A 115,343-nucleotide genomic window follows, 5' to 3' on the forward strand; every position below is an offset into this window, starting at 1 on the left:
CAGCTTAAAACCCTTTCCGGATCTGCTACGATTACTGCGATTTTCGGAATTACGGAACCAGGCATTTACGGAGTTACTTTACGATTGAAAAAACCGTTCATTTACGCATGTATTTCCGCAGCGATCGGGGGCGCAATTATCGGAGTCGGGGGTGGTCGGGCAGTCGCTTACTCACTTCCCAGCCTGCTCGCTTTTCCTACTTACGTAACAACGGGGTTCGCCTCGGTTGTCATCGGTGTTTCCGTTTCTTTTGTCCTGGCTTTTCTACTCACGTTGCTGCTTGGATTCAAGGATCTTGAGGCTACTGTTGAGGAGCCGCAGATTGAAACTTCTGGACAGGAAAAACAAGCGATTGAGCCAAGCGAATCGCGGTTGAACAAGGAAATCATTGTGAGTCCGCTGAAAGGCAGTGTTCAGCTACTTGAAGATTTTCCTGATCCCGCCTTCTCTTCAGGTGCCATGGGACAGGGGCTTGTCATTGAACCCACAGATGGAATATTGGTATCGCCAATTAATGGTGTCGTAACCACCGTATTTCCTACCGGTCATGCGCTCGGTCTGACCACGGACAGTGGCATGGAGATTCTGATCCATATTGGAGTGAATACGGTAAAGCTAAAAGGACAATTTTTTGAGAAAAAAGTTAAAGAGGGCGATCGGGTTTCTTGCGGGCAACTGCTTGTAGAGTTTGACGCGGAGCAAATCCGGACAGCGGGTTACATCACTGCCACCTCAGTCATCGTCACCAACTCTGCCAACTACTTGGATGTGTTAAAAACTACCGAACAGGAAGTGAAGCAAGGTGATTATCTAATGTCGGCGGTAGTCTAACGATTGGAGATGGATTACCTGTCGGTAATCGAACTATTTTCGGGTTATATAACTGTCTACTACTTCACTTATTCCGTATGATCCAAAGAAGCCACTCCGGCAAAGGAGTGGTTTTTCTCTGGATAGCACTTTCCGTTTATTAATCAGCTACAATTGTAAATTCCCATGGAAGTTTTCGGTTTGCCAATCACGATGTCGGATGAAACTCTTGGACCAGTAGGCATCTCTGACTCCACGCTTAACTAGATAATACCAAACGCCTTGTTTCATGAAGACGAAGCAGTTTTGTTGTGATTTTTACATTTCTAATCTATATGAGCGATTAGCTAAAATTGCTCAAGTATATATAATCATCAGTACATCTACCAATTTTCAAAAACTCTCTTTTAGTTTTTTAGAATTGGCATATCCTTAAGTAAATTTTTTAAGTTTATAGCATCCCATGGAAGATGTTCTGTGATACCTAGTCCAACAACCGTAGTTAACAAGCTAACTTCTTGTATTAAAGTTATCAGCTCTGTAAGTTGCATCGTACCCATACGAGTATGAATTTTGTCAGACAGCGGCTTAGCAAATGACAATGACCTGAAAATCTTCGGATCAAGTACATCCAAATCCAAATGAATTACTACGTATTTGATTTGATTTTCTGAAATCCAGTCCAATATTGGTTTATTATTATCCTTTAATTCGGCGCTAGTTGCTGAACTAATAGATAACCTAGAAATAAGTTCCGATTCATGTTCAGTTGTTTGAACAAGTCCCGCTAACATAACGTTCTTCGGTAAGAAAGGCTTTTTAACCTTTTGAGAAAATTCTGGCGCTCCCTCACCTAACAGATTTCCTAATATATGAGCATGCCCGTTGGGCGTCACCTCTGGGGTTGCCACGTCAGGATGTGCATCGATCCATAATAGTCCAACTTCACTATTATAACGCTCATTTAAATAGGCGAATGGCGCTTGTTCAACCAAACAATCCCCGCCAAACATAACAATTCGATCGGGTTTATAAGCTTCAATTAAATGAGTTGCTGCATCCAGTTGATTCAACAATTGGTTCTTACCTACGATTCCTCCTAAAATACCTTCCTCTGTGTGGAGAGTCATATCTTCACTATAGGATATAGGTACTTTAACTGTCGTATGATTATTGTTTTCTGGAGCTAACCATGCTAGGAGCTCAGCTCCAAGAATATAACTTGGTTTATTTCCTCCCTGCCACTGGGGCATTAGCATGCGTAACGTTTTAACAGTTTTATTATCAGTCACTTGTTTGTTCTCCTATCTAATACAGATGTAGTTCTTATGAATGCTACTAAGGAGACTAACTATATGAAGAAAGTGCTTCTGTTCCTTAATATCGAGGGTCCCTTTCATTAAGCGCATACTTTTGAAGCATTAGCATCTTAATCGTTAAGGATAGGCATTTTCTGAAGTAGTTGTTTTAAGTTTATTGCATCCCATGGAAGATGTTCGGTTATCCCGAGACCAACTACATCAGTGACATCACTAACTTCATTGATCAATTTTGCTACCTCAAAAAATTGCATTTTGCCCATAGGAAAATCAATCTCTAAGTCTGATAACGGATTTGCAAAGAGCAATGATCTGAAAATTTTCGGGTCAAGAACGTCCAGATCCAAATGAATCACCAAATATTTAATCCTATTCGTTTCGATCCAATCCAGCACAGTTTTGCTACTTTCTTTTAATTGAGAACTGGACGCTGATTTAATTGATAATCTTGAAATTAGTTCCGATTCTTGGCCAGTCGGTTGATCTATTCCCGCGATCATTACGTTCTCTGGACGAAAAGGCTTATCTACTTTAGCAGCGAATTCAGGAGCTCCCTCACCTAATAGATTACCCAATACATAAGTATGACCATTGTAGTATTCTTTTGGTGTTGTTATATCAGGATGCGCATCAATCCAAAGTAATCCCAACTCACCACTGTAACGTTCGTTTAAATAAGCGAATGGGGCTTGCTCCACTAAACAGTCTCCTCCAAACATGACAATTCGGTCTGGTTGATATGCTTTGATTAAATGATATGCCGCATCAAGTTGATTTAATAATTGCTCTTTTCCCACAATATCACCTATAATACCTTCCTCTTTTTCCAAGGGGGTATCATCGCTCATTGAAACAGGTACTTTAACGGTTATATGCTTGTTATTCTCTGGAGCTAGCCATTCAAGAAGCTCAGCTCCAAAGGAGTAATTAGGATTATCTCCCCCTTGCCATTGAGGCATTAACATACGCAACGTTGTCGAATTTTCTTTGCTTTTCATGATCTTTTCTCCTTTACATCGAGGTACAATTTAGTATACATGAGTCACATATTATGAATAGTACGCACTTTTATGATAGGTACTTTCCAAAAAGATAGTGTGTAACTTATAGATGAATTCCACAGGCGGTATCAAAGGTTCAGGCATCTTTCGTTGTTATCTGAATAAGAACGTTAAAATCACTTTGAAATGGATATTTCCAAATATTAATTAGTATATAATTGCAACCCACTAATTGAATGTCTGTTTTCTACCTTAATTGCCACAGGTCATCCGTTTAAAACGACCTATGGCAATACTATTATTGCTCAATAAGTTCTGAAAGCCATTTATTTGGTGTCGAGAATGCATACCACTGATTGAGAGCTCTACACAGATAGTATGACATCCTCAGTTTGACATAATTGAGTAAAATACTGTTGTCTGTTCCCATTAAAGGATTTCAAAATTTTTGATCGTTGCATCTGGTCGCAGTATCTTATCCTCTCTCATCTCAGCTAGTAGCTTACCTTCTTTAACTTTAGTAACCCAATCGTGGTTAGCTAGAGCTCCCTTTCCTAATGTCACGAGATCAGCCTTATCATCAGTGATGATTTCAGATGCTTTTAATGGATCTTCAAGTTGACCGTTGGCAATGACAATTTTACCTGAAAATCTTTTAGCTAGTTGTACCAATGAAGGCCCATTCTCTTCGAAAGCAGGCTTCCATGCCTTATATTCAGTCACATGAATGTAATCAAGCCCGGTTTGCCCTAATCCACCGAAAATGACTTTAGCATCTGCTTCACCTCCACCCCATTTATGGATATAGTCATTGACTTTGGCTTGAGAAATTCGAATACCTACTGTAAAATTCGGTCCAACGGCTTTACGGACTGCAGATGAAACTTCAATTAAAAGCCGTACCCGATTTTCGGTCGAACCGCCATGCTCATCTGATCGTTCATTAGTGTAGTCGGTCAAGAATTGATCAAGCAAGTAACCATTGGCTCCATGAATTTCAACACCATCAAACCCTACTGCTTTTGCCCGGATTGCTGATTCCACAAATCCCTGAATCACTTGTTCGATATCTTGCTTTGTTGCAGCTATCGGAGTAGGAAATTTATCAACTCCACCATAGAACGCCAAAGGATCTCCTTTAGGTTGCACTTCTGAAGGAGCTAGGTTATGGGAACTGAAGCGATTTCCTTGAGAAAGTGCTCCTGCATGCTCAAGCTGAACTATAATTGCAGCATCCGCTTCATGTACAGTATCCACGACTTTTTTCCAAGCAATAGCTTGTTCTTCATTTATCAAGCCAGGTTGGTTAAAGTAACATTGACTGTACAATTGATCTGTGTATGTTCCTTCTGTAATGACAAATCCAAAACCTCCACGAGCTAAAGACGCATAATATTCAGCCATCTGCTCCGTGGCAAGACCTTCCGGAGTAGCACTCGTACGAGTCATTGGAGCTACTCCTACACGATTTTTTAGAAAGTTATAACCAACGTTGACAGGTTCAAACAATTTATTTTTTGGTACCAAGTTAACCATCCACCTTTAACAATTATGTTTATATATCTTTCAGAATATGAACATTATAAAATGAATGAAATGAACAGTAAAATTGATGTTATTGAATCTTTAGTTCATTAAAAATGAACTCACTTTAGGAGGGTATCTATGGAACTCCGCCATTTGATTACATTAAAAACTATTGTTGAAAAAGGAGGATTTAAGAAAGCAGCTGAACATCTCGGTTATGCTCAATCTTCTGTCACGACACATATTAAAGAATTGGAGGAAGAGTTCGGTAAGCCTATTTTTGATCGCTTAGGTAAACAAGTTGTGCTCACACAATACGGACATCAATTTCTGCCGTATGCTCATAAAATTATTGAGTTGTATACGCAAGCACTTACTTCAAATGATGAGCCCTCGGGAAATTTGACACTAGGTATTTCGGAATCCTTAATGATCTGTCGCATCCCTTCTTTATTGGTTGAGTATGGTGAGAAATATCCGCAAGTTAACCTTTCGCTCAAATCACTTGACTACCAAGATGTCTCTCAAGCTGTTCAAAATGGTGAGATCGACCTTCTTGTTGCCTTAGAAAAAGAGGGATGGGGGGCTCCCGAACTACACTGCGAACGTTTGGTGAGAGAAAAAATGGTCCTTATTAGTCCCCCTCATGAGAAAAACCATGCAAAAGGAACTGTGTTATATACGGAACGTAGCTGCAGTTACAAATCTGTATTCAAGGATTACATCAATTATAAAAAAGTCGATGTTATGAACAGTATAGAGTTCCAAAGTATCGAAGCGATTAAGCAATGTGTGAAAAACGGACTAGGCATTTCGATGGTTCCTTACTTTTCTGTTAAAGAAGAATTAAAATCCAAAAAATTTCAAGGCGAAGAAGTTGGGTCTGACCGCCCTACAATATCCACATATTTGGCATATCACAAAGATAAGTGGATTTCACCTGCAATGAAACAGATGATTAATCTAATTCAAAAACACGCAGCTAATTGGGAATAGCTCACTTTTGAATAAAAAGAAAGTCAGCTATTAAATATAATAGCTGGCTTATTAATATGTGCATAATAGAAACTCCTTACTCAAAAAATCTTGGGATATCTACTAAAAATAAGTGTTTCATCTTTCACATTTTTGTTAAATATCAACGACGATAGAACATTTATTAGCGCTGGGGCTCAAATCCTCAGGTAAATGTATCAACTTATCTAATAGGGACAAATATACGAATCATAAAATCATCCAAGGCATATTCAAGATTCAATCTAATCCGAAATGACACAATGTTCTTGTCCCTCGACATCAACTCATAATATATGGTATCGACCGAACCATTAAAGGTTACGATGACATCAGGTCTCGCATCCATAATCTTTTCCAGATTCGCTGAGTCACTACCCAAGTCAATAATCTGGGCAGGACAGGCGTAAGGCTGTAATGTAGCAAACTCCTTCATTGCTTCCAACCCACTGGTTGATGCGAATGTAGGACTATTCAAAGCAAAAAGTGATGCATAATTATCTAATTGATCATTGAAATAAGTTCTTTCCCCTCAATCTTTTAGATAGGCAATTACATGAATAAACAAAAAAAGCCGCTGCTTTAGCGACTTTGAATGATATTATAAAACCAACGATTTAAACTCTTGAATACCTAATCTCCAGCAGAGTATCCTATGAAAAATATTTCCCTGAGTGCAGATCTTCTATTTCTTGAGAAAGTCTTTTAGTATGTAACTTCATATAACATTGAGCTTTTTTCAAAATATCGGTATGCCCACCTAGATCATACAAAATTGTAGTAGATAACACTTGTACAATATAAAGGCTCGTTTGAGTTGCCATCCATTCAAAAAATTGAAAAACTTCTCAATTTGTTCTGTATCATCATTTTCACGAAGCAATCCTTCAACATAAGTAGACACTTCATCACCAAAAAACACATGTCCTAGAAACTCTTGATATAAATCCAAATGTTCTATATAACAATCGTGGAATTCAGGAAAAAGTTCTAAGAATTGATTGATTAAAATACCTTTGTCCATTCTCCAAGCTCCCTACCTTCCTGCCTGCAAATACTTACTGTTCTTTTCGTTTAAAAACCATCTTGCCAACCATAAGTCCCATAGCCGATGAACAGATCAGATAACCAAAGAACAAGAAAAGTAAATAAATAACATGAAGATCTGCAGGAATCTGTTTCAAACCTTCAAACCAAGCAAAACGAAAAGGATAAAAGATGACTACCCAAATGATCAGCAAGAAAAGAAGAAAATTAATTATTTTTAGCACAATAATGATCCTTTCAAGCTTGAGTGGAAACAGTTGAATGTATATGCTTCATCTTTCATTTCGCATTACCTTACCACTGCCCGCACTATATTAGTTAGCTTATGTATTAGGGTTGATATGTTGAATCTATAAATAATTACTAATTATAACAGGAAACATTAGGAAGATGATCGTTACGGCATAAAGAAGCCCTTTCTTTTGGTAGAACGAGCATCTTTTTGCGTTTCACGATAACACTTTATGCTTACTGGACACCAGGCGCGTTTTCATTCGCAGTTAAATTCGATCTTTTCTTCTTTCTTGGCTGCCCTTTCCAGGACAGATAAGTCCAAATCCGTAGGATATACTCGACAGGACCATTGCTAAATTTCTTAAGATATAGCGGACTGAGCCACAATTGAATACCGTACACAGCAAGCGCAATAATTGCTCCGATGAACACACCAGCACTTCCAAACAGTCCCAGGCCATATCCATAGAAAATTGTCGTACAGATTACGCTCTGCATCAGGTAATTCGTCAACGAAAGACGGCCTACTGCCTCGAACCTGCCCATCAGGCTGGAACGACGGTTTTCCGTATACAACAGCGCAAATGCGTATATGTATCCCAGTGCAAGCAACGATCCTCCAAGTGTCCCCCCAATTCCGATACCGAGCCAACCTTCCGCACCCAATTGTGGCGCCAATACACCGTATGCTTTGAGTATCAAACCAACTGGAATCAATAACGATGCCCGGCGAAGATATATAGCTCGCATCGTTTGGGGATCGCTAAACGTGCCAATTCTGGCAGCGTGCATGCCGAGCAGGAACATCGGCACCGTCATGAGTGGTGCTAACATCAGGGCTATCAGGGCAAATGACAACTCCAAATCCCCGCCGAATGGATCGCCGTTATTACTGAAATTCCTGATTTCCGCGTATGTGCCGTTGCCGTATACATCCTGACTTTGAATGATGTAGTTCTCCATATGAATGGACTCAATCGCCAGCGGGTTCATCGGATTAGATGCCGGGAGACCAAGTATGCCCGCTCCCATGAGTAGCAGTACCGCCCATATGAGCAGCGTTTTGGGCTTCCGATTAAGGAACATGAGCAAGAAGAAACCGAGTACACCATAAAATGTAAGGATATCCCCTTCCCACAGATAGATGATGTGCAGTAATCCGATTCCAAACAGTAGTAGAAAACGGCGTGCCAGATGACACTTTGGTCGTAAATCTCGTGATTTTAGGCTTCCCGAGAGCTTAACCATTCCAAAGCCAAACATAAATGCAAAAATCGGCATAAAACTTCCCACCACAGTGATCAGCAGGAATGAGAGGAAGGCCTGATCTGCTCCGCCAATCCCGAACAGTTGGGGTTTGCTCTGGCCATACATTCCATATTGGAAAGCCAGCATATTCGCCAGCACAATGCCGACCAGACTGAATCCACGCAGTCCATCAATGACTTGAACGCGCTTTTTTGATGTGCTCAATCAATCACCTCTGTCTATAACATAAAGATCAGATCTAAATATACGTTAAATCCTTCCATAATTTCAACATAAATTAATAAGCGGACGTTTATATTTTGATTTATTTTGACGTACCAATAAAACAAAAAAAGTCGCTATATTTAGCGACTTCAGTTTGAACACCTTAAAGAGTGACAATAATTGGACCATTTTTAGTAAGAATAATCGTATGTTCTATTTGAGCTACATAGCTGTTTTTAGTAACAAAGGTCCAGCCGTCCCCTGTTTGGTCCACTTCTTCTTCTGAAGTTGAAATAAATGGCTCGAATGCGATAACCATACCTTCTTTTAACAATTCATCATCCGATGGATCATTATAATTATAGATGTGATCAGGTGCTTCGTGTATTCCACGTCCAACACCATGTCCTGTAAGGTTTTTGATAACCGTTAATTCATGCTGTCTGGCAGTTTGGAATACGGCTTTTCCGATTCCGCTTTTTTTGGAGCCCGGTTTTGCTTTTTTAAGACCTGCTTCAAATGCCAGTTTAACAACGTCGCATATTTTCGTTAACACTTCTGCACCTTCGCCTACGACAAACGAGAGTCCCGTATCTGCAAAATAACTGTTCTTGGAGCCAGACACATCAATATTGACGATGTCCCCTTCTTGAATAACCCGATCTCCCGGAATACCATGTGCCACTTCTTCATTAACACTAATACAAGTAAATCCCGGGAAATTATATTCACTTTTTGGAGCAGAAACTGCGCCGGCTTTCTCAAAAAGCTCTCCGGCCAGATCATCAAGTTCTTTAGTTGTTATGCCCGGAATGGTTCTTTGAACCAATTCATCTCGAATAGAAGCCACAATTTTGCCAATTTCCTTCAAACCATTAAAATCTTCTTCTGTTCTTGCGATCATTTTTTCTACCTCACTATCTTTTATCATCCATTGATTACATAAGTGTTATCTTTGATTGCACATTAGATAATCATATCCAAAGCAGCAAAGCTTCGCAACTTTTTTATCAATCTCACAGATCAAAATCCGATGAGTTCAAATCCTGTCAGTGAAGTTGTTAAAGTTGATAGTATTCCATTAACTCGGATACAACAGCAACAAGTCTGTCCTTCAAACGTTGTGGTTCGATGACTTGAATGGACTTCCCATAGGATAGGAGAAAATAGGGGACGTATGTATCAATTGATTTTTCATCAAATAAAAAGATGGCTTGATTAGAAGTCCGCTCTTTCAGATAATGTCCCATAAACCAATGCAGCCCCAAGTCATCCAATGCCTCTGATCGGCCTTCGATAACCAAGGAGATTAACCCCTCTTTGCCCCCTACATCAGGTAATAAATTTTGCAGAAAAAATTCACGGGCTGAAAAAGCTTCCGAACGCTTAAAACGGAGCGGAGTAAGCTTGATTCGCAGAATACGATCTGCCCGAAAGCTGCGGAATTCATTCCTCAAGTGGCAAAACGCAATGGTATACCATTTATTATTCCAGTAAACCATTCCATACGGGTCTATTACTCTATTCTTGGGTTGTTCATCTCGGCTTCTGCGATAATCAATTTCGACAGAGCAATCATTAGCCACGGCTTGCTCCAATTCCGCCAAGATCGGCTGAACGGATGGATCTCCCATGCGATAGATAACGTTAAACCCGGCTAAATGACGGCGAAGTGTGTTTTCCTGATCCTGATTTGTATACATTTTCAATTTGGATGTGGCATTGTCCAATGCTTCACTCAAAGGGTATCCAGTTTCTTTTGCAAACACAGCAGCTTGGAGAAGTGCCTTTTTTTCATCAATCTCAAATAACAGAGGTGCTTTGATATGCTGATTCAGCAAGCTATACCCGCCGTTGTGACCTGTATCGGAAATGATCGGTACTCCACTGGCACATAATGCATCAATATATCGATATACGGTTCTTATATTGATTTCTAACTTTTCGGACATCTGTTTTGCAGTTACTTTGGTGCCTGAATTCAGCATCCATAGAATGGCTAACATATTATCGTTCTTTGGCATAACCTGCATCCTCATCTTCAGTTCATTATTGGATATCTATACATTATATCAGTACAGCATATTTTACATAAAACAACTTCGTTGGGCGATACTACCTAGAAATATATTCTCCGGTTTGGAGCGAAGGCCAAATGAAGCAATCCACATCTAATATTAATACCTCCGAGGTAATTATTGTAGTTATCAATTCAATACTCGGAGCTGGAATTCTAACACTCCCTCGCACAATTAGTAAAGCAGTAGGGACACCAGATGTATGGATTTCTGTCATTTTATCAGGATTAATTGTAACCACAATCAGCATCCTCCTTGTAACCTTGTGTCGTAGATTCCCCGGTAAAACGGTATTCGAATTTATACCCGAAATCACAGGTCAGTGGATTGCTTATCTATTGGGACTTTTAATTATCGTGTATTTTGTTGTTCTTTGTTCATTCGAAGTTAGAGTCATGGCCGAAATTACAAGTATGTACATCCTTGAGCGCACGCCTACTTGGGTCACCATTATGGTCAGTTTGTGGATTGGTATTTATATGTTAACGGGTGGTCTTAAGGTCATCATCCGGGTCTTTTCAATCGTGTTGCCCGTTACGCTTGTGTTGTTAGCCCTGGTTTTCCTTTTAAGCAGCAAGATGTTTGAAATTAATAACCTCAGACCACTCCTGGGCGATGGATTCATGCCTGTGTTGAAAGGTCTTAAACCTTCGTGTCTCTCCTATTCTGGATATGAAGTTTTACTCATCATCACAGCTTACATGGTAGACGTGAAAGCAAGCAATAAAGCTGCTATATACAGCATACTTAGTTGTACGATCATATATTTGGTCACGATTGTTACCGTTGTAGGAAACTTATCTTTGCCAGGAATTCAAACACGAATGTGGCCAACGTTCGACATGGTTCGAAGTTTTGAAATTGAGGGGTTTCTTTTTGAGCGATATGAATCGCTGTTCATTGTGTTTTGGCTGATGCAGATCTTTGCAACCTATGCTTTTAAACACTATTTTGCGGCAATCGGGATCCGAGATTTGTTTCGTCTCAAAAATATTACGAGCATACAATTCGCCATGTTGCCAGTCTTGTATGTTATTGCTTACTTGCCTAAAAACCTAGAGGAAACGTTAGCTTTGGGTGATTTTCTTGGCAATATGTCCATTTTTTTATTTGGCTTGTTACCGCTGCTACTGCTGATCATTAGTTTTGTTCGTAAAAAAGGCGGGAAGCAGGCTACTAGTGAAGCACTTAAGGCAAGCTGAATGTTTGGTTCTTATTGTATGTAGACAGTAAAGAAAAGAAAAAAGCCGCTAAAATAGCGACTTTAATGGGAGTATATTTTCTTCATTATTTATTAAAAGTAACCTTTTCTGTACCGCCCTCAAAAATGATGGATGTGTCCCGCGGCTTCGATTCCGCAATTTTATGACCGCCTCTGTAGGAATACAGTACTCCGGCTTGTTTGCGTACGGCTTCATATTCATTCTCTGCTTCAAGAACAATAAAGTTGGCAGGCTTACCCTCTTCAATACCGTATACATCCTCAATGTGTAACGTTCTTGCGCTGTTTTTCGTAATGAGGTCGATCGAATTCACGATCTGGTCGTAACCAAGCAACTGCGAAGCATGAATCCCCATGTGCAGTACTTGCAGCATGTTGCCTGTACCGAGCGGATACCAAGGATCGAAGATGTCATCGTGACCAAAGCACACATTCAGACCTGCTTCCTGCAACTCTTTGACACGCGTCAGCCCTCTTCTCTTCGGATACGTGTCGAAGCGTCCTTGCAGGTGAATGTTAACCAGCGGATTGGAGACAAAGTTCAAATCAGCCATCTTAAGCAAACGGAACAACTTGTACGTATAAGCGTCATTATATGACCCCATCGCGGTTGTATGACTTGCCGTTGTGCGTGAACCCAGTCCACGTTCATAAGCTTCCTTGGCAACAACTTCAACAAAACGGGATTGCTCATCATCGATCTCATCGCAATGGATATCGATAAGACGATCGTATTTTTCAGCCAGATCAAAGGCAACTTTCATTGAATCAACGCCATATTCCCGTGTGAATTCGAAGTGTGGAATGCCGCCGACCACGTCAACGCCCATTTTCAGTGACTCTTCCAGCAATTCTGCCCCGTTTGGATAAGAGTGAATGCCTTCCTGTGGGAAAGCAACAAGCTGAATGTCCATATATGGAGCCATTTCTTCTTTTACTTCAAGCATCGCTTTAACAGCAATCAAGCTTGGATCGGTAACGTCCACATGAGTCCGTACATGCTGGATACCTTGTGCCAATTGCCACTTGAGTGCCGTTTTGGAACGTGTTTTGACATCTTCATGTGTCAAGAAAGCCTTGCGCTCTGACCAGCGTTGGATGCCTTCGAACAGCGTTCCGCTTAGATTCCATTCTGGCTCGCCTGCAGTGAGCGTTGTATCGAGATGAATATGCGGCTCAATAAACGGTGGCAGCAAAAGCGATCCGTTAACATCCAGGATCTCTTCATTCTCGGTCACTTCCAGCGATTGTGTAATTCGTTCAAACTTTCCGTTCTTCACAACGATATTCCATAGTCCTTCTTTACCCCGCAATTTTGCGTTCTGTATAATCATTTATTTTCCCCATTTCTTTGGTTTCTTTGGCAGGAACAATCAGCATCAAGACGATATAGGCCACTGCTGTACCAAGTAGTGCGTTCAATGGTGTTACGCCAGGAGCCAGTTGAGCGAATGCCACGCCGATGGCCCAAGCCACCATCGCTACCCAGTTTACATTTTTGAATGACATGTCGGCAAATGGCTTATAGTTTCTACGTTTCACAATGAAGTAATCTGCGATAATAATAGCCCCGATCGATGGTACCGCCGCCCCCAGTACGTTTAGGAAGCTGACGAAGTTGTTGTACATCCACATGGCGAATACGGTACCCACGATACCGTTTACGACGACGAAGAATTTCTTTGAGATTTTGGTGATGTTCGCAAAACCAAGACCCGAAGCGTACAGTGCATTATCATTGGTCGTCCAGATATTCAGGCCCAGAACGATAATTGCCGGGATGATCAATCCTTGCAGGAACATGACCTCCGAGATATCGGCCAAGTTATAGGCCATCGCACCAACTGCACCAAACAGAAACATGAGTGAGTTACCCAGGAAGAATGCAATCACTGTTGCGGTAACTGCCTGTTTCGATGTTCGGGAAAACCGGGCAAAATCGGGTGTCAGCGTTCCGCCGCTTATGAATGATCCGATACAGATCGTTAATGCCGCCGCCGCGGTAAGCGACTGAGTCGGCGTGTAATCAAGCAACCCTTGCAGACCACCCAGCGAACCTGCACCTTCGAACATGGAGTAACCACCGAGAATGGCAATCGCAGGAACTGCGATATATCCAAGAATAACGAGTGACTTCATGCCGAAAATGGCTGATGCTGTCATGGCAAGTCCGAACACGATAATCAACAGGTACACGTTCCAATCCATGGCTTTGGCGACTGGAATCGCGAACATGGCTACGCCTACTCCGAACCATCCGACTTGTGTGAAGCCTAGCAGGAATGAAGGCAGATACGACCCTTTTGCGCCGAACGCATATTTAGCGAGCAGATGTGTGGACAGGCCCGTTTTGGCGGCGATATGTGCCAGTGCCCCTGTGTAGATACCGAGCACCAGATTGCCTGCAAGCACGATGCCAATAAACTCCATGAACGTCAAGCTTACTCCCAACGTGCCTCCTGCCAGCATGCTTGCTGAGAAAAATGTGAAACCGAGCATGACGGATAACGTCTTCCAAAAGTGGTTTCTTTGAGATTTCGGCACAGCTTGCCATGAAAACTCTTGATCTTGTTTGCTCATCAGAATACCCCCAACGTAAAGTGTATCTGATACCAAAAAAAGCAGAAAAAAGAGGCTACTCGTCAAGTTATACACTGACAAGTAGCCTCTTTTTGCATCATAATCCGCGCGAAGACACAGAGCATCCCATGTCGGGATAAGCCCTGATTCTCGCGTGATTATGAAATCCGCTGCCCTTGCCAGCCTCTCTGGACTGAATTAAAGGTACCAGTATTCAATTACATACTATTATTTTGGAAAAACCTGCAGTTGTCAATGTCATTATTATCCAAAGGTTATTAATTCCTTATACAGCAAGCTGTTTTTGATCACGGTTATTCAATGATGAGGCACCAGTGGATTGAAAACAAAGCAACGAACAAATAGATGCACGCATTGACATTTGTACAAATAAATTCACTGCGTTTTTTTCATTGTAAGCCGCTGAAAAGGCACCTATAATTACGTTGTAATTGATAATGGTTATCAATTAGAAAAAGAGAACTCAGGGGGAAACAATGATGAACAGTACAATTAAGAAACACCTATTCATATGGGGAGCATGCTTCCTTCTTCTATCCATCCTTGCAGCATGCAGCCGTTCGGAAAGCGCCTCCTCACAAGAAGCTGTGAAGACCAACGAACAAACGACAAAAAGCTATACAACCCAAACAGGCGAAGTGATTGAAATACCCACTCAGCCGCAACGGGTGATCTATCTTGGTTCAACACTTGGAGATCTCCTGGCCATGGATATTTCCGTCGTTGGAGCCAATCTGATTCATGCTTCCGAAAGCTATATTGTAGACCGATTAGAAGGTATTGATGATGTCGGAAATCCTGGTGATTTGGAGGCAATAACAGCCTTGCAGCCTGCCTTGATTTTGAATGGTTATAACCAAGATGCTGACCGAAACACCGCTTTTTCGAAGATTGCGCCTACCATTCCGTTCAACTCGGCGTTACCATTTACGGAACGCGTACGCGAACTTGGCAACATTTTTGGCAAACAGGATGAGGCAGAGAAATGGATCAGCAGATTTGATACAAAAGCGGAAGCGATGTGGGACAAGCTGAATGTGGCAGAGGGCGAGACAGCGACCATCTTCTTGCAGTTGGGTAAACAGCTCTATGTGATGGGCAATCGTTCATTGGGTGTAGTCTTGTATCAAGAGCACGGATTTGCAATTCCACCAGCAATTCAGCAAAACATTATCGACAAGGAGCTAACATTCGTCGAACTTTCGGAAGAACTAATGCCGGACTATGCAGGAGATCATCTCTTTGTCCTAACGCTGGATAATGACGAAAGTCGAGCTGAATCTGATCGGTTGTTACAGAGCACACTATGGAAAACGTTGCCGGCCGTTCAGCAAGGACACGTTTACACAGCATCAGCCGATTGGAATACCGACAACCTGCTGGCACTGGAGCAATTGCTTGATGAACTACCGAAATGGATGAATCAATAATATCGCATAGATAACGTCAAAAATCCTCCAACCCCTTTGGGTTATGGGGGATTTTTGGATTTTGTAAACTTCTGCTACGTGTAATAAGGTCTGCAACGAAACATTCTCTAACGTGTAAAATGTGGTAAACTAGTAATTGAGAATTATTATCACTAGATCGGAGTGCTCCAGAATGCAAATGGCTTCCCTATACATCCAACTGCAGCAGCATGATCTGCTTCAGCTCGCACCACTGCAGGAAACCAATCATCATAATCCATCAACCAAGAGCAAGGCTGCCAATGAATATACATTGCTTATTGCTCTGGATCATGGAATTCAGCTGTTAACAAACAATATTTCGAAAGATCTGAGCCAAGGCAGTTGTATTCTGCTCCCTACTCAGCAATCCTACATTCTCAAAACGATAAAAGAGCAAGCGCTTGTAGCTCGGTTTACCTTTCTTGCTTTTCAGGTGGATAAGTCGAATCTGCTCCCGGCTTGCCCTCCTCTTATTCTGGGCTTTCCTTACAGGCTGTCTCTTTCTACTATAAAATTGGCGTTGGCAGGAGAGGACTGGATTTCTCCGCTGCCTTTGCAATCCAACAAGCAAAATCGGTTGCAGGAGAAGAAATTCACGCCTACGCATCATTCAAAATCAGCAGTTACTCAGGCCCGGCTGCAACTGATACTTAGCCTGATGGCTCAGCTAGAAAGCGCTGCTCCGCCAGTGCAAAATGATCAAGCGGTACAGCGTACACTCAGCTATATGGAGCAGCACTACAACGAAGATCTGACCGTAGAGCTTTTGGCGGAAATGGCCGGCATGGTTCGATGGCAATATAGCAAATTGTTTAAGGTGATGACTGGTAAGAAACCAACCGATTACCTGGCAGAGCTTAGAGTCAAGCATGCCAAAAAGCTATTGTCCAGTTCTAGCGATACCTTGCGTGAAATATCCAGACAAGTCGGTTTTAAGGATGAGTATTATTTCAGTCGGCGCTTTCATCAGCTCACAGGACACCCTCCACGGGAATACGCCAATATACAAAGAAATACCAGGCAAAGAACGATCACCGATTCCCTCGGCAGGCAGATTTCCCTCCCTGATGTGGCTATACGAATCGTGGTCACAGGTACCAATACCCTTGGTGAGTTGCTTGCTATCGGTATCCGTCCAGTCGGTGCGGGTATAACTACAATGAAATCACAAGTCATATATCGAAACAAACTGCATCAGATCCCGGATATTGGACTGCAAGGCGCACCGGAACAAGTCTCCCTACTGAAGCCTGATCTTATCCTGCTAGGCAACTATAGTGAGCAACAGTTACCTCGACTGGATGCCATTGCACCTACCATCGTTTATCGCGAATCAACCAGCACTTTTGAGCGTCTTCGTTATATTGCGGATCTTTTCGGTCGAAGCAGAACGGCTGAACAGTGGATCGACCGCTATGAGGAGAGTGTCAGGAGGATCCGGCGACAATTGGCGGATGATTATATTGCAGGAGAACGAGCAACTGTCTATCTGGTGCTGGGTAAGAACATATATGTTATGGGACAGACGGGATTTGCTGCTACCGTGTATGAATCACTTGGCTTTCGACCCACCGAATCCGTAAATCAACTGATCATTAATGGCAGACCTTGGATACAAATCGATCACAATAAAATCACACAATACGGTGGAGACCGAAACTTCGTGATGGTACCTCAGGAGGAGATGAATGTAAATATACCTTCTCCGCTCCAAAGTTTGGTTGGCATGTTGTTACCCAGTAAAGTACATATAGTAGAAGCTGGCTGGAACTACGATGATCCCCTTACCCGTGAGAGGTTATTGACGATTCTACCCTCTATTTTTGCTAAGGATGGACTCACACCTCTGCTAGCAAATGAAAAAAAATAAACCGTAAAGCACGGTTTATTTTTTATAACATTTTCACCATTTTACGATATGTGTCCAACAACTTCTGGTAATACTCTTTCATATTCCTTATATAAAACATAACGATTAACACCTCTGGAAGAGTTAAGTGCTTCATGCGCGTGCTGAATAGCGGTATCGCGGTTTTCTACTTTGAGTTCAATACCGGCAAGCAATGTTGATCTCATCCACTTTTTCTTAATGGATTTAAGTCTTTCCCGCGCCTCATCACTTTTCCCGTCTTCCAATAGTAGAATGGTTTCATAATATGTACGGTAGTCCGATAAGCCGATATGAGGTACAGCTTGCCGAATGGCAAACATATCCTTGCGATATAATCCGTAAGCTGCCTTGAACTGTGCTTGTGTTGTTCTTCGCTTATATTTCTGCATAATCTGCTCCATAACTAGTTCTACCTCATCATCAAGTCTGTTTGCAAGGACATAAATAATGTATGTCCCAGGTGTATTTTGCTGCTTTGATAAAAAGCACTCTAAACGATCTATACGCTTATCAAATACTAAAGGATAAAAAACATGCTTAATAAAGGCGATAAGAATGGTAACGACTACAACCCCCACAATCAGAAATAGAGGATATTCGTTTATTTGCATAAACAAGACAAACATCAATACAACCAAATAAAACGTGAATTCCCACCAAGAGTACCTCATTATGAATCTCCTTCGAATAGTAAAATAACAAGCAAGTTATATTATATCAAAATTAATTCCCCTTTTTGTATAATGTTAGGAAATAAAAAATACGAAAAACAGTCTCCTCGTCTTAAATTTAAACCTGACTAGATTTACTGATACAACAAAAAAGCCGCTATATTAGCGACTTTCAGTTGAAATAATTGAATTTATTATTGTGCACTTAATAGTTCTTCAAAAGCTTTAATGTTCGTGTCAAAGTGAGGGACGGTTTGAGTTTCTTCAGCAGATTTAACCAGTTTTACAACTAAATCATTATAAGGTGTCGCAATTCCGGTACCTTCTGCTCTACTTGAAACAACCCCATTAATATAATCAATCTCCGTTTTGCGGTTCTTCTCCAGATCTTGAAGCATGCTTGCTTTGAGCAGTCTGGAGGGCTCCATCACGTAACGTAATGTTTTCACCCGTTCAGGGATATCTTCTTTGCTGTTCAGTTCGAGTGAAGCGATGTCGAATCCATTCATTTTAACCAAGGTAACCCCATTGGCGCGAGCAACTTTAATCGTCTCGTCCGCAATATGAGCTGCACTCACAATGCCGGCTTCATGATCGATAATGTCTCCGTATTCCCCATTCAGTGCAGCGGACAAACCACTGAATGCATTGTTAATCAACAATTTGGACCATTTGGTTCCAACCAGGTTATCGGAAATATGTGTTCCACCTACAAGGTCCAACACCGATTTCACGCGCTGAATTCGTTCGGTGATTTCACCATTTAATTCACCAATCTGAAAAGCATACTGCTTAAATTGAGTGTACTCGGTAGTCAGACTTGATACACCTGGTTCAATGAACGTAGCGCCGAATTCAACGGAGCCAGCAATAACACGTTTTTCACCCACGATGGACGCCACTTTTTCTTCGGGAATCCCGTTCTGCAAGGAACACACCATACTGTCTTCATTCAAGAATGGAATTAATTCCTGAAGGATGGAATCGTTGTAGAGTTGTTTGGTTAAAAGTAACACGAGGTCATATTGTCCTGATTTCTGATCAGGAGTAATGGCTTTTACTTTTGCCTGAAACTCTGTGGTACCCGGCACTTTAGCACCGGTCTGATTTAAAGCATCTACATGTTCTTGATATGCATCAATTAACTCAACGTCCAGTCCACCATCCGCAAGATATGCGCCTACGATGGTTCCCAAAGATCCTGCTCCTACAATTGCAATTCTCATTTTATTTTTCCTCCTTATTTTTCTTCCAGGTAGTTATATACAGGTTGTGCAGCGTTTAAGGTTAGGTTGGTAAGGATATGAGAAGCTGACACCACTTCCAACACAGGCAGATCTGCAAGAGGTGCCAACGCATGTTCGAACAGTTGAAGTCGGGCAGGTCCTGTCCAAGCTTCCTTCACTTCGATGTCCGTAATTTGAGTACGGATCAGATCACATATTCTTAAATTCCCGGTATAGTCGGTAGCAATCTTAATCATAAAATTAGGTCGGCATATTTCACGTTTGGCGAACTCTTTATCCATCTCCACATGTTTATATCCCATCGTTGCCGTGGCTACACGCAGCGTTCCATAATCTAGTGTGCCAACTAGTGTATCTGAATCGGTATACAACTTGGGTGCACCCAGCTTTTTCGGATAGGCGGTGAGCTCTCGACCACTCGCAATCGCGGGGAAATTGTCTACGTACATCGAATGCACATAATCGCCTTCCTCCCCATTGAATTGTACAGGGATAACTTGTCCAGCTTCTGTATATGCACCCAGTCCAGAAACATCTGGCATCCACATCACTTCGAATCTAACCAAAGGTTCAGTAATTTCCAGAGGTTCCGGTACGGCTGCCCGCAACGCTTTTTCATCGGTCCGGTAAATAATATTCAAATATTCACGATTCACGAATTTGTACGGTGGCATTGGATATGCCGGAGCTGTTAGGGGTGTATTCAGATTTTTAGCTATGTTATTCACATCGATTTTCATCAAAGACACCTACCTTATAAATTTAGTTGAATTTTGTTATTTAAAATTTGATCTGTATCTCATAAAAAAATTCTACATCAATATTTAAATTTAATATAATACATAATAAGTACTATATATATTTATCAGAATAAATAAGGAGTGCAGATAAATGGAATTGCTTCAGCTCAAATACTTTCAGACCGTTGCCTATACTGAACATATCTCCAAGGCAGCTGCCCAATTGAATATTGCTCAACCTTCCCTAAGCTTAACGATTAAAAGACTTGAGGATGAACTGGGTACCCCCTTATTCCACAGGAGAGGAAGAAACATTCAATTGAATTCCTCAGGTGAGATTTTATTAAAGCATGTAAACCGGATTTTTATTGAAATTGAAAATGCAGAGATGGAGATTAAAGCGGAGGAACAGCAAATATCCAATACAATCAGGATCTCGATTACGAATACTCGGTTCCTCACAGGTCTCATTAGTGACTATATCAACGGTTCCCCTGAAACCAAGCTTCATCAGGGTATTGGGACCCGCAGTGAAATTATTACAGGTTTGAAGAAAAATGATATGCATCTGGGCATTACGGGGCATCCGATTCAGGATGAGGAGATTGAGAGTGTTGTTCTTGTTGAGGAGGACATTGTTCTGGTTGTGCCCACGGATCATGCATACGGCGGAGAAACAAGCATTTCATTAAGTGTTGTTGCAAATGAGCCCTTTATTTCCCTTGCCGATAATAAGGAGTACAGCCGCTTTACAACTATGCTCTGTGAAAAAGCAGGTTTCCTCCCCAATCATGCATTTGAGGTCGATTCTCATACCCTGCTTGAAATTATCAGCCTTAATCAAGGTGTTGCATTAATTCCGATCTCCGTATGTAGAGCACTGGGGTTACGTTATGTAAAAATTGCTGATGATTCAGCCATATATCCCATTAGCCTCTCCTGGGTCAAACAAAAATGGTTATCTCCTATTGTTCGAGAATTTCGTGATTTTATTACTTCGTACTATGAAGACCATGCTAGCTTGTTTAAAGTGGAGTAGGATTTCTTGATACATGACAAAAGATAAAAACAAAGACCACGTTAGTCCCATGGAAGGAACCGACGTGGTCTTTGATCGTTATCGTTCTTAGTTATACTGCAGTCTGTCCTTATACCAAATGTCCGGAATCATCTTACGCTCCAGCTCCAACAATTCATGGATGATCTTGTCCGCGTCACTGATGGAACTCACGAGCGGGTCGGTGAGCATCGCCCTTCTCAGCTTCTCGTAGCTCTGTTCCAGCACAGCTTCAACCGTAAGCTCATGCGTATCCAGTACAAGTTCTTGCATCCCTCTTATCCCACGCGGCATCTCGCCTACATGGAGTGGTTTCGCCCCATCCATATCTACATCGCATAGTAGTTCCAGGAACGAATCGTTATTCATATTGGTTACCGCACCTTGATTGAGCGTATTGATGAAGAATTTTTTGCCCAAGTTTCCCACCATATTTTCGATGATGTCAGTCGCATGATCTGGTCCGAAGGTGCTCATATAATCGGCAATCGGGATGTTCCCTGCAAGAAAGTCATCCACCTGCTGCCACATCTCATCGTGACGCTGATATCTGTCCTCTGTCTCCCAGATCGATAATGGGGGAATCGTGTCCGCAGTTTTGCCAAGACCTTGCCAATACCGAACGTATTCCTTTGTATGCGCCGTACAAGTAGGAATGATTCCGAAAATATCATACAGTTCATAGGTAATTGCATCGTTAAAAAGAGCTTTTGCGCCGCGATCACCGCCGTTGTTCTCCTCACCTGCCATCTTACGCATGGCTTCTGCGATTGTGGGCATCACATTTTTTCCTTCATACTCGGCTTTGAGCAGCCAAGTGAAATGATTGACACCCGCGATACGAAAATCGAATTTCTGGTTGATCTCTTCGGTGAACTGGCTTGTATTTTCGATGATTCCGGCTCGTACGGCATAATAGGCTTTCTTATGCGGCATATGATGACTATCGCACAGCGCAAATGATTTGAGATTGGGTGCATAACGATGTAAAGCGATGCCGTGCACGGTAGACGGGTTAATATAATTGATCACCCACGCATCCGGACACAGCTCCTCTATGTCTTTGGCGCACTCCATGATAACCGGTAGTTCCCGCATCGCGCGAAAGATTCCTCCAGGGCCAATCGTATCGCCGGAACACATGCGAATCCCATACTTTAGAGAAACCTGGCAGTCGATGCCCCGATATTTCACCGATTCTTCAGCAAAGCTGAGCACAACGAAGTCGGCTCCCGGTAGTACCTGTCTTCGGTCCACTGAACCCTCAATCTTTAGGGATACGTTGTTCTCCTTGACGACCATTTCCGCTAGTTTTACCATTTTCGAAAGCCGTTCCTCGTCCGTATCCACCAAAGCCAGCGTTCCTTGATTCAAATATGGGGAGTGTACCATCTGCCAGATGGACTGCCGACCAAAAAACAGGCTGCCCGCCCCAATAACAACTACCTTTGGATGCTGAGTACTTGTAGCATTCATTAATAACCCCTCCTTTTAACGATATAAGTTCATTATAGGTGAGTGGGCTGGAATCGGAATGTGTGATAGTTTTCAAAACATGTCATATCGTACGATAGTTAACAAGAGATAAATCCTTTGTTATGATAGTCAAAAATGAAGGATGTCATAAAGTAGAGAGGAATGAGTTGGATTAGATGCATACAGGAACTGTAAATATGAGTATAATCGACGAACTTTCGGAGTATATCACACTTCGCATGAGCTCTTATTTGGAACAAACACACGACAGTAATTGGACGGAGCACAAGTCTCATTCCGATTATGATCTGTGGTTCATTACAGCTGGCTCCGTGCTAATTACCATCGATGGAATCGAGCATATCGCAGGCCCGGGTGACGTGGTGTTTTTTTATCCGGATATGCCCTATATTGCTTCCACGACCGGAGAGATGTGCCGATTCGTATACATGCACTTTGATTTCAGCATCGCTGAGCAAAAGCGAATTCTCGGCGAGTTTCAGCTCCCGGGCATCGTACCTGGCAATCTGATTCAAGAGGAATCAACACTCTTCACCTCGTCCTATCGAAGATTCAAGCAGAGTAGCGGCGCTTCTGCCAGTCCACTTTACTTGAAAGCCTCTCTGCTTCTCGTCATCGCCAAAATTTTGGAATTACATAGGCAAGGGCTGTATCACGGTGAGTTTCTGAAAGACCGAAAACCGAAGAAGATCGAAGGAAGTCTGGAAGTTCTGCAGAATGTTTTTCCATACGTGGATGCGAATCTGCATCGTGCCATCCGAGTTAACGAGCTTGCAGACATTGCTGGCGTCTCTGAGAAATATTTTATTTCGTTGTTCAAAAAAATTCTCGGTATTACACCGGGGCAGTATATCAATCAGATCAAAATGAACCGGGCCAGAGACTATCTGTATGAGAAAAAATATACGATCCAGCAAATTGCCGGATTTCTGGGTTATCCCGATCCCTTTACGTTCTCCAAAGCATTCAAAAAATTCTACAACGTGCCCCCTTCCAAATTCGAATAACATACCGCAGACAAACAAAGAGGCAACCGGTCGATCCGGCTGCCTCCCCACTTGATGAATCCTTGGTTATTCAGGGTTTAGTTTACGTACAGGTCCCTTCAGCGTCCCTCATACTCAAAAGGAGCTTCAGTGGAATACATCTCATGGAAAAATCCTTTATACGGTATATCCTCTTCCAGACATTTAATGAGATACAGCAGTTCTTCGTTAGCTTCCGGTTCTTCGCCAGCACGCTGCATTTCCTCAAATTGACCTAGAATATTCTCCAAGAGAGTGACTTGAATAAATAAAGGCAGCTTCTCCAGCATCGAATCTTCGATCTTGGTTTCGGAAGTATATCCAGCGAGGGCGGTTTGGAAATAGTCATCCATGAACTGTTTGCGTTTATCCGCATTCGGCTCAAATTGAATCCAGCCGACGCCATGTGTCCATAGATCTGCCAGATCATACATATACCAACCGAAGCATGAATTATCAAAATCATACACGGTGATCTGACCGGTATCAAAAACGATTGAGTAATTCCCATCGTTATAATCGAAATGGATCATGCCGAATGTCTCTTGGTTTGTATCCAAACCTTCTAAGGTATTAAGAAGCTCAACCATCTTCTCCTTAAGCAGAGAAAATGATTCAGGTACCAGGTTATCGATATATTCACCGCTGTAATTGTCAATCAAATGATGCCGGCGATGGACGGGAGTGTACCCTTTCGATAGCTGATGTATTCTGCCCAGAACTTTACCGCTATTATAATAGTATTCGCTAAGTGGAACGCCTTCCCGGTACTGATAATGGTTCTCTACCAGCAACTTCCCTGTGGCCTTCACAAACATACAGATAAAGAACGTATGCTCACCATAAGTGACCTCTTCTAACAGATCGCCCTTTTTCGAGCTGACTACATTCGAGACACTTGCACCGTGCTCAAATAAATACCGGACATACTCCAGTTCGGCAATGTAATCTTCACGCTTTCTGTCAGGCAAAAAAGACACTCGGAGAATTAGCGATTCACGTCCCTCTTGCTCACAGGTGTAAACGACATTCCGTCCACCCTCATGAGGCGGAATAAGCTGAATGTTGTAACCCTCCAGGTCAAACAACTCGGATACCAATGCCAATACATGTGTATTGCTGATGTTAACAGCTTCGTTAAAATTAATAATAATCTCCTCCAGTAAACATTGTTTGGACGGTTTCCCGCACTGCAATGTCCACAAAAGGAATCCCTGTAACGCAAATATCCTTCTGTGAACCTAAAGCAAAATCACCTTGTTAGACATTTAAAAACGCTCCTTTTTGTTCAGATGGCTACATCTTATCCTAATATTCCACATTTTACTAGCCAAATTTATAACTCAGCAGCCTCGTAATAGTACCGTATCAAAATGTCCTGATCGTAGTTGCCAAACCCTTTCCCGAACAACGTAAGTCCGCCTCGACCGGGCACCCCTTCTTCCGGTCTTAATCCAAACGTCCAGTAAGTGGATGAATCCAGCTCCAGATCATGGATACGCACATCTGAGATGCGCTGGCTATCCATAAACGTCCCTTCTCCGTTAATACGCAGCACCTTCAGTACACCATACTGGTTGACGTCCAATTTCCACCATAACGGTGTATGTTTGCCCTTCCGATCTCCAAAATCCCCTGGGCTTGTCCAGGTTCCGAGGTGATGACCATTAAGGGAAAAACGGATGTCAGAAGGCCAGTTTTCATTAACTTGGGGTGCTTCCGAACTGAGTTCGAGTGAAATTTCAATTTCCTGGAGATGCTGTTCTGTATTCAGATAATTGGGGATCTTATATTCCAGAAAACCTTGTGCAAACCAAAGAATACCTGCATTGACCCGATCCGGGTCCATAAAGCAGGCAGGCGTGTCGTACTGTCCAATCATCTGCGTAGTTGTCGCAATCCCGCAGGTCGGCCATGCTTCATAATCTGTATATTGACCTACCGGAATAGAGACTTCATGATAAGGAGCATCAACTGGTTCAGGGGAGAGATTGATAGTCATAAATTCTTGCAGAATAAAGCAGTATTTATACGTTCCACCGTTCTCACGCTTCATGCGGCTGCCTACAATGCCCGCTTTCTGCAATTTGCTCACGTGTGTACTTACAATAGCTTTGCTCAGAAAAAGCTCTTGGGCAAGCGCATTGATATGCATTTCCCTGTTTTGTAGCAGCAGGCGCACAATGTTTAAACGGGCTTCACTTGCCAGTGCCTCGTAAATTAGCAATGAAGCTGCATCTGTCCCAAGCATCATGATGTTCACTTCCTTTTTTGAGTAAAATCGATCTATTTCAATTTCAGGATTCGTTATTTTGCGAACTCATCAAAATGAACTTGCTCAATATATAAGCATTATGATACATATTAGATAACAAATCAATGATTTGATTTTGCTTTTAAGCGAATTCAATACCACTGTTAATTCTTTTGAAAATATGAATTCATCCAATGGAGGTACATACCATGCTTACATCCAAAATGCTTATCGATAAAGACTTTCAGATTGCTGAAGTAGATCCGCGTGTCTATGGTTCGTTTATAGAACATCTGGGAAGGGCCGTATACGGCGGAATTTATGATCCAGGTCATCCTACGGCAGATGCTCAAGGTTTCCGTCAGGATGCCATTGAAGCGATTAAAGCTTTGAATGTGCCAATTGTTCGTTATCCGGGCGGCAATTTCGTATCCGGTTACAATTGGGAGGACGGCGTTGGTCCGGTATCGGAGCGTAAACGCAGACTTGAACTCGCTTGGTGGACGATTGAAACAAATGCGGTAGGAACAAACGAATTTGCAGATTGGGCCAAGCTGGTTGGAACCGAAGTCATGATGGCTGTAAATCTGGGTACTCGCGGCATTGATGCGGCCAGAAACCTGATCGAATACTGCAACCACCCATCTGGCACATACTGGAGTGATCTGCGTATCTCTCACGGTTACAAGGACCCGCATAAATTCAAAACCTGGTGTCTAGGCAACGAAATGGATGGCCCTTGGCAGATTGGTGCAATGACTGCATATGAATATGGCCGTATTGCCAATGAGACAGCCAAAGCGATGAAATGGGTTGATCCGGATATCGAGCTTGTGGCTTGCGGCAGTTCCAGCCGTGACATGAGTACATTTGCAGATTGGGAAGCAACTGTGCTGGATCTCACCTATGAAAATGTGGACTACTTGTCCCTGCATCAGTATTACAACAACAATAAAGACAACACGTATGACTTCCTGGCGACATCGCTGGATCTGGATCAATTTATTGATAGTGTGGCTTCAATCTGTGATTTTGTACAAGCCAAGAAACGCAGCAAAAAGAAATTAATGCTGTCTCTGGATGAATGGAATGTCTGGAAATCCATCGGCACAAGCCGTATGGAAGAACGGTGGCAGATTGCGCCTCCAGAGTTTGAAGATGTGTATACACATGAAGATGCACTGGCTGTGGGCTGTTATCTGATTACCATACTCAAGCACGCCGACCGTGTAAAAATGGCTTGCCTTGCTCAGTTGATTAACACCATTGCACCAATCATGACGGAAAATAACGGAGCAATCTGGTTCCAGACGACGTATTTCCCGTTCATGCATGCATCCAACTTCGGTCGTGGTACGGTGTTGCGATCCATCACCTCTTCACCTAAATATGATTCCAAAGACTTTACAGATGTGCCTTATCTCGAAGCGATCAGTGTGCATGATGAAGAAAACGGCACGATCACAATCTTTGCGGTGAACAGACATCTGGATGAGAAGTTGGAACTGAATGTGGATCTGCGTTCCTTCGGAGAAACGACATTTGTGGAGCATATTGTATTGGAGAACAACGACTTGAAAGCCACCAATACCAAAGAAAACCCACGTAACGTTGTTCCTCACAACGGCGGATATACAACGGTTGACCAGGGTAAATTGCAAGCAGTCTTGAACAAAGCATCATGGAACGTGATTCGCCTCAAAACCAAACAGGCATAATAAATAATAAGAGCGGGATAGAATTCTCTCTTACTCTGCAACATCAGCATTGTTTTCCGCACCGCGTGCAGCTCCCTGCGCGCGGTGCTTTTTGCTGTATGATGGCAAACGGCCCAACTACATAGTTCCAAAGTTAGAAGTGTGCCGCGTATTTGAAACCTCATTTTTTATTCCTCGCAACGAACGAATTTAACGAATACAGGGAGTCTTATTTAACCCGATTCGGGCGGATTTTAATTCTAACGAACACAGGAGAAGTTATGCTGCAGAATCAGCCCCCTTTTTCATACTATATCTTACATTTTGCAGCAAATAGGGTGTGTCATGTTCGTTAGAATTTTAATAGCTTGATATTGACCCGAATAAGGTTTCTGAGGTTCGTTAGCACTGAGTAAGCATCCGAAATCGAGCTGATTCGAACCCCATTTACAGCATAAGCAAATAAGCCACCCTCCGTTTGGCGTACGGAGAGCAGCTTGCAGTGAAGCATCTAGCGAAGAAGCTGAAACAGAACAGAGAAGAAGATAAGGAACAGACCAGATCAGAAAGAGATCAAATCACCCAACATACTAGCAATGTTTCCTTCCCAAATGCAACGAAGGTTGTGTTCTATTTCACGATTTCATTTCAAGTATTATCCTTGTTGTGCTTCCTCTTCACCTTCGGTTTCAGCCTGAGCTGCTTGGCTTGCTGGAGTCATCAGCCCTTGAACTGCCCCCATAAATGGCTGAATCTGCTTAATCATGCCATACCCCATTTTGACCACAGGTGTAAACCGCTGGATCATGCCAAACAACCGCATACCGCCGCCTAACATACCTCCAATCGAGCCTGCACCGCCAAGTCCACCAAAGCCACCTAACATTGAGCCTAGCATAGGCATGAAAGATGATACCTGGGCTTGCCTAGACGTTGAACGAGACATCGACCGGGATCGTACTTGCGACTTACGTGTGCTGTTCACCCGTTTACGGTTTCGAGAGGATGCTGTTTTTCTCGTAGCCCCTGCTTTAGGTTTGGTTTTGCGAGCACTGCCTTCAGATGAGGGTGCTGTGATTGCGGCCTGTGTAAGCTTTCCGCCCCCGGTAAGCACTACGCCTTCGCTGTTAACGCCAGAGATGTACCCGACGTACGTCTCGCCATTATGAAGAGTCACGCAGACTGGGCGATCCTTGAGCCGTTTCACCCGGACGTGTATTTCATTGGTTTTAGCCATGGAATTCACCTCACTTGACTTGATCTACTTCAGTCTACGCAATGGGTGGACGACTTGCCTGTGCGAATAACACATCCGTGTGCCGAAAGCAGGAAGATTCTGACATGGCTCCTGCCTCAGATATGCTCAATATACATCTCATTCAAAATATGACCCATACGATATGTGTGCTCTGCCAATTCAGATTTCACATATGATTCAATATCACTTTTTTCGATACTGTACAAGACCTCAATTTCTTTAGAAAAAAGAAGGTGTCCCTCATTGATTTTCTGCTCCAACGAGTTTATCTGTTTGGGTTTCAGATCACCACCAAGCACCTGCTGAAGTGCTTGCACATATGTTTCAAGCGAACGGGCTCCGACAATTTTCATACCCTGGTTCTCTTCATTCACAATGATAATTGATGGGAAACCTCTAACTCCCAAACTAGCGACACTCTCAAAGTCTTCCTCTAATAACTCTTGTGCTGATTGCTGTGCAGCCGCCTCAACCACTTCTTTTCCATTCAAGCCCAGTTGATTGACGATATCCGTCAGCACATCATCTTCTCCAATATTTCGATTAAATACAAACACGGCTTCACGCGCACGTCTTAAAAAGTCCTGCTCTTTACCAGGGTGTGTACTCTGAATGACCTTAAATACGCGAGATGGCGGATAGGAAGAAAGTATTGGATTATCGTGCCATAAGGAACCGTCGATGGGCATGCGTGAATGTTCACCCACTTCCTTCCAATGATGTGCAACGTCCGAAGGTTTCTGAATCCCGTTAGCGCCATCCGAGAAACCATTCCAGTTAGCCAGTAGCCCACCCATTTTAATTTGCAGCGTAAAATAATGACCGTATTCCTCAATAAACCGATGAAGCACAGGCTCAAGCGCCCAGCAGTGAGAGCAGATCGGATCTGTTGCGTAATAAAGAGTTATCCTTTTCTCAACGTGATTCAGATTGATTTCTTGCATCGCCTCTTCTTCGCTCACACCACATACGCCTGTTTCCAGATCACACATCATAGATTCGTTACTCACGTGTATCCCGCCTTTATATTGTCTTATGAATTGATTTTCTTGTGTTAGTTTGATTATAATGTCTACAATCTTCTGAACAAGTACGATTCTTTTTCTGACTTAGTATCAAAAAGTATACTATTGGAGGGTACCAAGTGAAATACGACTTTAATTTTGATCAGTTATGTCCAGCGACTTATGCATTTCAGGTCATTGGAGGCAAGTGGAATCTTCCGATTCTGGCAATCCTCAGTGAAAATGACTGTATACGTTACAATGAATTAAAAAGAAGACTGCCTGGCATTACCGGGACGATGTTAACGAACTGTTTGAAGGATTTGATTCATTCGGGCATCGTGCATCGGGAGCAATATAACGAGGTGCCACCGAGAGTGGAGTATTCGCTCACAGAATCAGGCAAGGAATTGGTTCCTTTAATTGAATCCATGGTAATGTGGGGTCAGAAAAATATGATAGCAGGCGTGAAGCAACAAGAACTATAACTCCTGGCCTAATGTAACCCCTTATCTAGATGTTCTTTTTTGAATCGCTCTGTACACTTTGTTCAACGACAAAAAGGCTATTTCACTGGATCATCATGTCCTTTGAAATAGCCTTTCCTTTATAAATACAAGACGGCCGCTTGTTTACGACGTGTACACATCTAACTATTCAGGTCGTCATCTTCCTCATTTCCTAAATACATAACCGTTTTTTCTCCCTCAACCAATCTAATGATCTGCTTTCGTAATTTTGCAGGAAATAAAGGTAGTTCGTTTATATTTTTAATTTCGAGCCATTCATATTCCACTTGGTTTTCGTCACTTGGCAGAATAGAACTATCTTGGTCCATCAAACCTATGTACTCGCATAAAAAAACAAAATCTACACGATGAAGAGCCTCACCGTATACACCTTCAATGACAAATTCCAGTGATAACGGTTCTACATCTATTCCGATTTCTTCCGCAACTTCACGCTTCACAGCATCCGTCAGGGTTTCACCTGCATTCTGGCTCCCACCAGGCAGAATGTAGATGACTTCATCATTATCATCCTGCTTCATTGCAAGCATTCTCCCGTCTTTAATGATCAATGCTTTTGCAGAATTTCTAATCTTTCTCTCCATTGCTAATCCCCCATATATATCTGTATCATGTTGTTGAAGGTTGATTCCATTTAACCTCACGATCTCCATGAAGAATATTTTAACACATACATCTAAACAAATTCTGAACAATCAAATCAACTCACTCTTGGCGACCTCCATGAAAGCAGCCATAGACGGAGAGATCCATTTTTCCCGATGCCAGAGCATTTGCGCAGAAAAGGATACATCTGATAAATCCCACGGTAGTGCAACCACTTCCCCATCGCTCAACTCTTTCTTCAAAGCCATTTCAGGTAATAAAGCGATCCCTAGACCAGCCACAACACATTGTTTAATAGCTTCTACACTATGAAACTCCAGCTCTGTCAGAGCATCCACACCTTTCTTTGTTATGGATTGATCAAAATGAGTGCGATACGAACAGTTCTTTTCGGTCAGTAAAAAATGCTGTTTGTGGAAGTCATCGATGACCAACTCGGAACGCGATGCTAACATATGATCGGGAGAAACCACCATTTGAAAGGTCTCATCCTTTAAAAACTCTGACTGAAGGTCTTTAGAATTCATAGGCTCATCCAATACAAAAACGACATCGGCATGCCCTTCTCTCAGACTCGATTTGAGCTCTTGCCCAGACAAGGGGCGGAACAATAACCGCACACCAGGATAGTCCGCTCGGAAGCGTTTGAACAAGGCTGGAAGAAGATATGCACACAGCACTTCGTCTGCTCCGATCACAACCGTTCCCGCCAATTCTCCGTGCTGACTGGATATGCACTTTGCTTCCTCTACATCGTTTAATATCTTAGTGGCGTACGGCAGAAACTGTTGGCCAGCATCCGTTAACACAACCTTTTTGCCTAATCGATCCAGCAATTTCACCCCGAGCTCTTCTTCCAGCGATTTGATTTGCATGGTTATGGTAGACGGTACATAGCTCAATAATTCAGCAGTTTGACTAAAGCTGCAGGTCGATGCAAGTGTCCAAAAGGTTTTTAGCTGGCGTATTTCCATGAGTCAGGCACCTCCTAAGTTCAAAATAAATGAATGATATGTTCGATAACGTTTCGTTGAATTGATAATAGACGTAATGTAGAGTGAAATCAAGTTATTACTATTTTATAAGGAGAATCAATCTATGAACGATTATGAAACATATAACTTAGGAGATACATTACTTCAATCGGGGCAACAGCTCCCTCAAGCCTTTATCGCTTACAAGACCTATGGAAACTTAAACGCGGCAAAGGACAATGTTATTGTTGTCCCAACATGGTTTGCTGGAATTCACACAGATAATGAATGGTTAATTGGAACGGACAAAGCGCTGGACCCCAGTCGTTATTTTATCGTTGTGCCCAATATGTTGGGTAACGGGTTATCGTCTTCTCCAAGTAATACCCCTGCCCCATATGATAAGAACAACTTCCCTATCATCTCCATGTATGACAATGTGCATGCCCAACATCAACTCATCACTCAAAAATTCGGTATCTCCAAAATCAAACTTGTTGTGGGCTGGTCTCTAGGAGCCATGCAGGTTTATCAATGGGGAACTAGTTATCCTGAGATGGTCGAACGTATTGCCCCCTTTGGCGGAACGGCAAAGAGCAGACCCCATACACAGTTGGTATTCGAAGCAATGATCGCGGCGTTACAGGCAGATTCGAATTATAAAAATGGTAGATATGAGCGCCCTCCGGTTGCCGGTCTCGCAGCGATGGGAAGAGCTTATGCTCCATGGGGGTTCTCGCAGGCGTACTATTTGGAGAAATTGTACCAATCTGAGGGTTACGACTCCTTGAAATCTTATGTAGAAGATTACTGGGATCAAGTATTTCTTCCCTTCGATGCTAACGACTTGATTACCATGTTGCGTACAGGAATCTATGGAGACATTAGCGATAATCCCGTAGATGACGGCAACTTCGAACAGGCGTTAAGCAAGATCACTGCTCCTGCACTCGTTATGCCAGGATCAAGTGACTTGTTCTTCACGCCAGAAGACAGTTCGTATGATGCTCAGCATATGCCAAACGCTGTGTATCAACCTATAGAGTCCAAGTGGGGACACTGCTTTGGAATCGGAGCAAACGAAGAGGATTCACTCGTTATCGATCATCATCTAAAGCAATTTTTGGAGTCATGAGTAAAAAAAGAAGGAGTACAAAGTAAAAAAAGTGCACAAAGCTCATTAATCTTTTCTCCGCTACAACTCAAAAGTAAAAAAAGATACCGGTTCTCGTCAATAACCTTTATATCCCGTTCCCCCTTTCTCGTTTAGAATATTTTCAAGTAAGCGTTATTGAAATATGACTGATAAGGGGGAAAAGAAATGAACAAGAAAACGAAAGCCTTAGTCTTGTCTGTGTGCATGTCAGCCTTATTACTCGCAGCCTGTAGCAATGGAAGCGGTGCTGATAAAGGTTCAACGACGGACACGGATTCCAACGAGGCTGGAACGACAACCATTCATACCGTAACCTCAGAATACACTTCAGCAAAATATCCAAAGGGCGACGATATCACCAACAATGTATGGATTAAGCGATACAAAGAGAAGTTTAATATCAATGTCAAAACAGACTGGGTCAGCGATGAGTACGATACAAAACTCAATTTGGCTATCGCATCGAACGATCTTCCTGACGTATTCAGAGTTAATCCATCACAACTGAGACAGTTAGTCGAAGCAGATATGGTCATGGACCTTTCCGAGGTCTTTGATCAATACGCTTCAGATCGTCTCAAAGGTTACATGGAAGCAGATGCAGACAGTTACGAATCTGGAAAGAAGGACGGTAAGCTATACGGGATACCACAGATGCACTGGGGATTAATTGAACAACCAGACTTCATCTGGATCCGGAACGACTGGAAAGAAGAATTGGGTGTCCAAGATCCGAAATCTGTGGAAGACATCAAAAATATCGCACTCAAATTCATGGAAAAGCACGGTGGTTATGGTATAGCGGTAGACCAATCGTTGGATTACCTCAACCTGCTGGCCATTGCATGGAATGCGCATCCGGATATGTGGATGGAGGATAGCACTGGAAAACTCGTGTACGGCTCCGTGCAGCCTGAGATGAAAAATGCGCTGGCTGAGTGGTCAGAATGGTACAAGCGAGGCATCATTGATCCGGAATTTGCAATCAAAGACTTTAATGCGATGAACGCGGATATCGTAGCCGGCAAAGTGGGAATGCAACCTTATTACCAATGGTGGGGTTATAATCCGGGTGTCGACACAGTATCCAATCTGGGTAAGGACGCTATCTTCTACCCTTATATCATCCCTACCGTTGATGGAAAAGAAGCCAAACAATCCATTTTCTTCGCCAACAACAATTATATCGTTATGAAAAAGGGATTTAAGAGCCCTGAAGAAGTGATCAAAATTTTGAACGACTACGCTTATATTGTGGACGAAGGCAATGGCAAGGAATCCACAGAAACGTTATCCGCCTTGCTGGACAACGATATTGCCCATGTTGTTGGAGCGTTCCGTGTACTTAATCCGAATTCCGATTACGAGCAATTTGAGGCGGTCTCCGCTGCCCTTCAATCCAAGGATACCAGTGGACTCACAACTTCGGGGATGTGGCAAAAATATAACAACAGTGTGGAATTCATCGAGAATGCAACCCCAGGAGCAGTTGGTGATTATTTGCAACAAGGGGCTCCAAAGAATGCGTATGGTCTTGCCAAGAAAGTACTGGACAGCGAGAACTATACAAAGACGGCCTTATGGGGGGTTACGCCAGAAATACTTTCAAGCTACGGAACAACCTTGGATGATATCCTGACCGAAGGCTTCACCAAGATCATTATGGGTAGCGAAAGTATCGATTATTTCGATGTTATTGTCCAGAATTGGCGTGCAGCCGGGGGCGATGACGCAACTCAGGCAGTTAATGAAGCCTACGGGAAGAAATAATCTCGTTTGTCACAAAGAGGGGATGAGGGTCATCCCTCCCCTTTATTTGATAGCGATTACATTTGGCGTACGATGAACGGAGGAATATGAATGTTGAGAAAATGGAAGCAGCAGAGTCCTTACCATCTCATGTTGATTCCAAGCCTGGTCTTGGTCTTCATCTTTTGTTACATCCCTTTCTATGGACTTATTATTGCGTTTCAGAAGTACAATCCGGGCCTCGGCTTCAACTCGCCATGGGTAGGATGGGATAATTTTACCCACATATTTAATCAGCCGAACTTTGTAAGAACGATCTGGAATACATTGTACATGTCTGTCTTTAAGATTATCGGTGGTATAATCGTACCCGTAATTTTCGCATTACTGCTTAACGAGGTACTACACAGTGGAATTAAACGTACATTTCAAACCCTTGTCTACATTCCGAACTTCCTCTCTTGGGTCATTATGGCTGGCATCATGCTGGATATCCTTAGCTCCGACGGCATTATCAATACATTTCTAAGTGTATTTGGTATTGCACCGATCTCCTTTCTTGGCACACCCTCTATTTTTCCTTGGACGATGATTGTGAGTGACATATGGAAAGGTTTCGGGTTTGGCACGGTTGTTTATTTGGCAGCCCTGACCAGTATTGATCCGGGACTTTACGAAGCCGCGGTGATCGACGGAGCGAAACGGTGGAAACAAACCATCTACATTACGTTGCCTCTACTCATGCCAACCATTGTTTTAATGACCGTACTTTCACTTGGAAATGTACTCAATGCTGGCTTTGACCAAATCTATAATCTCTACTCCCCTGTTGTCTATCAGACGGGTGATATTATTGATACCTATGTCTACCGTTTAGGAATTCAACAAGCACAGTATTCAATTGGTACCGCTGTCGGGTTATTCAAATCGATCATTTCCAGTGTTCTCGTTGCTGTATCGTACATCCTGGCTTACAGAGTGGCTGGTTATCGTATCTTCTAAGAAGGAGGAACTCACATTATGATCTATGATAAAAGTATGAGCAGACGTGTGTTTCTTATCTTAAACTACACCATACTGCTTCTAATCTCTCTCCTATGTATTCTGCCGTTTATTAACCTGCTGGCTGTTTCATTCAGCAGCAGCGCAGCTGTATCTGCGGGCAGTGTTACGTTCTGGCCTGTGGAATTTACGACAAAAGCCTATGAATTTGCATTAACTGGAGGATCATTTTTCTCCTCTCTCTGGGTAGCCATTCAACGAACTGTTATCGGAACGGTGGTGAATCTGGTTCTGATCGTACTCACGGCTTATCCCCTCTCCAAATCCAAACAAAAATTAATGGGGCGTAATATCTATATGGGATTTTTCATAATAACCATGTTATTCAGCGGAGGACTAATTCCAACCTATCTCGTGGTTGTCAAAATGGGACTGATTGATTCCATATGGTCTCTGATCTTGCCTGGGGCCCTCCCCGTATTCAGTATGATTATCCTCATGAATTTCATTCGGGGGCTACCCGAGGAGATTGAAGAATCAGCCATTATCGATGGTGCTGGGCCTGTACAGGTATTGCTTCGTATTCTACTCCCACTTCTCAAGCCCGCTCTCGCTACGGTTGGTTTGTTCAGTATCGTTGCCCACTGGAATTCGTGGTTCGATGGCATTATCTATATGAACAATCCAGCCAATTATCCATTACAAAGTTACCTCCAGACCCTCCTGCAAAGTTTTGAGCAAATCATGCTGAAATCTGGGTCAGATTATACGCAGCTGTTGTCCATGATGAACGCCAGAACGGGGCGCGCCGCTCAGATGTTCCTGGGTGCCATTCCGATTTTACTCGTGTATCCATTCTTGCAGAAATATTTCACCAAAGGTTTGGTGCTAGGTAGCGTCAAAGGGTGAACAAAAGGGCTTGCAGTTCATACTGCGAGCCCTTTGTTTATATCTAAACTTATGTTTATGATCGCTGTACCGCATTATGAGATGCATGAATGGAAGCATGAATGACTATTTGGCTTCTATGATGGCAGGCAGCAGAATGGAGAAAATGGTACCTTCACCTATTTTACTCTCCACCTGTATTCCATAGGGTTTACCAAAATGAAGTTGAATCCGCCGCTGCACATTATGCAATCCAATCCCATTCGTTCCCCTACTTGCACCGGACTTTTCTTCCAATAGATTCTGCATCGTATGATGATCCATACCAACACCATTATCGCAGACCTCGATCACAACTTCATCCAGCTGTGATTGAATCCGAATGGTGATGATTCCGTCTTCTTCGAGTTCAGCGAGTCCATGAAATATTGCATTCTCCACAATGGGCTGTAGAATCATTTTGGGCATGCGATAATCCAGCAGTCTATCCTCAATCTCGTATCTCATCTGAATACAATCGTAGTACCTGACATTCTGGATCGTTACGTAATTCGTTATATTATCAAGTTCCTCACGAATGGTTACGAGGGTTCCATCGGATTTTGTTGCATAGCGGAGCATCGAGATTAGTGCATCGGTCATTTCCACGATTTTATCAGCCTGCTGCATCGAGGCAATCCATTTCACCGAACCAAGGGTGTTATACAGAAAATGAGGCTTGATCTGGTCATGGAGCGCACGCATCTCGGCCTTGGCTTTCTCTATTTCTTCCTGCTGCATCCGTTCGACCAACCGCTTCAATTCATGTGACATTCTGTTAAATCGAATGGATAAATGTCCAATCTCGTCTCTTGATCCAATAGGTTCAACTTGTTCAAACTGACCTTTCTCGACTAGAGCAATATTCCGTAGCAGTTTTTTAATGGGAGTTGTGATCACGTGAGATAAAAAGATGGATATGACGGCAGCAAAAAGAACAATGACAATGGCAAGCGTCACCAGATTACGGCCCAATATTTTGCCATCAGCAGTCAGCTCATCCAAAGGCATATATAAGTAAGTTGTCCATTTTTGCTGACTAAGGGGACTGGTCACCACGACATTCAGTGCTTCAGGCGGACGAACGTTGTCCCGGAACAGTGTCCCGATTAATCGTTCATTCACGTTATATACGATCTTGTCATCCTCATCAACAATCATGAATCTGGAGCGCAGCCCTTCCTGCAAGTTGCGGTTGACGATTTCAATAAATTTGATATCAATGCTGACAACAATCACGCCAAGCAGTTTTCCACTAGTCACATCATGAATTTTGCGAGCGTGTGACACTGCCAGTATTTTATTCTCCAATTGCTCGTCGATTCGTGTTGTGAGGGTAATGGTTCGATCATTATCATGCATGAACTTTTTAAACCACAATTCGTTTGCTACTTTGAAGTTTGGATCAATGGGTTGATGTGGACTGACAAAAAGGTCTTGCCCCCCGTTCATATTGTAGAGGTAGATGGAGAATACTCGATCTTTCATCATGATATAATTCATCAGAATATTGTATGCGGGAATCTCATGTTGTTCATCACCCTCTCGCAGGAAATCCTGGATCGGAAAACTCCCTTCATGGGTCGCAGACAGATTGTCACTAAGGCCATTGCTGGCGAGCAACGAAATTTTCTCAATCTCCTTGAGGAACTCGTCAATGCGGATATTCGTCTGTTTGGCCAGATCGTTTAGTAACGTTGTATAGTTCTGTGCCAATAACCGCTCTGAGGAGTAATACGAGTTGATTGTCATCACCAATACCGGAAGGATAATGACCGTCATACAGATCACCATAATTTTGTACTTGATTCGGAAGGGCCGAACATGCTTCATATGCTGCACCTCTATTCACCGATTACATTCATCCCTGCTGTAATTCTCGATATTCCTCAGGAGTGACACCTACCGATTTTTTGAAAATCTTACTGAAGTACGTGTAATTATGGTAACCCACCTTTTCTGCGATTTCATACACTCTCATTCCTCTGCTCAATAGGTACGCCTTCGCATGTTCAATTCGAACTCGGGTCAAGTACGTAATAAAGTTCTCTCCTCGTTCCTGTTTGAACACACGGCTGAGATACGACGCATTCACACTGATTTGGCTAGCGATACTTTGCAGTGAGATATCTTCCGCATAATACTTGTCGATCAATTCAGTGGCGAGATCGGTGTACGTGCTTTCCTGTTTGATTTGGGAATCGGTTTGGAAGTAATATGCAATATGAGCAAGCATATCTTGGTGGATATCCTCCCAATACTCCCCCTTTAGAACGATTTCATAGGGTGATTTTTCTGTTAAAGAAGGGGCACCTCTTTCCGTAGCTCGGGATAGATGGGAATGTATCGTTTCCATTACCATGATATATTGCTTGCGAATGCTATTCTCATCTGCTCGTAGCTGTTCCAGATTGGATCGGATTCCTTCAAGGAACTCTTCCGCCTTTTTGTTGTCTTTGCTTACCCATAACTTCAACAAATCTCGCTCTTGTTGCGGGCTTAAAGCCCCCTTAACTTCATGTCGATCTGGGGATTGAACCATATCATCGTAATACAACACCTGGTTGCTTCCTGTGAAGAAACTCTGTTGTAGAGCCGTTTCTGCCTCTTGGCAGGCCGTCCTGATGTGAAGGAAACCGGAAGTCATTCTACTTACCCCAGCCGTGAGCGATAGATTCATAAAATCCTTGATCGAAGACAGCAATTTATTACAAAGTTTATTCAAGTCGGCGTGTACAGATTGGCTCTCAGGAAGTACGTTGACGATCACCCAATATTCTGAGGAACTTTCAACAAAAATCTCTTTCTCCCACTTCGATGGAATGATCTCTTCCATAATATTAAGAATCGAAAATCGGAGCAGCTTTTCCCCCTTCTCAACATATTTCCGCTTTGCATCCTCGTAATAGTTCACGATGAACTTCATGACAACCAACTGGTCCGAACGTATACGAAAATGCAGTTCTTCCGCTTTGGTGACGATATCCTCCTCACTAATGAATCCGCTTACAATATCTTGGAAGAAACTATCCTTTAGATATCTTAGGCTCTTGGAATAGTCCTGTGTAATAGAGGTTGTGTTGGTTGGGTGAACATGTTCACTTTGCAGTTTCTGTCCAACCGTGCTCAGGAGGTCAATAAGGAAGGATTCGGTGATCTCACTTTTAATCAAATAATCTGAAGCGCCAAGTTTTAGCGCCTCTTTCACATAATGAAATTCGTCAAAATTACTCAGGATGACATACTTACATGTTTTCAGTACGCAGGAGGCCTCTTGTATAAGCTGTAGCCCATCCATAATCGGCATCTTGATATCTGTAATAATTAGATCAGGCATCACTTCAAGCGCAAGGCTTAATGCCTCTTTTCCATTTCCCGCCTCGCCCACAACATAGAAATTATACTCTTCCCAATTCAGCATGGAACGAATTCCAACCCGCATGAGCAATTCATCATCTACGATCATCAGTTTATACATGCGTATCCCCCAACATGAACCATTTTTAGATATTTTACCATTAAACGGACTCTTGCAAAGATGTCTAGCGAACCTTATTGAATTGCGGGTATCATAAATAACACTTTTACAGAACATACGTTCCTGTTATAATCAGATTATCGTATTTGGTGTAACATAACATGCCCGTCTGGAAAGGATACATATCATGAATTTATACAAGTTTGAATTAACGGTGAACGGATATCTATTACGCGTGCATTTCAGTGCATCTGAAGAAAGTGGATTGAAATGGTGCAAACGAGTTGCTTCTGAATTCCAGAATAACGTTGCCAATCTGGAGATCAAGGTTGATATACATAAAAAGCAGAAACAAAAGCATGCACGGGATTATCACGGAAAGCCATATCTGTATGATAGGACACTAAGGAAAAAGCCGCTTGCGAAGAAAAATAAAACGGCTGAATCATCTGCTGTTATGTAAAAGCGTTTAAAAGACTTTAAGATTTTCCTCATATAGGCTAACTGGTTGGAAAGCATTTTAATTCGGGTGTTCTCCGCTATGCCGAACATTTTAGCGCCTCAGTATACTCTTGTCCTTCCTGTCCTTCCTTTAAGACAAAAGATAAAAGCTTGCTCCTATGTGGAACAAGCTTTTATCCGTGTCAGTTGTACTATATGCCAAGAAAGATTGTTGTTCACCGTTTAGTATCTCTCTGATTCCTTAAATATCATATAACGATGGACACCTCTGACAGCCTGCATTGCTTCCTGTAATAGCTGAATCGCAGTTTCGCGTTGTCCCGCTTTTAGTTCGATCGCTGCAAGAAGCGAAGATCTCATCCAGACCTTGTTAATGGATTTCAAGTGTTCCCTCGCCTGCTCACTTCTTCCTTCTTCCATAAGCAAATACGTTTCATAATATGTACGATAATCCGATCTACGCATATTCTGCACCGCAGTACGAACAGCTACCAAGTCGTTGCGATAGGAGCCGTAAGCTGCATTATATACTGCTTGTGTCCTTTTATTGGTGTCCTCATTTCTGATGCGCTCTATTGTGTGTTCCAATTCATCATCAAGTCTGTTTGCAAGAGCGTAATAGATATAAATCTTTGGGGTATTCTCCTGTCTGCGTAGAAAAGCCTCCACGCGCTCCATGCGTGTTTCCCAACCCAGAGGATAAAAAATACGAATGGTAAACATGATCAGAGTAGCGGTGAGAACAACTCCAAGTATCCAAAACAGAGATTGGTCATTCATCTTCATGTACACAACAAATAAAAATACGGCCAAATAAAAAACAATATCCCACTTATATTTTCCCATCTTCCATCTCCTTTATAGACATAAAAAAACTATTATATCAAAACAAACCCCAAGGAGTATATCCACCGCATCCTTTGGGGTTTAGTTAAATTTATAAAAATTGATTTATTGAAGTTTTCTTCATTAACGACAATCGACAGTATTGTCTACTCAATAGACTAGATTCTTACGCCCCGGCGTCTCCAATCATTTGTCGTTCAATTTGTTTCATTTCATAAAAATAGCCTTTTTGCTCCATCAGCTCGGAGAAAGAACCTGATTCTACAATCTTGCCTTGGTCCATGACCACAATCCGATCCATCTCTTCCAATCCCGTCAGCCGATGGCAGATCAGGAGAAGTGTATCTTCGGCAGCTTGTGCCAGAAGATGCTGCAACACACGTTGCTCTGTGACGTAATCTAGTGAAGAAGTTGGTTCGTCCAGAAGCCATAACCGTCCTTTGCGCAGCATGGCCCGTGCGAGAGCCAGCCGCTGCTTCTCACCATCCGATAGGTTCTCCCCTTTTTCATATACCATGTCGGTCAACAACTTATTCGGCAGTTGGACTTTATCCAGCACAGCCGACAGTTTTTCATCCGAATGTTCTTCTCCATTCAGCAACAGGTTGTCCCGGATGGTTCCCCGGAAGAAGTGGCTTTGCTGCAACACGACATTCGTCCCTTGCCAAATGCTCTCTTCATTCAGTTCCTTCACCGAAACATCGTTTAATCGTATATCGCCAGACGTTGGTGCGCGCAGCTTGAGTAACAAATCAATAATCGTTGACTTGCCTGACCCGCTCGGCCCGACAATCGCTGTTTTGGAGCCTGCTGCAAGTTGCAGAGATAGCTCCCTCAGCGCCGGTCTCCATTCCCCTTCATATTGGAAGTTAACACCGGATAGGTCAATCGAAACCGCCTGATCGGCTGAAACTTCACCGCTTGGCTGTACAGGTTGTACATCGGAGGTTGGCACTGTTTCCGCCAGTCGCTGAGCGGCGTGTTCGCTGTCCTGCTTATATAGAGGCAATATAGCCATTGCGGCAGCTTCTTCGAACACGGTCTGCGTGGCCAGGATCAACATGGCGAGGAATACACCTGCAAACGCTCCATTCACAATTAAAAAGGCGCTCAGTGCCAGCACTCCCCATGTAACAAGATACGTCACAAAAACGTGCATGGATTGCCCGCGCAGCAAGTGCGAAGCGGCTTGCCTCTGTTCCGTTGCCAATGCAGCAGAAGCCTGCTGAAGCTGTTGCTCACGCTGTTCCAATTGGCCGTATACTTTCAAATCCCTGAAACCATACAACACTTCGGTTACTTCCGTGGACAGCAAGGCCCTTTGCTGGCGGACACGTCCGTTTATTTTTCGCTGACCTAACAAGACAATACCTGGTACAACAAATGCCGTAATCAGCATACCTAGTACTAACAAACAGGCAATCCAGATCGAAAAGGCCGAAGTGAACAGCATGGTAGCCAAAAACACCATAACGACCATGATGGGTGGATACGCGACCCGCAAAAAATAATTTTGCAAGCTTTCCACATCACCCACGATCCGCGCAAGTAGATCCCCGCTTCGGTTTTTGTTCAATATACCTGGCGTTACCGGGATCAGTTTGGCAAAAAAGGACGTCCGCAAACGGCTCAGCATGGAGAATGTTGCCCTGTGCGAATACAAGCGTTCCCCGTAGCGACTTGCCGCTCGAAGGAAACCAAGTAGTTTGACCATGGAGGTGAGTACAATTAAGGTGTACAGCGGTGGCGCAAATACTGTTTGAGATATCATATAACCACTCGCGGAAAAGAGAGCTACCCCTGCTATGCCGGCGATAAATCCGCCCAATATCGAAAGCAAGATATCCTTGCGCTCCTGAATCATCGCTTTTGACAGAATCGTCAGCTCATTCATGCTAACCCTCCTTTCCGTTGTACATCAACCATCTCCGCATATTGAGGCAGGCGCGACAGAAGTGCTTCATGATGTCCTGAATCCACTAATACCCCACTATCCATAAACAAAATGTTGTCTGCATGTTGAATTGTATATAAACGGTGTGCCACCGTAATCATCGTTGCCGTTTTGGCTAATGCCGCAATGGATTGTTGCAGTACCCGCTCGGTGTGTAGATCCAGACCAACGGTGGGTTCGTCGAACAAAATAACAGCTGGTCGCTTCAGAAAAGCACGTGCCAAGGCAAGTCTTTGCTTTTCCCCACCAGACAACCCCCGGCCACCTTCACCAACAAACGTATCCAAGCCCTGCTCCAATTGTGCAACAACGCCAGTAAGTCCTGCTTCATCTGCCGCCTGCTCAATTTCAGCTCTGTAGACGTTCCGACCCGCGCCAATCGCGATATTTTCGGCAAGTGTACCTGCAAAAATATACGGATGCTGTGTAATATAGCTAACACGTTCAAACCATGCAGCCTCATCATGTTGCGAAAGCTGGCTTCCGTTAACCAGAACCGCTCCCGAATCTGGTTTCAGTAAACCGGCAATGAGATGAAGCAGCGTGGTTTTACCTGAGCCACTTTTGCCTACAATAGCAATCTGTTCTCCTGGTCCAATTGAGATCTGTCCTGTCTCAAGTCCAAAGGAATCAGGTGTGTACTGGAATCGGACATCATTCAGTTCAATGGTTGGTGGCATTGTTATCAACTCGGCACGAGCTGTACGAAGCTCTTCCGTCTTTGTAATTGCATCGACATCGGTTAATTGGCTTTGATCCGATCCTTCTTCAGGCTCCGTTTGTGTGCTCTTGACACTAGTGTCCGCGAGCATCTGTTCCACCTTGCGAATGGCCCCCATACTGGTTCGCCCGCTGTGAAAAGCCGTTCCTGTATTCTTCAACAGACTGTAAAACTCAGGGACGAGTAACAACACGAGAAAGGCTGTGTGGAAGCTCATCGATTTGAAAACGAGTAATTGGATAGCCAGTTCAAGCGCGACAATACCAATGCTTAACATCACGATCGATTCCAGCATAAACGTATTTGTAAATGCAATCTTCAAAATGCCCATGGTGGCATCACGATACCCCAGACTGCTGCGTTCAATCTCCTGCTGTTGACGTTTAGCCCGTCCGAATATTTTCAACGTAACCAGCCCTTGAAGCGAATCCAGAAATGTACCGGAAAACTCAGCCAGTTGCGCGTATTTTTCTTCTGATTTGTTCTTTGTCTTGAGCCCAACCAAGATCATGAACAGCGGGATAAACGGTGCCGTAAACAACATAATCCAGCCTGTGTTAGAGTGCTGCGTAAACGTAACAACCAGAATCAGAATCGGGATCATCGCAGCTTCCATCATACGCGGCATGTACTGACTGAAATAACTGTCGGCCTCATCCACAGCATCCAAAGCAACACTGACCTTTCCTCCCGTCTGTCCACTCAGGGTTGAAGGCATGGAAGCGCGGGTCAGGTTCTGCAACACAGATGCTCGCATATTTGTCTTGGCGCGTGCTGCCATATGCAAGCCCACTTTCCCATTACCATACGACAACAGTGAGCGTACGGCCATAACAGCCAATAATAGGACAAGCAACAGGATCACTGATGAAAAGGAAGCTTTCTCTACAAAGATTCGCTGGACTGCTTCAGCCACCAAGGTGGCCTGGCTTATAATAGCTACACCAAGGGCCAGCGAAATGATCGCAAGGAGAAGTCTGTTTTTTCGTTGTAAAGACATTTGCTGCGAGATCAGATTGGATTTGCCTCTCCTTTTCATTGAACGCTCCTCCTTTATTTTTTCCCTTTCACATAATCCGCATCAAACAGGAACAGTTTGAAGACCAGAATAAGAGAAGGAATTAACAGGCACAGACCACCGATAAACACAACGACGAGTGCAAAACCCATCGCTGGTGGTGTCGCGCTACTCTGAATGGTGATGAATGGATCAAGAATGTAAGGATATTGACCAATTCCGTAGGCGAAAAAGGCTGTGAGAAATTGCAGCATGATGCATATAAAAGCTAAACCATAACGGCGTCCGTTATATAACAGCCACATGGCAATCATGAAAAACGCAACGGAAAGCGCCAGCAGCCACCATAAATCCATCATATTTTGAAAATGACGCTCATTGTGTTGACCCAAATATATAAATGCAGTCAGCGCGAGAATAATGGTCGGTGTGCTCCAGAACAAAGCATAGTTCCGCATCAGCTTCAATGCCGAATGGTCCTCTGCGCGAGAAGCGTAAAATGTGAGAAATGACCCACTAATGAACAATACGGACACGATCGCCAGTCCAACGATGCTCCACGATAATGGATTCGTAAATAGTGCCCAGTAATCCAGGGAAACGGTATCTCCCTGCTTCAAAATAAAGCCACCTTCAGACAGGGTCAGTGCCACTGACAATGACGCTGGAATAAGCAACCCTGTAGCTCCATATAAGAACAAATACACGATACTTTTTTTGGAACCATAATTTTCGAAAGCATAGAACGACCCACGAATGGCAAGTAAAATGACGGCAATACTTCCTGGAACAAGCAGCGCGGAGCCATAATAATAGGCCGTGTCCGGGAAAAATCCAACGATGCCAATATAGAAAAAGACAAAGAATACATTGGTGATCTCCCAGACAGGTGATAGATAACGGGAGATCAGACGATTAATCAGATGATCCTGCTTTGTCAGGCGTGCATAAAAGGCAAAGAAACCTGCTCCAAAATCAATGGAAGCTACAATAAGATAGCCGTACAAGAACAGCCAGAGTACCGAAATACCAATTAATTCATAACTCATCAGGCCTGATCCCCTTTCTTGGCTGATTGATCATGCTTCTCCTTCAACCATTTCTCCATCTCGAGTTCAGCAGGATTGTTATTGAACAACCGTCTCAGTACGACGACACACATAACGCCTAGCAGGATGTAGAGAAGCAAGAAGACGAAAAATAAAATTCTCACACTTGGTGAAGAAGTAGCGGCCTCTTCTACCCGCATATAACCTCGGATGATCCATGGTTGCCGCCCGATCTCTGCATAGAACCAACCCATCTCAACGGCCAGAAAAGCAAGCGGTGCACTCAGTGCAACCATACGAAGCATCCACTTGTTAAACTGATTACGTTTCTTCCAGAATACAAACAGGAAGTACAGACTTGATATAGCAAGCAGAGCGAATCCAACACCAGCCATTAGATCAAATAAATAATGCACAAGTAAGGGCGGGTGTTCATCTGGTGGAAATTCGTTCAGCCCGGTTACCTCGGCGTTAAAGTCTCCAAAGGCAAGGAAACTGAGCAGTTTCGGCAAATGAAGCGCGCCTATAATTTCATGTTCTGCATTCAGCCATCCCAAAAAAATCAAATCCGCGCCGCTTTCCGTCTCGAAATGCCACTCGGCAGCTGCGAGCTTCTCCGGCTGATGCTCAGCCAAAAACTTGGCAGACACATCTCCAGCTAAAGAATTTAACAAACTGAATACCAGCACAACGGCCATCATGAGATTCAAGCCTTTTTTGTGGTAGGCCGACACTCCTTTTCTCAGCATCGCAAAGGCTGCTATTCCTGCTAACAGAGCAGCTCCTGTCAGATAAGCCGAGCTTAATACATGGAACACTTTGGAGAACGTCGCTGTATTCAGCATCGCTTGCACGGGGTTCACTGCCATGAATTGACCTGCTTCCATGACAAAACCTTCAGGCTGGTTCATGAATCCGTTCACTGTTGTAATAAAAACAGCAGACATGCCTGCCCCGGCGACAATCGGAATAGTCAGCAACCAGTGGATATACGGATTTTTGAACCGATCCCACGTGTACAGATAAATGCCCAGGAATATTGCTTCAAAAAAGAATGCAAATACTTCCATAAATAGTGGCAGTGCAATGACATTCCCGGCCAGCTTCATAAAATTCGGCCATACCAGGGCCAACTGCAGTGATATCGCTGTACCTGTCACAACACCAACAGCCACAGAAATGACAAACCCTCTGGACCACCTCTTTGCCATAAGTATGTAATGGTGATCCTTCTTCCGAATGCCGATGAACTCTGCAATAGCAATCATCAAAGGTACGCCGACACCAAGCGTTGCAAAAATCACGTGGAACCCGAGCGTCAAACCAGTCACCAGCCTGCTCCATAAAACCGTATCAATAGCCATTCTTTGTGTTGCCTCCTTTCAAACTCTGTTCAATTTAGAAACATTCAATATCAGATTTGGCCAAGCTCAATGCAGAGTTGCGAAAAATTTCACAAAGTTAGGTATGACGATATCTTGCCACACCTATAATGCGTTTACTCCTGTAGGCCCCCGATAATAAGAAGCATTGGATGCCTATTAAAATCTGATATCGATGCACTTAAAGTACTAACGAAACCTATTAATCAAAATTATTATATCTTTATTTTTACCTAATTCAATCAAAGACACGTCTTCTACCCTAAACGTTCAAGAAAGGATCAACTCTTTCTGACAACTTGGTGAAAATCAAAAAATACACCCAATGGAGCTATTGATTCATTGGGTGTAAACGTGTTATTGCACGGAAGATTCTCTATTTTACTTTCTCCGGACTCACCGCACCTGCCTCGCGACGTACGCTCATGATGATCAGTGATGCAGCTAATACCGTAAGGATGATTCCAAGCATCTGAAATCCTGTCACATTGAATGTATCCCCCATAACAATTCCAATCAATAACGACGATAAAATGGTCCCCAGGTAGCGTGATGTATTAAAAATACCCGATGCCACTCCAATCATTTCTTTCGGTGTGCTTTTAAACAGTGCTGCTTGCATACCGACCGCGTTTAGGCCGTTACTTATGCCAAATAAAGCTAAGGCAACAATGATTATGAAGATTGGAGAAGTTTCATTCATAACAACGATTAATATAGAGCCAAATGTCATTAAAGAAGCGGATACGATCAGAGCTGGCCGTGATCCTGATCCGTCAATCCAGCGCCCTGCGATCGGAGCAATAATGACTGAACATAACCCCAAAGCTAGCATACTCATTCCTGTATGAACTTCGTTGAGATGTCGTACCTGCTTCAAATACGTAGGAACTCCAAAAAAAAGTGCGTAAAACAGGATGTTCACCAGCATGTATTGCACATTCACCCAAGTCATCTCGGGATATGAGGCAAACGTTCGCAGAGGGATAAAAGGCGTGGCTGCTTTTAATTCATGTCGGAAGAACATGACGAGTGCGATTAACCCGATCCCCCCTGTCAGCAGATGCCATGTTGAAATATCTCCTGTGGAATTTACTGAAAGTAAACCGATGAGCAGAGTCACCAAAGCTACCGTAAACATCAGGATACCTGGTGCGTCAATTAACGCAAGCCATTGCCGAATGGACATGTGATCAGAGATAGACGAAGATTGCTCGTCCTTCGGGATTGTTTGCCAGGCGAACCAAAAACTCGCCAAGACAAACGGAATATTAACGAAGAATATGCTGTGCCAGTCCCACCAATGAATCAATACTCCACCAATAAAAGGTCCAATTGCAGCCGCTCCAGAAAGGAATATAGCCAAGGTGGACAAGGCGGAGGCTTGTTTTTCAGTCACGTTCATTCTGACAATCGCCATTCCGACGGCCACCATCATGCTTGTGCCAATTGATTGAACAATCCGGAATACGATGAGCCACGAAAAACTGGGAGACCACGGAGCTAACATGGACGATACAAAAACAATAACAAGACCCATGAGGAAGATCTTCCTGCGGCCAAACAAATCACTACACTTGCCCATGACGGGTTGAGCGACAGCACTGGCAATGTAAAATGATAAAATAATCCACGAAACGGCTGTAAAATTAAGTTGATACACTTGTTGTAGCCTGGAAATTGCCACCGAAATCATGGAGGAATTCAACGGATTCAACATAATTCCGAGTCCAACAGCTAACATCAATCCTTTATTTCGAACGTTCATTGGTGCACCTCTCTCTCTTCTGTTGTTATCTTACTTGAACGTATTCATTTATTCCAACGCATTATATGTTATGATTTGATGAACTAGAAGGAATGAAGGAGTGGTGCAAATGGAGCTTCTTCAACTAAAATATTTCCTGACGGTGGCCCGATGCGAACATGTTACGGAAGCTGCGGGAAAGCTGCATGTCACGCAATCCTCCCTGAGCAAAACGATACAACGATTAGAGGACGACCTTGGAGTCCCTTTATTTGATCGAATCGGGAGAAAGCTGCGACTAAACGACTTTGGAAGAACATTTCTTCAGCGAACTGAAAAAGCCTTATTTGAATTGGAACAAGGAAAGCGGGAAATTGCTGACCTCTCCAATCCGGATCAGGGTACACTGCAATTGGCAGTGACTACGGTGAGCACATTGCCAGGTATACTGCGGGAATTCCGGAAAAACAAGCCGGATATTCAGTTCCATGTGCAAATGGTCTCGTTAGAAAACATGTCCAGACTTCTGCATCGGGGCGAGGTAGACTTTTGTCTCTCCTCCCCTCCGATTGAAGGTGACGATATCGAATGTCAGATACTATATGACGACCCGATTGTAGTCGCTGTTCCTATGGGTCATCGATATGCAGACCGAAGCAGCATTCAATTATCCGAGCTTAAGGACGAGTGGTTTGTTGGGGTGAAGCAAGGGTATGGGGTTCGTGATATGGTAGATTCCGTATGTCAATCCGCTGGTTTCCTACCGAAGTATGTATATGAAGGTGATGAGCCTGCAAGATTAACCGCCCTTGTGGAGGCGGAGATCGGTCTCGCTTTTATACCTAGCACAGCCAGAAACCCGCACGAGCGCATTAGATATCTTCAGGTAGAGGAGCACCAACTCGTTCGGAAAATCGCTTTACTTTCGCACAAAAACAGGTATATTTCAAAAGCCGCTTTAGAGTTTCGCAGCGTAGTTATGGACTATTTCAATGCTATGCCACGAGCATAAATTCAATCCAGAGGAGTCCATTCGAACATCTGAAATTTCACCGCATAAAAGCTCATATTAATGTGGATAACACCCCTTCCATGAAACTGGCAGAGAGTGTTGGTATGGAATTTGAATGTCTACGTAAAGGGTTTATACACGAGAATAATGAATGGACTGATCACTTGGTGTATTACAAAAATTCTATTTAAAAAGTTCATACAACTCACTCTAAAACAAGGGAACTCCATATCAAGAAGTTCCCTGTTTTCTATGTTTGTTGAATATTCTTCTTTTTGCGATGAAGGGTTACTACTCCCAAACTAACTGCTGAAATCCATAATAGAATCATTGCATTACTTGAGACTAATGATTGCACTGTATCTAGTCGTAATAATTGCGTAATTAACCTTCCTTCATAGGGTGAAAGTGTGGCTCCCAAGTTATACGCGATCAGAACAATGGTCGTACCCAGCTTTGCCATTTTGGCGATTTGTTGTGCAAAAGTATGCAATAAATAGGGCATTATACAGCGGAATGAAAACCCGATGATCATTGAGCACACGGTAGTAAGAATAATACTTTGCGAGATCGTCGTAACGAACATCGAGCTTCCAAGTAACAGAATCGATAATGGAACGATATAGTTACCGAGTGTAATGTATACTTTCCCAAAAGAAAAGCCGGCAACAAAAGCTCCCAAACCTATAAATGCAATCATGTTGCTTCCATTTGTCGCAGTTCCGATATTTTTTTCCAAAATCAAAGGAGTAATCTGTAAATTATAATTGATGAAAATAGCTACTATTACAAATAATAAGAGACCATAGCCAATCATGACTTGAAGGGCTTTTTTATTATTTGTATGGCTTGGATTCGTGGTGACCTCTTCTCTTCTATTAAGCTCTTTTTTATCAGAAGGAACGAAAATCAGGAACGCGATGAAAATAGGAAGTGCCAGGGCGTAGACATAAAATGATGTGTGCCAGCCCATTTTCAATAGTTGACCAACGAGTAGTGTTAGACAAATGCCTCCTAATCCCTCAAAGGCACTTTCTAAGCCAATTACGGTTGCTTGTTTACCTGGATTTTTATGATACATATCACTGATCATCTGAATGATGAGCCGGTTAAATAAACCTACACCTAACCCAAACAAACAGCGAGAAATGAACAGCAACGAAAAAAGGTCATGATACAATGCAGGGAATACTCCCGCAATGAGAACAAGCCCTAATCCAGTTAGTATAGTTGCTTTCTTCCCAATAAGAAGTTCAAGTCGATTAGCAATTAACACACCAAGAATGACAAATAATGAAGGTATGGTCGTTAATAATCCTACATGTGTTACCGATATCTCTGGAAAATCATTGGTTATTGCAGGAATGTTAGCGGCAATCACTGGACCTGAAGAAATTAATAACGCAACGGACAATAACGAATATGTTTTAAGCTTCTCCATGTATATTATAAAAAACCAACTCCTAATGTTTGTTTTTGCTCCATATGGCCAGTAGTTAGCCTAGATGCTGCGATAAATGGATAAAGCAGTAACGCATAAGTCGCTGACTTCATGCGTTACTGCTCAGTCGATTAGAGTTCTTTGCCGTTACTTTGAATAACTTTTTTGAACCATTCAAAGGATTTTTTCTTGCTGCGTTTCAACGTACCATTTCCAGCGTCATCTTTGTCGACATGTATAAAACCGTATCGTTTACTCATCTCTCCAGAACTTGAGCTTACTAAATCAATGCAACCCCAGGACGTGTAACCCAACAACTCTACGCCATCTTCTTCCACTGCTGTAATGAAAGCTTGGATGTGTTGACGCAGATACTCGATTCTATAATCATCCGCAATATATCCCGTCTCATCAGGAGTATCTATCGCTCCTAAGCCATTTTCAACGATGAATAGTGGCTTTTGATATCGGTCATACAAGGAATTCATTGTAATTCTTAGACCTTCAGGATCGATTTGCCATCCCCATTCACTCGTTTTCAAATGAGGATTGCGCAGTGTCGGAAACAGGTTAGCTGCCGTTTGTGTGTTTACTTCCGGGTCTGCACTGGTTAATCGTGAACCATAATAACTGAACGAAACGAAATCAACCGTATTATTTTTCAAACATTCCTCGTCCCCGTCTTCCATGGCTAAATTAATATTCATTCGTTCTAACATTTTCTTGGCATAGTTTGGGTATTCTCCTCGGGACTGTACATCGACGAAGAAGTAGTGCTCGCGATCTCTTGTCATGGCTTTCCAGACATCATCTGGTGCACATGTATACGGGTAAGTGTTGGCACCTGCTAACATACAGCCAATCTTAATTTCCGGGTTAATTCTACGCGCAATTTCAGTTGCTTTTGCACTTGCGATCAATTGATGATGAGCCGCCTGATACTTCACAGCATCCTCATTCTCACCTTCTTCAAACACTAGGCCTGAGCTACCAAAAGGTAGATGCAACAGCATGTTAATTTCATTAAAGGTAAGCCAATACTTCACTTTATCTTTATAACGGGTGAAGATCGTTTCACACAGTCTCTCATAATAATCCACCATTTTTCGACTTCTCCACGATCCAATAGTTTTCACCAAATGAATAGGGACATCAAAATGGGTAATGGTGACTAACGGCTCAATGCCATACTTCAAACATTCATCAAATACATTTTCATAGAATTTCAAACCCTCTTCGTTGGGTAACTCGTCATCTCCATTAGGGTAGATCCGAGTCCATGCCAAAGATAAACGGAAACACGTAAAGCCCATTTCTGCAAATAAAGCAATGTCTTGTTTATACCGATGATAAAAATCAATAGCCTCATGACTCGGATAAAAATGTTCTTGATCACACTCCAACATTTTTAACTGTCCTCGCATGACAGGAACACGATCTTTCCCTGCCGGGATTACATCAACTGTGGATAGTCCCTTATTGCCTTCGGCATATCCACCTTCACATTGGTTAGCAGCAACTGCCCCACCCCACAAAAAGTCTTTTCTTAAAGTCATTAAAACACACTCCTAACCTGTAGTTTTGTTAAGCTTTGACAACCAACAATGTATTGTTAAAATCAATATTTTGGGGACTAGTCTCTGCGATCACATCCGAGTAACTATACGAATTGGTTACAATAACGGGCGTTTGAGTGACATATCCTTCTTGTCTGATTTTGTCCAGATCAAAAGTCAGCAAGGTCTGTCCTTTTGTGATTCTCTGACCTTCTTCCACGAAAGCCTCAAAATATTTTCCGTTCAACTTTACCGTATTTAAGCCGACATGAATAAGAATTTCGACTCCTTCATCGGATAATAGTCCAATAGCATGTTTCTTAGGAAATAGGGACACAATCATGCCATCAAATGGAGCAATGACTTTCCCCTCGCTAGGTTCAATAGCAATTCCTTTACCCATTGCCTCTGAGGCAAACGCTGCATCTTGTACATCCTGAAGTTGAATAAGCTGACCTTTAAGCGGAGTTGCAATAACAGAATCTTTAATTGTAATGACTTCATCCGCAACCCCACTCCCTTCGTTCGCATTTGAAACAGTGTTCTGTGAAGGTGCATCTTTTTCATATTTCAAACTGAGCAAATAGGTAAGTACAGCAGTTACGACAGTTGTTATAACAAGTGCGATCAAAATGTTATATAGATTCCAGATATTTTCACCAATGTACAGAGGAATCGCCGGGATTCCTGAAGCGCCTGTTGCGTAACGAGAAACATCCATTAGCCCTGCAAAGAGTCCCCCACTAGCAGCTCCAATCATACCCGCGACAAGTGGGTATCTCTTCGGTAAATTTACGCCGTAAAGAGCTGGTTCCGTGATTCCCATCAACGCGGTGATCCCACTGGAAGCAGAAATTTGTTTTAATGCTTTATCCTTGGTTCTCATCCCTACAACTAATGCCGCAACACCTTGACCTATACAATTGATCATCGCTCCAGGACCGAGGATATTCTCATAACCTGATGTGGTGATTTGAGCAATGGATAGAGGAACAATATTATGGTGCAGCCCAAACATAACCAGTATTGGCCAGAAGGTTGCAACCAGGAAAATAACCAGCCAGCTACCATGTGCGGCCAAGAAGTCAAAGCCCATCGCTAAATACGTTCCGAAAAATGACCCCAGTGGTCCCAATACGGTTAAGGCCAAAATTCCCGTTACTAAAATAGTGCACATGGGAACAAAAATAACTTTCACTGCATTCGGAATGATCCTTTTAAACAACGATTCAATATATGATTGAGACCAAACGATTAAGAGAATTGGAACTACAGAAGAACTATAAGATACAAGAGTTAGCGGGATTCCAAAAACACTTACGTCAGTCCCATCCAAACGCAATTGTGTCAAGTTGGGATGGAGTAAAACACCGGCTAAAACGAGTGCTAAGACAGGACTGCATTTTAGTTTGTTTGCAGCTGAAAACGCCAACAAGAATGGTAAAAAGTAGAAAATAGCATCTGACATAAGACTTACGACATAGTAGGTTTGGGAATCTTTTGAAATCCAGTTGAACAAAATAAGTAGAGCGAGTAATGCCTTGATCATACCAGCCCCAGCTATAGCAGGAACAATCGGACTAAATGTCCCCGAGACGAAATCGATTAATTTCCCCAAAATACTAACTTTCCTAGCTTGAGTTGGTTCACCCGATGAACTCGCGTTAGGTTGAAGATGCTTGATCACTTCTTTGTAAACGTCTTCAACATGTGTGCCGATGACGACTTGAAATTGTCCGCCGCTCTCAACCGCATCAATAACACCGTCCAACGATTTAAGCGCTTTTTGATCTGCTTTATTAGTATCATTCAGTGCAAATCTAAGCCTAGTCATACAGTGAGTCAGAGTGGATACATTCTCACTACTGCCCACTTTCTCTACAATATCTTGAGCCAACTTCTCGTATTTCTTGCTCATCCAATAATGCCCCCTCTTGTTGTTGCCATCTAAATGAATGAGACCAAAAGTGCTCTAAATAACTTCTCTTTGCAATAAAAAAAGCTATTTATCTGAAATACATAAAGGCTGCATTCATTACACCTTAAAATATCATCTGATAAACAGCTATAGCCAATACCTATAATTCATACTTTATTATGCCTGAAAGGCATGCCTGATATGTTCCAAAAAACGTACCTCCGTTTGACTGAATACCTTATGTTTTTTCCAGACAATCACTGTTGGAAACTGAAGTTCCGGTTGAAAAGGTCTGAAGCATAATGTGTCAGACTGCTTCATTGCAAGCGCACCCTCAATACAGATGGCCGTCCCTAACCCCTCCTCTACGAGGTTAAGTATGTTAGATATTAAATTATAGGTCGCAACAAAGTTTAAATGTGCATAGTCATCGGCAAACCAGCTTGCAATCTCATTCTGTACGACAGATCGGCTGGATATGAGCAGAGGCACTCCGGCTAAATCGGTTGAAGTGACATATTCTTTCTGGGCAAGAGGTGATGAGGTCTTCATAAGGACTCCCCAGCGCTCCTTCTGGGGCAGTCTGATGAAATCGTATTTCTCAATGTGAATGGGCTCTAACAAAATGCCCACATCGAGCAGTCCTTTATCGATTCGCTCCTTTATATCATCCCCCGTTCCACTATAGATGTGATATTTAACCTGCGGATACTCCATATTGAAGTCTTTTAATAATTGTAAAATAACATTGGACGTTAATGATTCAACACTCCCGATCGATATGGTTCCTCCAACCAGGTTGTTCTGATCTTTAAACTCTTTCTCTGTTTTATCCGCAAGTGTGAGAATTTCTTCTGCTCTTTGACGTAGAAGCATGCCTGCATCTGTAAGTGTTATTTTACTTTTCCCGCGTATAAACAATTGAGTTTCTAAATTTTTTTCCAGATCAGCCAACTGTCTGCTTAACGTTGGCTGTGTCACATGTAAGATCGTTGCAGCATGTGTGATATTTTCTACTCGAGCTACTGTCAAAAAATATCGAAGTACTCTTAACTCCATAATTCCTCCTGATTTACGTTCATTTAAGTGTCTACTGAATCATTCATTTCTTTACTATACCTTCCTGTTAACCAGAAGAAGACAGTTGATTGGGATAATCAACTGTCTGTTGCTTCAAATAAAGAAGATTATTTCTCTGGAATGATTTCATTAACGCAGGCTAAAGCATTTAGTGTTCGAGGAAATCCCATGTAGGGAAGGCAGTGAGTTAGAGCGGTGATCATGGTTTCTTTATTATTGCCAACATTGATGTTACCCTGAACGTGTGCTTTGACTTGACTATCCGCACCTCCGAGTGCACTTAGTATACAAAGAGTAAGCAGCTCTCGTGTTTTCAGATCCAGACCACCGCGGGTATAGAAGTCACCAAAGCAAAATGCTGAAAGATAGTCCTGGATATGCTTCTGATTTGACGGGGCATTTTCCCGGTTTTTCTCAATAATATCGCCAAAAATCTCTTTTTGAATACCAAGTCCTTTGTCAAAGCGATTATCTTCTTCAACCCGTTTTTGACTTTCAAGAGGCAGTGCAACATTTCGCTCTTTGAACACTTCATTCATTTCCGATATGGCATTTAAGGTTTTGGGGAATCCCAAATAAGGTGCGCATTGATAGATTGCTTCTTGGATCTCCGTTGGAGTCAACCCAACATTTAGCGCTGCACGAGTATGTGCTTTGAGCTGTGGCAACGTTTGATTAGTAGCCAGTACGACCAAAGTAATAAGCTCACGTTGCTTATCGTCAAGGGCACCTTGATTGAAAATTTCACCAAATATGAAGCGACTCAATATGTCCTGAAATTCAGGATGTGTAGCATATGCCGCTGGAACTCCCTCGCCGAATAGCCTTTTATATGTTTCCTGGCTCTTTTCGATTCGATTCATATTCATCTAACCTCCTGTTTCTTTTTAGTTAAAACTAGGTGTACCCATTTTACATTGAAAGAGGAAAGAATCCATATCCTATTCATATCATTTTATTGCCTAATCCTATCAAGTGATTGTTTGTTGATGAAAAAAGCGAACAAAGCACTTGCGTGCCCTGTTCGCTCTTCTTGGTGCAGCCATATTACTGTCTTCGCCTTACTCGCCCAAGCTGTCCCAGAATGATTGGAACGCACCTTTCTCCACTTCCAGGAATGCCGGAACATTACCATAACGAACCAGACCTTCTTCACCAAACAGAACCAGTGGGACCTGCGTTTTGTCTTCCAGCGTGAGATAGATGATCTTGCGATCTTCCTTGCCGTAGAGGTTCTCTTCCAACTCCGGGCTCGTTGCAATCGGTTTGGCAGCATTTAGCGATGAGATAAAGCTGTCCAGTGCTTCATCCGCTGCTAACGGTTGAAGCTGCTGCAATCCATTGTTCCAGCTATTAAACGTCTCCCATTGCGCCGAGGCGATGTTGCCTTCGAGATGAAGCTTGCCGATCAGGTCGGCACCAGTACCAATGGTGATCCCGTTGTTCTTGTCGAATAACTGAGCATACACCTGACCATCGATCTCGGTGTAGGACATGATGCGGAAGTCCTTATCGTAGCCATTAACAGCATAGATGTCAGCTTCGCCAATGTTGGAAGCAAGCTCCGTATATTTATCTTGGCCGCTCAGCTCATCAATGCCGCCAGTGGTGGTACCCAGTTTATCCCCCCGCAGGTTGAGTGCATTTGCGCCTTCAAGCAATGTTGGGGACTGCGTATATACGTTTCCTCCATAAACAACCAGTTGCATCATATCAGCCATCGCGCCTTTGCCCTGTGAACTCGGCAACTCCATCTTCGGAATCACGATCGGGTCAAACGACGCGCCTGGAGTCACCGCTGCCACCTGTGGTGTTGGTGTGGCTGGTCCATTGAATTGTTGCCATACACTTGGCGCAGCCAATCCAATGCTGGCAGCGATAACAACACTTGCTGCAATGTATAGTGGTTTACGTTGACGTTTTGGTCCCTGATGTTGCGTGTTTAAGGATTGCTCTACCCGTTTTTTCATTTGTTCGTTTGTTTTCATATGATCCACCGCTTTCTTGTATTTTTGTTTGAATTGTTCTTCGTTCATTACAGTCCCTCTCCTTCCAGCTCCAGTTTTAACAGCTGTCTTCCTCGTTTCAATCTCATTTTCACTGCTGATTCGCTAATCTCCAGGATCTCGCTGATTTCTCGGATCGGATAATCTTCGTAATAATACAGATGAACCACCGATCTATACTTGACGGGCAGTGACAGCACAAGTTCGATCAGCGCGTGATCTTCAGGGTTGTCTGTTGTAAGAGGATCGACTCCCTCCAGCTTGACCTCCCGTTTGCGCCAGCCTCTGCCTAATAAAGATTTGCAATGATTGGTGATGACCCGAATCAACCATGCTTTTTGATGCTCCGCATCGTTGAACGTAGGGGCTTTTTCTATTAGTTTGATGAAGGTATCCTGAGTGGCTTCCTCCGCGTCTTCTCGTCTGCCGAGGTGCACCATGGCAATCCGGAACAGCGTATCCGCGTATGTCTCATAGACTTTCATCACATGATCGCCCAGCTGGGGCACTGATCGCTGCATGGTTGGTATGCCCTCCTTTATACCTCTAACACTCTTACGGACGGCATTTGGTCACATTTTGTTTTAGGATTTTTTTACTGGTCCATTTCATTCAAAATGCAAAAAAAGAAAGCAGCTCCATGAAAAGGAGTTGCTTTCTTCATCTTCGTCTTTATTTTCATATTAAATGCATATCGTTTCACCAATTAGAAATTCTTCTGTAAAAGCTCAATGTTGTCTTCCAAACTGCTGTCCAAGCTTACGCCAACCTTCTGCAGTTTGTTTTGGTAATATGTCTTAACATCTTCCCATTTATAGTACGGATAGGTCGTTGTTTCAATCGGGAACGCGATCTCTTCTTCATTTCTAAGCATTTTCACGAGAACATCCTTACCATTGGAATACAGAATCCATTGAATATTTGCTCCCATTGGTGAGATAACCGAGCCATTCCAGTTTTGGGTCACGTCCTGCGGTTTGTCGATACTCACATTCGCTCCGGCGATATCCAGGAATGAAGATAGTGGAATGATGGTTTCTGCGTGAGCAAAACGAAATATACCAGCCGTGTCTTTTTGCTGAATGGACTGGTCGGTAGACACGATCAACTCTTTGACCAGAGGTGCAATGATATTCTGCGGCAAATCCGTTGACGTTAAAGATGGACCTTTTTCATAGAAATCATTGATATTGTCAATACTTTCGTACCATTTCAACTGACTAGCCGTGAAATACCGCCCGAATTCGAAGTCACCTTCTCCTTTTATATTCGAAGATATGATATAGAGTTCATATAGATTAGAAGCAGCCTCGGTTGGGTTGCTGAGCTTCACTTTTCCCTTCTCATCTTTCAGTTCAAACTCTCCAGCGTTCAGCCGTTGATAGAAGCCTTCAGAGAAAAATTGCAGAAGGACCTCTTTTGCATAACGCGTTCCAGTGTTCTGTGTGACATAATCCTCGTATAACTTAACCCAGTCTCCATCTTCTGCGTACTCGTTATACTTCGTAGCCAAGTCGTAGGGCCGTAGATAGGGGTCTTTCCCTTCTTCAAAAGCTGAAGCCAGAATGTCTACCTTGTTATCTCCCAAGCTTTCCTTTAACCCGTCAATAAACTGATCTCTGCTCTGCGGCGTTCGATCTTTGAAGGTTGCTTGTGCAATCACTTTTTTATCCGATGTAAAGAGTTCTTTGAAATTCTGCCCAACTCTGGCCCCTATTCCTTTCAGTTCTTCTCCACCCGTAGTGGATAACAATCCATAATGATCTTTTTCAACCTTCATCAGATTGCCAATTTCCTTCTTCAGCTCTTTGCCCAGATTAGTGATCTGCCCGTCCTTTTCAGCGATGTCGAGCAGTTCAAATAACGTCTTGTCGTACTTGGAACTGGATAGATGTCTGGAACCATGTCTCCCTATGTAGTTAATAAATATGGGTTCATATCCAATAGGAGCTTTTGTGTAACTTGTTTCCTTAAAAGAATATGGCGTTTTGGTACCGCGGTATCCCTGCTGATCGTTAATTTTAGCTCCAACAAATACCGATTGGGTGTTGTTATCCCAGTCTACCTCTTGCCCCAAGGCTTCACCAATCGCTCTTGCAGGTACATAAGTAACCCCATTGTAGAGAAATGATTCGCCTTCCACCCTTTGACCGTTCACAACCACATTAGCCGATTGTTCAGAAACTTCGATCATGCGTTTGGAGCCTGCACCATATGCGTCAAATACACTTACAGACGTTAAGATGGCGAGTGATGCTACTGAAATCCCGATTTTTTTGATCATCATATTAATTAGTTTTCTCCTTATTCCGCCTGATATGGGTTTATTTTCGCTCATCATACTATAGGTGAGAAGTGTCTGCGCCGTATCCATCCTATGTTAATTAATTGTAAAAGAGTACATATAAATATTGACGTAAAGTCTCATACGACAAAAAGAGCCGCTCCTTAGCGACTCTGAATCAGCATAACAGGCTACCTTGCTCCGAGACACATGAACAAAATAGTTATCACATGTCTCGCATTATCATAGCGCCCTATATATTTTTATATCTATCCCTGACTCCGTCGGATGACCTTCTCCAATAAGTGTCTCACAGTTCAAGAAGGATAAGGCTTTGCTGTCTGTAATCATTTTGGGGGAAGTACGAAATAAAGCAGTTTTCAGCGTTTTATCAATATTTCCGTTATTTTCGATATAAATTTTGCATGAATGCCCTGAGTTGTCGGTTCCTTGGAGCATGTATCTTGCCGATAGAGTATGCGGACCACCATTCTTCCCGATGATCTGCGTATCCACTCCTCCACCCAGCACAATTCCCTCAAAGTACTTTCCTGTTACGCTGCCTGTAAAAGTAATCATGACAACCGAATCATCTTCGCTATTTTGCAAATCAAATGATTTCTCAATGTTCACATGTACCGTAAACAATTCCTCTAATTTCACGTATTCTCACCTCCATATATGGACAATTATAACTCTACTCATTAGACTGCTTCACTAAAAAAAAGATTTACATATTTCCTTCAAATCATTTAAAATGGTTTACACAATGTAAAGGTTAACATGTTGTAAACGAAGGAGTTAATGACGTACATGAGTACATTACCAAAATCAGTTCGCTTTCCACTGTTCATTCTGATGTTAAATCTGTTTATCGCTTTATTGGGGCAGGGGATGCTTATCCCCATATTGCCGGAGTATTTGAAGCTTTTTCATGCGGGAGGCACAGTAGCAGGATTTTTAGTTGCAGCCTTCGGTGCCGCTCAATTCTTCTTTTCCCCTCTCGGGGGACAACTGTCTGATCGATTTGGACGCAAAAAGTTGATCATCGCAGGTATGTTTCTGTCTGTCATTTCAGATATCATATTTGCGCTGTCGACGTCATTGCCGTTCCTCTATGTCGCACGGTTTATCGGTGGAATCAGTCTCGGTTTAATGGTTCCTGCCAACCTCGCATATGTCGCCGATATTACAACGCCAGAGACACGTGCAAAAGGTATGGGCTATTTCGGCGCAGCTATGAATTTGGGGATGGTTCTCGGACCTGGTCTGGGCGGTCTCATCGCCGAGATGGGCATTCGCATGCCCTATTTCTTCGCAGCGGGTCTGGGACTGATTGCGGCCCTGATGACGCTGCTATTGCCTGAGACACTTCCCCCCGAGAAAAGAACGGTCTCCATCCGTCTTCAAAAAGGAGATCACTTGGGCAAGAAAATCTGGAGTTCTTTTAAAGTCCCCTATTTCAAATACTTGATTGTGTTGCTTGTCATGACCTTTGGTCTCATGAGTTATGAGACAGTATTCGCGCTTTTCGCAGAGCAAAAATACGGATTCGACGCTGCAACAATCTCCATCATTATTACTTTGGGCGCGATTATCGGTATCGTTGTGCAGATCTGGCTTTTGGATTGGTTCGTACAGAGAATCGGTGAAGTTAAGTTGATCCGTCTCTCCTTAATAATCACACCCATAGCTTTATTGTTAATGTTAATTAAGGTCAACCTTGTGTTTCTGTTGTTCGCTTCTGCGTTATTCTTTGCCTTTAATTCGTTTTTACGACCTTCGGTCAGCACGTTAATATCCAAAAATGCAGGAGATCGGCAAGGTTATGCATCGGGTCTGAATACTACATTTTCCAGTCTCGGCACGGTGATTGGGCCGCTGATCGCAGGACTATTGTTTGACAAAAACATAAACTTCCCGTATATTTTTGGTGCAATTATGCTACTCGCTTCTCTCGGACTGACCTTGAACGCATTTCGTTCGAAGAAAGGACAATTGTATACAAGTGAATGAAAACTGGCATCAACAATTGGGAAATAAACATCGTGATGATTTGATTGCAGCAGGTAAGGAGCTTTTTTTGAAATATGGATTGCTCCAGGTGAAGATTAAGGATGTATGTACGAAAGCTGAACTTAGTAGAGTGACCTTTTATAAACATTTCCAGTCAATGGATGAACTTCTTCTAGCCATTCAGATGCAACTGATCGGACATTTAACGGATGAGGTTAGCCGTGCTTCAACGAAGGACTTGAACGGCCGGGAACAACTCACGGTTATGTTGAATGCATGGGTTGTTTATGCCGAGAATCATCCAGACTACATCCGGTTTATTCAATTGTTTGATATCAACTATGAGATGTATGATTTTAGCCCTGAATTAAGAGAAGAGTATGATAAGTTCAACCAGAACGGGAAAGAAAATCATTTCCTGATGGACGCTTTATCCCAAGGTGTTGTTGACGGCAGTATTAAGAATCCGTCCCCTCCGCTGGATCTGGCTCAGTTTATCTTCACAACGATGATGGGCATGCTCCAGCGCATGGTAACTATTCGTGGTGCTCATGATAATTCATTGGATATGCGGATGACAGAGCAATTTGTGAAGATGCTGCTTCATTTTGTTTGTAGCGAAGAAATACCCGAGTGATGGCATGGTACATGGATCGATAAAACAAAAGTTTGAAATAAAAAACGGATTCCGTATGCTGGAATCCGTTTTTTTCTTCATTAATTAAGCGTTAATCCGTTAGTACGGGTAATTGTCCTCCAGCTTTCAGTTGACCAAGCAATACTTTGATCCCGGCAGACGTATTTGGCTCCTGCTTTCCATACACAGCAATTCCTGAGCGCACGTTCTGCAAATAGATCGTTTCGTAAGGATTACCGAGAGACAACAGCGTGTATCGCTGATTACTCTTGTTCATTGCATTAATCAAGGTTTGATAATCACTCCACCCGAACTGGCTGGCCACATTGCGAAATTGGTAAGAAGCTAGAATGACATAATTGGCTTTGCCAATCGCCTGGAGCGTTTCATTCATGTTGCCTTGTCCAACAAGTGATATTTCAGTCTTTAACGACAGGTTATTAGCGGCTTGCAACAGTTGTTTCTCAAGCTGTTTCGCCTGTTCCTGCTCGGCTGCGACAATAACAACCCGGTCGCCTTGCTGAATTGGATCAGGAAGCACACCTTTGCGACTGCTGAGTACAGTGACCGCTCGCTCTGCGATTGTCTGCTCCACTGCTCGGTGCGCCTTCGATCCGATGATACCGTTAAGCTGAGTTAGCTTTTGCGCAAGAGTTTGACTGCGTTCAAATAAACCATATTTCGCTTTCATCTCCAAGATTCGTTTCACAGATGCATGTATGGTTTCATCCTTGATCGTTCCATTGTTCACCGCGTTTACCAGCGTTTGATGGGCCGCTGCTGAATTTTTTGGCATAAGGATGATATCAACCCCTGCGGAAACGGCGCGTTCTACCGATTGATTCTCCCCAAAATGTTCTGCAATTGCATTCATGGTAAAGGCATCAGACACAATGAGACCTTCGTATCCCAGCTCTCCGCGAAGCAGTCCTGTCAGTACCTTTTTCGATAAGGTGGCAGGAATCGGCACACGTTCACCGTCCTTGAGGGAATTAACATGTTCGTTGTCAATGGCAGGGAAAGCAATATGCGCGGTCATAATCATCTCTACCCCATTTTCAATCGCAGCCCGAAACGGTTTTAATTCTACCGCATCAAGCCGTTCTCGGTTATGGGCAAGCACAGGCATACCAAGATGGGAATCTACCGTTGTATCTCCATGTCCCGGAAAATGCTTAACTGCCGCCATCATCCCTGATTGCTGTAGCCCTTTTATTGTTGCCAGACCAAGCCGTGTCACCAAATCCGCCTCCGAGCCAAACGACCGTATACCAATGATGGGGTTATCTGGATTGCTGTTGATGTCCAGCACTGGCGCAAAATTAATCTGCAATCCCAGTGCCTTCAGCTCCTCTCCTGTCAGCTGACCAGCTGCTTCGGCTAGTGTTGCATCTCCAGTTGCGCCAAGCGCCATCTGACCGGGAAGGTTCGTACCTCCTGGTATTCGTTTAATAACGCCTCCTTCTTGGTCGATGCTAAGAAATAGAGGAATGTCACCTGCTTCTCTTTGTATATCATGTGTGAACGTTGTAAGCTGCGTCACGTCTACAATATTTTTGTCAAAAAGAATAAGTCCGCCCAAGTCCTGATCATGGATCGTGCGTTTCAGCCCCTCATTAACGGTCGTTGTCGCTTTGCCATTCCATTGCCTAATGTCAGGCATAAGCATCTGACCAACTTGCTCGCTTACCGTCATATAGGATATCAGTTTGTCCCAATCTTGTGTCCGAATGGCCGCTTCACGTTCGAAGCGAATGACTCTCGCCATAAATACGGCATATTCAGCACGCGTGACAGCTTGATTCGGACGGAAGGTGGCATCTGAATAACCGCCGACCAAGCCGTTTGAACTCATAATAAGAATGGGTGCTGCTGCCCAATGCCTGTCCGTGTCTGTCCATTTTGCGGCGTTCTTACCTTCCACGAGTGCATATGCCCGTGTATGGAAGGCCGCAGTCTCTGCGCGGCTAAGTGGTGCGTCCGGACGGAAAGTTCCGTTAGGAAAACCACTTGCAAGTCCATTTTTAGCAGCTATCATGATTTCTCGATGGAAAGGATGTGTAGTTGGAACATCGGAATAAGTTGTGCCTTCCACTGCTCTTTGAAGCTGATCTGAATAGAGCTCGCGCACCATAAAAGTGACGGCTTGTGCCCTTGTCACAAGTGCCTCTGGCTTGAAGATCCCATTGCCATATCCGGCTACTGTTCCCCGTTTCGCCATATACGTGATGCCATCCTCAGCCCACTTGGAATACTTTAGATCAACAAACGTTTCTTCCGCAGCTGCCGTTCCCACCCCTATAAGCATAGAGCCAACAACGGCACCAATAATTGTCATCCATTTTACATGCATTTGTTTCACTCCTGTTGTATTCTATGGATGAATAGACGTTACTACGGTATAGTTTGTTGCGTTTTCATAAGTTCAATGAAATTATATTCAGGTCATGACTATCCCTTCACGCCACCAATCGTCATACCCTGGACAAAGTATTTCTGTAAGAACGGATACACCATCAGAATAGGAACACTTGCAATAATGGTCATGGTCGCTCGAATCGAGGTTGGTGTGACCGCCGTTGCATTGCTCTCGGCAGACTGATAAGCATCACTTGCTGATGAAGTCGCTGAGGTTGTCGAAGTTTGCAGAATCTTCATCAACTCATATTGCAATGTGCTTAATTCTTTATTGGAAGAGTTGTACAGGAATACATCGAACCAGGAATTCCATTGTCCCACAGCTACAAAGAGTGATACGGTTGCCATTGCGGGAATCGTTAGCGGCAGGACAACGCGGATAAATGTCGTGAACTCCCCTGCCCCGTCAATACGGGCTGACTCCAGAATGCCTTCAGGAAGACCTTCAATAAATGAACGGATAACAATCATATTGAAGACTCCAATTACACCCGGAATGATATATACCCAGAAGGAACCAATCAATCCAAGGTCTCGAATCAGCAGATAACCGGGGATCAACCCCCCGCTGAAGTACATGGTGAATACAAAAAACATCGTAACAAACTTGCGAAGCACAAATTCCTGACGACTAACCGTATACGCGAGCATGGCTGTACAGAAGACGGACACCACGGTTCCAATGACCGTACGCAGCGCCGAGATCAGAGTTGCGTGATAAATATCAGATTCGCCAAAAATGTATTTGTAGTTGTCCAGTGTCCATACACGAGGCCATAGATATATTCCACCCCGAATGGCATCGTTTGCATTATTGAAAGATACGGCAATCATATTAACAAAGGGATAGATCGTCACAATCATCAGACATACCATGAAGATGATGTTAAAGGTGTCAAACGCTCGATCCCCGGTGCTGCTATTCCGCAAGCGGGATGTGTTTCCTTTACGCATGGCATAGGCCTCCTTTTAGAATAGTCTGCTCTCTCCCATTTTTTTCGCTATATAGTTCGCCGAGAAAAGGAAGATGAAGCTGACCACAGTTTTGAATATGCCAGCTGCTGTACCTAAGGAAAAGTTCCCCATCCCTAATCCATATTTCAGTACAAAGATGTCCAGATTCTCCGAATAGTCCATATTCATCCCGTTACCCAGCAGATATTGTGGTTCGAATCCGGATTCAAGAATACTTCCCATGTTCATGATCAACAAGATCACAATAACCGGTTTCAAACCAGGCAGGGTGATATATAACATCCGTTTGAAGCGACTGGCTCCATCAATCTCGGCAGCCTCATATTGCGCAGGATCAATTGCCGTAATCGCTGCCAGATAGATAATGGTGTTCCAACCGACATCTTTCCAGACCTCAGTTGCCCCCAGAATACCCCAGAAGTATTCTCCTTTCCCCATCCATAGTACCGGACTGTCAATCAGGTGAAGCTTCATCATCAGCAGATTGATAATTCCATCTGGTGACAGGACTGTTAATACAATACTGGATGCAACAACCCACGAGATAAAGTGAGGCAGATAACTGACGGTTTGCACAAAACGTTTAAATATGACATTTTTCAGTTCATTCAATAAAAGGGCCAGTGTAATTGCTGTCACAAATCCCAACACCAGTTTAATGGAACTCATGACAAGTGTGTTTCGCAACACCCGGTAGAAGGTATTGTCCTCAAACAAGATACTAAAATGATGCCAGCCGACCCACTGCTGATCGGAGAAGGACCTCGCCGGTTTGAAATTCTGAAAAGCCATGGTCCATCCCCATAACGGCAGGTACTTGAAGATAAAAGCCCAGATGACAAAAGGAATACACATCCAGGCAAGCGTTCGTTGCTGCACAAGTCGCTTAAAGAACGAGTGTGCTCTGGTTCCCTTCGGACTCGAGGCCGGAGGCATCGAGTTAAGGGAGACATTAGGTTTCTCCACGGTGAACCTGCTCCTTTCCTGTGCTGTTATTCATGCGAGGAGAAGCCGGAGTTTATGCTCTTTCGTCTTCTCCTGCGCATGTAACAGTTTGTTTTAAAGTGTTTGTATTACCATTTTCCTGCTACACGATCCTTCACAACTTTGGTAATGGTCGCTTCATAACCAGCTTTGTCCAATTTGTTCAATTCAGCCATGTAGGCATCCCACAGCTTATCAAAATTCGATGGTGCTCCCAAGATCATTTCCGGTAAGTATTTACGTTGCAGATCATCCGATTTGGTGGTGAAGATCTGTTCAGGTGATCCTTGCTCCAATGCGATGGACCATGCCGGGAACCAAGGCCGCTCTTCCGGTTTGTTAAACAATTCACTAAAGGTTTGGATACCGTAGGCTTCAAGGAATTTCTTATCTCCCTCGGTGTAAGATGCAGCGGCCACTTCCGGCTGGTTGCCAGGGCTATAAGCGTTACCATCGGTTAGTGTAGATTCACCGCCATATTTCGGCCAGTCTGTCCCAAAGTAGGTGAACCCGAATTTACGGCTGAGCTCCAGATCATCATGAGCCTTGCGTTGATCTTCATTTGCATAATAGAATCGGCCCTTTTCATCCACACTGTACGTCTCATCCTTGATTCCCCATTGCACCAGAACCTGATTCTCTTCCTTCAGCAAATTATCAAAATATTTGATGATACGAACAGGGTCTTTGGCATTCACCGAGATACCTGTTGCATAGTTGTTGACAAAGCCGGGAGGATCCACATACTGATCCTTGATTCCTTCATCAAACACAATCGGAAGTGGAGCGTAGCGCTTCTCATCAATGCCTGCCGAGAGCAGGTTTTTCGACGCGTCTCCAACCTGCCAGCCATAATTGAAGTATCCTAACACACGACCCGAAGTCAGCTTGGCCAAGTACTGGTCTTTGTTCATCGTAAAGGATTCCGGATCAAGCATGCCTTGAGCATTGACCTCATTTAACTTCTGAATCCATTTTTTCTGGGCATCTGTTCCGGCGACGACTTTTGCCTCATGGGTAGTCATGTCCACCATGACACTGCCATCGTTCGGATAACCGGCAAGATGCATCGCTGGATTTTGCAGTGTGAAGAAGTTATTAGCCACACCCGCAAGTGACACAAATCCGATCGTCTCTGCACCGTCGACAGTTGGATGTTTTTCCTTATAATCCTGAATTAGATCAAAATATTCATCCAGTGTAGTGATCTTGGGATAATCAAACTCTTTGAGCACAGATCGTTGAATCCAGAAAGCTCCTCCGCCCACATTTGGACTACCTGAATACTCACCCTGATTAGCCGTATAAGGCAGGGCATAGATTTTACCGTCTTCGGCATTTTTCATTTTATCGAAATATGGTCCATACACCCTTTTGATATTAGGACCGTATTCCTCAATCAGATCATCCAGCGGAATATAGGCACCTGCATCCAGTAACTTGGACATCTCACCACTGGAGCTAATGACATCAGGATAGTCTCCACTGGCAATCATGACACCGGCTTTTGTAGCACTATCACCTACCAGATATTCCATCTTCCAGTCCACACCCGTCTGCTCTTGCAACGCTTTACCGATGGTAGTTTCGCTTGCCAGAACATCCTTCTTGCCTGGAGAGAACATGTAATACGAGAACGTGACTGGACTGTTCTCATCATCACCTGTGGCTGAAGGCGCTGATGACGAACTGTTTTGACTGCACCCAGCCAGCAAAGCTGTTAGTAATACAGCTAAACCCGCTGTTCTAAATTTTGGTTTTAACATGTGAATATTCCCCCGTTCCGTGTTTTCTCTTATGGATTACACTCACCATTTGCCAGCTACACGATCCTTAACTGCCTGTGTTATCGTAGCTTCGTATGTTTTCTTGTCGAGTTGATTCAATTGACTCATATATTCATTCCATGTGTTCTCGAAAGTGGAAGGCGAATCCATAATCATTTTGGGTAAATATTTCTTCTGGAGGTCTTCTGCCTTGGTGATAAAAATCTGTTCAGGAGAGCCCTGCTCCAGTGCAATAGACCAAGCAGGAGACCAAGGACGCTCATCCGGTGTACTGAATAGTTCTGTGAATGTCTCCACACCATATTTCTCTAACAACAGCTTGTCACCGTCCGTGTAACTAAAGGTAGCCACTTCTGGTTGGTTGCCCGGTCCATAGGCGTTGCCATCCTCCAGCACGGAGTTATTCCCGTAACGAGGCCAGCTGTAATTAAAATAGTCAAAGCCGAATTTACGACTTAATTCTGGATCTTCATGTGCCTTGCGTTGGTCATCATTTTCAAAGTAAAAGCGACCCTCATCATTCACACTATACGTCTCGTTCTCAACACCCCATTGAACCAGAATCTGGTTTTCTTCCTTGAGCAAATTATCAAAATATTTAATAATTCGCACGGGATCTTTGGCATTTACGGTAATTCCGACACCGTAGTTGTTCACAAAACCTGGCGGGTCCACATACTGGTCTTTGACACTGTCATCAAATACGATTGGTAGAGATACGTATCGTTTATCGTCAATACCAGCCTTCTTGAGGTTGTTCGTTGCGTCTCCAACTTGCCAGGAGTAACTGAAATATCCCAGCACCCGACCGGACGTCAACTTGGCGAGATACTGATCCTGGTTCATTGTGAAGGATTCTGGATCAAACATCCCCTGTGCGTTAAACTCGCTCAGCTTCTGAATCCATTGTTTCTGATAATCAGATCCGGCTACCAGTTTGGCTTCATGACTCTGCATATCCACCATCACACTGCCATCGTTTGGATAACCTGCCAGATGCATAGCCGGATTTAGCAGGGTGAAAAAGCTGCCCGATTCACCAGCAAGTGTGGCGAAGCCGATGGTTTCTTTTCCATCGATCTGCGGATGCTTTTGCTTGTATTGCTCAATCAAGTCAAAATATTCGTCCAGCGTTTTGATCTTGGGGTAGTTAAACTCTTTTAACACAGCACGCTGAATATAAAAGCCGGTCTGAAAATTAGGCTCTGACACATAACCGATGTTGGCAGTGTATGGCAAGAAGTATATCTTTCCATCCTCCTGTCTGAATTTGTCCATATAAGACCCGTATACCCGCTTGATGTTAGGCCCGTATTGATCGATCAGTTCATCCAGCGGGATAAAAGATCCTGCATCCATCAATTTGGCCATTTCACCACTGGAGTCGATGATATCGGGGTAATCACCACTCGCAATCATTACACCTGCCTTGGTTGCACCGTCACCGACCAGATATTCCATCTTCCAGTCAACGCCTGTTTGTTCCTGTAGCTTCTTGCCAATGGTCGTGTTGCTTGCCAGAATGTCCTTCTTGCCACAGCCAAACGTGAAATATTTAAAGGTGACCAGGGTGTTGTCATTACTGTCAGGATAAGAGGCTTCCGGGCTGGCTTTATTACAACCTGCCAGGGTTACAGCCAGTAAAATGGCCAGACCTGTTATAATGTTTTTTTTTCTAAACATGTAGCAAATGCCCCCTTAAAGTATTGTTTGTGTCTTTAAGCCTTCTCAATATATCAAGATAGCGCTTTCAAAGTTACCCATGAAAGTGTACCTCCTACTTTGAAAAGTATATCCCTCGTATTTAGTCGCCTGGCATGGCTGATGGATCAAGTGGGAGCTTAATTTGGATATGCGTACCTTCTCCTTCCCATGTCTGGATGTCGAATGTAAAGTCATTTTTATAACAAAGTTTTAAGCGACTATACGCATTTTTCATGCCAACATGCTCTCCCATATCGGTGTTTTGATCCAGGTAACTTAACAACTCTTCCAATTTTGCTTGTGACATCCCTATACCGTTATCCGTTAGTCTGATATGGAGCTGGTCATTTTCCATTGAAACAAAGAGTTGAATGATGCCTACTCCCGGAGATGACTCAATTCCATGAATACTTGCATTCTCAACAAAGGGAAGGATAACCATCTTGGGGATTCGGTACATCAGTACCGCAGGATCTGCCTCAATGGTATATTGGAGTTTTTCTCCAAAGCGGTATTTCTGAATTTGCAAAAAACTCTCGATGAGTTCCAATTCTTCCTTCACTGTCACATCATTCTGATTCCAACTAATCGACTTGCGAAACATCTTGGCCATGTTATGCACGATTTTGGCAGTCTCTTTCTCACCTTTGATGAGGCTCCGCATACGTACCGACTCCAGCGTATTAAACAAAAAATGTGGGTTGATCTGACTATGGAGCGCATGAAGTTGTGCTTCCTGCTGCTTCAACTCCAGGTCTTTCTTTTGGATGTCGGCGAGATATACCTCATGAATCAGGTTATGGATCGTCTCGGTCATTCGATTAAATTCCATCGTGAGTTGACCTATTTCATCTCTTGCATCTTCAGGCGGAATCGTCTGGAAATTCTGTGTTTTTACTTTTTTCATATGTTTTAGAATACGCACCAGCCTGACATGGATGGATCTGGACATCGCCGCGATGATAATAGAAGGCAGGACAAAATTAATGCAAGCCAGCCATACGACGAAGGAACGGGACTTCCGCACCTCCTTCAACACAATTTCTTCATCCATCACTCCATGCAGGGACCACCCTTCCAGATAGTTAATACCTGTATACGTAATCTCAAAGGGAATCATTTTGTTTGGAAACTGGATCTCGCTGTAACGTTTCCCTATCTGAGCTTCTTCTGCTGTAGGATCATTTGAAAATTGGATGTGTCCCCCCGGATCAAGAAGATACACTTTTCCATCAAATCCGCTGTTGTGAAAATACTGCTTGATCATATCCATATTCAGGTCAATTTTAAGTAACTGCTCTCTCCCCCCAGTGTCCAGATTGTCGAGCCTTTGAACCAGACTTAACATCTGATCCGATGAGATCAATGCCGGATAAGGGGCGGAGTATGCCTGAAATTGAACATACCAGTCCGAGTTGCGGACATCGTCAGTTAAACGATCAATATAACCGGAAGATAAAATGGTAGAATTATCGGTATACACTTGATACCAGCGAATCCCCTGATTCATTTGCCCGGAGAATTGCCCTTTTAGATAGGAATTATAAGCGTCAATATACTCAAAATGACTCTGAAATGAACGGGAGATGGTGTCATTGAATACAGGGTCAGTATATAACGAATAAGAGAGGCCGACGCCCTGATCAATGGTTACTCGCAGGTCATTCTTCAGATTGTTCAGTGCCATGCCGGCATCACGAGTTTTCTGACTGCGAATATTGGCAGATGTGACATTGTAGAACACCACATTGGTAACAACGATGGGAATAAACACAGATAAGACATACATAAGCAGTAGCTTATCTCGAAGCTTCATGTAATTCAGGTTCCATCTTGGCATTGTGCACCTCGCTGCTCATTTCCCATAAGGAGATTGCGATACTCTGTAGGTGATAACTTAACCAATTTCTCAAACTGAGTTACAAAATAATCCGCATTCTGAAATCCTACACGTGCAGCAACCTCGTACATTCTCAGATCCGTCTGGCGCAATAACTTCTTCGCTTCATGAATCCGCAGGTTGAGCAGATAGTCATTAAAGTATTGATTGTAACTTTTGCGGAATAATCGCCCAAGATAAACGGGGTTCATGTAGAAGAGCGCAGCAATGCTCTTGAGATTGATGTTCTCGGTATAATTTGCATCAATATATCGTTTGATCTTGCTGATATCACCTTTGGATCGCTCCATCCGCAGATGAGAGACATAATCCTCGGCTTCCTCCAACGCGATGAGAAAAGCATCTTTCAATAGTCGTAAATTCCAACCTTCATGACTTTGTTGTGCCAGCTCCTTTAGCTGCTGTAGACCTTCATCATTACCACCCATTTCGTGGACTACAGCAAGAATACCCGTTATATAACGCAAAAGAGAACCCGATACAGCCTGAGGAGAAAATCGATTCATATGAAACAATTTGAATTTCTCTTCTACAATGTTGTGGTAAGAAGACCTATTCCCCTCTTCCAGGCTCAAGATTAATTGATCCACCTCGTCTTGGTACACATTGAAAACAAACAGCGGTTTGTCTTTGATCTCCGTATAACGTACGACACCACCAGTTTCAGCATATTTATGCTTGGCTGCTTCTTCAGCCGCCATAAGGGATTGTGGGACATCACCAATTTCTTTGACGAGTGTTCCTGCGTAAAGACCGATATCCAGGTTAAACCTTTTGCTCAGTGTTATATGAATATTATGCAGTTTATCCTGTAACGCCGAGCCCCCTTGATGATGATCAGGCCACAACAGTAATAAAGTAAACATGCCGCGTTGTTGCTCACTGATGAACATTTTGCATAAATTACTCTCCAGAGAATGTACTGCTTCACGTAGCTGTTCAATCGTAATTTTAATTGCATCTAATCCGGTCTGAAGTTCAATCAAAGTCATAAGCAGACTGGAGTTACGATTGATCCCAAGCATCTCGGCATATCGATGTTCATCTTCCTTCTGTACATGGCCTTTGATCACATCCTCCAGCATGATGTTACTGGCCTGTCCCTCAGCCAAAAGAATATGTTTTCTTTTATTGCAAATCAGATTAGCCGACTTCTGCAACGTCGCCGTCAGTTCTTCATCATCAATAGGCTTCAGGATATAGTCATGAACACCGTACCTGATTGCCTGCTGTGCATATTTGAAGTCATGATAACCACTGATGATAATGAACACAGGTTCCAGATGTGGCATTTTCTCTACGGCACGTATCAGTTCCAGTCCATCCAGAATTGGCATGCGGATATCTGTTATAATCACGTCTGGTTGCAGGCATTCAATCAGATTTAATGCCTCTGCACCGTTCTCTGCCTCTCCGATAATCTCCATATTAAGATCCATCCAATTTATGAGTTCATACAGCCCCTTTCGTACATACATCTCGTCATCTACCAGTAATACTTTTAACATCCGTGTGTCCCCTTTCCTCCAACGAAAATAAACCGCCGGTAGCATGTCTCCCTATCGGCGGCATCTAGTATGGTGACTGTTGTAGTTATTGCAAAATACATTCATTCATGTCGTGCATAATCCCAATAGTCGCCAACGAGGCCTTCGATGATCTATCCACTGGCCCATGGCATCAGGCAAAACCAGGTGCTGGCTGGTGTACCATCCGCATATTTTTCAGTGACCAGTCCTTCCGAATGACAGAAGCGTTCAGACATCCATCCTTTTTTGCCATAGCCGAATTCTTGATCATAACGATTATAGGTCTGACAACCCCACCCGATGGTATCCATCATACGTTGACGAACATAATTCTCTTCCCGCTGTCCAACATAATACAACAGCTCATCCACTAGATTGCTGGACATGGGGTGAATATGCGGATTAGCTACTGAAGTAACACTTCCCCCGGAACTGGACCAGCCTAATGTACTGAGTGGCGGAATCTTAATAGGTGAGTTGTAACAAAATTTGAAGCTGAATTCATAACTGATCGCATCTCTCATGTGATCTAGATACAGCTCGTCACCGGTCAACGCGTGCAGAAACCGAACAGCTTTGATGTAAGCCAGAATACCTTCCGAATCAACTGCCTTGTCCGCATCCAGCGGAGCGCCGTAACATTCCATGTGTTGGACATAGGTGTTGTAATAGTGGGCTTCACTGCGTCTAAGCTCTTCCAGAGAAGATTCATCATGGGTTAACCAACAGTAATATGCCTTGGCAGCAAGACACCAGACCCCACTAAAGGCATCATATTCAAGACCTGCTCCGGTCCGCTCTGACAAAATGGTGGGATATTCTCCATCCGTATTTTTCGTGCACTCCAGACGATCAAGTACTTGCTTGACGTAAGCAAGCCAATCATCGTGTCTCACATTTCGAATGCGCTTCTCATAATCGTAGCTTTTCAGAATGTAGAACATCGCTTGAGCTACAAGGTATGAGGAATGTCCTGGGGTACGCATGCCGTCAAACCACCAGCCTTTAACACTCCATATCCCATCCTGATAAGCGTCATACGGAAGTCCGGATTCGGGATTCATGGCATTCTCGATAATATTGGTAATACAGGATAACGCCTGCTGTCGCATGGGCTCATTATTCAGGCGCAGTGCGGCCATAAGCATTGGTGCAGCTATGGTCATACCATTTGTCCAACTGATTGAGATAATTTTGTTGTATCGGTAGCCACTGGTTTCAGCAGCATCTTCATATACAAATGTGGAATAATGACGATCCTCCGGAAGCCAGGCATGTTCATAGATGGCATTGGACAAATCCATTACCGTTGTCTGAATGTCACTTCCTTCTCTTGGTTTTTCGTGATACCTTTTATAGATTGTTTCCAGTGCTGGATTGATGCCCAGTTCTGATTCAGACTCGTAGTTATATAGTTCAAGTGTGAGCCCAACCGATTCACCTGCCGCAAGTTCAAAACAGTTTTCCCCAAGGGCAGCTCGTTCATGGACAAGTCTGGATTTGATAAATAACAACGGAGCATTCTCATATCCCAACGTATATCCGACCGTACCCTTTTCAATAGAACATGTGAATCCCCCATATTGCACAAAATTTCCTTCCATTCCTGGATACCATTGCTGCTTCTGGTTTCCTGTATTGATCCAGTAGGGACTTGCGCTTAGACCAACAATCCGACCTTCATCATAGATAAGTGCAGCTGGATGAGACAGACGATCACTTCTTACCATCCACCAGGGTGATGAAGGACGAGAAGGACTGCCCTCCCTTAGTCTGGGGAACTCATTTGGAACATTCTGAGGTGCTTCGCCCCGGTTGCGGCCATACATAAATGCAGGCAAAAAAAACCTCGGATTCTGTTTGCCCAACGGCATTTCCACATGAATTACCCCTGCCCAGGCATTCTGGCCCTCGTTGTAAATCTGAATGTCAGCTTGCCATGGAGCTTCTGCACTGCCGTTTCCGCTTATTACTTTTACGCTAGCTTTGAGAGCATGCTTGTCCAATGCCGTGTACTCTACGTTGTCCTGCACTCTACTTCTAGCCGTGAAAATCAGATCCATCTTTTCCTCCAATCGCGTTGTACACACCTGAGTGGAAACGCTTGCAATTATGTGTCCATCATGCTAGGATGGTTACATTTTATAGGTTCACGTCTGCAATTTCATTGCACAAACGGCTATATTTATTGCGCGAAACGACAAGGAGGTCATATATCTGATATGAATGAGACTTCAGAATACCTGTTTGATCCAATCCAGAATGAGCTGTTGTATCTTCATCGCACCACCACCACGTATAATATGGGAACGTTTTATCATCGACATAATGCATATGAACTCTACTTATTTCTTCGTGGCAATGTAAACTTCTATATTGAGAACCGTTGTTACCATTTGCAACGTGGAGATCTGCTCGTTCTTAACCCGGAGGAGATGCACCGTTCCTTTGCCTTGGACAAACACGAATATGAGAGAATCACCATAAATCTGAAAAAGTCATATCTGAACCGCTTGTCTACTTCAAGCACCAACTTATCCGCATGTTTCGACTACCGTCCCAAGGGTAAGGGTAATATCGTACATCTTGAAGAGGACGAACTTCAACGAGTGCTACAATTAGCTGGCGAACTTGAACAGTGTCTCTCATCAAGTGACTATGGAGCGGATATTCTGAGGAATATTTTGATTACTCAGTTACTCCTTCTAACGAATCTAACTTTTCAAAATACGGATTTTGTTGCAACGAATATTATGCCTGAACTAGTTCGAAACACGATGGATTACATTGAATGTAATCTGACGAGGCAACTGACGCTCAAACAATTGTCAGAGGCTATGTTCACGAATAGCAGCTATATTAGTCGACAATTCAAAAAACATACCGGACTCACGATTCGAGCATACATTCTTAGTCGCCGTATAGAGCTGTCGAAATCTTATTTAATCGAAGGTTTAAGTATTACAGAGGCCTGTTATCAATCCGGTTTTGGAGATTATGCCAATTTTATTCGCAGCTTCACCAAGCAGGTCGGCACTTCACCTGGTAAATTTGTTAAATATGGAAGTCTTCTTTAAACATTGCGTTGAGCAAAAACACGCCAACTCTTACCTATATCTTATCTCAGCAAAGAAAAAGAGCGAATTCGCCCGACAATTTTGTCAGCGGGTATTCGCTCAGGTAATCGGTAAGTTCTTATTTGTTATTCCATTTATCCCCTTTTAATTCAATCATAGCGTTGGGGCCAGAAAAGGTTAATTCTATCTTTTGGTCCAGATAGGATAAGGTTACTCTTGATTCTGCAATAGAGCGAATTCTGGTACTGAATAGACGACCATTTTCCCATTCCAGATCTATTTCAAATCCGCCACGAGCCCGAATACCACGAATATATCCTTTTGGCCACGCTGCTGGTAAAGCAGGTAACAATCTGATTACTTCGTTATGACTCTGGAGAAGCATCTCTGCTATCCCTGCAGTACCTCCAAAGTTCCCATCAATTTGAAATGGAGGATGGTCACAAAACAGATTGGGTAACGTGGAGGAACGTAGAAGTTCCACGATGTTATCGTGTGCAAGTTCCGACTCCTCTAATCGTGCCCACATGTTGAGAATCCACGCCCGGCTCCATCCTGTGTGTCCACCACCGTGTTCCAGTCTTCTGTCGAGTGTTACACGAGCTGCCTTGGCCAGGTCAGGTGTTGATTGCAACGTAATTTGCGTTCCAGGATGCAAAGCGAATAAATGGGAAATATGTCTGTGACCAGGTTCCAATTCATCATAATCGTTACTCCACTCTTGGATCTGGCCATGTTTGCCAATGGAGGTCTCCGGTATTTTGGTTAAAGCACCACGGAGTAATTCTCCAAATTCCTGATCCTCTTGCAATATTCGGGTACTTTCAATGCAACGAGTGAAGAGTTCTCTAATAATCTGATTGTCCATTGAAGCACCAAAACATAAAGCCCCCGACTCTCCATTATCTAATATATAGCGATTTTCCGGTGAGGACGAAGGACATATCACCCAATTGCCCGTAGGATCCTCTATTAGATAATCCAGAATAAACATAGCCGCATCTTTCATCGTGGCGTAAACTTTTTTGAGAAATTGAACATCCTTATTGTATTCGTAGTGGTCCCATAGATGTAATGAAAGCCATGCTCCTCCCATAGTCCAAAAGGTCGATGTCATGCATACATCCTGCGGAGCAGCGTCTGCCCAGATATCCGAATTGTGATGAGCAACGAACCCTTTGCATCCATACATGGTTCTAGCGGTTTCCTTTCCCCGGACTTGCAGTCGATCTATAAAATCAAATAATGGAACGTGACATTCAGACAGATTGCAGCTTTCTGCAGGCCAGTAGTTCATCTGTGTATTAATATTAATCGTATATTTGCTATCCCATACAGGAAGCATGTCTTTATTCCATATCCCTTGAAGATTTGCCGGTAAAGAACCTGGACGACTACTTGAGATAAGCAGATAGCGACCAAATTGAAAGTATAGACTCAGCAGTTCCGGATCATGCTGACCAGCTCTAAGCCGCTCAAGGCGCTGATCGATTGGAAGTTCGGAACATATCACATCTTTATTTTCATCTTCGAGATGTATATCCATCTTTTCGAATAAGGATTGATAGTCCGAGACATGATCGGCGAGCAGTTCGCTATATGGCTTTGTTGAAGCGGCCTCAATTCTTCGGAGGCACTCCGCTTCAAGTTGTTCCTTAGGTACTCGGAAATCCGTGCAAGCCGTGATTAGAATAGTCGCTGAATTACCATCCTTCAGAGAAAGCTGGCCGCTTGAATAATGAACCTGCCCTCCTTCAGATATAAGGCGAATCGCACAACAAAAATGGATTCCTTCTTCTCCCCCACTTCTTCCCCGGATGATCAAGTCATTCGTTCCACGCTTCTCGATCCGGTCCAGATAGGATTGGAAACCAACAGGATGCTTAAGAATATCTGAATAGGATGTTGATTCCAGAACGGTTCCCCTGCCAAAAACAGTGGAGAAAGATAACTTTCCAGGCACGCTAGATTTGAGATGAACAACGAGCACTTGATCCGGGTAGCTAGCAAAATATTCTCGGCTGTAAATGGATTGATCTGCGGTATAATTCACGTTTACCTTGCCTTGTTCCAGATCGAGATGTCTTTGATATCCATTTGGTTCATGTTCACTGTGATCCATAGCGATATAGAAGTCCCCTAATGGCTCATAATGCCTTTGCCCGTCAGGAACACCTACCAGAGTATCTGCTGCAAGTTCTTCTGCTTCCCTAATCTTACCGTCAAAAATCAGGCTTCTGATCTGAGATAAAGATTCAAGTGCTTGAGGATTATTCCGCTGCATCGGACCACCATACCACAGACTATCTTCATTAAGCTGAATTCTCTCGATCTGTGTTTTTCCAAAAATCATGCCTCCAAGAGTTCCATTTCCGATAGGTAATGCCTCTTCCCATGTTCCAGCAGGTTGATTAAACCAGATATTTTTGGTCTTCACGTTAAAACCTCCAACGAATTATAATTCCTCACATTTTCATGTTTAGTGTGTTCCGTTTGTATGTTCTTTCAGTGTACTGTAATCTCTTAAGCATCTAAATGAACAAAATTAACTTGAATTATCACAATCTTATCCCAACATTAGAGGTGTAATCGTGAATTCGGATACGGACAGTACAAATTCTTTGTTCTGGACAGGGAAGTTTAGCTATTGGCAATAAAAAAAGCCGCTACAATAGCGGCTCTGTTTCGTTCATTTATTTAGATTACGTGAATCTTGGCATAAGTTATAAAATATTTCGCTCCATTTGTTGCATGAATTGTCTCAATATCAGCCGATCTTCCGAAGAAATGGATTGAAGTAGTTTCTCTTGTTGCTCTCTCCATTTATACTCAACCGGTTTTTCTAATTCTTTGCCCTTATCGGTTAGAAAGATACGCATGATCCTTGCATCCTGTACATCACGCTTGCGATATATAAATCCGTTCTGCTCCAGTGATTTGACCATGTTTGTAACCGTTGGTGGTTCGCATTTCATATGTTCACTTAGTTGCATCTGGGTTACCCCATCACCCAACCACAGCCGATACAACAGATTATCTTGTCCTACATAGAGATTAAGTTCCCGAAGAGATTCACTATAATTTCGTCGCATTTGGGAGGAAATTCGATCTAAAGACTGTCGAATTTCACAATCTACTGTATCTGTCATGAACGATCCCTCCCTACATCCGAATTATATTTAGCAGACTAAATGTATCATGGAGATATACAGGTGTCAATTCACCTTAGTGTCGTCTTTAAGGGCCTTTTCCTATCCAAGTTTCACCCGAAAGATTGATTTAGTCCTTATTTTTTGGCAAAACCTTGCTTGTTCAAATAGGCCATCATTTGCGGTTGAATACTTCTCTCGAGGTGATCCTGGATATGGTCACTCCATCCTTTTACTTTTTTTACGGTGAAAGGAGCTCTCGTCGGACGATTTTCATAATACTTCAGCATGGTCTCATCATAGATTGCTAATTTCTCTTGATCCATTGGTTGGTATTGATTATCAAGCAATACCATGGATTGAGGGAGCCGAGGTTTCAGTTCCGGCTTATCTCCAGCTGGATTCCCGATACATAACCCCACCAGAGGGATAACATATTTAGGTAAATTCAATACGTCGGATAGTTCGCTAATATTGGCTCTGACCCCACCAATGAACACTCCGCCAAGTCCCATCGATTCAGCCGCGGTTAACGCATTTTGTGCCATCAGGCCAGCATCGAATGAACCAATCAACAGAAATTCAATATATTCAATATCCACATCCGGAGCGATTTCATGATTTCGGTTGAAATCTGCACAGAAGATCCAGAATTCGGCCGCTTCTTCAATATAGGGTTGATCGACACACAGATGTCTGAGTTTTTTTCGAAGTACTGGATCTGTGATGCGTATAATGGATACCGCCTGCAGAAGACTGAACGATGAAGTTTGATTTGCTGCCTGAAATATTGCATCTATTTGTTCCTCAGTTAGGGGTTGAGATGTGTAAGAACGAAACGATGTATGGTTATGAAGCAATTCGAGTGTGTTATTCATTAAACGCTCTCCTTTATTCGTTGATTCCATGTTCCTGCAATCCGTATTCGTAAGGAACGCCCATATTCTCGCGTAGTGTTTTTCCTTCATATTCCTTATGGAACAAACCGCGTTCCTGCAAGATAGGTACTACCTGATTCACAAAATCTGCAACGCCATCAAAAGATACATCGGGCACGACTGAGAATCCGTCACATGCTTCAGCCAAAAACCATTCTTCCAAGAAGTCAGCAACCTGTGTCGGGGTGCCTGCAACAACCGGATGATAGTTAATGACCCCGTGAGCGAGAACATCCCTTACAGAGAGTCCTTCTTTTAATAACTTTAAGGCTCTCGGAGAACGTGGGTCCATGGGGTTGGCATATGCATTTTTCAACAAGTCTGCCGCTAAAGGTTGATCTATATCTACGGAGTTTACCGATAAGGGTAAACCAACCATGGAGCCGAGGTAACTTACCCTGCTGGGAATTTCCTGAGGATTAAAGCTCATAAGCTGTTTCCGACGATCCAGAGCTTCTTCCTCCGTTGAAGCCAGAGAAAACATAAAACCAGCAAACATTTTGATATCATCGGGGTTTCGACCAAAACGGGCAGCACTTTGCCTTATGGCTTGTCTGTGTTCACGGGCAGACGTAATATCATAAGGATTGGCGTACACTCCCGAAGCATATTTCCCAGCTAATTCTAATCCTTCACCTCCTCCCCCTGCCTGGAAAATCACTGGCTGCCCTTGCTCAGAGGGCGGAATGGGCAAAGGACCACGAGATGCATAATATTGACCCTGAAGGTTAATAGGCTGGATTTTGTCCATATCCGCAAATTCCCCTCCTTCTACATCTAACGTCCAAGCGTCTGGTTCCCAGCTCCCCCACAAGGCCTGAACAATTTGTATGCTTTCATGTGCCTTGTCATATCGTTCTTGGCGATTTTCAACCCGGGCACCGAAATTAGCCGCCGCTAGGGGGTCGGATGTGGTAACCGCATTCCATCCCACACGTCCATGACTGATAACATCCAGTGCTTTGAACTGACGTGCAATGTTGTAGGGATAATTAAATGTTGTGGAAAGGGTAGCAACAAGCCCAATGTGTTGTGTCTCTCTTGCTACTGCCATCAGTGCCAACACGGGGTCCATAGGGGACATAGGTGTCTGTGGGCCTAAATTATTGGATAAGCCTGGAGTGTCAGCGATGAAAATCATTTGAAATTTTCCTTGTTCAGCTAATTTAGCCCGTTCTACATAACTATCCATATTGGTGTAAGCTGCAGGATCCGTGCCAGGCATTCTCCATGCGCTAAATTCGGCTCCATAACCCGAAACCATCTGTAAAGCCAGTTGCATTTCACTTCTTTTTTTCATAACGATTTTCTCCTTCGTTCTGGACAGGCACAGATATGTGTGCCCTTTCAATAGTGCGAATATACTTAGCATGCTAAGTATCTGGATGGATCGGATTTTGTTCCGTTGAGTGAGGGTTATAGATATTGACGTTCACCGGTCTGGGCTGATTTCTCGACGGCATCCAGTAACTGATGAAGTTTCACCGCATCCGCGAAATTAGGTGCTAAGGTAGTACCTTCTTGAATATCTTTGGCAAACTTACGATAAGCCTGAGCCATGTTCAGAACAATTCCTGAGTCGTTATATAAAGAATGTGGAGCCGAGTAATAGGCATCGGGAATGGTTAGTTCACGAAGCTCGTTGTCCGTAGATCCTGCACCGCGTAATTGGTGTGATCCGAATTGAATGGATGCCGGGGCGCTCAGCACAATCGTGCCGTTGTCTCCGAAAATTTCAAGTGTGAGTCCTGTCTGATGTTTGACTCCACCTTGAATATGAACACTGGCTGCTGCCCCATTAGCCAATTTCCCTGTAATCATGATCTGATCATCCGTTGTTTTCTTGATGACTTTCTGAATATCTACCAATTCAACTTCTGAAAACTGTTGAGCTGTGGTGGCAGACAATTCTGTAAAGTCCCCAAGCATGTAAGTGAAGGCATCCAGATTATGGCCCCCTACAATGGTCAGCAAGTTCCCTCCAACTTTCCGGTCATACAAGTACGCAGTCGACTTGTCACCAACGCCACCCATGCCATCTATAGAGATCTTCAGGTTGGCAGACAACACTTTACCGACATAACCTTCTGCCAATAAATCTTTAACATATTGAACGGCCGGGGCTTGTCTAGCCTGTAATCCAATCGCATTTGGCAGTTGTGCGGACGTTATCCATTCCTGCATTTCAAGCGCTTCCTCTGTATTCGACCCCAGTGGCCATTCACAATAGATTGGTTTGCCAGCAGGCACGACGGCTTTAACGGCGTTATAATGTTCCTTGACATTAATACTGACAACGACCATATCCACATCAGGATGCTGAGCCAACTCCTTCATATTATCAAAGCCGTGATCTGCATAGAAAGCTTCTGCGCTTTTCTTTGCACTCACCATATTACTTGTCCCAACCGCTGTAAGCTCGAACTCATCCAAATGCTGAATAGCTGGAATATGTGTTCCACTCGCCCACCCGTTATTAATGGATGCCCCTATGATACCTGTACGAATTTTTTTACTCATTGTTAAACATCTCCCTTGTTAAAATTTACAGTATGATCGAATATCGGTTTGTTTCCAGCCCTTATCAGTCACTCATTTCTATGATATATTTATTTAGCTTGCTAACTATTCCATCGAGATAACATTAATTATTCTTTCATACTTTAGGTAAACTAAAATTGTTTTGGTGTTGACACCATCATAGGTGTATTTGTTTTATTAGCAAAGAGGGCAATTTAAATGAACATAGTACATCTTTTTGTACCTTTGGATCAGGAGTGATATGAATGAGAGTTTGCAACGAAGGATTTGAACAAGAGTTTATAGATGGAAAAAGTGACATGTACGCCATAGCTTTTACTCAGAATGTCCTTTCTGGGCGTTGGAAATATTTTATCTTATGGTACCTGAAAGACGAAACACGTCGATATACGGATATCAAAAAATTCCTTGGAGATCTGTCTCAAGGCTCCCTTACAAAGCAGCTTAAAGAGTTGGAGAATGATGGTGTTATTCAACGTGATGTATATCCGGAAGTTCCTCCGCGAGTTGAGTATTCGTTAACAGACAAGGGAATGAAGTTACTACCGATCCTTGAAAAGATGGAGGACTTTGGAAAAGAATACGGCTAAGCAACTTAATTGAAATGGATAGCTTAACCCAAAAAAGCCGCAATTTAGCGGCTTTTTTACTCTGAAAAATTTCTATTCTACTTTATAATCAGTAACTACATCAAATTCTCCAATAATATTGTCTCCTTCTACATCATACAAATGAATCGTTCGAACAGTACCATTCACTTGTGTTTGTGCCAAGGCTTCTTCGATGGTAGTGATTTTAGGTGTAAGATCTTCAGCTTTTAGATAACCCTCGATTCCATTGGTGCCAATTGCAGCAATCAAATCGGGTTCAACCCCAATGATTGGTTCAGATAATGCTGAGCCATAGGTATCGCCCTGTGAATTGACATCATATTTAGTTTGAAGCAATAATTCGTGAATCGTTTCCGATGTTTCAGTGTTGTTTTCAAATAAAACATTTGATGAATTTACGTTCGATAACTTTAAGTTTGGCGATTTGTATCCAGTATACCGAGTGTATCCATTCCCATTATAGAATTCACCAACGTTCTGAGCATAATACGTCGTTTTAGTCGTTATTCTTGGAGAGTAGACAAAAAAACTAGAGGTTTTCGACGTATTATATGTCATGGAACTTGAAGCTGTTAAGCTTCCGCCAGATGTGTACAATCTAGCCATAGCTCCCATATATCCATTTGGAACACTTGCTGAAGCCTTCACTGATGCAACGGCTTCAGCAGTCGTACCTGTAGTAAAATTCCGAGTCCATACTTCAGATGTGAAAGTGTACGTGTGTCCCTTAATTTTGGGTGTACTATACGGTGAAGATGCAGTATTAGCCAGGACTGTTGAAGATGCCAAAAATAACGATAGAATACAAATCATTACCGTACTAACTTTCTTCGTTTTTCTCTTATTCATAGTTTATCCTCCTCATAATAAAAAATATTTGGATTATAGTTTCAATCTTTAATCCCTCTCTGTAAATATATTAAATTTATTGTAATAATTAGATTTATTTTCCTTTTATATCATAGCACTGTTCCAGTTTTTTTGAAATAGATTCGCTAGTTTTCTTACCTTAACATCAAAGACATATTTATAAGATGTATTTCAGTCAACAATAGTGAAACCATCCACAAGGGAGTGATTAATTCTATCTTGTTGAATGTGACATTAGGTTTTGTGATCCCTATTGTTGTGTTGACTATCGCCTCTTTCAGACTTCTTCTTATTTAAAATCCAAAAAAGCCGCTAATATAGCGGCTCTCCATCGGGCCTTACTCTGGTCCCGCTCAATATCGTGGTATCAACATTAATCTATGGTTTAATAGTAGCTTGCTGACCATCAGGAGCCACCGACTTATCGTTCGTCTTCACACCCCTGCGCTTCTTGTACCCTTTAAATATGAAATACCCCACTATGATTAAGATAATGGGCATTCCGTACAGTAATAGAATATAGAAACTGAACAGCAAAAGTACGATTATCGACCCATCTATTACATTCAATATGCACACTCCTTTATAAGTATTACTGGCTGAATGATTACTACATTACTCAATAACTACTCTCTCATCTTCATATGTAAAAAAATATTATTCATAGAAAAAATGTATTTTTTCTTATGTTAATTGTATAGACAAATAAAGTTGCTATTATAGCAACTTTATTAAAAGACATTTTTAGATTTCTTAAGCATTTTCAGGTTCATAAATTCCGTAACCATTCTTGCCATTCTTTTTAATCTTGTACATAGCTCCATCCGCATGTCTCAGAAGTTCGGAAGGCTCCTGTCCATGCTTGGGAAATAGGCTGATACCAATACTCATCGAAAGGTTAATATAGTTTCCGGCAATTTTGAAATGGGTACTGAATGCAGCTTCCAATCTTTTGGCGATGACTTCAGCATCGTGATCATCTTTCAGATGGCTTAAAATGATGAATTCGTCCCCGCCAAGCCGAGCTACCGTGTCCGCACTTGGAATTGTTTCACTTAATCGCTTTGCCATTTCCAGCAACACTTGATCGCCAACATGGTGTCCATATGTATCATTCACTTGTTTAAACCCATCAGCATCCACAAACATGACGGCTAGTTTGTTATGGTTTCTTTTGGCATTACTGATGGCCCAGGCAAGACGGTCATTATAAGCAAGACGATTAGGCAGACCGGTAAGTGGATCATGCAAAGACAAATGCTTGCTGATTTTCTCGGAGATTTTGATTTTGGCGTACTCCGTCTCCAGCTCTTTGATCAGATTTTTAAGTTTATATACCCTGGTATTGGTGTGTGTCATGTCAGTAATCTGAATGAGGGCATAACTCCGATCTTCATGATAGAGTGGTTCAACATGCATATTTTGTCTGAATAATTGTTCATCCTCTCCTTCATTAGGAAGAATGAATGCCTTATGTAACGCGCTTGAGCAAAACCTGCTCTGTCCATGATACAGCGCATTTTGCAAAATATTTAAATATATGTTCGACTTAAACCGTGGGCAGACCTCAAGCAGATTTAAGCCAACTACCTCTTCTACATTCTTGCCAGTAAAGCGCTCCAACCAGGCATTCCACACAACAATTTTTAAATGCCTGTCCACGATCATTATTCCCATATGGGCTTTGTTCAAAGCTTGTGAAATAAGATTATCCATTGCCCGCCTCCAACAAAGCGTCCATTTTGGCCAGCAGGCTCGATATGGAGTTCATACTCAGTGCTATGACAATGATACCTGTCACATCCGTATCGGCAAGTAAAAACGAGGTATGTAAAACCAGGACATAAACTTCATTCTGAAGCAATATTTGTTGATCGGAATTGGTGACATAGATCAGTTCAATATCAGGCAGGACGTATTCCAGTTTGATCTCGAGGAAATTACCGAATTCTCCAATAATGGCGTTAAGCAGGACATTGCTAACTTCCTTCAAAACGTCCAAATCCGTATCCATCAGGTTCGGATCGTTCGGTATAACGCTCTCACCCAGTTCTCCAAGACAGATGTTTGCCAATACTTTAGCCTGCTCAACAGGAAACATCAGAAATGCTTTTCCCTGAAATTCGTATCCGAACTGTAAGGATGACCTAAACAGGTGACCTTCACTAAAGAAAATATTGTATCTTCGATCTCCAGGATCAACATCGGATATGGAGATTAGTTCCACTTCCGGAATATTCAAAACGATACGCTTGTCTACAATCTCTGACAACATGTTAGCCGCTTGTCCCACGTAAACGTTCACTAGTTCAGTAAGCAAATCCTTCTGTAAATCATTTAGCATGATAGGCCGCCTGAATCAGTTGAATCATGGTAGTTGCCTTCTCTGCGGTTAACGGTTTATTCAAAAAACCAGAAATGCCTAACATTTCAACTTCATCCCTAGTTGTCTTCTGAATATCTGCAGATAAGATAATAATTTTGACATTGCTATCCGTTTCTCGAATCATACGAAGCATTTCTTGTCCGTTCAAACCAGGCATCAGCAGGTCAGTGGTTATAAAATCAGGTTGAAATTCCTTAAATAGGTTGTATCCTTGCTCTCCATTGTTAGCAATCTGAATCTCGCATTCTGGAATATGATCAACAATCAGCTTTGTAAGCAATTTCTGTACGAAAATGGAGTCTTCCACGATTAATACTTTCATTTTCTCTTCAGTCTCCTTGATAAAATGGTAAGAGCTCGGGATGGTCAGGCGCTGTGGACAGTTCTTGATATAGGGCTTTCGCGCGCAGTGGCACCCTGAAAAGAGACTGACTGGTGAATCAAGTAAATATAAATTATAGTAACTTTAATTTAATTGTCAACAACATTATTGAATAAGTTAGATTCGTGTATAATTGACATACTACGGCCCGCCGTTTAAAAAAACATAAAAAAACGGTCACCTAGTGACCGTTTTTGATCGGTTATCTGGAACTGCATTAAGTTTACTCTTTTACCCCTCCAAGCTGCAAGCCATGAACGAAATACTTCTGCAAAAATGGATATACAACTAAGATGGGTAATGCCGCAACAATCGTAATCGCTGCCCGAATAGATACAGGTGTGACCATGTTACGCGCAGCACCAAGATCTGCACCATTGGCAACGGCTGCACTACTGTTGGAATTCATAGAAGATGATAATAGTTTCATCAACTCATATTGCAGCGTGCTCAAGTTTTGTTTGGAAGATGCATACAGAAACGTATCAAACCAAGAATTCCATTGACCGACTGCAATGAACAGTGCAACAGTAGCGAGAACCGGTTGGCACAGCGGTAGAATAATGGAAATGAATGTTCTGAAATCTCCAGCACCATCAATTTTGGCGGATTCGATCAATCCCTCGGGTAGTGTCTGGATATAGGTTCGAATAACAATCATATTAAATGCACTGATCAGCCCAGGAATAATGTACACCAGGAAGTTGTTTAACAAATGCAAATCTTTCATTAGGAAGTAAGTTGGAATAAGACCTGCACTAAAATACATCGTAAGAACAACTGTAATGGTAATGGGCTTTCGTAATATATAATCTTTTCGGCTTAGTGTGTAAGCCAGCATGGAGGTTAAGAATAGACTTAAAACTGTCCCCAAAACCGTTCTCGCCACAGATATACCAAAGGCGCTGAAGATGGTCCCTCCTGCAAATACTGCTCTGTAGTTTTGATCTGTCCATACCCGAGGCCACAGATAAATCCCACCCCGGATGGTGTCATTACCGGCATTGAAAGATACGGCGAGTGTATTCACAAACGGATACAGGGTAACAATCGCGATTGCGATCATCAGTATACCATTTAACGTATGGAAGACAATCGGTTCAAGCCGAGATTTATTGATTCCCATCTCTAGTCCCCCTTATATTAATCGGTCTTCCCCGAGCCGTTTGGAAATTGAATTCGCCGCAAAGATCAGCGTGATACTAACTACTGTTTTGAAGATACCTGCCGCAGTAGCCAAAGAATAATTCCCGATCTGTAGTCCGTACTTCAGGACAAATATATCTATCGTCTGTGACCAGTCGACAACCACACCATTACCTAACAGATACTGAACCTCGAATCCAGCTTCCAAAATCCAGCCCATATTCATGATCAGCAAAATGATAACAATGGATTTGATTCCGGGTAAGGTCACATACAGCATTTTCTTATATCGGTTCGCACCATCAATCTCTGCCGCTTCATAGAGGGAAGGATCGATAGACGTGATGGCCGCCAAATAAATAATGGCATTCCAGCCAACTTCTTTCCATACATGGGATGCGCCTACAATGCCCCAGAAGTATTCCGGAACGCTAAGCCACATGATAGGTTCTTGAATGATATGCAGCTTCATGAGCACCACATTCACAATTCCACCATCTACAGATAGTGAACTTGCTACGATTCCTGTCACAATAATCCATGAGAGAAAGTGAGGTAAATACGATATTGTTTGAATGGTTCGTTTATATAACTTATGTTTGATCTCATTAAGTAAAATGGCAAATATAATTGCTGTCGCAAATCCGAGCACCATATTGATGACGCTCATCGCAATGGTATTACGAAGCACGTTAAGAAATGCATCGTCTGTTAGCAAAAACTTAAAGTGTTTGAGCCCGACCCATTCCTGCTGCGTGAAACTCTTCGCAGGACTGTAATTCTGAAAGGCCATAACCCAGCCCCAAATGGGATAATACGAGAATACGAGAATGTACGCAACGATGGGCAATGACATGAACATGAGTTGTCTTTGTCCGCGCAATCGTTTTAACAGTGGTGCTTTGGGAACGACTGTACTGGTGGTTTGCTCTGGTATGGCTCCAGGCGTGTTCGCCATCTTTCACTCCTCCTATTGGCTTGCAGCGACTTTAAGGATGATGTCCCCGGAAGGCACTCGCCTGAGTAATCCTTTGGTTGATACCTTCCGAGAGAATCATTGCCGCATTTTTTTATTTAACAGACCAGTTCTCGATTCTCCATTTCAGTTGATCATTAATTCGATCTTCATAGGATTTAACATCGATCTTCTTGTAAGCGTCTACATATTCAGTCCAAATGTTATCGAACTCATTCGGTTTTGACATGATTGCTTTAGGCAAGAATTTCAATGAAGTGTCTGTCATTTGTTTGTTCGCTACCGCAGCATCAGAGCCTTCTTTCAGATCGACCTGCCATGCTGGATAGTACACTGGATTTTCTGGTGCAGGAGAGAAGAAGTCACTCCACGTTTTGAAGCCGTATGCATCCAGAAGTTCTTTATCTTCCGGTTTGAGGTTGTCATAGAATTCCTCAGGTTGGTTGATCGCTCCAATTGCATTGCCATCTTCAAATGTTCCTTCGAGCTTCGGTGCAGCAGCGTAGAAACCTTCAGCTTTGTTAACCAATCTCCATGCTGGATCATCCTGCTCTGTCCGTTGCTCTGGTGTACGATAGAATCTTCCCTCTTCATTCACTTGATAGTCTACACCCTCTTCACCCCATGACAAGAGCTTCTGGTACTTCTCGTCCATAAGCTTATCGAGGAATTTGATGAGTGCGACAGGGTCTTCGGCATCTTTACTGATACCAAAACCATTGTTCAAGTTAATGACCGGACGATCCAGATAATGATCTGTGATACTTGTATCATAGACAAGCGGGAAGCCTACGTATGTCTGGCCAATTTTCCCCTGTGCTACGAGTGGGTCTTCGCCGGCTTGGAAATTCCAGTGCTGATCGAACATACTAAGCACACGTCCCGAAGAAATTTTGGCCAGATATTGATCGTAGTTCTGAACAAAGGCTTCTTTATCCAGCAATCCCTCGTTGTACAGATTGTTTAGTTCCTTATAATACCGTTTGGAGATATCTTTGTCGGCAAAAACGGTTGCGACTCCACTATCATCTACGACTACGCCCCCGTCGTTGGGGTGACCCGTAAGATGTTCAGGTGGGTTAAGCAAAGGGAACGTCCGCCAGTCTGAAGCCAATGTAGTGAAACCAATCGTTGGTTGACCATCAATAGTTGGATTCTTGGCTGCATAATCACGGACCAACTTTGTGAAATCATCCAACGTTTTTGGAGTTGGGTACCCGGCATCCTTCAGTATGGACTTTTGGATCCAGAATGCAGGACCAGAATAATAGTTACTAATGAACTCTCCTGTATACACTCCATAGTTAGGCAACCAGTAAATATGTCCGTCACTGGAATCTTTCATCCGGTTCCAGTCTTTACCGAAATGTTTCTTCAGATTAGGTGCATGCTCTTCAATGAGATCTTCGAGCGCAATAACCGCACCCGCTGAGACCAACTTGGTGTCTGCTGTGATCAGATCCGGGAAATCGCCCCCGGCAATCATAACGCCCAACTTCTGTTGAAGATCACCTACTAGAAACTCCATCTCAAGATTAACGCCGAGTTCATCCTGAATCTTCTTGTAGATTCGGTTATCTTTAGCTGGCGCCTGATTTGGCGTTCCGATAAAGGCCGAGATGTTCAGTACCTCTTTCCCATCCTTTGTAGTCGCTTTCTCATTGTCACCGCTGCATCCTGCCAGTGCCAAACTCAAAGCCAGAACGAGTGATACGGAACCCCAAAGCTTCTTTTTCTTAAGTCCCCCCATGTACTTGCCCTCCTTGGAAGTGGTATGTCTTACTGTTTTTAGTATGAAGAAATGTATGCGGTTACAAAATATATACATTTAAGGTCTACCCCCCTGTAATTGTAGGTCTTATTCAGGAGGGGTTCTTCTTTTTCATGGATCAATTCGCATACTTTTGCCTGTATTCTACTGGTTTCATGGCTGTTCGTTTTTCGAAGTGTCTGAGAAAATGCTGGTAACTGCGGTACCCTACTTGCTCCGCAATCGCACTGGATGTTTGATTCGTCTGCTGGAGCAGACGCTTCGCTTCTTCCATTCTTAAATCATGTACTACCTCGATTACACCCTTACCATACTTTCGCAAAAAGGATTGCCCTAAATGGACAGGATTCACGTAGAATCGTTCTGCGAGCTCCTGGATCGTAAATGTCTCCCTGTAATGCATCTGCACATATTCAGCAACCGTCGCCTGGATGCCACCCATTTGCCTCTCCCGGAAAATTGCCAGTGCTGACTTGCATTGCAAACAGAAATGTTCCAGATTGTTAGCAACCTCTTCTATATTTCGTTGGCCCTTCTCCAGAATTCCACTCGCCAATTCGTTCATTAGAGCATTAGGTTCTCCTCCTAATTCTCTGCACAGGGACAATCCGCGGAATATAATATGGGTAGAGAAAATATGTACAATCTCTGGCGCAGCCTTCATCTGTACAAACAGTTCAAAAGCACTCCGAATCGCAGACGAGAGTTCCTCTACAGAACCGTTTTCAAGCAAATCGCAAATATGGTCCACCTCTGACAGCGTTTCTGGATCAAACTGCCAATTTTCCAGCTGAATATCTTCGGCAAACAAAAGACGCTCTTGATTAAAAAACAAATAACGCCCAACTTCCTGAGCGGAGCGGAAGGATTCAGATAAATGCTCCAGTTTGTTGACCGTTAATCCAACCGCGATATGAATATCTCCGCAGCCGTTATGTTGCATATTATTCATCAAACGCTGGGTAAAAGCTTTAATTGCTTCAAACGTCTCATTTCTATTATTCGTTTCCTCCCCCCATACAAGCCCCAATGAGTCTCTTGTTCTGTCTATCACATAACAGCAAGTTGTTTCTTCAGCCGTTTGTTCGACTACTGAACAGACTTCCTGAATATCTCCCTGAAAGGCTATCCGCAGGTATGCCCAATGGGACTTGTTCAAACGAGGACGTATCTCTGACATCTCCTCCTCCGATATATTTTGCTTATCCTTAATCAGTGCGGACAAAAACGCTTTGATCCTTTGCTCGTTTGCATGTTCCCTTATACGCTCCTGGGTTTCACGCTCCTGCAATTGCATACGGAGACGGACCAACATATCCTCTGCTTCTGTACTGTCAACCGGTTTGGTTAGATAGTTGGAGACACCTAATCGAATAGCTTGTCTGGCATAATTAAAGTCACTGTATCCACTCGTGATGACAAACAGCACAGACTCATGTTCCAATCGTCGTGCTTCTTCTACAAGTTCCAGCCCATTCATCACAGGCATACGAATGTCTGTCACCACGAGATCAGGTCGATCTTGTTCCATCATCCGAATGGCTTCCTCACCGTTGGCGCACACGCCTCTGATTTCGAAACCATACTTTTCCCAATTGATCAGAAGCTGTAACCCTTCAATGGCATAAGGTTCATCATCGACTAACAATACTTTATACATGAGAGTTTACCTCCTATTTCCTCTGTTCGAGCTTGGAGATTGGTATACGGTACCCTGCAATGGTTTCCTTTCCAGGTACACTGCTTAGATCAAATATCGCATTTCCTTCATAAAAGAGTTCCAACCTGCGGTAGACATTGCGGAGTCCTACATGCTCGCCGTTCCTGGGTCTTTCAGAACGAATATCTCGCAGGAGCTCGGTTAATCTCCCTGCATCCATACCGATTCCATTATCGATCACCTGAATAACCAGTTCAGAAGCGTTTCGACTCGCCGTTATCTTGATCTGTCTTCCATTTTTTCGCGCCTGCAAGCCGTGTTTGCAGGCATTTTCGACGAGCGGTTGAATACTCATTCTGGGAATGAGCAACGAAGCTGCATCAGGATCAACCTCGAAGGTGTAATCAAACAGCTCTCCAAAGCGAAACTTCTCAATCTGGAGATAAAGATTCGTAAATTGCAGCTCTTCTTGCAAAGGAATCAGATTGTCAGAATGACTGAGCAACTGTCTCATCAGCTTGGACAGACTTTTAATAATCTCAATTACTTCCGTATATCCATTCTTTGTACTAACGACTAGCAAGGCATTCAATGTGTTAAATAAAAAATGGGGATTCATCTGACTCTGGAGCATGGACAATTCAGTCCTCACTTGATCCAGCTCCAGATCTTTTTGGCGGATTTCCAGTTTATATACGTCATTAATCAGCGTATGAATTTTACCAATCATGATGTTAAATGTACGAATAAGCCCGCCAATTTCGTCGCGGCCTTCGTGAATTTCAATCAGATCGAATCGTTCGTTACGAACCTTCTCCATATGTCTGGATAACTTGCGAATCCGATAGTGGTAGGAACGCAAAATAATGTAGATCAATACAGAGGGGACCACGATACTTAATGCGAGCAACCCCAGAATTGATTTAAAGGCTTCTTGCAAAAGGTGGTCAAGGTGACGCGTATCGGCAACTCCAATCAATTTCCAACCCTTTAGGTAGGCTAGATTCCCCAACGATTTTTCGAGCGTGTAAGCAGAATCTCCAGATTCCTTGAGCATTGATTCATTATCAAGGGGGGATAAGTCGGTTTCGCTGAACTCCCCACTTGAAACGACAGTTCGATTGTTGCTGTCCACCAGTCGCAGCTGAAGACTGTCTGATTCACGATTTAAAATGCTGTACACCCGGCTAAGTTCCAGATCAATCTTGGAATACTTGTTGTAATTGGCATAGGAAGTATAGGTATCCATTTTGCCAATCACACTGATTCTTCTTCCCGCGTTAAATCCGGATGGCTCAATATAATCAACGACAAGAATGCCTCCACTGGTGGATTTCAGCTGTTTCAATCCAGGGAGTACATTCTTGTCTTTCATCACGATATAATGACTGCCCGTCTGAATGGTATCGTTATCCGTATAGATACGCACCTCCAGAATATTCGCTGACATGTACCGTGTTAATTTATCTCGCAGGAATGCATGGTAGACGTTGTAATAATCCACGGGGGAGTGATAGGTCCGATCCAGTGCCTCATAGAGCGAATCGTCTGCTGCAATAATTCGGCTCAGGGCAACGCTCTCATCAATCATGCCTAGCAGTTCCCCCGCAGCCCTGTCGATGGATTTACGTAGATTTTCCTGTTCTCTAATCTTGATATCCGCAGAGGTTCGTTCATAAAAGAAGATATTAATCGTTATTACAGGAAGGAGAATACTAAGTACATAAATAAGCAGAAATTTGGATCGGAGAGGAATATCATTAACCTTACTGAACATCCAGAATTTATGACGCATATAATCACCCTTGGTTTTTGTTTTTATAGACTGACGGAAGCTCCCCTGTATGCGCTCTGAACTTTTGGGTGAAATATTCAGCATCATGATATCCTAGCCTGAATGCAATGTCAGTGATCTTCATATTGGTACGTCGCAGGAGTTTACGGGCCTCCTCAACACGAAGCTGGTGCACATAGTCACTGAAACTGACCCCCATCTCCCGCTTGAACTGTTGACCCAGGTAGGCAGAATTCACGTGAATACGATTAGCTACATCCTGTAATTTAATTTTACTTCGATAGTGCTGCTTCAATTCATTCACTGCTTCTGCAACCAGCCCTCCCGTACCCGTCTTTTGCTTCAATTCAGACTGAGAAAGTTGCTTGGACAGTCGAACACACAGGTCTTGCAATGTGCCGGAAGACCAACTCGCAGCCTCATGCCAATCTTTTTCACATAGTATTTCTCTGCAACCCTCTCTTTTTCCATATTTTCGTAGCAACTCCCCATGGATATATCGGATGACATGATGTATCCATTCCAACGAAACCTCTGCTTTCTCACTTTTCTCTAACAGTGCACTCACTGCAATATCGATAGAATACGTATTTTCTGCTTCAATCAACGCCAAGATCTCTTTGGAGATATTCATCATTTGCTCTAAATCATATTCTTCGCTTATTAGATATTCATTAAGATGATTCTCATAGGCTTCATCTGTAACCATGACTCCATTTTGCTGTTTTTGCTCATTTCTGCGTTTGTCCAGAGGTTCAATCATGTCCATAAGGATTTGATGAATCTCCTCGGGAACAAGAGGTTTAAGCACGTACTGATCGACCTGATACCGTATGGCTTGCTTCGCGTAATTAAAATCGGAGTATCCTGTAACGATAACAATTTTAGAGGTATAGGCGAGATCTTCTCGCAAGGTGTGAATCAAACCAAGACCATCCATAACAGGCATTTGAATATCAGTGACGACAAGATCCGGTTCAACCGAGTTGAATAGAGCAAGTGCTTCCTCCCCATCTGTTGCCGTTCCGCAGAGTTCATATCCACAAGCTCGCCAGTCAATCATTGTTCTCCATCCTTCTAGCATAAACGGCTCATCATCCGCGACAATGACCTTGTACATTAGCTCACCTCACTTTTATCCTTGATCAGCTGCATGTAATTTATCTATATCAATAGGTAGATTCCAGTTGTTCTGAAAACGCTAAACAGCAGAACAACAGCAGGATTGTTGTCTGCTCGCACAAATTTGGAGAACAAAATTTCTACCAGTCTCATCGTCATTAATCAATAACATAGAAATGGTTCCATCGGACCGTACTATAAGAACGCTCCGATTGTAGCGAAGCGCCGGGTTAATAATTCAAGTGTAACGCTTACATTTTTGTACAACAACCTGTTAAACTATAGGTTTTCACCCGACAAAGTATAGGTTTAGCTCAGAAGTAATCTATTGTCAGTAGAAAGATTTTTCATTCTCCACGTACAATACGGAATCCTTGATCGGGACCAAAACCATTTGCATCAAATTTGCCTCGAAATGATATTTCATTGTTATTGACACCGCCGATCCAGCCTCCGCCTTTCACAACTCGCCAGGATTGATTGGGACTCTCCGAATCGCTGTACCAGTCCCAGCACCATTCTCTCACATTCCCAGACATATCATAGATTCCTAACTCATTCGCCTTCTGAGTTCCGACTTTTTTGGTTTGATTACGATTGCTCTCAATAGCGGGCCAGCTCCAGTCACCCGTCAGAATGTTCTCTCCGGCATTTACCCAGTACCAAGCAACTTCATCAGGATTGTTACTTCCGCTGTATGTGTAATTTAAGCTCTTTTGACCTCCGCTTGCAGCGTATTCCCATTCTGCCTCTGTGGGTAAACGGTAACCGTTGGCGTCCTCGTTGATCGTTACATTCCATTTTATAGTGTCATTTTCATTGTGATTATTCGTGTCCTGGTTGTCTTTATCTATATTGTAATAAGGTTTCAGGTTTTCTTTTATACTTTTTTGATTACAGTATTCCACTGCGTCATACCAGCTGACCATTTCAACAGGCAGGTCATCTCCCTTGAAGCCAGAAGGGTTTTCCCCCATAACCTCCATCCATTCTTTTTGAGTTACTTCGTATTTGCCAATATAGAAGGAATCCAGCGTTTCATTCCTATCGATCTGACTCGGCTTACTGCTCTTGAAGGCTCCTCCTTCGACGAATACCAAGTCATCGCTTAATTTCGTATTACTTGCTGAACAAGCACTTAGACTAACAACTATAGCGATTAAAGTTAACCATACCAGCTTCTTCATTCAATTATTCTCCTTTACTAGCTTAAATCCGGCAACGTCGAGGTCCGTTAGTCTGGAGAATAACGTTACTCAACGCTACCGGAAAATTGAATTTCAAATGCAGGTGCAGAAGTTGAACTGCATCACATCATTTTTACCAAACCGTCACGTTTGCGCTTCCGCTACTTTGATAACCTTCCGTTGCCATCACCTGATAGGACCAGCTGTTGCCTAAATACATCCCTTTGCTCGCCCATGCATTCACATGATTACTGAACGTGATGGTAGAATTGACTCCGATTGGTTTCTTGGTCTGTCTAACACTCCAATACTGAGGGAAAGTCTGAGTACCATCAATGGAAGGTGCATTGTATCTCATCGTTGTATAGATGTCATATGTGCCGCCATCACTAGTCATTGAGCCCTTATACGTTCCGGTAGGACGATACGTTCCCCAGCTATCCACCACGTAATATTCAATTAGAGCGTTTCTAGTCCAACCATAGAAGGTGAGATAGCCGTTACCTGAAGGAGAGAATACGCCCGCATTATAATTGACCACTCGATTAGGCGTACCGTATGTCCACCCTTTCCCGACAACAAAGTTCCCGGTATTTTGCCAATTCACGCTGTAATTCCCGCCCGATCCATTCACGGCGTTGACCGTTCCTCCGCCATCTGTCCAATTTTGCCAATAATCTGTTGCTGCGCTTGATGTTGCTGCGAAGACACCAAAACTCATGGAAGCTGCGAGAACAACGGTCATTAATTTTTTTCCGAATTTGAACATGGATGATACCTCCTGATATTTTAATAGATTTGGTTGATGCTACAATCCGATATGAATGTTCTTCAGCAAATTCACTTGAAAAGACGTTGCGAAAACAGATACAGATCGTTCTTCCACACGGGCCAATCATGTCCTCCACTTTCCTCATGCCAAATGTGAGGTACTCCGTGTTGCGCCAAATATTGGTGAACCCCAAGACTAATCTCTATAAGATTGTCCTGTTCACCGCAAGAGATCCATAACAGCGAGAGCAATGAAGGCGCTTTCGAAAGATCAGGGACAAGTAGCTCCGGACTTCTGGTGTTTGGGGCTGCGGAGAAAGCACCGATCCATGCAAAATGGTCTAGATTACTTAATCCGATATTTAAGGATTGACCTCCACCCATGGATAAACCAGCAATCGCCCTTTTATCCCGGCTTTTATGCAAAGGGTAGTTCGACTCCATGTAAGGTATCAAATCGTTGAGCAGATCGGATTCAAACCGTTTAAATGCTTTGATTTTCTCAGGTTCAAACAGGTCTCCTTCGGCTCGGTCATTCGACATAGCGCGACCGTTAGGGAAAACAATAACCATCGGCTCAAGCAAATTATCGTTGTACAGGTTATCGAGAATAATTTGCGGAGAACCATGAGTATGCCATTCGGTTTCGTCTCCGCCAATACCATGCAAAAGAAAAAGTACAGGATACATCTTTGTCGAAGAAAATTCTGGTGGGGTGTACACCATCGCTTTACGGGAATTGCCAACCGTGGTGGATGGATACTCTACCGTCTCCATGACTCCACGTGGTATATTCTCCCGATACTGGTCATATCCCGTTACTGCTGGTGAGATCAATTCCATTCTCTTTTCCTCCGAACATATGAGTGACTATCAGTCTTCAGTTAATCCACATAGCCAAAACCCAGAATAGTGAAGCATTTATGTTCATGGCCTTCCGCCATTTCGATCTCGATGGAGTGCTCCCCCACATGCTCTTCGTTAAGCAGAAGTGTGGCATGGCAATGGGTCCAGTTCACTTGACGCGGATCGACTTTTTGGACAAATACCCCATCTACCTTGATATGTGCAGTTCCGAATTCATCGTTACCAGAATCCTTGAAGATCAGAATGAGGCGTTTGCACTGCAAACTTATCCGAAAGCTACTCTGATCCTCTTTTCCCTCTCCTGTACGCATCCAGTTGTTGGGGAACTGAGGTGTACCATAGTCATGAGCATCCATCTCAGCCATCTGCAGATCCGTGTCCGTTTTACAAAAAGAGCCTGCATCGATTCGGGCAATATGATTGCCGTTTTTCCGATCCAACAGCTTCACATTAACAAATTCATTTCCAATTAGCGGAGCTTTTTCAATATCATGATCTTTCTCATCCCACTCAGAACGATTCGTCACGTCGAACAAATATTCCAAACAATCGGCCATAATTCGATGCCCTATGTTAGTTGGATGATATATATCATGGAAAAATTGCTTTTTGGAAATAACGTTGCCTTCACCTTTTGTCTTGTTGAACTGTTCTACGACAGCATCTTTCACACTTACCATTGGCAGATCATAATGCCAGCCTACCGGAGCGAGACGATCCTGTAGATTCCAGTCATTTTCGAATACACTGAATAACAAGATGACCGCTGGCTTGTTATCGGCAGTAAGTGCTTTGAGTACCAGACTCTCGTAACATTTACCTTGGGTTTCATCATCTGCGTCATTGACTGCGAATTCGATTATGACAATATCCGGCTGAACGGCACCTCCCCTCAGCACATCACGATCATAACGTACAATCCCCAGTTCTGAAGGAGTTCCACCCACACCTGCTTTAATCAGATGAATCGGACTATCTTTTGAAAGCGCAAACATAAACTTGAACGACTCATAAGACCGATAAGCGTAACTTTGGAGATGAATAGGTACTGCACCAGCACCATGGGTAATGGAGCCTCCAATATAAGCGATAACGACAGGTTCGCCGTTTTTTGCCTTCTCAATGGCTCGTTTTAATCTGACATTATTTCCTTTGTTCAGAAGAGATCGGCCAATCATGTCGCGATATCTATGTGACTCAAAATCAATTGCGGGCTTGACTGCCGACGCTGTCACTCCAACTGGATCGCGTGGTGCAGTGAATTCCGTGTTTTCACCTGCATCTCCTGAATCCTGGAGCATAAATCATCATCACATCCTTCCGGTTAGATTCTGACCATCCTCAAACAACATTTAAAGGATCACAGCTTGTATTATTATTAGATCAGATGTGATCCTTCTCCCAAAGTGTATCCCTTACATAATTTTACAACAACCTGACAAAGTATAGGATTTTAACCAATATATCATTTTAATTTGAGTACAATGACATGCAGATCAGAACACCTATAATTTTTCATGTAAACGCTTTAATTTGTATACTATTTCCATGATATAATTTTGAAAAACCGCATTGATGAAGGAGGATACTCATGAATATCACGGGTCAAGGCGCGTGGGATACGGGTACATATACAAATCTGTTTTTGAAGCTAGGCTACGATGAGAATGAGATCACGAACAGATTGGAAGAAACATGGAACGAGCTGTTTTATGGCGATGACAATACTCGAATATATTACTCCATGGGTGAGGACAAGGGTTATTTGCTGGACACTGGTAATCTCGATGTTCGATCCGAGGGCATGTCCTATGGCATGATGATGGCTGTTCAGATGGACAAAAAGGAGGAATTTGATCGACTCTGGAATTTCTCACACTCGTTTATGCAACATAAAGCGGGTCGTTATAAAGATTATTTTGCCTGGCATTGCAAGCCTGACGGAACCCAACTCTCGCAAGGTCCTGCTCCTGATGGTGAGGAGTTTTTTGCCATGGCGCTTTTTTTTGCCTCCAACCGCTGGGGCGATGGCGCTGAACCTTATGATTACAAGGCACAAGCCCGCAAGATCCTTCGTGCATGTATACATCAAGGCGAAGACGGCGAAGGCCATCCCATGTGGGACCCGGAAACAAAACTGATCAAATTCATACCAGAAACACCGTTTAGCGACCCATCCTACCATCTGCCTCATTTTTATGAACTATTCGCGAAATATGCGGATGAAGAAGATCAGAGCTTCTGGAAAGAAGCGGCGGCCGCTAGTAGAGCTTACCTTCATACAGCCTGCCATCCCGTAACCGGACTATCACCTGAATATGCGAACTATGACGGCTCTCCGGCTCCAATACAGCCGCATGGTGATTTCAGACATTTTTACAGTGATGCCTACCGTGTTGCTGCGAATATAGCGCTGGACTGGGAATGGTTCCGCAAGGATCACTGGCAGATCGAACAATCCAATCGGATTCAATCCTTCTTCAGTGATATTGAAATGTCCGATTATCGTCGCTATACAATAGAAGGTGAACCTTTCGACGAACCTTCACTGCATCCTGTAGGTTTGCTGGCTACCAATGCCATGGCTTCACTGGCTGCGGACGGTCAACATGCTGACACATTCGTTCACAAGTTCTGGAACACACCTCTGCGTCAGGGAGAGCGACGTTATTACGACAATTGCCTGTATTTTTTCAGCATGCTCGCTCTAAGCGGAAGATATCGCATGTACTAAACTAAGGGAATGTGCACGAGCCGTTGAACCTGCCCTGTGAACGTTTGGCTTGCAGGACAGGTCCAATCACTGAATTTTAAGAAGGATGCAATGATATTACGATTTAATCTATATCAATAAAAAACGTTCCCGGCTCGCATATGTTGACTGCGAACCGGGAACGCGTTTGGTTGTGCAAATACAGGAAGTAACTTTTCCCGCTCTGTATGATCCAGATACTTTAATTATTTGGAGACAGAAGAAGTATCATAGGAAGACTGCATAATCTCCAGATATCGATTAATGTTCAGTCCCTCCAGGCCTTTCACATATTCATCCCAATCCTTATCCAGACTTTTGGCGCCAGTAATAAATTGCAGGGCGTTCTGATCGATGTAATCCTTGAGATTGGTCTGCATCATGCTGGCTTCATCAGCTTGGGACGGATCTACCCACAATGCCCAATGAGGGAAAATCTCTTTTGGTTCCTTGCCCTCCATTAACAATGTCGCCTCATAGAGACGTCGCTCACCACCATCATTGGCATAGATGTCTGTCCCCTGTACTTCGGAGTCCCGATATGCCTGATAATGATTGTACTGACTTAATGCAGCCCAACTGTCATTACGAGGTTCTTCTCCAGAAGGAAGCGGAATGGCTTTATATAACGGCTCAATCTGATCATTGAGCGCCACTTCCCCTTCTTGTGGTTTGCGCCAGCTTACGCCCTCTTCTCCCAGATATGATGCCATGGTTCCTTCCTGGGTATAGAGATAATCCAGCAGCTTTATGGCCGCGATCTGTGTTTCCTCACTGGCTTTGTTTGTCAGTACAAAAGACGCTCCGGGATCAATCGGATAGTTGTACGTAGCATAAGCAGCATGGGGTCCCTTCAATGGAGGGATGGGATTGTAATCATTCCCGTAATGAGAACCTTCGGCAGTGGTTACGAATAATGATGGATGCATCGCTGCTCCCGCACCGAGAAGCTGTGCATCAGCGTTATCTCCAATTTTTTTGAAGGCCCCGACGTTTTGGGTAAATGCCCCTGGATCAATCAACCCTTCATCGTACAGGGATTTAATATAGGCAAGCCCTTCTTTCCACTCCGGTTTGTTCACTACGGTCTCCACTTTCCCCTGATTGACAATGAGATAATTCCGATCGTCGTCATAGATAAAACCGTTCATCAAGTACGGAATAATGTGCACACCGAAATTTTCAGTCGAACCGCTTAGCGGTACTTCGTCGGCTTTGCCGTTCCCGTTCGGGTCTTTCGTTTTAAATGCCCGAAGCATTTCCTTAAATTCTTCTGTCGTCGTGGGTTCGGTCAGGCCCAGTTGTTCCATCCATTTGGTGTTGACCCACATCTTGTTTGGGTATGAACAGTGAAAACATTCATTCAGACCCGTCAGACCATAGATATTTCCGTCAGGAGCAGTGTTCATGGCCCGATAATAGTCATTGCTCTCAAGCACTTTTTTAATATTGGGAGCATGCTCCTCAATCAGATCATTCAGCGGCAAAATAACCCCCTGCTGACCAAACTTCAACAAGTCTGTCTGGGAGAAACGATCTACCCAAGGGATGAGCAGATACAAGTCCGGATAATCACCGGAAGCCAGTGAAATCTGTCTTTTCTCCGCTGCACCGTCGAATGGAACCGTAGTCCAGTTGAACTGAATATCAAACTTCTCTTCCATTTTCTTCGTGAATTTGTTAGTGGACAGGTTGGTATCCGAACCCTGGTGAGCAAACACATTAATGGCCGTCTTGCCTGACGGATCGCTGCCTTCCCCGTTCCCCTTATCAGAGCTTGAACATCCGGCAAGTACCAACGAGGTAAACAGCATACAGGCAAGAATGATGAATCCCGCTTTTTTCAATATAATCCTCTCCTTCATGAATAATAGAAAAAATGAACTTATCCTTTAACTGAGCCAATCAGCATCCCTTGCACGAAATACCGTTGAACAAAAGGATAGATGATTAGCACCGGCAAGCTGGCCATCACAATTAACGAGTACTTCATGAGTTCAGCCATCTGCTGCTGTTTGATCATTTCCGATGCATCCATGCTCCCCGTACTGCTGTTCAGAATAAGAATGCTGCGTAATATCAGCTGTAGCGGATAGAGCGACTGTGATTTCAGATAGATGAGGGCGTCAAAGTATGCATTCCACTGACCGACAGCGTACATAAGTGACAACACGGCGATAATCGGTTTGGCGAGTGGCAGGATAATACTGAAGATAAACCGGATGTCACTGCAGCCATCGATGTCTGCTGCTTCGGACAATTCTTCCGGTATCGAATTCTGAAAAAAGGTACGGGCAATGATGACTTGCCATACCCAGACGGCGTTGGGAATCAGCAACGCCCAGCGGGTATCTATCAGTCCCATGGTTTTGACCACCAGATAGGTAGGGATCAAGCCGCCTGAGAACAACATGGTGAAGGTAATAAACATCATTAACGAGCTGCGGCCAACAAACGTTTTTTTGGATAATGGATAAGCAATCATAATGGTCAGTGCCACGCTGATGAAGGTGCCGCAGGCTGTATAGAAAAGGGAATTGGCATAACCGGTAAGGACTTGATCATTCCGCAATACAGACTTGTAACCGTCAAACGTCAGGTCAATGGGCCACAACCAGACTTTTCCCGAGGAGACGGCAGCAGGGCTGCTAAGCGAAGAACTCACAATATATATCAAGGGATACAGCACGGCAATCAGCACCACTGTCAACATGAAGTAAACAACCGTTATAAATACGCGGTCTCCCCAGGATTCACGAATCGTGCTGCTGCTCTTGATCCGCGAACGACCTGCATTTGTCTGTGTGTTAGGCATGGGTTGATTCTCCTCCTTTCGCTCCCGTTACCATAAACTTGTATTGGACAGTCGCTTGGCAACCGCGTTTACAATTAATAGCAGAATCAGGTTAATCACCGAGTTGAACAGGCCAACCGCAGTAGCGAAGCTATAATTGGCATTCAGCAATCCTATTTTATAGACATAGGTGGAGATAATCTCCGAAGCAGACAGGTTGAGCGGATTTTGCAGCAAATATATTTTTTCGAACCCAACAGCCATGATATTCCCTACACTCAGGATCAGAATGATGACGGCTGCCGGAAGTAGTCCAGGCAGATCAACATTGATGATTTTCTGTATTCGGTTGGCTCCGTCCACTTTGGCGGCTTCATACAGGGATGGATCAACACCTGCCAGAGCAGCCAGATATATCACAGCGGAGTACCCCATTCCCTGCCACACATCGGAGAATACGTAGATGGATCGAAACAGTCCAGGCTCACCGAGAAAATTCACCGCTCCGAAACCAAGGGCGCCTGCAATCGTGTTGACAATACCCAGCCTAGGAGACAGAAAGAGCATAATGATGGAGACCATAACAACGGTAGAGATGAAATATGGAGCATACGTCACCATTTGTACTGTTTTTTTGAATCGTATGTTTTTGATTTCGTTCAGCGCGAGCGCCAGTAATATAGGAATCGGGAAACCAACGATCAGGCTGTAAAACGAAATGTAGAGTGTGTTCTTGATCAGCATAACAAACGCCGGATTTTTAAAAAGTAATTCGAAATACTTGGTTCCGGCCCACGGACTGCCCCAGATCCCCTTGATGACGTTGTAATCTTTAAATGCCAGGACCGCATTCACCATAGGTACATACTTGAAAATAATAAAGTAAGCAATCGGTGGCAGGATCAGCAGATATAGCTGCCAATGTCGCCTCCAGCTTCTGGATAATGCTTGCTTCAAGGCAAACGGTTTACTTGGTTTCTCCACGGACTTTGATTCACTGGTCATTGTGGTTCTCAGAATCATCCCCCCATTCTTGGCTCCAAATCGTGCAGAACTTCAGCTCAACTTGGTAGCGCTTACTTTTTGAGTAATCATAAGATTGCGCTGGGGATGCGTAAAGGTACAGTTACGCTGAGAAAGTACAAATAGCGAATATAGTTCCCGAGAAACAGCCTACATTAACCGCTATGAACGTCCATTTTCCGAAACACACTCGGAGAAATGCCGCGTACCCGCTTGAAAGCTCGGCGGAATGAATGTGCACTATTATACCCGGTGGCCTCCGCTATCTCGTCAATGGTCTGACCGGTGGAGTGCAACAAGTTCGAGGCAGCATCGATGCGTACCCGTTCTACATAATCGGAAAGATTCTCTCCCGTATGTTCTTTGAATAGTTGGGATATAAACTTCTCGGACTTGCTCATGTGCTCGGCAATCCGATAGATCGTCAAGTTTGCATCCCCATAATGTTGTTGGATAAAACAAATCATTTCGCTTACAGTATCCGCATGTGCTCCTGCTCTTCTTCTCTGGAAATCACCGCAGATGTCTTCCGTTAACCGTTTGAATTTTGCCCGCAGCGAAGTAATCGTTTCTGTCATCTGAATGGATGTCACCCGGGTTTTATATTCCTCCAGCAGGGAGGCATCCAACTTGAATTTGGGTTCGTCCAGCTTCAGAAAAGTCCCCTTCAGCTCCATGATGAACTGCTGTGTCATCTCGTAGGACAGTTCCCGCTCCTCTAAATTACGAAGAAACAATTGCTCCAGAATGCGTATCGCCTCTTCAGGCTCCCCGACTTTGATTGTGTTCAGCAGGCGCTGTTCAGACTCAATCGGATAATAGAACATTTCATTTTCCTTCATCGTATCTTCAAATCTCACCAGATGATCTGTTCCCATATGAATGGCATAATCCAGAGCTTGTTTGGCTTCGTCAAAGGAACGCCCTGCATCATTCCAGACCTCGTAAGCTGCACCTGTGCCAATTGTTGTGGATATCCGATGCTCCCGGTAGATCACTTCCATCAAGGTGTTCAGCTCTTTTTCACATCTCCCTATAGCTTCATTCAGTGAGTTCTCATCCAATGGACAGGCAAAAGCGATCTGGTCTGTTCCCCAATCCGTGATCAGCAGCTGCGCATTCCACTCTGTAAGTACCTGTTTGATGAGCAGCCTTGCGACACCCAGTTCATGGATCGTTTCTTCACTGTCCGGATTGGCATATCCGTTTACCTTCACTAAGCCTGCCAAGCCCTTGCTGCTATGAAGAGAAATGTGCGCCTGGGATGAGATAACCTCCAACTCAAGTGAGGTATAGACTTCTCCCGTTAACAAACGTTTGATAAAACCGTCTCTCAATAACGGAATCTGCTCATTCATGGCGTTTTTAAGTGAGTCATTATTAGCAATGAGATTGTTAATATGGCTTGCCAAAAAATCATATTCATTGCCCCGTCTGCCTGGGGAATCGGTGATTTGTTCCCGAAAAGAGCCCAACAATCTGTATACGGGTGCACTATTCCGATAGGCCAGAACCAGCCCGAATAACAGTCCCAAGGCAATGGTTGCCAAAGTAAAGACCAGCGTGACTTGTTTGATTTGGTCCGCTTTTGTCATGAGTGCTTTCTCCGGAATCCCTGCCATGTAATTCCATCCATTTTGACTGGACTGCATCGATATCAGCAGCCGACCATCACTTCCAGGCTGCACATTCTGCACGTTCAGCTCCGTTTCCGCAGCGTTACCTTCTCTCTGGCGACTCTGTGCCATTTGCTCGGCTTCGGCTTGTTCAATGCCATGGGAGAAAATGATCTGTCCTTCCGCATCGGTGACGAGAGTCCAGCCGCCATATTGATCCACAATATGTTGAGTAAGGCTGGCCATCTGATCCTGATCAATCATGACACCAATCGTTGCTTGCGGTTTGTTGAAGCTGTTCAAAGGCAGAGATTGCAGAAACGTAATGGCGGGAACGTCTGCAAGTACAGTGCCGAGTATTTCACGTTTATAGTTTCGAAGCGGTATGATTTCGTTAAAGTGTGGTTGTTTGAGAATTTGGTCATGCCATTGATCAAAGGACATAACGTCCAGCTGATTGGCAGCATAATAATGCTCTGGACGATAATACACGGTTCTTGGTGTGATGATGGCATTGTAGTTTGGAATGTGAATGAAGAAATGGGACAAGTAATCATTGGTACTGCTGTACATGGAGAGGCTCCGCTGCATGCGGTTCATACCGTAGACATTGTAGAGATCATGCGGCTTTGGCCCAGCAATTAAATTTTGCAAATCGGGATTGACGGCAAGCTGTCTGGTAAAGGCTTCGACTTGAAGAAGATTTCGCTCAATGATCTCCTTGCCGAGACTCAGTGACTTCAAACTGTTCTCAATGGAGCTGGAACGAGCCGCTTCAATGGAAGCTCGGTAAGAGGCATATCCCGCAATTTGAGGAATCATCAGAATGACAAGATACGAAATGAGGAATCGGCGGAACACGGGTGAAAATTTGGACCATAGGAGCTGCATATGTACCCTCCCTTTTTTTATCAAGCGCTTACATTTCTCTGTGATAAGGTAGCTGTTCAATGATACACCGGGCATTTCTTCCTGGTGAAGGTACAACTTCTTCCTTATGGTACATTTACATACTGTAGCGTACAATGCTTGCATGAAAATAATTGTTGGTCTGCGGGTTAGCGCACAAATATAGTTGTATTTTACCTTCGCATGACATCCATCCCAAAGTATCAAAAATAAACGCAAAAAACCTCCCCAAGACATGGAATGACTTGGGAAGGTTTTTGTTTAACGTTGTGCTATTAGTTGCTAACGGCAACAAATTTCCATTGTTGGTTTGTAGCACCTGTGTAGGTGTTCTGCTGCAGCAAGGCTCCGTCCGAAGTGGAAGCGTTTGCCACTTCAATCGCTTTATTGCTGTTCACGTTAATGATACTCCAGTACCCGTTACCAAGATCGTTGACCTTAAAATGCTGAGCGGTTGTGTTCAGATTGCTCATGAGTTGAACCGCTTCCCCATTGGTGAGGGTACCGTTGCGAATATCGATGACTTTGTCCGGCGAGTTCACACTTGTCAGTGTATAGTTGCCGCTGCCGATCGAGGTCAGAACCCACTTCTGAGGGTTACCGCCCAGATCACTCCACTGCTGGAGCTGAAGATTATTTTCATTTTGACCACCTGGCACATCAACAACTTTGTTGGAATGCCGGGCTACGATTTTATAAGTTGCACCGGATACAAGACCCGTTGTCGGTCCGCCGCCTTGTCCACTGCCCGGGTAAGTCTGAGCACGTTCATGGTACCAGTTGAACAGGAATCGTCCCATGGCACTCCGTGAAGCATCTCCATCCCATTTCAGTCCAGCCGTTGGGTCGGCAAAGGAGCTTCGTGGTCCTTCACTTAGAATGAATCCGTTCATATGAGCTGCAATGCTGACATTACCTGATGCGTTGAAAATCGTTTTGGTATTGGTGCCAAAACCTTCATTGCTGCCATTAAACAAGTTCCAATAGGCCGAATCGCCAGGTTTGTTTTTGAACCAGGTTACCTCGGTAATGTTAATCGGATATTTGTCAGCGGCTGCCTTCACGTTGGTATTCCACTGGTCTTGCAGGATGGAGAAGTTGTCGTATGCGCCATAACCAGGGTACCAGTGAACCGCATACCCATAGTTGTTGAGCGGGTCAGTCAATGGATGGCTTGCCGTCAAGCTGTAAAATTGGTTGTAGCCCAGACCTGCCGCCCAGATGACGTTGTCCGCACCTTTGCTGCGAATTGTTGAAATCATGGAATTTTGGAAATTACGCAAGTCATTCCAGTGATCCACAAAGTCATTTTCCCCGTTGTATCCACCCCAATGTCCATTGGCATAGGATTTCACCGGTTCGTTGATCAGCTCGAAGTGAACGTTGTCTGCACTTTTGATCTCCGGGCGTGAAGCGAGATAACCCCAGATTTCGTTGAATTTTTGCAGGTTGGCAGGTGTTGTTGCCTGATCATCCTTCAGTGTGAAGTCCAGTCCCAGGACAACATAGACACCTTTTGTTTTGGCATATTGAATGTACGGAATAATTACATTTTGCGTAACGGTCTGCACACCGGCAAAGTTATATGTACCAGCAGCCACATCTCCCATGTCCTGACGATCGATGAACAGACGCACCTGATTCATATTCCAGCCATGATTGCTTCCGTACTTCGCGCTGGTGTCAGCAAAAGTATCGGTAATGTCTTTCAGATAAGCCAGTGTAGCTGCATGACGGTTATTGCCGTGCAGATTGAGATAATAATTGCTGTCCTGATATGTCCAGTAGGCACCTGAGGGTTGATGCCAACCGTTCAGTAGCACAGGCTGGTTGTTGCTGTTCACCAGGTTTTTGCCGTTTACGTGCAGCTTGCCCATCGGCATGCCCACCCATGCTTCGGCACGGCTGCCTCCCCATGGAGCAATTGTGATCAATAAAGCCAGAATGAGTACAAGTTTACAAGATGTCATGAACTTCTTCACTATAATTCCTCCTGATCTGATATATTGCCTTGCAATAATGCGAGGTAAGCTCCGTCAGAGTATCTCTGATCAAATAGATCGCTCAGGTCGGCGCCCGCTCCCGCAGCCCGTTCCACACCAGTAGGGGGATCCTGCGCAGGGAAGGATCGCGGTTCTGCTGTGAGCAGACGTTCATGAGATCGTTACATGCCCCCTTTTCACAGATGGAATGTTGCATGAAGTTATTCCTCCCTCTTCCAGTCTGATCCCACTCCAAACGTACAGAAGAACTTAACTTAACCGACGATTCCCGTACGCTCTACACTCTCTACGAAATATCGTTGCACAAACAAATAGATGATGATCAAAGGCAGAATGGCAAGAAGAATTCCTGTATCCTGGATCATGCTCAGATAGAACGGATCGGCCTGGGAAGCTGCACCGTCGGTAACCTGCTGGGCCAGATTATACGGAAGGGACGATAACTGGGTCGACATGACTTTACTTGAAGTCAGATAAGTCGTCGTATAGAAGCTGTCGTTCCACTGCCATACGAAGGAAAACAGCATGACTGTTACCATGGACGGAATGGCATTGGGCAGCATGATTCTTGAAAATGTTCGTCCGATGCCCGCGCCGTCTACATAGGCCGCCTCCTCCACTTCCTTCGGAATACCTCTGAAGAATTGCCGGAAGATAAAGATGTACAAACCGGCTTTAAGTGAATTGGCCGTAATCGCCGTCAGAATAAACGGCCAATAGGTATTAAGCAAATTAACAGGTTTGCCGGCTATAAGCGTCATAAGCCCCATCAGGTCAAAGCTTTTCAGATTCAGGTATACCGGAATGAGAATGGTCGTTGGCGGTACAAGAATCGTCAGAATTACACCAGCAAACAGCCAGTTGCTTCCCCTGAATTTCAGTCTGGCGAATCCGTATCCTGCAAGTGCACAGGATGCTGTAGTCAGCAGTGTAGTCGTTGCAGACAGGGCAAACGTATTAAACAGCGTTGCCCAGTAATCCATTACGCGTATCGCCTCTTTGAAATTGTCGATGGAGAAGTTCTGTGGAATCCACACCACCACTGCCGAATACAGATCACCTTTAGCTTTGATGGATGTGGAAACCTTCTGAAATATGGGAAACAGGATAACGAAGGAAAGCCCGGTAATCAGAACGAATCGGATCATGGCCCACAGCCAGCCTTTCCAATGCTCCAGCGATAATAATCGTGATGTTGTCACGTGGGACACCCTCCTTTCTAATCTTGATAGAAGACTCGCTTCGAGAAAATAATGTTTACGATAACCAGAATGATGGCAATGGCCAGAAAGTAGACCCATGCCATGGCAGAACTTAATCCAAAGTCAAATTTGACGAAGCCGGTATCCCGGATCAGTTCCGTCATGGCGTTATTGGCAAAAGAATCAATGATTGTATAGATCGCATTGACAAAAATAAGCGGGCTGACCATCGGGAACGTAATTTTCCAGAAGGCTTCATAACCCGTCGCCCCTTCCATCTTCGAAGCCTCATACAGTTGAGGGGAAATCGTCTGGATCCCTGCCAAAAAGATCAAAATCTGTACACCGGATTGACTGACGATCTGATAGATCCGATCTACGGCGCTGCTCAGATACGTAACGATCCAATCGCTCACTCCGGCGTTAACCATCAGATTTTCGAGTTCAAATGTCCCGAGTGAGCTTCCACCTGTGCTGCTCTGATTAACCGCTTCAATCAGGCTGGTGCTCTCCAGTGTCATAATCACTCCCGATGCCAGAATAACGGGCAGGAAAAAGATCGACCGCGCTACAGCCCGGCCCCTGAACTTCTGATTCAGGATGACGGCAAGGAACAGACTGAATATAACGATAAGCGGTACGTTGATGAGCACGTCTGTGATCGCCTCAATTAACGCACGGTTAAAGCTTGTATTGACGGTCAGCGCCTGAATGTAATTGGCAACACCGTTGAACTGAATCGCTATGCCTTCCGCGTTAGCCTGAATTGTACTCATGCTGTATCGCAGAGAGGCTAACAGCGGAATGAAGAAAAACAACACAAAACCAATGAGCCAGGGAAGCACGTAGATTACGCCCCACATGGCTTTCTGCTGAGCATACGTACGACTTCCCCATTTCCATTTCAGGAGCGTCTTCAGAGCTGCTCACCACCAGTCACATAGCTTTGGGCTTCCACTGTATCGTTGTCAACTTCTACAGGGAAGTCGTTATAATTGACGATTACGAACCCGCCACCTTCATATGTTGTCCGGAAGACACCCTCCTCCAGGGATTCATGAGATATCATGGAACGTCCGGCAAACGGCTGGTTCACCTGGTTCACCTCGTTGTAGATCTCGGCAGCCAGATCGATCCATTGTTCATAATTCGCCGCGTAGAGATCATCATAATCCGTTTCTTTCACAACATGGTTTGGCGCATTGAACCATGCAAAGTAAGGGCTGGCTCCATATTCAATCAGCTTCAGCACATATTGCCTTGCATTGGTATATGTGGAGAGATTGTATGGCGTCCCCGTATAACCGATGCTGCCGTGTACAACGAGCTGATAGAACGGAATCTCTTCATCCTCCAGCTTGAAACGACTGCTGGTCATCGGCGCATCTGTCAGACCAGTTACATACGGCAGGGCATAAGCGTTCCCGCCTTCAGCAACAAGCGAGCCAGCCTGCTGCCCGATCTGTTCAAGTACCTTCTTCACGGAGCCAAGCGCTTGTGTTCGGTCCACCAGCTTTTTCGGATTCATATCGCTGTTTAACTGAGCTGCCAGATCATTCAGGCTTAGTGACAGTCCATCCTTTTGAAGGGACCTCAGCTCATCTAACATGTCTGCCGTCACGTCCTCGAGCATGTTGGGCGAAAGCACATAGGATGGTGAACGATCCCGGTCCCGCCGCTGGATGGCCTGGTTCATCGGATACAAGACCGCCGGTTCCTGAGTTAATGTGCGTGAAGCTTCTTTGGACGGTTTAAACCCTTTTTTGGATTGCACATTCAGCAGAGCGATATCGGGATAGAAACCGATGCCCGCTTCTTGTGTGTATGTGCTGAAATCCCGCAATCCCTTTTTCCCGCCTACCGCGCCGTCTACTTGGATGGAATCCGGCAGTCGATGATGAAGCCCGCCGTTAAGCCATCCTGCATAGCGCACCTGAATATTGGATACCTTCTTCTCCGTCAAGGCGGAGAGAATTTTTTTGGCTTCATCAAACGTGGTCAAAGCCTCCGTTGAATCATACGGTATGCCCAGCATATGCTGTCTTGTTGTCATGCCACCGAACAGTTGCAGATAAAAGGGAACGTTACTCTGCTCCTTGCTGGCGTTCAACTCGGGAAGTCCGCCGTTTTGCATCAGATAATCCCGATAGAGTGATGCAAGCCCTGAGTACGAGGCCTTATCCGCCCCCACAAAAGCATATCGAACGACGAAATCAGACGCGGTCGGTTTCTTCTGGAATTTCGGAAGTGTACGAACCATATCACTTGCCTGAAGCGTCACATCGCTCTTGTTCACCACATAGAAGCTGGGATATACGTTGTTGTAGCTGTTCAGTTTGCCGCTGATATCGGCATTCACAACTGCAACGGCATCCCCTTGTTCAATAATGCCCAGGAAAGCTCCCTCTTTCCGAATCAGTCCAAATACCGGCAACCTGGCTCTGGCTTCATTCGAACTTGCTTCCCGTAGTTTCATGGTCATATCCGGTCCGTATATATCTTGTTGGTAGGCAGGATACTGCAGCTTGCCATTGTTAAAATGGATCAGCGCTCCAGAACCGTCCGGCACCAGTATGGAGCCCTCTTCTTCTGAACCCCCGGCCCCGAAATAATCCATTACAGATATGCTGTTGATCGGATATTCCTCCGGAAAATGAATGCCTGAGGACGGAACACGTACAAGCAGATCCTCTCCATCCAACTCATATTCCATCGTAAGCATAAACAACCGTGGTCCACTTCGTTCCTCTTCAATGCCAAACTCGGCATGATCCTGAGCCAGATCCTCCGATGTGTAACCGGCTGTGTCAAAAGCCTTCAAGGCCCGGG

92 protein-coding genes and 1 pseudogene (2 of these 93 only partly in view) are annotated in these 115,343 nt (G+C 43.6%); 21 read left to right on the forward strand and 72 right to left on the reverse strand.

The window, feature by feature from the left end; genetic code table 11:
- On the forward strand, positions 1-831 hold the end of the coding sequence (locus MKY28_RS10785; protein WP_340935932.1) for a beta-glucoside-specific PTS transporter subunit IIABC. It extends 1,053 nt beyond the left edge of the window; the window shows 831 of its 1,884 coding nt (coding positions 1,054-1,884); the start codon falls outside the window, past its left edge; it ends in the stop codon at positions 829-831.
- Positions 832-1,217: 386 nt separating this feature from the next.
- Here the strand turns inward: MKY28_RS10785 and MKY28_RS10790 are convergent, their stop codons facing one another.
- The 3 genes from MKY28_RS10790 to MKY28_RS10800 form a co-directional block, all read right to left on the reverse strand.
- Entirely contained in the window at positions 1,218-2,069 is an 852-nt protein-coding gene (locus tag MKY28_RS10790) for an arginase family protein (protein ID WP_339191568.1), read from the reverse strand.
- A gap of 170 nt (positions 2,070-2,239) precedes the next feature.
- Positions 2,240-3,127: an arginase family protein gene (locus MKY28_RS10795; RefSeq protein ID WP_340935933.1), complete on the reverse strand. Its 888-nt coding sequence runs from the start codon at positions 3,125-3,127 to the stop codon at positions 2,240-2,242.
- A 432-nt stretch (positions 3,128-3,559) separates the two neighbouring features.
- Positions 3,560-4,657, reverse strand: a complete 1,098-nt coding sequence (locus tag MKY28_RS10800) for an NADH:flavin oxidoreductase (protein WP_340935934.1) — start codon at positions 4,655-4,657, stop codon at positions 3,560-3,562.
- Between the two features lie 138 nt (positions 4,658-4,795).
- On the opposite strand from MKY28_RS10800, the gene MKY28_RS10805 reads away from it, so the two are divergent.
- Positions 4,796-5,653: a LysR family transcriptional regulator gene (locus tag MKY28_RS10805; protein ID WP_036615694.1), complete on the forward strand. Its 858-nt coding sequence runs from the start codon at positions 4,796-4,798 to the stop codon at positions 5,651-5,653.
- Between the two features lie 202 nt (positions 5,654-5,855).
- Here the strand turns inward: MKY28_RS10805 and MKY28_RS10810 are convergent, their stop codons facing one another.
- From MKY28_RS10810 to MKY28_RS10830, 5 genes are all read right to left on the reverse strand, one after another.
- Positions 5,856-6,107: a hypothetical protein gene (locus tag MKY28_RS10810; protein ID WP_340935935.1), complete on the reverse strand. Its 252-nt coding sequence runs from the start codon at positions 6,105-6,107 to the stop codon at positions 5,856-5,858.
- 324 nt (positions 6,108-6,431) lie between these two features.
- Positions 6,432-6,695, reverse strand: a complete 264-nt coding sequence (locus MKY28_RS10815; RefSeq protein ID WP_340935936.1) for a DUF7674 family protein — start codon at positions 6,693-6,695, stop codon at positions 6,432-6,434.
- Positions 6,696-7,186: 491 nt separating this feature from the next.
- A complete protein-coding gene (locus tag MKY28_RS10820; RefSeq protein WP_340935937.1) occupies positions 7,187-8,425 on the reverse strand; it encodes a DUF418 domain-containing protein in 1,239 nt (412 codons plus the stop codon).
- A gap of 163 nt (positions 8,426-8,588) precedes the next feature.
- Complete coding sequence (gene map / locus MKY28_RS10825; protein ID WP_339199809.1) at positions 8,589-9,329, reverse strand: type I methionyl aminopeptidase; 741 nt, start codon at positions 9,327-9,329, stop codon at positions 8,589-8,591.
- 157 nt (positions 9,330-9,486) lie between these two features.
- Positions 9,487-10,449 (reverse strand): helix-turn-helix transcriptional regulator, encoded by a 963-nt coding sequence (locus MKY28_RS10830; protein ID WP_340935938.1) that lies wholly within the window; start codon positions 10,447-10,449, stop codon positions 9,487-9,489.
- A gap of 131 nt (positions 10,450-10,580) precedes the next feature.
- Here MKY28_RS10830 and MKY28_RS10835 point away from each other — a divergent pair, with 131 nt between their 5' ends.
- Positions 10,581-11,705: a GerAB/ArcD/ProY family transporter gene (locus MKY28_RS10835; RefSeq protein WP_340935939.1), complete on the forward strand. Its 1,125-nt coding sequence runs from the start codon at positions 10,581-10,583 to the stop codon at positions 11,703-11,705.
- An 85-nt stretch (positions 11,706-11,790) separates the two neighbouring features.
- Here MKY28_RS10835 and MKY28_RS10840 read toward each other — a convergent pair whose 3' ends face one another.
- On the reverse strand, positions 11,791-13,059 hold the full coding sequence (locus tag MKY28_RS10840) for a cytosine deaminase (protein ID WP_340935940.1): 1,269 nt from the start codon (positions 13,057-13,059) through the stop codon (positions 11,791-11,793).
- On the reverse strand, positions 13,028-14,305 hold the full coding sequence (gene codB / locus MKY28_RS10845; RefSeq protein ID WP_340029436.1) for a cytosine permease: 1,278 nt from the start codon (positions 14,303-14,305) through the stop codon (positions 13,028-13,030). The genes MKY28_RS10840 and codB overlap by 32 nt, the downstream gene beginning before the upstream one ends.
- Positions 14,306-14,805: 500 nt before the next feature.
- Between codB and MKY28_RS10850 the strand changes: the two genes are divergently transcribed.
- Complete coding sequence (locus tag MKY28_RS10850) at positions 14,806-15,756, forward strand: ABC transporter substrate-binding protein (RefSeq protein ID WP_340935941.1); 951 nt, start codon at positions 14,806-14,808, stop codon at positions 15,754-15,756.
- 172 nt (positions 15,757-15,928) lie between these two features.
- Complete coding sequence (locus MKY28_RS10855; protein ID WP_340935942.1) at positions 15,929-17,647, forward strand: AraC family transcriptional regulator; 1,719 nt, start codon at positions 15,929-15,931, stop codon at positions 17,645-17,647.
- Between the two features lie 41 nt (positions 17,648-17,688).
- Here the strand turns inward: MKY28_RS10855 and MKY28_RS10860 are convergent, their stop codons facing one another.
- From MKY28_RS10860 to MKY28_RS10870, 3 genes are all read right to left on the reverse strand, one after another.
- The gene (locus MKY28_RS10860; protein ID WP_340935943.1) at positions 17,689-18,339 is read right to left on the reverse strand and encodes a hypothetical protein; all 651 of its coding nucleotides are present in this window, start codon (positions 18,337-18,339) and stop codon (positions 17,689-17,691) included.
- Between the two features lie 194 nt (positions 18,340-18,533).
- Positions 18,534-19,565, reverse strand: coding sequence for a ketopantoate reductase family protein (locus MKY28_RS10865; RefSeq protein WP_340935944.1), 1,032 nt, complete (start codon positions 19,563-19,565; stop codon positions 18,534-18,536).
- A gap of 14 nt (positions 19,566-19,579) precedes the next feature.
- A complete protein-coding gene (locus MKY28_RS10870; RefSeq protein WP_081746052.1) occupies positions 19,580-20,326 on the reverse strand; it encodes an acetoacetate decarboxylase in 747 nt (248 codons plus the stop codon).
- Positions 20,327-20,477: 151 nt separating this feature from the next.
- Between MKY28_RS10870 and MKY28_RS10875 the strand changes: the two genes are divergently transcribed.
- Positions 20,478-21,365 (forward strand): LysR family transcriptional regulator, encoded by an 888-nt coding sequence (locus MKY28_RS10875; RefSeq protein WP_036615729.1) that lies wholly within the window; start codon positions 20,478-20,480, stop codon positions 21,363-21,365.
- Between the two features lie 87 nt (positions 21,366-21,452).
- Here MKY28_RS10875 and MKY28_RS10880 read toward each other — a convergent pair whose 3' ends face one another.
- The gene (locus tag MKY28_RS10880; protein WP_340935945.1) at positions 21,453-22,859 is read right to left on the reverse strand and encodes a family 4 glycosyl hydrolase; all 1,407 of its coding nucleotides are present in this window, start codon (positions 22,857-22,859) and stop codon (positions 21,453-21,455) included.
- 176 nt (positions 22,860-23,035) lie between these two features.
- Here MKY28_RS10880 and MKY28_RS10885 point away from each other — a divergent pair, with 176 nt between their 5' ends.
- The gene (locus MKY28_RS10885; RefSeq protein WP_340935946.1) at positions 23,036-23,887 is read left to right on the forward strand and encodes an AraC family transcriptional regulator; all 852 of its coding nucleotides are present in this window, start codon (positions 23,036-23,038) and stop codon (positions 23,885-23,887) included.
- Positions 23,888-23,985: 98 nt separating this feature from the next.
- On the opposite strand, the gene MKY28_RS10890 is transcribed toward MKY28_RS10885, so the two are convergent.
- Both MKY28_RS10890 and MKY28_RS10895 read right to left on the reverse strand, forming a co-directional pair.
- A complete protein-coding gene (locus tag MKY28_RS10890; RefSeq protein ID WP_340935947.1) occupies positions 23,986-25,110 on the reverse strand; it encodes a phosphotransferase enzyme family protein in 1,125 nt (374 codons plus the stop codon).
- A 131-nt stretch (positions 25,111-25,241) separates the two neighbouring features.
- The gene (locus tag MKY28_RS10895; protein WP_340935948.1) at positions 25,242-26,159 is read right to left on the reverse strand and encodes an ArsR/SmtB family transcription factor; all 918 of its coding nucleotides are present in this window, start codon (positions 26,157-26,159) and stop codon (positions 25,242-25,244) included.
- A gap of 209 nt (positions 26,160-26,368) precedes the next feature.
- Here MKY28_RS10895 and arfA point away from each other — a divergent pair, with 209 nt between their 5' ends.
- Complete coding sequence (gene arfA, locus MKY28_RS10900) at positions 26,369-27,877, forward strand: arabinosylfuranosidase ArfA (RefSeq protein WP_340935949.1); 1,509 nt, start codon at positions 26,369-26,371, stop codon at positions 27,875-27,877.
- Between the two features lie 634 nt (positions 27,878-28,511).
- On the opposite strand, the gene MKY28_RS10905 is transcribed toward arfA, so the two are convergent.
- Both MKY28_RS10905 and MKY28_RS10910 read right to left on the reverse strand, forming a co-directional pair.
- Positions 28,512-29,093, reverse strand: coding sequence for a hypothetical protein (locus MKY28_RS10905; protein WP_340935950.1), 582 nt, complete (start codon positions 29,091-29,093; stop codon positions 28,512-28,514).
- Between the two features lie 116 nt (positions 29,094-29,209).
- Positions 29,210-30,124, reverse strand: a complete 915-nt coding sequence (locus MKY28_RS10910) for a DsbA family oxidoreductase (protein ID WP_340935951.1) — start codon at positions 30,122-30,124, stop codon at positions 29,210-29,212.
- Positions 30,125-30,258: 134 nt separating this feature from the next.
- Here MKY28_RS10910 and MKY28_RS10915 point away from each other — a divergent pair, with 134 nt between their 5' ends.
- Positions 30,259-30,606, forward strand: a complete 348-nt coding sequence (locus MKY28_RS10915; protein ID WP_340935952.1) for a winged helix-turn-helix transcriptional regulator — start codon at positions 30,259-30,261, stop codon at positions 30,604-30,606.
- Between the two features lie 161 nt (positions 30,607-30,767).
- Here MKY28_RS10915 and MKY28_RS10920 read toward each other — a convergent pair whose 3' ends face one another.
- On the reverse strand, positions 30,768-31,232 hold the full coding sequence (locus MKY28_RS10920; RefSeq protein WP_340935953.1) for an NUDIX domain-containing protein: 465 nt from the start codon (positions 31,230-31,232) through the stop codon (positions 30,768-30,770).
- Between the two features lie 111 nt (positions 31,233-31,343).
- Positions 31,344-32,228, reverse strand: coding sequence for a LysR family transcriptional regulator (locus MKY28_RS10925; RefSeq protein ID WP_340935954.1), 885 nt, complete (start codon positions 32,226-32,228; stop codon positions 31,344-31,346).
- A 124-nt stretch (positions 32,229-32,352) separates the two neighbouring features.
- Here MKY28_RS10925 and MKY28_RS10930 point away from each other — a divergent pair, with 124 nt between their 5' ends.
- The 4 genes from MKY28_RS10930 (at position 32,353) to MKY28_RS10945 (ending at position 37,044) form a co-directional block, all read left to right on the forward strand.
- A complete protein-coding gene (locus MKY28_RS10930) occupies positions 32,353-33,363 on the forward strand; it encodes an alpha/beta fold hydrolase (protein ID WP_340935955.1) in 1,011 nt (336 codons plus the stop codon).
- A gap of 186 nt (positions 33,364-33,549) precedes the next feature.
- Positions 33,550-35,154, forward strand: a complete 1,605-nt coding sequence (locus MKY28_RS10935) for an extracellular solute-binding protein (RefSeq protein WP_100526294.1) — start codon at positions 33,550-33,552, stop codon at positions 35,152-35,154.
- A gap of 90 nt (positions 35,155-35,244) precedes the next feature.
- Positions 35,245-36,135, forward strand: coding sequence for an ABC transporter permease (locus tag MKY28_RS10940; RefSeq protein WP_036615758.1), 891 nt, complete (start codon positions 35,245-35,247; stop codon positions 36,133-36,135).
- 18 nt (positions 36,136-36,153) lie between these two features.
- Entirely contained in the window at positions 36,154-37,044 is an 891-nt protein-coding gene (locus MKY28_RS10945; protein WP_340935956.1) for a carbohydrate ABC transporter permease, read from the forward strand.
- A 105-nt stretch (positions 37,045-37,149) separates the two neighbouring features.
- On the opposite strand, the gene MKY28_RS10950 is transcribed toward MKY28_RS10945, so the two are convergent.
- Both MKY28_RS10950 and MKY28_RS10955 read right to left on the reverse strand, forming a co-directional pair.
- Positions 37,150-38,895: a cache domain-containing sensor histidine kinase gene (locus MKY28_RS10950; RefSeq protein WP_340935957.1), complete on the reverse strand. Its 1,746-nt coding sequence runs from the start codon at positions 38,893-38,895 to the stop codon at positions 37,150-37,152.
- Between the two features lie 28 nt (positions 38,896-38,923).
- A complete protein-coding gene (locus tag MKY28_RS10955) occupies positions 38,924-40,540 on the reverse strand; it encodes a helix-turn-helix domain-containing protein (protein WP_340935958.1) in 1,617 nt (538 codons plus the stop codon).
- 187 nt (positions 40,541-40,727) lie between these two features.
- Here MKY28_RS10955 and MKY28_RS10960 point away from each other — a divergent pair, with 187 nt between their 5' ends.
- Positions 40,728-41,003 carry a hypothetical protein gene (locus MKY28_RS10960; RefSeq protein ID WP_100526290.1) on the forward strand — a complete coding sequence of 92 codons (276 nt, stop codon included), beginning with the start codon at positions 40,728-40,730 and terminating at the stop codon, positions 41,001-41,003.
- 221 nt (positions 41,004-41,224) lie between these two features.
- Here MKY28_RS10960 and MKY28_RS10965 read toward each other — a convergent pair whose 3' ends face one another.
- The 6 genes from MKY28_RS10965 to MKY28_RS10990 form a co-directional block, all read right to left on the reverse strand.
- A complete protein-coding gene (locus tag MKY28_RS10965; RefSeq protein ID WP_340935959.1) occupies positions 41,225-41,848 on the reverse strand; it encodes a hypothetical protein in 624 nt (207 codons plus the stop codon).
- Between the two features lie 166 nt (positions 41,849-42,014).
- Positions 42,015-43,742 carry a thiol reductant ABC exporter subunit CydC gene (gene cydC, locus MKY28_RS10970; RefSeq protein WP_340935960.1) on the reverse strand — a complete coding sequence of 576 codons (1,728 nt, stop codon included), beginning with the start codon at positions 43,740-43,742 and terminating at the stop codon, positions 42,015-42,017.
- Entirely contained in the window at positions 43,739-45,562 is a 1,824-nt protein-coding gene (gene cydD / locus MKY28_RS10975; RefSeq protein WP_340935961.1) for a thiol reductant ABC exporter subunit CydD, read from the reverse strand. Before cydD ends, cydC begins: the two co-directional genes overlap by 4 nt.
- A 14-nt stretch (positions 45,563-45,576) precedes the next feature.
- Entirely contained in the window at positions 45,577-46,590 is a 1,014-nt protein-coding gene (locus tag MKY28_RS10980; RefSeq protein WP_174806461.1) for a cytochrome d ubiquinol oxidase subunit II, read from the reverse strand.
- Entirely contained in the window at positions 46,590-47,954 is a 1,365-nt protein-coding gene (locus MKY28_RS10985; protein WP_340935962.1) for a cytochrome ubiquinol oxidase subunit I, read from the reverse strand. Before MKY28_RS10985 ends, MKY28_RS10980 begins: the two co-directional genes overlap by 1 nt.
- A 394-nt stretch (positions 47,955-48,348) precedes the next feature.
- Complete coding sequence (locus tag MKY28_RS10990; RefSeq protein WP_340935963.1) at positions 48,349-49,740, reverse strand: MFS transporter; 1,392 nt, start codon at positions 49,738-49,740, stop codon at positions 48,349-48,351.
- Positions 49,741-49,849: 109 nt separating this feature from the next.
- Here MKY28_RS10990 and MKY28_RS10995 point away from each other — a divergent pair, with 109 nt between their 5' ends.
- Positions 49,850-50,731: a LysR family transcriptional regulator gene (locus MKY28_RS10995; RefSeq protein WP_340935964.1), complete on the forward strand. Its 882-nt coding sequence runs from the start codon at positions 49,850-49,852 to the stop codon at positions 50,729-50,731.
- A 20-nt stretch (positions 50,732-50,751) separates the two neighbouring features.
- Positions 50,752-50,922: pseudogene (locus tag MKY28_RS11000) on the forward strand (GNAT family N-acetyltransferase); the annotation flags it as partial.
- A gap of 59 nt (positions 50,923-50,981) precedes the next feature.
- On the opposite strand, the gene MKY28_RS11005 reads toward MKY28_RS11000, so the two are convergent.
- The 9 genes from MKY28_RS11005 to MKY28_RS11045 form a co-directional block, all read right to left on the reverse strand.
- Entirely contained in the window at positions 50,982-52,172 is a 1,191-nt protein-coding gene (locus MKY28_RS11005; RefSeq protein WP_340935965.1) for an MFS transporter, read from the reverse strand.
- Between the two features lie 131 nt (positions 52,173-52,303).
- Complete coding sequence (locus MKY28_RS11010) at positions 52,304-53,728, reverse strand: 6-phospho-beta-glucosidase (RefSeq protein ID WP_340935966.1); 1,425 nt, start codon at positions 53,726-53,728, stop codon at positions 52,304-52,306.
- Positions 53,729-53,756: 28 nt separating this feature from the next.
- Positions 53,757-55,646: a beta-glucoside-specific PTS transporter subunit IIABC gene (locus MKY28_RS11015; RefSeq protein WP_340935967.1), complete on the reverse strand. Its 1,890-nt coding sequence runs from the start codon at positions 55,644-55,646 to the stop codon at positions 53,757-53,759.
- A gap of 177 nt (positions 55,647-55,823) precedes the next feature.
- The gene (locus tag MKY28_RS11020; protein ID WP_340935968.1) at positions 55,824-56,705 is read right to left on the reverse strand and encodes a LysR family transcriptional regulator; all 882 of its coding nucleotides are present in this window, start codon (positions 56,703-56,705) and stop codon (positions 55,824-55,826) included.
- Positions 56,706-56,833: 128 nt separating this feature from the next.
- Positions 56,834-57,589: a carboxymuconolactone decarboxylase family protein gene (locus MKY28_RS11025; protein ID WP_340935969.1), complete on the reverse strand. Its 756-nt coding sequence runs from the start codon at positions 57,587-57,589 to the stop codon at positions 56,834-56,836.
- A gap of 198 nt (positions 57,590-57,787) precedes the next feature.
- Positions 57,788-58,762, reverse strand: coding sequence for a hypothetical protein (locus MKY28_RS11030; RefSeq protein WP_340935970.1), 975 nt, complete (start codon positions 58,760-58,762; stop codon positions 57,788-57,790).
- On the reverse strand, positions 58,762-59,253 hold the full coding sequence (locus tag MKY28_RS11035; RefSeq protein WP_282321409.1) for an RNA polymerase sigma factor: 492 nt from the start codon (positions 59,251-59,253) through the stop codon (positions 58,762-58,764). The genes MKY28_RS11030 and MKY28_RS11035 overlap by 1 nt, the downstream gene beginning before the upstream one ends.
- A 185-nt stretch (positions 59,254-59,438) precedes the next feature.
- Positions 59,439-61,019, reverse strand: a complete 1,581-nt coding sequence (locus MKY28_RS11040; RefSeq protein ID WP_340935971.1) for a histidine-type phosphatase — start codon at positions 61,017-61,019, stop codon at positions 59,439-59,441.
- A 240-nt stretch (positions 61,020-61,259) separates the two neighbouring features.
- A complete protein-coding gene (locus tag MKY28_RS11045) occupies positions 61,260-61,679 on the reverse strand; it encodes a DUF3237 domain-containing protein (RefSeq protein ID WP_340935972.1) in 420 nt (139 codons plus the stop codon).
- A gap of 150 nt (positions 61,680-61,829) precedes the next feature.
- Between MKY28_RS11045 and MKY28_RS11050 the strand changes: the two genes are divergently transcribed.
- Both MKY28_RS11050 and MKY28_RS11055 read left to right on the forward strand, forming a co-directional pair.
- The gene (locus tag MKY28_RS11050) at positions 61,830-63,032 is read left to right on the forward strand and encodes an MFS transporter (protein ID WP_036671164.1); all 1,203 of its coding nucleotides are present in this window, start codon (positions 61,830-61,832) and stop codon (positions 63,030-63,032) included.
- Positions 63,025-63,669: a TetR/AcrR family transcriptional regulator gene (locus tag MKY28_RS11055; RefSeq protein ID WP_340935973.1), complete on the forward strand. Its 645-nt coding sequence runs from the start codon at positions 63,025-63,027 to the stop codon at positions 63,667-63,669. Before MKY28_RS11050 ends, MKY28_RS11055 begins: the two co-directional genes overlap by 8 nt.
- Positions 63,670-63,760: 91 nt before the next feature.
- Here the strand turns inward: MKY28_RS11055 and MKY28_RS11060 are convergent, their stop codons facing one another.
- From MKY28_RS11060 to MKY28_RS11095, 8 genes are all read right to left on the reverse strand, one after another.
- Positions 63,761-66,022, reverse strand: a complete 2,262-nt coding sequence (locus tag MKY28_RS11060) for a glycoside hydrolase family 3 N-terminal domain-containing protein (RefSeq protein ID WP_340935974.1) — start codon at positions 66,020-66,022, stop codon at positions 63,761-63,763.
- Between the two features lie 98 nt (positions 66,023-66,120).
- Positions 66,121-67,041: a carbohydrate ABC transporter permease gene (locus MKY28_RS11065; protein WP_340935975.1), complete on the reverse strand. Its 921-nt coding sequence runs from the start codon at positions 67,039-67,041 to the stop codon at positions 66,121-66,123.
- Between the two features lie 15 nt (positions 67,042-67,056).
- Positions 67,057-67,998, reverse strand: coding sequence for an ABC transporter permease (locus MKY28_RS11070; protein ID WP_340937903.1), 942 nt, complete (start codon positions 67,996-67,998; stop codon positions 67,057-67,059).
- 137 nt (positions 67,999-68,135) lie between these two features.
- The gene (locus MKY28_RS11075; RefSeq protein ID WP_340935976.1) at positions 68,136-69,812 is read right to left on the reverse strand and encodes an ABC transporter substrate-binding protein; all 1,677 of its coding nucleotides are present in this window, start codon (positions 69,810-69,812) and stop codon (positions 68,136-68,138) included.
- A 42-nt stretch (positions 69,813-69,854) separates the two neighbouring features.
- Entirely contained in the window at positions 69,855-71,516 is a 1,662-nt protein-coding gene (locus MKY28_RS11080; protein ID WP_340935977.1) for an ABC transporter substrate-binding protein, read from the reverse strand.
- Positions 71,517-71,637: 121 nt separating this feature from the next.
- Positions 71,638-73,377, reverse strand: a complete 1,740-nt coding sequence (locus MKY28_RS11085; RefSeq protein WP_340935978.1) for a sensor histidine kinase — start codon at positions 73,375-73,377, stop codon at positions 71,638-71,640.
- Positions 73,359-74,945 carry a response regulator transcription factor gene (locus MKY28_RS11090; protein ID WP_340935979.1) on the reverse strand — a complete coding sequence of 529 codons (1,587 nt, stop codon included), beginning with the start codon at positions 74,943-74,945 and terminating at the stop codon, positions 73,359-73,361. Before MKY28_RS11090 ends, MKY28_RS11085 begins: the two co-directional genes overlap by 19 nt.
- Positions 74,946-75,097: 152 nt before the next feature.
- The gene (locus MKY28_RS11095) at positions 75,098-77,029 is read right to left on the reverse strand and encodes a hypothetical protein (RefSeq protein ID WP_340935980.1); all 1,932 of its coding nucleotides are present in this window, start codon (positions 77,027-77,029) and stop codon (positions 75,098-75,100) included.
- 159 nt (positions 77,030-77,188) lie between these two features.
- Between MKY28_RS11095 and MKY28_RS11100 the strand changes: the two genes are divergently transcribed.
- Positions 77,189-78,043, forward strand: coding sequence for an AraC family transcriptional regulator (locus tag MKY28_RS11100; protein WP_340935981.1), 855 nt, complete (start codon positions 77,189-77,191; stop codon positions 78,041-78,043).
- A gap of 118 nt (positions 78,044-78,161) precedes the next feature.
- Here the strand turns inward: MKY28_RS11100 and MKY28_RS11105 are convergent, their stop codons facing one another.
- The 5 genes from MKY28_RS11105 to MKY28_RS11125 all read right to left on the reverse strand — a co-directional run bounded on the left by MKY28_RS11105 (position 78,162) and on the right by MKY28_RS11125 (position 84,650).
- Positions 78,162-80,480, reverse strand: coding sequence for a glycoside hydrolase family 95 protein (locus tag MKY28_RS11105; protein WP_340935982.1), 2,319 nt, complete (start codon positions 80,478-80,480; stop codon positions 78,162-78,164).
- A gap of 286 nt (positions 80,481-80,766) precedes the next feature.
- Positions 80,767-81,192 (reverse strand): MarR family winged helix-turn-helix transcriptional regulator, encoded by a 426-nt coding sequence (locus MKY28_RS11110; RefSeq protein ID WP_036615834.1) that lies wholly within the window; start codon positions 81,190-81,192, stop codon positions 80,767-80,769.
- Between the two features lie 137 nt (positions 81,193-81,329).
- Positions 81,330-82,070, reverse strand: a complete 741-nt coding sequence (nfsA, locus tag MKY28_RS11115; RefSeq protein ID WP_340935983.1) for an oxygen-insensitive NADPH nitroreductase — start codon at positions 82,068-82,070, stop codon at positions 81,330-81,332.
- A 13-nt stretch (positions 82,071-82,083) separates the two neighbouring features.
- Positions 82,084-83,430, reverse strand: a complete 1,347-nt coding sequence (locus MKY28_RS11120; RefSeq protein WP_340935984.1) for an NtaA/DmoA family FMN-dependent monooxygenase — start codon at positions 83,428-83,430, stop codon at positions 82,084-82,086.
- 116 nt (positions 83,431-83,546) lie between these two features.
- Positions 83,547-84,650 (reverse strand): Gfo/Idh/MocA family protein, encoded by a 1,104-nt coding sequence (locus tag MKY28_RS11125; RefSeq protein ID WP_340935985.1) that lies wholly within the window; start codon positions 84,648-84,650, stop codon positions 83,547-83,549.
- 266 nt (positions 84,651-84,916) lie between these two features.
- Here MKY28_RS11125 and MKY28_RS11130 point away from each other — a divergent pair, with 266 nt between their 5' ends.
- Entirely contained in the window at positions 84,917-85,261 is a 345-nt protein-coding gene (locus MKY28_RS11130; protein WP_074095086.1) for a winged helix-turn-helix transcriptional regulator, read from the forward strand.
- Positions 85,262-85,333: 72 nt separating this feature from the next.
- On the opposite strand, the gene MKY28_RS11135 is transcribed toward MKY28_RS11130, so the two are convergent.
- The 14 genes from MKY28_RS11135 to MKY28_RS11200 form a co-directional block, all read right to left on the reverse strand.
- Positions 85,334-86,131, reverse strand: a complete 798-nt coding sequence (locus tag MKY28_RS11135) for a hypothetical protein (protein ID WP_036615847.1) — start codon at positions 86,129-86,131, stop codon at positions 85,334-85,336.
- Between the two features lie 774 nt (positions 86,132-86,905).
- Positions 86,906-87,868, reverse strand: a complete 963-nt coding sequence (locus MKY28_RS11140; protein WP_340935986.1) for a sensor domain-containing diguanylate cyclase — start codon at positions 87,866-87,868, stop codon at positions 86,906-86,908.
- On the reverse strand, positions 87,861-88,496 hold the full coding sequence (locus MKY28_RS11145) for a chemotaxis protein CheC (RefSeq protein ID WP_076253050.1): 636 nt from the start codon (positions 88,494-88,496) through the stop codon (positions 87,861-87,863). The genes MKY28_RS11140 and MKY28_RS11145 overlap by 8 nt, the downstream gene beginning before the upstream one ends.
- Positions 88,486-88,860: a response regulator transcription factor gene (locus MKY28_RS11150; protein ID WP_340935987.1), complete on the reverse strand. Its 375-nt coding sequence runs from the start codon at positions 88,858-88,860 to the stop codon at positions 88,486-88,488. The genes MKY28_RS11145 and MKY28_RS11150 overlap by 11 nt, the downstream gene beginning before the upstream one ends.
- A gap of 283 nt (positions 88,861-89,143) precedes the next feature.
- Positions 89,144-90,046 carry a carbohydrate ABC transporter permease gene (locus MKY28_RS11155; protein WP_017688457.1) on the reverse strand — a complete coding sequence of 301 codons (903 nt, stop codon included), beginning with the start codon at positions 90,044-90,046 and terminating at the stop codon, positions 89,144-89,146.
- A gap of 12 nt (positions 90,047-90,058) precedes the next feature.
- The gene (locus tag MKY28_RS11160) at positions 90,059-91,024 is read right to left on the reverse strand and encodes an ABC transporter permease (RefSeq protein WP_036615861.1); all 966 of its coding nucleotides are present in this window, start codon (positions 91,022-91,024) and stop codon (positions 90,059-90,061) included.
- Positions 91,025-91,136: 112 nt separating this feature from the next.
- Positions 91,137-92,792, reverse strand: a complete 1,656-nt coding sequence (locus MKY28_RS11165) for an extracellular solute-binding protein (RefSeq protein WP_036615864.1) — start codon at positions 92,790-92,792, stop codon at positions 91,137-91,139.
- Positions 92,793-92,931: 139 nt separating this feature from the next.
- On the reverse strand, positions 92,932-94,473 hold the full coding sequence (locus tag MKY28_RS11170) for a response regulator (protein WP_340935988.1): 1,542 nt from the start codon (positions 94,471-94,473) through the stop codon (positions 92,932-92,934).
- Positions 94,474-94,486: 13 nt separating this feature from the next.
- On the reverse strand, positions 94,487-96,268 hold the full coding sequence (locus tag MKY28_RS11175) for a sensor histidine kinase (RefSeq protein ID WP_076253048.1): 1,782 nt from the start codon (positions 96,266-96,268) through the stop codon (positions 94,487-94,489).
- A 4-nt stretch (positions 96,269-96,272) separates the two neighbouring features.
- Positions 96,273-97,388, reverse strand: coding sequence for a response regulator transcription factor (locus tag MKY28_RS11180; RefSeq protein WP_101313769.1), 1,116 nt, complete (start codon positions 97,386-97,388; stop codon positions 96,273-96,275).
- Positions 97,389-97,737: 349 nt separating this feature from the next.
- Positions 97,738-98,577 carry a formylglycine-generating enzyme family protein gene (locus MKY28_RS11185; protein ID WP_101313768.1) on the reverse strand — a complete coding sequence of 280 codons (840 nt, stop codon included), beginning with the start codon at positions 98,575-98,577 and terminating at the stop codon, positions 97,738-97,740.
- A 133-nt stretch (positions 98,578-98,710) separates the two neighbouring features.
- Complete coding sequence (locus tag MKY28_RS11190) at positions 98,711-99,346, reverse strand: glycoside hydrolase family 11 protein (RefSeq protein ID WP_100526251.1); 636 nt, start codon at positions 99,344-99,346, stop codon at positions 98,711-98,713.
- A 71-nt stretch (positions 99,347-99,417) separates the two neighbouring features.
- On the reverse strand, positions 99,418-100,191 hold the full coding sequence (locus tag MKY28_RS11195; RefSeq protein WP_340935989.1) for an alpha/beta hydrolase: 774 nt from the start codon (positions 100,189-100,191) through the stop codon (positions 99,418-99,420).
- Positions 100,192-100,232: 41 nt separating this feature from the next.
- A complete protein-coding gene (locus MKY28_RS11200; protein WP_340935990.1) occupies positions 100,233-101,516 on the reverse strand; it encodes an SGNH/GDSL hydrolase family protein in 1,284 nt (427 codons plus the stop codon).
- Positions 101,517-101,806: 290 nt separating this feature from the next.
- On the opposite strand from MKY28_RS11200, the gene MKY28_RS11205 reads away from it, so the two are divergent.
- Entirely contained in the window at positions 101,807-102,949 is a 1,143-nt protein-coding gene (locus MKY28_RS11205) for a glycosyl hydrolase family 8 (RefSeq protein ID WP_340935991.1), read from the forward strand.
- Between the two features lie 224 nt (positions 102,950-103,173).
- On the opposite strand, the gene MKY28_RS11210 is transcribed toward MKY28_RS11205, so the two are convergent.
- From MKY28_RS11210 to MKY28_RS11245, 8 genes are all read right to left on the reverse strand, one after another.
- Positions 103,174-104,832: an ABC transporter substrate-binding protein gene (locus tag MKY28_RS11210; protein ID WP_445670893.1), complete on the reverse strand. Its 1,659-nt coding sequence runs from the start codon at positions 104,830-104,832 to the stop codon at positions 103,174-103,176.
- Between the two features lie 20 nt (positions 104,833-104,852).
- Complete coding sequence (locus MKY28_RS11215) at positions 104,853-105,782, reverse strand: carbohydrate ABC transporter permease (RefSeq protein ID WP_036615892.1); 930 nt, start codon at positions 105,780-105,782, stop codon at positions 104,853-104,855.
- 27 nt (positions 105,783-105,809) lie between these two features.
- The gene (locus tag MKY28_RS11220; protein WP_340937904.1) at positions 105,810-106,664 is read right to left on the reverse strand and encodes an ABC transporter permease; all 855 of its coding nucleotides are present in this window, start codon (positions 106,662-106,664) and stop codon (positions 105,810-105,812) included.
- A gap of 275 nt (positions 106,665-106,939) precedes the next feature.
- Complete coding sequence (locus MKY28_RS11225) at positions 106,940-109,291, reverse strand: helix-turn-helix domain-containing protein (protein WP_340935993.1); 2,352 nt, start codon at positions 109,289-109,291, stop codon at positions 106,940-106,942.
- A 293-nt stretch (positions 109,292-109,584) separates the two neighbouring features.
- Positions 109,585-111,291 carry an RICIN domain-containing protein gene (locus MKY28_RS11230; protein WP_047842959.1) on the reverse strand — a complete coding sequence of 569 codons (1,707 nt, stop codon included), beginning with the start codon at positions 111,289-111,291 and terminating at the stop codon, positions 109,585-109,587.
- Between the two features lie 275 nt (positions 111,292-111,566).
- On the reverse strand, positions 111,567-112,514 hold the full coding sequence (locus MKY28_RS11235) for a carbohydrate ABC transporter permease (protein ID WP_036615897.1): 948 nt from the start codon (positions 112,512-112,514) through the stop codon (positions 111,567-111,569).
- A 17-nt stretch (positions 112,515-112,531) separates the two neighbouring features.
- Positions 112,532-113,377, reverse strand: a complete 846-nt coding sequence (locus MKY28_RS11240) for a carbohydrate ABC transporter permease (protein WP_082219083.1) — start codon at positions 113,375-113,377, stop codon at positions 112,532-112,534.
- Positions 113,378-113,430: 53 nt separating this feature from the next.
- A protein-coding gene (locus tag MKY28_RS11245) for a DUF5696 domain-containing protein (protein ID WP_340935994.1) crosses the window boundary here: on the reverse strand, positions 113,431-115,343 show its 3' portion. Its footprint extends 664 nt past the window's final position; 1,913 of the gene's 2,577 nt are visible here — the last part of the coding sequence; its start codon lies beyond the right edge, outside the window; the stop codon is at positions 113,431-113,433.

Source organism: Paenibacillus sp. FSL R5-0473 (assembly GCF_038004565.1).
Classification (GTDB): Bacteria; Bacillota; Bacilli; order Paenibacillales; family Paenibacillaceae; genus Paenibacillus; species Paenibacillus amylolyticus.

Excerpts from the sequence above, each read along its gene's own strand:
- MKY28_RS11020 (WP_340935968.1), bottom strand. The coding sequence starts at position 56,705 with ATGGAGTTAAGAGTACTTCGATATTTTTTGACAGTAGCTCGAGTAGAA.
- MKY28_RS11040 (WP_340935971.1), bottom strand. The coding sequence starts at position 61,019 with ATGATGATCAAAAAAATCGGGATTTCAGTAGCATCACTCGCCATCTTA.
- MKY28_RS11210 (WP_445670893.1), bottom strand. The coding sequence starts at position 104,832 with ATGAAGGAGAGGATTATATTGAAAAAAGCGGGATTCATCATTCTTGCC.
- MKY28_RS10855 (WP_340935942.1), top strand. The coding sequence starts at position 15,929 with ATGCAAATGGCTTCCCTATACATCCAACTGCAGCAGCATGATCTGCTT.
- MKY28_RS10980 (WP_174806461.1), bottom strand. The coding sequence starts at position 46,590 with ATGAGTTATGAATTAATTGGTATTTCGGTACTCTGGCTGTTCTTGTAC.
- MKY28_RS10905 (WP_340935950.1), bottom strand. The coding sequence starts at position 29,093 with ATGGCTAAAACCAATGAAATACACGTCCGGGTGAAACGGCTCAAGGAT.
- MKY28_RS10995 (WP_340935964.1), top strand. The coding sequence starts at position 49,850 with ATGGAGCTTCTTCAACTAAAATATTTCCTGACGGTGGCCCGATGCGAA.
- MKY28_RS11190 (WP_100526251.1), bottom strand. The coding sequence starts at position 99,346 with ATGTTCAAATTCGGAAAAAAATTAATGACCGTTGTTCTCGCAGCTTCC.
- MKY28_RS10920 (WP_340935953.1), bottom strand. The coding sequence starts at position 31,232 with ATGGAGAGAAAGATTAGAAATTCTGCAAAAGCATTGATCATTAAAGAC.
- MKY28_RS10790 (WP_339191568.1), bottom strand. The coding sequence starts at position 2,069 with ATGCTAATGCCCCAGTGGCAGGGAGGAAATAAACCAAGTTATATTCTT.
- MKY28_RS10850 (WP_340935941.1), top strand. The coding sequence starts at position 14,806 with ATGAACAGTACAATTAAGAAACACCTATTCATATGGGGAGCATGCTTC.
- MKY28_RS10935 (WP_100526294.1), top strand. The coding sequence starts at position 33,550 with ATGAACAAGAAAACGAAAGCCTTAGTCTTGTCTGTGTGCATGTCAGCC.
- MKY28_RS10840 (WP_340935940.1), bottom strand. The coding sequence starts at position 13,059 with ATGATTATACAGAACGCAAAATTGCGGGGTAAAGAAGGACTATGGAAT.
- MKY28_RS11050 (WP_036671164.1), top strand. The coding sequence starts at position 61,830 with ATGAGTACATTACCAAAATCAGTTCGCTTTCCACTGTTCATTCTGATG.
- MKY28_RS10930 (WP_340935955.1), top strand. The coding sequence starts at position 32,353 with ATGAACGATTATGAAACATATAACTTAGGAGATACATTACTTCAATCG.
- MKY28_RS10960 (WP_100526290.1), top strand. The coding sequence starts at position 40,728 with ATGAATTTATACAAGTTTGAATTAACGGTGAACGGATATCTATTACGC.
- MKY28_RS11200 (WP_340935990.1), bottom strand. The coding sequence starts at position 101,516 with ATGCTCCAGGATTCAGGAGATGCAGGTGAAAACACGGAATTCACTGCA.
- nfsA (WP_340935983.1), bottom strand. The coding sequence starts at position 82,070 with ATGAATAACACACTCGAATTGCTTCATAACCATACATCGTTTCGTTCT.
- map (WP_339199809.1), bottom strand. The coding sequence starts at position 9,329 with ATGATCGCAAGAACAGAAGAAGATTTTAATGGTTTGAAGGAAATTGGC.
- MKY28_RS11075 (WP_340935976.1), bottom strand. The coding sequence starts at position 69,812 with ATGTTAAAACCAAAATTTAGAACAGCGGGTTTAGCTGTATTACTAACA.
- MKY28_RS11005 (WP_340935965.1), bottom strand. The coding sequence starts at position 52,172 with ATGGAGAAGCTTAAAACATATTCGTTATTGTCCGTTGCGTTATTAATT.
- MKY28_RS11150 (WP_340935987.1), bottom strand. The coding sequence starts at position 88,860 with ATGAAAGTATTAATCGTGGAAGACTCCATTTTCGTACAGAAATTGCTT.
- MKY28_RS11125 (WP_340935985.1), bottom strand. The coding sequence starts at position 84,650 with ATGAGTAAAAAAATTCGTACAGGTATCATAGGGGCATCCATTAATAAC.
- MKY28_RS11130 (WP_074095086.1), top strand. The coding sequence starts at position 84,917 with ATGAGAGTTTGCAACGAAGGATTTGAACAAGAGTTTATAGATGGAAAA.
- MKY28_RS10990 (WP_340935963.1), bottom strand. The coding sequence starts at position 49,740 with ATGAACGTTCGAAATAAAGGATTGATGTTAGCTGTTGGACTCGGAATT.
- MKY28_RS10815 (WP_340935936.1), bottom strand. The coding sequence starts at position 6,695 with ATGGACAAAGGTATTTTAATCAATCAATTCTTAGAACTTTTTCCTGAA.
- MKY28_RS11135 (WP_036615847.1), bottom strand. The coding sequence starts at position 86,131 with ATGAATAAGAGAAAAACGAAGAAAGTTAGTACGGTAATGATTTGTATT.
- MKY28_RS10875 (WP_036615729.1), top strand. The coding sequence starts at position 20,478 with ATGGAATTGCTTCAGCTCAAATACTTTCAGACCGTTGCCTATACTGAA.
- MKY28_RS10885 (WP_340935946.1), top strand. The coding sequence starts at position 23,036 with ATGCATACAGGAACTGTAAATATGAGTATAATCGACGAACTTTCGGAG.
- MKY28_RS11110 (WP_036615834.1), bottom strand. The coding sequence starts at position 81,192 with ATGACAGATACAGTAGATTGTGAAATTCGACAGTCTTTAGATCGAATT.
- MKY28_RS11165 (WP_036615864.1), bottom strand. The coding sequence starts at position 92,792 with ATGGGGGGACTTAAGAAAAAGAAGCTTTGGGGTTCCGTATCACTCGTT.
- MKY28_RS10925 (WP_340935954.1), bottom strand. The coding sequence starts at position 32,228 with ATGGAAATACGCCAGCTAAAAACCTTTTGGACACTTGCATCGACCTGC.
- MKY28_RS11225 (WP_340935993.1), bottom strand. The coding sequence starts at position 109,291 with ATGCAGCTCCTATGGTCCAAATTTTCACCCGTGTTCCGCCGATTCCTC.
- MKY28_RS10860 (WP_340935943.1), bottom strand. The coding sequence starts at position 18,339 with ATGAGGTACTCTTGGTGGGAATTCACGTTTTATTTGGTTGTATTGATG.
- MKY28_RS11095 (WP_340935980.1), bottom strand. The coding sequence starts at position 77,029 with ATGGATCTGATTTTCACGGCTAGAAGTAGAGTGCAGGACAACGTAGAG.
- MKY28_RS11195 (WP_340935989.1), bottom strand. The coding sequence starts at position 100,191 with ATGGAATTGATCTCACCAGCAGTAACGGGATATGACCAGTATCGGGAG.
- MKY28_RS11100 (WP_340935981.1), top strand. The coding sequence starts at position 77,189 with ATGAATGAGACTTCAGAATACCTGTTTGATCCAATCCAGAATGAGCTG.
- MKY28_RS11080 (WP_340935977.1), bottom strand. The coding sequence starts at position 71,516 with ATGTTTAGAAAAAAAAACATTATAACAGGTCTGGCCATTTTACTGGCT.
- MKY28_RS10945 (WP_340935956.1), top strand. The coding sequence starts at position 36,154 with ATGATCTATGATAAAAGTATGAGCAGACGTGTGTTTCTTATCTTAAAC.
- MKY28_RS10870 (WP_081746052.1), bottom strand. The coding sequence starts at position 20,326 with ATGAAAATCGATGTGAATAACATAGCTAAAAATCTGAATACACCCCTA.
- MKY28_RS11025 (WP_340935969.1), bottom strand. The coding sequence starts at position 57,589 with ATGAATCGAATCGAAAAGAGCCAGGAAACATATAAAAGGCTATTCGGC.
- MKY28_RS11140 (WP_340935986.1), bottom strand. The coding sequence starts at position 87,868 with ATGGATAATCTTATTTCACAAGCTTTGAACAAAGCCCATATGGGAATA.
- MKY28_RS11090 (WP_340935979.1), bottom strand. The coding sequence starts at position 74,945 with ATGTTAAAAGTATTACTGGTAGATGACGAGATGTATGTACGAAAGGGG.
- MKY28_RS11120 (WP_340935984.1), bottom strand. The coding sequence starts at position 83,430 with ATGAAAAAAAGAAGTGAAATGCAACTGGCTTTACAGATGGTTTCGGGT.
- cydC (WP_340935960.1), bottom strand. The coding sequence starts at position 43,742 with ATGAATGAGCTGACGATTCTGTCAAAAGCGATGATTCAGGAGCGCAAG.
- MKY28_RS10940 (WP_036615758.1), top strand. The coding sequence starts at position 35,245 with ATGTTGAGAAAATGGAAGCAGCAGAGTCCTTACCATCTCATGTTGATT.
- MKY28_RS11160 (WP_036615861.1), bottom strand. The coding sequence starts at position 91,024 with ATGGCGAACACGCCTGGAGCCATACCAGAGCAAACCACCAGTACAGTC.
- MKY28_RS10810 (WP_340935935.1), bottom strand. The coding sequence starts at position 6,107 with ATGAAGGAGTTTGCTACATTACAGCCTTACGCCTGTCCTGCCCAGATT.
- MKY28_RS10950 (WP_340935957.1), bottom strand. The coding sequence starts at position 38,895 with ATGAAGCATGTTCGGCCCTTCCGAATCAAGTACAAAATTATGGTGATC.
- MKY28_RS11035 (WP_282321409.1), bottom strand. The coding sequence starts at position 59,253 with ATGCAGCGATCAGTGCCCCAGCTGGGCGATCATGTGATGAAAGTCTAT.
- MKY28_RS11215 (WP_036615892.1), bottom strand. The coding sequence starts at position 105,782 with ATGCCTAACACACAGACAAATGCAGGTCGTTCGCGGATCAAGAGCAGC.
- MKY28_RS11065 (WP_340935975.1), bottom strand. The coding sequence starts at position 67,041 with ATGCGTAAAGGAAACACATCCCGCTTGCGGAATAGCAGCACCGGGGAT.
- MKY28_RS10830 (WP_340935938.1), bottom strand. The coding sequence starts at position 10,449 with ATGCCAAAGAACGATAATATGTTAGCCATTCTATGGATGCTGAATTCA.
- MKY28_RS11085 (WP_340935978.1), bottom strand. The coding sequence starts at position 73,377 with ATGCCAAGATGGAACCTGAATTACATGAAGCTTCGAGATAAGCTACTG.
- arfA (WP_340935949.1), top strand. The coding sequence starts at position 26,369 with ATGCTTACATCCAAAATGCTTATCGATAAAGACTTTCAGATTGCTGAA.
- MKY28_RS11030 (WP_340935970.1), bottom strand. The coding sequence starts at position 58,762 with ATGAACGAAGAACAATTCAAACAAAAATACAAGAAAGCGGTGGATCAT.
- MKY28_RS10865 (WP_340935944.1), bottom strand. The coding sequence starts at position 19,565 with ATGAGAATTGCAATTGTAGGAGCAGGATCTTTGGGAACCATCGTAGGC.
- MKY28_RS11240 (WP_082219083.1), bottom strand. The coding sequence starts at position 113,377 with ATGTGGGGCGTAATCTACGTGCTTCCCTGGCTCATTGGTTTTGTGTTG.
- MKY28_RS11060 (WP_340935974.1), bottom strand. The coding sequence starts at position 66,022 with ATGCATGTAAAATGGATGACAATTATTGGTGCCGTTGTTGGCTCTATG.
- codB (WP_340029436.1), bottom strand. The coding sequence starts at position 14,305 with ATGAGCAAACAAGATCAAGAGTTTTCATGGCAAGCTGTGCCGAAATCT.
- MKY28_RS10965 (WP_340935959.1), bottom strand. The coding sequence starts at position 41,848 with ATGGGAAAATATAAGTGGGATATTGTTTTTTATTTGGCCGTATTTTTA.
- MKY28_RS11145 (WP_076253050.1), bottom strand. The coding sequence starts at position 88,496 with ATGCTAAATGATTTACAGAAGGATTTGCTTACTGAACTAGTGAACGTT.
- cydD (WP_340935961.1), bottom strand. The coding sequence starts at position 45,562 with ATGAAAAGGAGAGGCAAATCCAATCTGATCTCGCAGCAAATGTCTTTA.
- MKY28_RS10805 (WP_036615694.1), top strand. The coding sequence starts at position 4,796 with ATGGAACTCCGCCATTTGATTACATTAAAAACTATTGTTGAAAAAGGA.
- MKY28_RS10955 (WP_340935958.1), bottom strand. The coding sequence starts at position 40,540 with ATGTATAAACTGATGATCGTAGATGATGAATTGCTCATGCGGGTTGGA.
- MKY28_RS11205 (WP_340935991.1), top strand. The coding sequence starts at position 101,807 with ATGAATATCACGGGTCAAGGCGCGTGGGATACGGGTACATATACAAAT.
- MKY28_RS11015 (WP_340935967.1), bottom strand. The coding sequence starts at position 55,646 with ATGAGCAAGAAATACGAGAAGTTGGCTCAAGATATTGTAGAGAAAGTG.
- MKY28_RS11070 (WP_340937903.1), bottom strand. The coding sequence starts at position 67,998 with ATGCCTCCGGCCTCGAGTCCGAAGGGAACCAGAGCACACTCGTTCTTT.
- MKY28_RS10835 (WP_340935939.1), top strand. The coding sequence starts at position 10,581 with ATGAAGCAATCCACATCTAATATTAATACCTCCGAGGTAATTATTGTA.
- MKY28_RS11155 (WP_017688457.1), bottom strand. The coding sequence starts at position 90,046 with ATGGGAATCAATAAATCTCGGCTTGAACCGATTGTCTTCCATACGTTA.
- MKY28_RS10985 (WP_340935962.1), bottom strand. The coding sequence starts at position 47,954 with ATGGCTATTGATACGGTTTTATGGAGCAGGCTGGTGACTGGTTTGACG.
- MKY28_RS11175 (WP_076253048.1), bottom strand. The coding sequence starts at position 96,268 with ATGCGTCATAAATTCTGGATGTTCAGTAAGGTTAATGATATTCCTCTC.
- MKY28_RS11185 (WP_101313768.1), bottom strand. The coding sequence starts at position 98,577 with ATGAAGAAGCTGGTATGGTTAACTTTAATCGCTATAGTTGTTAGTCTA.
- MKY28_RS10880 (WP_340935945.1), bottom strand. The coding sequence starts at position 22,859 with ATGAATGCTACAAGTACTCAGCATCCAAAGGTAGTTGTTATTGGGGCG.
- MKY28_RS10795 (WP_340935933.1), bottom strand. The coding sequence starts at position 3,127 with ATGAAAAGCAAAGAAAATTCGACAACGTTGCGTATGTTAATGCCTCAA.
- MKY28_RS11010 (WP_340935966.1), bottom strand. The coding sequence starts at position 53,728 with ATGACTTTAAGAAAAGACTTTTTGTGGGGTGGGGCAGTTGCTGCTAAC.
- MKY28_RS10895 (WP_340935948.1), bottom strand. The coding sequence starts at position 26,159 with ATGATGCTTGGGACAGATGCAGCTTCATTGCTAATTTACGAGGCACTG.
- MKY28_RS11170 (WP_340935988.1), bottom strand. The coding sequence starts at position 94,473 with ATGTATAAAGTATTGTTAGTCGATGATGAACCTTATGCCATTGAAGGG.
- MKY28_RS11180 (WP_101313769.1), bottom strand. The coding sequence starts at position 97,388 with ATGTACAAGGTCATTGTCGCGGATGATGAGCCGTTTATGCTAGAAGGA.